Source organism: Sivoneniella epilithica UHCC 1019 (genome assembly GCF_040830845.1).
In the GTDB taxonomy this organism is placed as follows: Bacteria; Cyanobacteriota; Cyanobacteriia; order Leptolyngbyales; family Leptolyngbyaceae; genus ULC077BIN1.
This window is the reverse complement of sequence record NZ_JBFPDP010000011.1, coordinates 1-115343: the sequence shown is the minus strand read 5'-3', so window position 1 is coordinate 115343 and position 115343 is coordinate 1. Positions and strand designations below refer to the sequence as shown.

Here is a 115343-nt window from a genome sequence, read left to right as displayed (position 1 = left end):
GGGGTTCGCCTGCGCCCACGGTCACCTGTCCGGTGGCAGAGTCAAATTGAATTTGTCGAAGACGACGAGTACCAATCACTAGCCCGGATAAGCCGCGATCGCTAATGAGTAAATTAGACCCTGCTCCTAGCAATGTGATAGGCAATCCTTCAACCCGTGCCCACTCAAAACTAGCCTGTAATTCTTCAGAAGTTCGAGGAGCCACGTACCATTCTGCGGGACCTCCGACTCGAAAAGAAGTCAGCGTGGCTAAGGGAATGTGGGCTTTGATCAACCCATCAGTTCCAGGTAGACGAATCTGGTAAGTAGACGGTTTTAGGATAGATTGAGGAGTGAAAGTTGAGCGCTTCACGCTGGTTAATTTAGGAGGATCGTAAGAAAGAGTCATGACTAGTTAAAATGAATGCCCTGTACCAGAATCCTATGAATTTCAATGGCAATGTGACCCTGATGCTCCTGAGCCTTAAGCTGTCTCTCAGGATTAAGCGTGATTACGCCAATGTGATAGTTCTTGCTCTAGTTTTTGGTGCGAAACCATCACGTCTGGAATAATCTGATTTAAGTTTCCGGCTCCCATAAATAGCGCAAGGTCTCCTGGGCGCAGATTTTCGACCAAGAATTGATGGATGGCTTGGATAGAAGCGCGGTAGAAGACTTTATCGTGATGATCAGCAATCAAAGTGGCTAGAGTTTCACCATTCAGGTCAGCAGGTTTTAACTCGCCAGCGCTGTAAATATCGCTAATCACCACGACATCTGCATTTGAAAAGGATGCGGCAAATTCCGATAAAAACGCTTGGGTGCGGCTGTAGCGATGAGGCTGAAAGATTGCCACAATTCGCTTAAAGGGAGAGCCTGACTCCTGCACCTTAAGCCGTGCTGCCGCGAGGGTTGCCTGAAGCTCGCTGGGGTGATGGGCGTAGTCATCTACAAACAGGATGCTATTGTATTCACCGCGATGCTCAAACCGACGACGAGCGCCTTCAAAGGTCGCGATCGCTTGAGAAATCGTTGAAAAACTCAGACCCAATAATCGCCCAACTGCCACGGCTGCAAGGGCATTGCTAAGATTGTGGCGACCCAATAATTTGACGTTCAACTGTCCTAAAATGACTCCTCGTTCCCAAACTCTAGCCGTGCTGCCGCCTCGATGAGAGATACAATCAACCGTATAGGTTGCGTTTGCTTGTGGGTCTAGGCTATAGGTAATTGAAGGAGTCAGGCGATCGCGCACGATTGGGCAATCATAGCTGCCAATCAACGTTTTGCAGTTAGCCTTGAAGGTTTGAAACGTTTCAATCACCTCTTCCAAACTGTCGTAATGATCAATGTGGTCTAGTTCAATGTTGGTAATCACACCAATTTCTGAAGCGAGTTTGACTAACGACCCATCTGATTCGTCGGCTTCTGCCACTAGATAAGGACCCTTACCCACATGGGCGTTGCCCTGCCAAGCATTCACTTCGCCCCCAATCACAATGGTTGGATCTAAACCTGCCTGCAACAACATATAGCCCACTAAACTACTGGTAGTGGTTTTGCCATGGGTTCCCGCGATCGCAATTCCTCGATATTCGCGAATCAGGGCAGCTAGCACATCAGAGCGATGGTAGATCGGACATCCCAAGTCACAGGCTGCTTGATATTCCAAATTAGCGGATTGAATCGCGGTAGAGCAAATGACTTGGGGAAGCGTATCTGATCGAGTATCTTCTGATTGCGTATCTAACGTTGGACTCCGTTTCGATGCAGCCTGTTTAGCAGAACCAGAAGGATGAGGTGCGGAAGTGGCTCCAGTAACGACTGATGAGATCGCTTCAACAGCAGGACTCGACTGAAAAAACTCCAAATTACTCGGATCTTGACTCCAAAAAATATGAATTCCGTTTTCTTGTAGACGCTGAGTAATGTGGCTAAGGCGAAGATCTGACCCTGACACCGGCAAATTTCGCTTTGCCAAAACATATGCCAGGGCTGACATGCCGATCCCACCTACACCAATAAAGTGGAAAGGCTTGCCGCTTAAGTCTATAGAAACCGGCATCGTAGTATCCTCACAAACCACACCAATAACACGCGCTATCATATCAGGAATAATCTTTTCAGCATACCTATATTAATGTCTTCAAAAAGATTAATAGCCAATTGATTGCTGTCCTGAAAGTTATATCACCCCCTACAGGTTTTCATTCTTTTACTCGAAAACTTTTTCTAGACAAAACTCTCTGCTCTCCCCTGCTGAAGCTTCTTGATCAGGTCAGACTTTTCCAGATTTTTTTAGTGAAAACTTTTTTTGACAGCCTACACAAGACGATTTTGTCAGTTGATTTCTGGCAGCACCTCTTCATTTTCTGCAAAGTACAGTAGGGTTTGAAAAGTGAATTCCTTTAATCCTGAACTGGCTTTTAGTTGTGAAACCTTTACCCAAATCAAACCTAAAAATAGGAATTTTTGGGGGAACCTTTAACCCAATCCATTGGGGGCATCTTTTAGTCGCTGAAGCTGCCCTTGATCAGTTTGAATTAACAGGTGTTATTTGGGTGCCAACGTTCCGCCCGTCTCATAAATCAGTCGAGCTATTAGGATTTGAACACCGATTGGAAATGGTGAGACAGGCGATCGCGCCCCATCCTGCATTTTGGGTTTCTGATATAGAACAGCAGCACGGCAATTCCTATGCATTGACCACCCTGCTGAAGTTAGAAGCCTTGCACCCAAAATCTGATTGGCATTGGATTATTGGCTTAGATGCTTTTCAATCTCTCCCTCACTGGTATAAAAGCACCACTATTGCTGCTCAATGTACATGGTTGGTTGCCCCTAGAACTACTCAAAATAGTTCCACACTCTGTCAGCAAGTTGCCGAGCATTTTATCCAGCAGAAAATTTCTTTCCATTGGCAGTTGCTAAATATGCCCCAGGTTGGAATTTCCTCCAGCATCATTCGAGACTATTGGCATGAAGGGCGATCGCTGCGCTATCTGGTTCCCGACTCAGTACGACACTATCTCACCACAAAATTATCGGTTTCAGCCTAATCTAGCCTTTTTAGAGGAAAAATTTTGACTTCCCAAACAAATTCATTAAGTCTTGGAAGTGTTTTGGCTCAACGCTTTTAGCTCAAAGTATCGAAGTATATTGTTGCACTGGGATCACCTCCCATCTTATGATTTTCTTAATAACTAAGATTTATTTAATGAGGGCAAGACGCAGTGATTAGAGTAGCGATTAACGGCTTCGGACGTATTGGGCGCAACTTCATGCGCTGCTGGCTAGGCAGAGAGAACAGTCTAATTGACCTCGTTGCCATCAACGACACATCTGACCCTAGAACAAATGCCCACCTCCTGCGATACGACTCAATGCTCGGCAAAATGGACGAAAGCGTTCAAATTGATGCCGATGACAACAGTATTACGGTGAATGGAAAAGTTATTAAATGTACCTCCGATCGCAACCCCGAAAATCTACCCTGGAAAGAGTGGGATATTGACCTGATCATCGAATCTACAGGGGTTTTCATCAGCAAGGAAGGGGCATCTAAACATCTCAAAGCAGGTGCCAAAAAGGTGCTGATCACGGCTCCTGGAAAAGGTGACGATGGAACGTTTGTAGTCGGTGTGAATCATCTTGACTACGACCATACCAAGCACAATATCATTAGCAACGCAAGCTGCACCACTAACTGCCTCGCTCCCGTTGCCAAGGTGCTAAACGATAACTTTGGCATCATCAAAGGCACAATGACGACCACCCACAGTTATACGGGCGACCAGCGCTTGCTTGATGCTAGCCACCGTGACTTAAGACGGGCACGAGCCGCCGCGATCAACATTGTCCCAACTTCAACAGGCGCAGCTAAAGCCGTGGCTCTGGTTCTGCCTGAACTAGCTGGGAAGCTCAATGGCATTGCCTTACGGGTTCCCACTCCCAATGTGTCGATTGTTGACTTGGTGATTCAAGTTGAAAAGCCCACGATCGCCGAGCAGGTGAACGAAGTTTTGAAAAATGCAGCTGAAGGTTCGATGAAAGGTATTCTCAAATATTGTGATTTGCCGCTTGTTTCCAGCGATCATGCAGGCACCTTTGAATCGGCAATCATCGATGCGGATTTGACCATCGTGATGGGCGGAGACTTGGTAAAAGTGATCGCTTGGTATGACAACGAATGGGGCTACAGTCAGCGGGTTGTAGATTTGGCTGAAATCGTGGCTCAAAAGTGGGCTGCTTAAGCTCTTTTAAGTCTGATAAAAAGTAGAAGTAACTCGCATTTAGGGGGGTAAGTCTAACCGACTGCCCCTTTTTATGTAACTAACGATTGATTGCAAAAAGGCGATCGCTTGCCACAATATTTGTAAATTGCTGGTATTCTTGCCAGCGTGTGAGCAGGTAAGGATTCAACATGATTAGATCATGGATGGTGATTGGGGCAGTGGCGATCGCGGTTGCATTTTCAGGAAATATTCTTAAACCAGATGATATTCGCTGGTTTCGCCAGTTACAGCGCCCTAAATGGTTAACCTTTGAAGGTCTAATTCCCGTTATCTGGACAGTTATTTTAATTTGTGGGGTTTGGTCAGCTTATCTCGTATGGGAAGCGAACCCCGGCACTGAGGAAACTTGGTGGCTTATGGCATTTTATTTGTTACTAGAAATTGTTATTATTGCCTACTCGCCCGTCACTATTCGCCTCCGCAACCTCAAAGCAGGCACAATCGTAGGCGGTATTGGCTTTATCCTCGGCTTAATCTTGGCGTTCTTGGTGCACCCCATTTCTAATCCAGCGTTTTGGTTGCTAGTGCCTTATTTACTCTGGAGTCCGATCGGCACTTATACGACCTGGGCGATGTATCAACTCAGTGGTGATTGAGAAAGCACTCTAGAAAACCATATATTTCGAGGGTTTAGGTCAGTTTTGCTAAAGAACGAATAAGATTTTGTCGTGCTTTAGTTTCATAGTGCTGATGAAACGGAGGAGTTGAATAGATCTGCGATCGCCCTAGGAATGCTTGCAAGATCTTACCCCGCTCCTGTCGATAAATCGGCTCCGGCACCCAGGAGTACTCAGCCCTTACTTGCCGCTCATAGCGATCAAACCGCTCTGGTGTCGCCGCCAAAATTCCTAAATCCACATCGACTAACACTTCAGCATCTCGGTTAGTAGGCTCTATATCGTGCTTCGTTACCATAATCAATGAGTCAACATGCGCCCCAATTTCTTCGGGTAAGCCATGGGCGATCGCGCTTGCCCGTGCCCATTCAGCGCTTTTCGCTTCGTTGTCTTTGCGGGTCGTTTCATAGATGGCATCATGAAACCAGATAGCAAGCTCCACTGCTGCGGGATGGTCTGCATACTCTCGAATTTGCTCGAAGTGAGTGAAGCACTCCTGTAAATGGTGGAGCGTGTGATAGTGGCGATGGGGTTCGGCATAGCAAGCACAAAGCCGTGCATAGAGGGTTTCGCTGCCATTTATACCGAGTTGTTGCCAGGTTTTTTGCCATCTTGTTGAGCATGGCGCGATCGCGGGAAGTGTCATTTTATCAAGATACGATTGAGTTGCGGATAGGCAGTTGGATAGACGAAGCGATCGCCCTAACACTGATAGGATCATAATGTTTTGATTCAGGTTCTTAGGAGACAGTTATGACCCGCGCCATTATGGAAACCGATAAGGGCACCATTCATCTAGAACTCTTTGACCAAGATGCCCCTAACACCGTTAAAAACTTTGTTGAGCTAGCAAACAGCGGCTTTTATGATGGGCTAGCGTTTCATCGCGTTCTCTCCGATTTTATGGTGCAGGGAGGTTGCCCAAACACTCGCGCTGGCGCAACAGGGATGCCGGGAACGGGCGGACCAGGCTACAAAATCAAGTGTGAAATTAATCCGAATTTGCATGAGGCAGGCTCACTTTCCATGGCACATGCTGGAAAAAATACGGGTGGCAGTCAGTTTTTCATTTGCCATTCGCCCCAGTCTCACCTAGACGGCGTACATACAGTCTTTGGTAAAACCGCCGATATGGATATCGTTAATGCGATTCGTCAAAACGACAAGATCCTTTCGGTAAAAATCGAAGCATAAATCCTATGACCGTCACCGCCAATCTGACCGATCGCCTTGTTCTAGATGAGTTGATTGAGGGTTTGCCAAACATTTCGGGCTGGGAAGATGCGCTCGAAAGTGTTATTAATCAGTCAACTCCAGTGTTTTTGCCCACGACAAACCTACAGATTGGATCGATAAAATCCGCCTTCACGATCGCCCTTCATATGCACCAGCCTACCATTCCTGCTGGTTGGAATGGCGCATTGATCAACAACTTGCAGCAGATGTTCGAGCATCCCAACGACGGCGACAACCACAATGCTGGAGTCTTTGCCTGGTGTTACTCTCGCATGGCTGAGTTCATTCCCGAACTGGTGGCGCAAGGCTGCAATCCCCGTGTCATGCTCGACTATTCCGGCAACTTGCTTTGGGGTTTGCGGCAGATGGGTCGCGGCGATGTGCTGGATAACCTGAAACGCATCACCTGCGACCCCACCTATCAGCCCTATGTGGAATGGCTGGGCACCATGTGGGGACATGCGGTGGTGCCATCTACGCCGATTCCCGATATTAAGTTACACATCCAAGCGTGGCAGCATCACTTTGCCGCGATTTTTGGCTGGGACGCGATCGCCCGTGTTAAAGGGTTTTCGCCTCCAGAAATGCACTTACCTAATCATCCCGATACGCTCTATGAATTCATCAAAGCGCTGAAAGAGTGTGGCTATCGCTGGATGATTGTCCAAGAACACAGCGTTGAAACCCTAACGGGCGAATCTTTGGGTGATAAACATTTGCCCCATCGTCTGATTGCGCGTAACTCCAACGGCGAAACGACCAGCCTAACGGTGTTGATTAAAACTCAAGGGTCAGATACTAAGCTAGTTGCCCAAATGCAGCCCTATTACGAAGCCAAATCTCAATCGGGCGATCGCCATATCAGCGGGATTGCCATTCCTCCGTTAGTTACTCAAATTAGCGATGGCGAAAATGGCGGCGTGATGATGAATGAGTTTCCCTCTGCCTTCAAAAAGGTGTGGCATGAGATGGGGCAAAACCCCGACACTGTGGGCATGACGGGCACTGAATACCTGGAACTGATTGAAGCGGCTGGCGTGAAGTCTGAAGACTATCCTACCTGTCAACCCGTGGGACAGCACCAAATTTGGCAGCGTGTTTCACCGGAAAGTTCTACCCCTGAAGCTGTGGAAGCCGCGATCGCCGATGCCAAACAGTCAATTCCCAACTTTCACATGGAAGGCTCCTCTTGGACAAGCCACATGAGTTGGGTGCAAGGCTATGAAAATGTTCTTACACCCATGAATCAACTGAGCGCTCGGTTTCACGAAAAATTCGATTCACCGACCCGTCAACCCGGTCAAACATCCATTACTCGTACCGCCGAATATCGTCAAGCCTTGCTGTATAACCTTTTGCTGCAAACCAGTTGCTTCCGCTATTGGGGACAAGGCACCTGGACTGATCACGCCCGCTCTCTATTTGAGAAAGGCATGGCAGCGATTGGCTAAAGATTTGGCTAAAGATTGGGAGTATAATCAAGCGCACCCTCATCTAATCTTCACAAGATTCTCCTTCTAGAGATAGATCACACAATCTGATATTGGATAGAGAATTTAGGATGGCAGTTGTGTTGCGCTGAGCAGCCAGTTAACGAATGCAAGTTAACTAACACTGTGCTGTTTAAATAGATTTTTTTGCCTGAGAAATCTTTACAGTAGCCTTATACGCCTGAGTGAAGACTCGCCAAAGCCAACCGTAATGAATGATACATCCCATTCGATCGATGAAACTTCAATAGAAAAACTAGACCCAATCGCACCTTTGCCGATTCACGAAGCAGCCCGATTGCAAGCCCTAAGACGATACAACATTCTGGATACGCCGTCTGAAGTTGCCTTTGATCGCATCACTTCCCTAGCTGCCCGGTTATTTAATGTGCCGATCGCCTTAGTTTCTTTAATTGATACTTCTAGAGGATGGTTCAAATCTAGCTACGGCTTCGATCTGCGAGAGGTGCAGCGAGATACGACTATTTGTAGCTTTGCGCTGCTGTCGGATCAGGTTTTGGTGATTCCCGACACGCGGCAGGATGATCGCTTAATCTGTAATCCATTTGTACAAACCGAGCCAGGGTTACGCTTTTATGCCGGTGCGCCATTGATTACCCCAGATGGCTTCAACCTGGGTACGCTTTGTTTATTAGATACCCAACCGCGCTCAATTTTAACCAATGAGCAGCAGGCAACTCTAGCCGATCTCGCGGCAATGGTGATGGATGAGCTAGAGTTTCGCTTAGCGACTCAGAAAATTGCTCAGATTGATGCAGCATTGGTAGAGGTGACTAAAAGCGTTTCGGTTGTTACGGGTGAAGCGTTTTTTGATGCCTTAGTGCAGCGCTTCACCAACGTGCTAGGAGTGGATTATGCCTACATTGGTTTAGTTAAAGAAGATGATCCGGAAGTCATTGGCACGATCGCCGCCTGTGCCAAAGGGAACTTGATCGACAATTTTGAATACAATCTCCGGGAGACTCCCTGTGAAAGAGCGATCGCAGAGCGAAAATTGTGCTGCTATCCCAACAGGGTTCAAACGTTGTTTCCCAACGCGCCCTTGCTGAAACCCTTGAACGTGGAGAGCTATGCGGCAATTCCATTTTTCAACTTACTGGGCGCACCTTTGGGAATTTTAGGCATCATGCACGGTCAGCCGTTAGAAAATGTGCAGATTGCAGAATCCCTATTGTCGGTTTTTGCGCTGCGGGTTGCCACCGAGCTAGAGCGTCAGCAGACAGAAGCAACCCGGCAACAAGTCCAGCGCAATTTAGAACATCAGGTGATCCAACGAACCGCCGCACTATCGAAGGCAAATCAATTATTGTCCCTAGAAGTGATGGATCGACAGCAAGCAGAAGCCGACTTGCAACAAGAACAGAAAATGCTGAAAGTGTTGCTCGATAAGGTGCAGGCAGGGATTGTTGCTTGCAATGCGGAGGGCGTTTTAACGTTGTTTAATCAAGCAGCACGAGACTTTCATGGGTTGCCAGAGCAACCACTACCGCCGGAACAGTGGGCAAAGCATTATGATCTGTACTTGCCGGATGGTCAAACCCCAATGGCTAAAGAGGACATTCCTCTGTTTCGGGCACTGAAGGGAGAGGTGGTTAACCAGGTTGAGATGGTGATTGCACCGAAGCAGGGCACGGCGCGATCGCTGTTGGCTAGCGGACAGGCGATCGCCGATGCCCAAGGTAACAAACACGGTGCAGTGGTGGTGATGCATGACATTACCGAGCGCAAACTGGCAGAAGCAATGCGCTTGCGTCTGGCAGAAGAACGGACTCAACTGATCCAGCAGCAGGTTCAAGAACAGACCGCTCGATTGGAAGCTGAAGCCGATCAGCGGCGATCGGCGTTTCTAGTGGAAATTAGTACGGCACTGGCGGTTTCATTGAATTATGAATCGACTTTAGCAAGCGTGGCTAATTTGGTGGTGCCGTATTTTGCGGATTGGTGCGCGATCGATTTATTGCAAAACCAATCGATTGAGCGAGTTGCAGTCGAACACCGTAATCCAGAGAAGGTGGAGTTAGGCTGGGAACTCCATCGGAGATATCCCAGACAGTTGAATGATCCGGCGGGAATCTCCAAAGTTCTCCGCACCGGGCAGGCTGAAATTGCGGCTGAGATTCCAGATCATGCGATCGCGGCGATCGCTCAAGATGCGGAACATTTGCAAATTTTGCGCGACCTCGGCTTAAAGTCTTGTATCGTCTCTCCCTTGATTGCTCGTGGACAAGTTTTAGGCACCATTTCGTTTGTGACGGCTGAATCCGATCGCCGTTATAGTCAATCGGATCTGGCGCTGGCAGACGATATTGCCCATCGCGCCGCCATTTCGATTGATAATGCTCGGCTATATCGAGAAGCTCAACAGGCGCAACAAGCCGCTGAGCGATCGACAAAACGAATCGCTCGGCTGCAATCGGTTACGGCGGCTTTTTCTGAATCGATCACTCCTGACCAAGTTGCTCAAGTGATTGCGGATCAAGGAATTGCGGCTTTGGGTGCTAATTTTGCCCTGGTTGCTTTGTTGAATGAATCGGCGGCTGAGTTAGAAGTGGTGCGGCTGGTGGGCGATGAATTATCCCAAAGTGAGGGTTTGCAGCGATTTTCTCTTCAGGCTCCGTTTCCGCTTGCAGAAGTTGTTCGCACTGGGAAACCAATCTGGGCAGAGCCGTCTGGCGACCGAGCCGTCCGCTATCCTCATCTGGCTGGACTGTATGCCCACTATCAGTTTAGTACCTGGATTTCTGTTCCGCTCATGGTAGAAGGGCACGCCGTTGGCGGCATATCGTTAGGGTTCACTGAGCCGCAGTTGTTGGATGAAGCGCAGCAATCGTTTATTTTGTCGCTTGCTCAACAATGTGCCCAAGCGATCGCCCGTGCCCATCTTTATGAAGCTGAACGAATTGCCCGAAATGATGCGGTTCGTGAAGCTGCCCGCAGCGCCAAAGCCAACCGGGTTAAGGATGAGTTTTTAGCGGTGTTGTCCCATGAGTTGCGAACGCCCCTGAATCCGATTTTAGGGTGGGCGGGTCTGCTTCGTAGCGGCAAATTAGATGCAGCCAAAACCACTCATGCCCTAGAAACGATCGAGCGCAACGCCAAACTGCAAACTCAACTGATTGAAGATTTGTTGGATGTTTCTCGGATTTTGCAAGGCAAGCTCCAGTTAAACATTGCGCCTGTGAATTTAGTGTTCACTGTTCAATCAGCGCTGGAAACCGTGCAATTAGCCGCGCAGTCAAAGGGAATTGAACTTAGAACGGAGGTAGACGATCGCAGGGATGCGACAGAAAATTCCTCTGATGCGGTTTACCCTTCACGGCTGATGGTTTTAGGAGATTCGGTTCGGCTCCAGCAAATTATTTGGAATTTACTCACCAACGCGATTAAGTTCTCTGAGGCTAACGATCGGGTCACTGTTCGGCTAAGTTCTGGCGATCGCTATGCCCAGATTCAAGTGATCGATACGGGCAAAGGCATTCATCCAGATTTTTTGCCCCATGTGTTTGAATATTTTCGGCAAGCCGATTCAACTAGCACTCGAAAGTTTGGCGGGTTGGGGTTGGGGCTGGCGATCGTTCGTCATCTTGTGGAACAACAGGGTGGCACAGTGCAAGCAGCTAGTTTAGGGGAAGGCAAAGGAGCAACTTTTACCGTCCAACTGCCGCTGTCGGAAAGTGAGATATTGACCAAACATGCAGACCAGCGCCCTGCTCCATTGCCTTCCCCCCGTTTGCTGGATGGAGTCCGAGTCTTGGTGGTGGATGATGACGCGGATGCTCGTGATCTCGTGGCTTTTATCCTGGAAGAAGCAGGGGCGATCGCGATTATTGTCGATTCTGCGATCGCGGCTCTAGAGTGCTTTGCTGAAGTAAACCCAGATCTGCTAATTAGCGATATTGGAATGCCTAGAAAAGATGGCAATAGATTAATTCAAGAGATTCGCACCTTGCCAGCGGCTCAAGGGGGACAGATTCCCGCGATCGCCCTCACTGCCTACGCTGGAGAAGTGGATCAGCAGCAAGCGCTTACGTCCGGATTTCAAATCCACATGACTAAGCCTCTAAATACGGAAGAATTGGTGCAAGCGATCGCGCAGCTCGTTAAACCTTCTAGACAGCCGGAGCAATAAGGCAGGCGATCGGGAAGAGTAAGTATTCTAGAAAAAATAGCTTCCAGATGAACTGGTAAAAGTGGCTGATGGAAAATTTGTCACTCAAATCAACCTGAAAACTGCGGAACCACAGAATCCCCAGCAATGCCAAATGAGTTGAAATCAAAAAGGGACTATTGATACCCGGAAGTTGAGCGAAACCTACCAAAATCATGCCGACATAGCTGGCAGTAATCACCCAACGCGCCAAGTCAAAAACTTTTTGCTGTCCGAGTGTGAGGGTGAACGTGCGGATGTTGTATTGGCGATCGCCGTCCATATCGGGCACATCTTTGAAAATGGCGATCGCGAAGGTAAACACCACAACGAAGGCGGTTAGTGCCCAAACGGAAGGGGGAATGGCAAATGGCGAGTTACGAATGGCGAATGGCGAATTTAGAACGGGGGAGGGGGAAGAGGGAAGTAAGGAGTTGAAGTGGAGGAAGAGTCCTAGGTTTACAACAATGCCGCGCACGGTGAGGATGCAGAGGGATGCCCAAAACGGGAAACGCTTCAGTCGAATGGGCGGCAGGGAATAGGCGGTGCCGATCAGGAGGCTAGTGCCGACCATTGCTAGCAGGTAGGGGCTTTGTAGGGCAGCGATCGCGATCGCTAAAATCCCCATGGTTACCACAATCGCAATGCCCTGCTGCCGGGAAAATTCACCTGAGGCTAGCGGTAAGTCTGGTTTATTGATGCGATCGATGTCTATATCTTCAAGCTGGTTGAGTCCAACAATATAAACGTTGCCGCAGAGACAGGCGAGGAGGGCAAAGGAAAAAGGAAAAAGGAAAAAGGAAAAAGGAAAAAGAGAATGATTGCTGTCGGCGATCGCGATCAGATAGAGTGCCAACACACTCAAGCTGGTGCCGATGATGGTATGGGGGCGCGAAAATTTCCAAAAGGCTTTTAACCAGGCGATCGGCTGTTTGGCAAACCTGAGCGGTACGCCGGATTCTATCTCTAATTTCATACTTTTCCTCACGACCCAGACTCACTCCTCACGCTCACTCGTCACATAACCCTATGCGATCGCTTATTTTTTATTCGCCACTCGCCCCTCGTCATTCGGCACTCTTTACTTCTCTCCATACAACAGCCCAAACCGAATCAAGCCCCGCTGATAGCCCCGCTGCATTAAACCGAGGGAAAGCGCGGCTTGGATCGTGCCCCAACCGGAAAACAGCAGCCCAAAAATAGAGGCAGGCGTGATGGCAGAATCGATGACTACATCCCAAAATGGGGCGACGGCGGTAGACCAGTCTGCGGTGCGAATGGCTTGGAAGGAGAGCGATCGCGCCATTGCTTCATACTCTGGCAGCGAAACGACGTAAGGTAAACAGTAAACCCGATAGATGTCTTCTAAATGTTTTTGCTCATCGGCGGTTAGCGGTTGCGAGTCGGTTGGGCGGTGGCACCAGGTCACAAACAAAAACTTGCCTCCCGGCTTCAGCACTCGATGACATTCTTGCAAGAACTTTTCTTTGGTGGGCATATGTTCGCCACTTTCCAATGACCAAATGAAATCGAACGAGTGATCAGCAAAAGGCATATTCAATGCGTCGGCAACTTGAAATTGAGCCGATGGAGACGCGGCAGCAGTCGGGGCGAGTCCTGCATTTTGTGCCCGTTGGGTTGCTCGGTTTGCCTGCACGGGACTGAGCGTAATACCCGTGGCGATCGCCTGAAATTTTTCGGCAAGGTAAAGCGTACTGCCACCAATGCCGCAGCCCACATCCAAAATATAGTCTGCCTGTCGAATGTCTGCCCAGTTTAGCAGTTCTTCAATTAAATCAATTTGGGCTTGGCGACGCTCTTTTTTTTGTGTGCCGTCTGCTCCATAGTATCCATGGTGCATATGCTCTCCCCAGGTTTGTTCCCACAGCCCGGAGGAGGCATCATAAAACTGTTGAATGCGTTGATTGAGCGTTGAAGTCATAGCGCTAAAATCATAGAAAAAGGGCGATCGCCCAACTAGGGCACTGTTGAATTTTAAACAACACCCTACACCCTACACCCTATTCACGGCTTACTTTATAACTTCCAGGTGACATTTCCTTTTTCATCGTCAACCCTTACAGTAATCGGCTTCGTCGTGCCTTTTTGATCCGTCACCTGACAGGCAAACGTATCACCGGGCTTAACGACTCGAAGTTTGCCGCCGCAGTTGGTTTTCACTTCAATCTGAAACTGAGCTTTAATCCCTTTTTGAATCGTTTGCTCCAGTTTAGGCAACACCAGTAAGCCCTTGGTACTCCATTGCAGTTCGCTTTTTTGGGCAGGGCTAGGAAGTTGGGGCTGGGGAGGAGGGGCGATTCGTGAAACGTTAGCGAAGCTTTCCACAGGACTCCCTTCGGGAATCGCGGGCGTTGCTGGAGCGCCAACCGGGGCAGTTGAGGCTAAGGGTGTTCCTTTAGGACGAAGGGCGACCCAAAAGGTTTGATTGGCTGCCATCGCCTGACAGTCGAACGGTTTGCCATCCTCTGGGTTAGCGGTAATAGGGCAGGTGACGGACTGAACTGGAATCCCCGATTTTTTGGCAACCTCTGCTTTTAGCCGATATTCCAACGCTTTGGTGGCAGCAGGTTTTTGAGCGATCGCCGCTGCACTTGGTACAACCAATGGACTCGCTGCCCCGGTCGATGAAGGAGATCCGGTTGGTATAGCAATGGGCGATCGCGGCTCAGCGCATCCCACTACCCCCGCCAGTAAAAGTCCAGCTATGCCCAATTGAACCATCCACAAAGAATTCATAGGTAACTCGGTCAATCTCTAATCCATTTACTGGAACAACATTTAATGATCACTAAAATCACAAAACTACCCTAGCGTATGGCATACCTTGTCAGCGAAATTTGTCCAAACAATATGAAAAATGGAAAATGCAAAATTAAAGGTGCAAAGATAAAATACTTTGAATAATTGCGTAATTAATTCATGACGGTTTCTCGCACTATTTGTTTAGGTTTTCTCGCTGTGATTGGGGCAGGAACGCTCCTCCTCAGCCTGCCCTTTTCCATAACCAGTGATGTTTGGGATTGGAACACCGTTCTGGTCGCGCTGTTTACGGCAACCTCGGCAGTGTGTGTCACCGGACATATCATCGTCGATACGGGCACTTATTTTTCCACCCTAGGGCAGTTTTTTATCCTAACGCTGATTCAGATTGGCGGCTTGGGCTACATGACCGCCACTACTTTTTTGCTGTTGTTGCTAGGGCGACGGATTGGACTGCGGAATAAAGTTGCCGTTCAGCAAGCCCTCGATCGCACCGAAATTCACGGAGCCAGTCAACTCATTCGCTCCATCATCGCCACCACGCTATTATTTGAACTAACAGGTGCCTTTCTAATGCTGTTCGTGTTTGTGCCTCAATATGGCTTAGATAAGGGCTTGTGGCTGTCCATTTTTCATAGCGTTAGCGCCTGGAATAATGCTGGGTTTAGTGTTTTTTCAGATAATCTCACGGGCTATCAAGCCTCCCCGTTGATTAATCTTGTGATTCCAGGGCTAATTATTTTTGGCGGGATTGGTTACGAAGCGATTTTTGAAATGTATCTTTGGCTACGAGGACGCTTGACCCGACAGCGAAAAAGAATGATCTTTTCGCTCAATTTCAAAGTGGCGGTCAGTACCACGTTGATGTTGTTAATATTGGGGGCGATCGCCTTCTTCTTAGTGGAAAGCCAAAATCCCAAAACATTGGGCGTAATGGATCTGCCCACCCGGTTGATGACCGCCTGGTTTCAATCAACCACCTCCCGAACCGCAGGCTTTAACACGATCGACGTGGGCAAAATGACCACCGCAGGGCTGTTTATTACCATTGCGCTGATGTTTATTGGCGGTAGTCCCGGCGGCACGGCAGGCGGCATCAAAACCACAACCCTACGCATTCTGACCAGTTGCACCAAGGCAGTGCTGCAAGGTAAAGAAGAGGCGCAGCTTTATGATCGCCAAATTCCAATGACGCTGGTATTAAAAGCCGTTGGGGTCACCGTCGGCTCAGTTGCCGCCGTCATTATGATCACCATTTTGATTTCTCTGTCAGACCCAGAATATAATTTCATCCAAATTTTGTTTGAAGTCGTATCCGCCTTTGCCACAGTCGGCTTATCCACTGGCATCACCGTGGATGCTGGCTTTTCGGTGTTTGCCAAGCTGATGCTTGTGGTGATGATGTATATCGGACGGGTAGGAGTATTGCTGTTAATGGCGGCACTGTTGGGCGATCCAAAACCGAGCTTTGTCCGTTATCCCGAAGAGACGCTGTTGGTCGGATAAAAAGTCGGCGGAGGTGGAAAGTTTTGAGTTTTGTTCGCGAAGCGTCTCCGAAGGAGATATTTTGAGTTCGCCAATCGCCTTTCCTCAGAGTTCAAAGTTTATTTGCTCCAGCATTCTGTTAAGTTAGATAACGGTAATACTACTCATATTCAGCGATATTCAGTCTTTAAATTAAAGGAGACGGTACAAATTCCAAAATGTGAGGGGTTTCGTACCGATATAAGCAGTGGTCAACCTATCATCCTTAAGTTTTTTCCATAGTCTGCGGCTCGATTCGGGTCGGAACAAGCAGTTTGCAGTGATCGGATTGGGGCGATTTGGTCGAGCGGTTGCTTCTACTTTGAGTAGGCAAGGCTACGATGTTTTGTGTGTCGATTCGGATGAAGAACGAGTGGCTCAGGTGTTGTCTGACAATATTGCCACTCACGCTCGGCAACTTGACTCGACCCAACCCGCAGCCCTAAGAGAGGCGGGAGTGTTTGAGCAGGACACGGTAATTGTGGCGATCGGTAACTATGTCCAAGAAAGTATTATTACGACCCTCAATGTTAAAGAAGGCGGTGTGCCTCATGTGGTCGCTAAAGCGTCTTCAGAAGTGCATATGAAGCTTTTGAAAAAAGTGGGTGCAGACCATGTCGTTTTCCCAGAACACGAATGTGGCTGTGCGTTGGCGCAGTCTTTAACGCGCCCCGGCATTTTGGATCGGTTTGAGCTTGACCCAGATAACAGCATCGTGGAAGTGCTAATACCCGATCAATTTAATGGCAAAAGCATTGCGGATTTGCAACTGCGAAATTCCTATGGTTTGAATCTGCTGGCTGTCAGTCGCGACGGCAAGTTTGAAATCAATCCCGATCCCAGTGCGAGACTGCAAAAAGGTAGCGCCATGGTGGTGATTGGCTCGAACCAAGATATTAATCGCTTGCCGATTTAGCGGTTTGATTCATCACGGCAAATAGGGCGCAATAGTCCGCTTCAGCAAACCCTCGATTGATTGCTTCTAGCAAAATTTGGTTGACTGCTGCTGGCAGGTGAATATCTAAGCCCAGTGGCTCTGCTTCTGCCTGAAATAGCTTCATATCTTTTGCGAGATGCTTTGTCGGAAAATTGGGATTGGCGTAGTTTTGATCCCGCATTCGCTGCAATTTTTTGTCGAAGGTGGGCGCATATAAAGCACTACCCCGCAAAATTTCCATAAATTGTTTTACATCTACGCCCTCTTTCTGAATGAAGCTGAGGCTGGTGGCAAAGGCGGCGGTGAGGGAGCCAATCAGTTGATTCAACGCGAGTTTGAGCGCGGAGGCAGTGCCCACATCTCCGATTAAACGCACCGTTGATCCAAAGTGGCTGAGAATTGGCTGGTAGGTTTCAAATTGCTTGGACGTGCTGCCGACCATAACAATTAGTTTGCCTACTTTGGCTTCAGGAATGCTGCCTAAAACGGGCGCTTCTAGATACTCGCCGCCTGCTGCAACCACTTTTTCGCCGATCGCACGGCTTTCACTAGGGGCGATTGTACTCATTTGGATCACCGTTTTGCCAATCAAATAAGCCCGATTGGTTTCAGACAGGAGCATTTCTTGAACCGCAGCGGCATTGGTCAACATCAGAATAATGCAGTCGCAATCGTGGATTAAAGTGGTCGGAGTAGGGGCGATCGCGGCTCCCTTCTCTTTCAACTCTTCTAGTTTGCCGGGTGTCCGATTATAAACCGTCAACGGCAATCCCGCCTCCAAAAGGCGCTGTGCCATGGGCAGACCCATTAACCCAATGCCAATAAAGCCAATTTGCATCTATTTTTTCTCCCCGTCTTCATCGGTTAACCAAAAATCTTCCGTCAAGATCGCATCTAAATCTCGGCTAAACTCCCATTCATCGGGAAGTTGCACCGTTGGATAATCTTGCTTAACTCGCTTGAGGGCGTGTCGCCACGAGTCCTCAAATACTTCTACAAAGTAGTTCTTTAAGCTAGGAGATTGTTCTATCAAAAGCTCTATCTCTCGCCGCTGATCTGCGATCGCATTTTGCCAACCGCAATAATCATTTGGGCTTTGAACGTACAGGCGCTTCAGTAGATGAGCTAACAATAGATGAGCTAACAATACGCCTAATCGACTTTTCAATTCTCTTTTGTCTCTCAGTCCCAAGCTTTCAATCTCCTCAATCAGCGCCTCAAAATCTAGTCCCTCAATGTCCCGATCTTTCAGCTTGGCAACCGTATCCTCACACCAAACAACAAAATCTTGGTGATATTTAGAGGGAGATTTGAGTTGGGTGGTTTCAGTCATTGGGTTTTCCCAAATTTGGTTCTTTCAACGCTAGCATAGGCGCGTTTTAGCGTGGGCGATCGCCTTTTGTCTTTCGAGAGAATCGCTCCATTGCTCCAATTACGGCAGCAGAATCAAGAACGCAACTCTCGTAATCAAACGCGATCGCGTCTTTTTCAGGTGATTATTCTGCCAACCGCCTAAACTAGATCCAGCAGAGTATGAGCAATGTGGTTTATGGCTGAACAAGCAGGCAAAGTTTATCTAGTTGGGTCAGGTCCGGGAGATGCCGATTACCTGACCACACAAGCGCAAACCTTACTTGCCACGGCTGAGGTGCTTGTTTATGACGCATTAGTAGACGGCGATCTGCTCAACCTCGTGCCCGAAACCTGCCTGAAGCTGAATGTGGGCAAGCGCGGTGGACAGCCCAGTATGGCGCAGCCCGAAATTAATCGCTTGTTGGTGCAGCACTGCGATCGCGGCAAACAAGTAGTGCGGCTCAAAAGTGGTGACCCATTTGTGTTTGGTCGAGCGCAAGCAGAAATCGAAGCATTGGTGGCTGCGCGATGTGACTATGAAGTGATACCGGGCTTGTCTTCGGCGCTGGTGGCTCCGCTGTTGGCGGGTATTCCTCTGACCGATCCTGAATTGAGCAGTTCGTTTACCGTTTGCACTGCCCACAACCCCGATGCGTTGAATTGGGTTTCTTTGGCAAAACTAGAAACGCTGGTAATTTTAATGGGCGGGCGAACTCTACCCGAAATTGTCCGGCGACTGCGAGGACATGGCAAATCGCCCAAAACCCCGATCGCGGTAATTCGGTGGGCAGGTCGGGCGGAACAACAGATTTGGGAAGGCACGTTGGGCAATATTTTGGTGGAGACCGCCAATCAGTCATTGGCTCCCTGCGTGATTGTGATTGGCGAAGTGGTGAAACTGCGATCGCTGCTCCAGCCAAAAGTGGTTCGTAATCTTGTTGCTGAGCCAGCGTATGAGCAACCGCAAAGACGAACGCGGGAATCTCGGATACCTGCTGAACCAACTATTCGCCAACCAGAGCGCGATTCGTTCCACGTTCGCGAAGCGTCTCCGAAGGAGAATCCCAAAGGGAATCGCAGTCCCGCCGCCAGATTGGAACCACTCGGCGATCGTCAGCCATCTTATCAAGAGCTATCGGTAGAGGATGATGAGCCGATCATGCCACCTGTTTCCACAGAACCATTGCCTCTAACCAACAAAACCGTATTGGTGACTCGCGCTGTTAGTCAGTCTAGTCAGTTTACTCAACTGCTGGAAGCGCAAGGCGCGACTGTAATTGAGATGCCAACCTTAGAAATTGGAGCGCCCTCTAGCTGGCGAGAGTTGGATCAGGCGATCGCCCGACTAGACGAATTTGACTGGCTGATTTTGACCTCTACTAATGGCGTGGATGCCTTTTTCAAACGCCTCAAAACTCAAACAGGTGACGATTCGCTCTCTTGCAACATTAAAATTGCGGTGGTAGGCGAAAAAACAGCACAGCGATTACAGAAACTGGGCATTCCCGCCGATTTTATTCCCCCTCAATTTGTTGCCGATTCTCTGGCTGTCAACTTTCCTGAACCGTTAAGCGGACTCCGAATTTTGTTTCCTCGCGTTGAAAGTGGCGGTCGCGAACTGCTGGTAAAGGAATTTGCGAACCAAGGTGCCAAAGTGCGAGAAGTTGCCGCTTATGAGTCGCGTTGTCCAGCAGCGATCGCGCCCCAAGCCTTGCAAGCATTGCGATCGCGCTCCGTGGATGTGATCACCTTTGCCAGTTCCAAAACGGTGCAGCATTTTGGTCAACTCTTGCAACAAGCCGACGAAAATTGGCAATCTTATCTAGAGAATGTCTGCCTCGCGTCGATTGGACCCCAAACCAGCGAAAGCTGTCAGAGTTTACTAGGACGAGTGGATGTCGAAGCTGCCGAGTTTACGTTGGATGGGTTAACAGCGGCGATCGTTGAATGGGCAACGCCGAAGGAAGAAGAATCCGCGATCGCTGAACCCGCGCCCCAGTTTGAAGCTCAGCAGCCTGAAAACACTTTGGAATCTGAAGAATCTGAGCCTATCCAGATTGTTGAAACTTTGGAAACTGTAGAATTGCCCCAAGTTGTTGAAAATATCCAAGCAAATAGTCCGACCGAAGATAGTCCAACCGAAGCTCATCCAACTGAAAAGAGTCTGATTGAGGATACCCAGACTGACGAAACTCAACCCGAAGCGATCGCGGTAGAAGAGTCCCTACCTGAACCTATCCGCCCGAAATCCATAGCGTTACCCGACCAAGAGCCATTGACACCCGCGATCGCGCCCCAGGGTGCAGAACCCCAAAAATCAAGCAGCAGAGAGACACTGCCGGAACCACGAATACCCAAAGCGCCCGATCCAGAAATTTTACAGCCAGAGATATTAGACATTAGAAAACCCAATCAACGGAAAATTGGAACTCAAAGGACTGCCAGACCAGAAGTTACAAATCTTGAAATTAAAGATGCAGAGGTCATCGCAGTCGATCAGTCATCTATTAAAAATCTAAAAATACCTCCTGCTCCCTCCAATCCTCAGTTTCAGGATGACGAATGATATCAGTTTTCATCCCACGGACTGTTTTTCTATAGCGTTATTGCCAATTTTCTAAAAAGGCTAGACAGAACCCAAAAATGATGGTACAAGTGTATCAAAGTACTACAACTCTGTCTCAGATCATGGAAACCCTTACCCCAGCGCAACAAGAGCTATACGATTGGCTGATAGAATACATCCGCGAAAACCAGTATCCGCCCTCAATTCGTCAAATGATGAAGGCGATGGAGTTAAAGTCTCCAGCCCCCGTTCAAAGCCGTTTAGAGCATTTAAGAACGAAAGGTTATATTGAATGGACAGAAGGTAAAGCGCGGACTATTCGAGCTACAAGTGAAGTGTCGCGAGGGGTGCCGATTCGTGGCATGATCGCCGCTGGTAGCCTAGTTGATGCATTTCCTGATGCTGACGTTGAGTATCTAGATTTGGCGGGTATTTCACTGAAGCCGACCTACTTCGCTCTGAGAGTTCGGGGAGATAGCATGGTGGATGCCATGATTGACAGTGGTGATATTGTCATTCTTAAGCCTGTTTCTGACCCAAAAGCCCTGAAAAATGGCACGATTGTGGCGGCTAGGGTTCAGGATCAAACTACTCTAAAGTATTTTCACCGTCGAGGTAGCAAAGTGACCTTGCAACCTGCAAACAAAAACTATGAGTCAATTGAGGTTCCTGCTTCTCAAGTGGATGTTCAGGGCGCTCTAGCGCATGTCTGGCGTGATTACAACTAGAAATTTGCCTAAGAATCTGCAAGATTACCTCCAAGCAGATGAGATAATCGATTGGCATTATCCCGATATTTTGGATCTGGCAAAGCAACTAGCGTCTGGGCAAAAAAACGCGATCGCCCAGCGTTGCTTTGAATGGGTGCGCGATCGCATTTCTCATAGTTTTGACTATCAGTTGAATCCGGTTACCTGCAAGGCATCAGATGTACTGCGTTATGGAACAGGCTACTGTTTTGCAAAAAGCCATTTGCTAGCAGCTTTGCTGAGGGCAAACGGCATTCCAACAGGATTTTGCTATCAGCGCTTAAGTATTGATGACAAAGGTGCGCCCTACAGTTTGCATGGATTCAACGCTATTTATCTAGACGAGATGGGTTGGTATCGAGTTGATCCGAGAGGCAATCGCGCGGGTATTGATGCTCAGTTTATGCCGCCGATCGAACAGCTTGCTTACGCCATTCAGTTTTCTGAAGAGGCAGACTTTTCAACTATTTTTCCTAAACCTTTTGCAGAGGTCGTAAAAGCTCTACAAAGGCATACCACTTGGGATGAGATGCTTTGCAATTTGCCGGATATTTCACTAGAAACTGCCGAAAAGCAGGGTTTCTTCCAGCATCATGAGTTGTGATAGTTAGCGCAACCTGATGTGCAACTAATTTACCCTCATCTGAGCGTTGGGGACAAATCCGCTAAACAGTGCTGCTCAACCTCAGAAAAAACCATGGATGCAGGGTAAATTTCATCTTGGCGATCAGCATTTGATTGACTTCCTGCTCTCAGACGGCAAGTTCTCTCCTGTCAGTTACTCCTCTTAGAGTTTGAATTTGGAATTGCTGTGTGTATACACGGTAGCCCAGCAGGAGAGGGGTTTGGGGTGAGGGGAATTGGGAAAGTCGCGCATTGCGTAATATTTCGCGCATTGCGTAATTTTTAAAGAAATAACCTTTGACTTTTCCGGCATTGCTGAATGCAGACATGATTTTCATTTGTAGGGGTAGCGCCTTGTGGCTACCCTGGCTGGGGTCAGGGCAGCCACAAGGGATTGCCCCTACGAATTTCATATCTAGATTCAGCAACGCCACTTTTCCTTTGCTTCTCACCTTTTCTTATTATCGAATTGTCATCAGAACTTGACTGATTTATTGGATTGCGCCTGAATGAGAATGAATCGGCTATTGTAAAAGCTAAGAATAAAAAACTTTGGACAGAGGCATCTGTTAATCAACCAGTTGTGTCGGTTCAAAATTCAACTGCGTTTTGTAGCCTTTTAAAAATAAGGATTAGTTCCAGTGAGTCTAGAAGCATTACTCCAAGTCGCGTCTCCTTTCGTTGAATCTCTGTCGGCTGTTGCTAGCCCATTTACCTCAGCAGAATTTGACGAGTATGTAATGAAAACCTATGCTCGTTACCCGATTACGTTAGAACGTGGAGCCGGGTGTCGAGTTTGGGATGCAGATGGACGAGAATACTTGGATTTTGTCGCTGGAATTGCAACTTGTACTTTAGGGCACGCTCACCCAGCCATGGTGGAAGCGGTGACGAAACAGATTCAAACGTTGCACCATGTCTCGAACCTATATTACACGGCGGCTCAGGGTGAGTTGGCAAAGTGGCTAGTCAAAAATTCTTGTGCCGATCGCGCTTTTTTCTGCAATTCCGGGGCGGAGGCAAATGAAGGCGCAATCAAGCTAGCGCGGAAGTATGCCCATACCGTTCGAGGGATTACTAATCCGGTGATTATCACGGCTCACGCTAGTTTCCACGGTCGCACGTTGGCAACCATCACCGCAACGGGGCAACCCAAGTATCAACAAGGCTTTAGCCCACTCGTTCCAGGGTTTGAGTATGTCCCTTATAACGATATTGCTGCCTTGGAGCAGGCGATCGCTGCCTTGGATCAAGACAAACCGCGAGTGGCAGCAATTTTGCTAGAAGCGCTTCAGGGTGAAGGGGGCGTACGTCCGGGCGATCGCGCTTACTTCCAGCGGATTCGCGAGATTTGCAACGAGCGCGGCATTCTCCTAATCTGTGATGAAGTCCAGGTCGGCATGGGACGTTCTGGTAAGCTCTGGGGCTTTGAAAACTTAGGAATTGAGCCAGATATTTTCACTTCAGCAAAAGGGTTGGGTGGCGGCATTCCCATTGGGGCGATGCTTTGTAAGGAATCTTGCAATATTTTCCAGCCGGGTGATCATGCCAGCACGTTTGGCGGTAATCCCTTTGCCTGTGCGGTGGCATTAGCAGTCTGCCACACTTTGGAAGCCGATCATTTGCTGCAAAATGCTCAAGAGCGAGGAGAACAATTGCGAACGGGCTTACAGGCGATCGCCCAGCGCTATCCTGAAAAAGTAGCAGACGTGCGCGGTTGGGGGCTAATCAACGGGCTAGAGATTCAAGCCGAGATAGATTTAACGTCTGCTCAAGTGGTGCAATCTGGCATTAATCAGGGCGTATTAATGGTTCCTGCGGGTCCGAAAGTGGTTCGCTTTGTGCCACCTTTGATCGTCACTGCGTCTGAAGTTGATCACGCTCTTCACGCCGTAGATCAAGCGTTTGCCACGTTGTAGTCTCTGAATCAAATGTTTTGGCTTAGCAGGTAGTACTTTAAAAAGCTGCTTAGCCAAGGACATTAGATTAAGGTGACTAAAGATTTGAGCGATTCATGAAAACAGGGACGATGATAGGAGAGCTATATTTTTTCTGCTATGGCTTCCCCTCGCGATCGCCAATTTATCCTTGAGTTAGTCATTCGATCTGCCCATCCCGCTTTACTAGAAGGATTGGATAACTGGCTGCAACTTGGCTTAATTACAGACGAGTTGGTTCGACAATTGTGTGCAGAACAACTGGTTTGCCCAGTTTCCCAGGTTTCAGTTGTGGCAGTACAACCGGAATCCTCTCCAGCAGTAGATGCTGGGGAGTTGCAACCTATGGAAGCGATCGGCGATTTTCTTCCGGTGGGTGCAGTGCCGCAATCAGAATCGCGCCCGACAAGACCAGATTCTAGCCGCGATCGCGCCAATCCTGTTCGCACCAATCCTGTGACACCCGCAGCACCCTTACCTGTTCGCCCACCTACCATGGCTGCTCGACTGTTGCAGTCTTTCATGGCAGAACTGAGCGTTTTGTGGCTGCTGTTCTTGGGCGTGTTTTTGGTGGTGGTGTCGTCGGGAGTGCTGGCAGCAACCCAATGGCGCAATTTTTCAGCCGTGGGGCAATACAGCATTTTATTGGGTTACACACTAGTTTTTTGGGGAGTGGGCTGGTGGACAGGGAAACAGGCAGCTTTGCAGTTGACCAGTCGCATGTTGAACCTTGCCACGCTGTTGATTATCCCGGTCAATTTTTGGATGATGGATGGGTTCCGGTTGGGGCAAAGCCCTGCTGGGCTGGGTATGGCAGCGATCGCATCTTTTCTGCTGACTGGCATCTTGATTTTGCTTTTGAAACCAGATCGGTCGCGGCTGATGTTGATCACCGCGATCGCCCTGAGTTGGCTGCATTGGGGCTGGGGGTTGCAAGGGGTGCCTTTGGGGGCGGTGTATGGGGGAACGGTTGGGGCAGCGGCGGCGTTAGTGGTGAATGACAGAGGGAGCAGGAGGCAAGGGGCAAGAGGCAGGGAAGAAGAGAGGGCAATCTCGCCAGGGAATACTCAGCTAGCCATCGCTCCTTTTTCGCTCAGTACGATCGCGGTGGCGGCGTTTGCGCTGATTTTGATTGGGCGAGCAGCACTCATGGCTCAGGTGCCAATTAGTCAACTGGGGTTGGCATTGGGAATCTGTGGCTGGGTGCTGTGTTGGTTGGCACGTCAAAAAGCAACCCGTGCTGATTGGGTCAGGGCTGGAGCAGGGCTGCTGCTGCTGGGGTGGTTGGTGGCAGTGATGGAAATGCCATGGCAAGCGATCGCCGTTAGTGGTTTGGCGCTATGGCTACTGGGCGATCGCCTGCATCGGCTCGGCTCACCAATTGCTTTAGTCACTGGCTTTTTGGTGGGATTGCAAGTCTGTTGGTTAGGATGGCGAGTGGTTCCTGTTGCTGTCCAGACTAGCATTCTGGAATTTTTCACCCGATTTGCCGGAACAGAGGGTACGCCGTTTGCTTTTCTGGGGCTGGGCTTGTTTCCCTATGTCCTGCTCACGGTTGGGTTAGCCTTTCGCCTGAAACAGTGGCAGCGCCCTGAACTAGCCCGATATGCTGAATTTTTGGCGTTGGGGTTGGGCAGTGCATTAACCGTGATTAGTTTAAATAATGCCTGGGTGCGATCGCTCAACTTGCTGCTGTCAGCCATCACGCTAATCATCATCACAACTAAGCGAGTTCAGCCCTCACCACCATTGATTTACCTGACTCACGGCATTACTTTAGCCGCGATCGCCTCTGGAATTGATTGGGCGTTTCCGACCCTTTCTGCCACGGTTTGGGCAGGCATAGTGTTGATTGGCATGGTCGCTGAATGGAGTATTAGCGTGGGTTGGATTGGCGATTGGAGTCATCATAGCGATCGCAGCAACCAAAGCGACCCTGCACCCGAAAGCACTCTTCAATATGCCGAATTCCTCACTCCGCGTTCATCCTGGCAAGTGAGCGCTTGGTATTTTGGACTCGTTTTAGCCGCTTCCAGCTATGTACTCTTGAGTTTCAATCTGGTGCAAGAGCAAGCGCTGAACTGGGGTGGAATGTGGCTGACGGTGCCGCTAATGTTGACCCTATTGGGCAATCAACGGCGGTTTTCCTATGGGTATACCGCCAGTTGGTTCAGCAGCATTACACTTCTGCTGGTGCAGCCGCTCATGTTCACGACGATCGCCGGACGATTGATCGGTTTAGGACTTGCAACTGGGCTGATGCTGCTCAATACTCGCCAAGTGCGCCATTTAGTGGCAGCCGTGTTAACCGTTGGTTTTGGGCTAGGATTTTTGCTCATCGCCGCTTGGGAGATTTTTACCAATAATCGTACCTTTGACTTTGCAACTGTTGTTTGGGCGATCGCGGTGTTGCTGCTCTGGCTGCTGCAAAGCAGACTACTCCAGCCTCCAGCCAATCGCCTCAAACATCTCTATCAACAAGCCGCCGATGGCTGGGCAACAGGACTGACGCTGTTGACGTTGGTAGTGCTAACCCTGAGCCAGGTGATTGTTTACTTCCAATTTGATAAACCTACTGCAAACAACACGATCGCCTCCACCATTTTGATGATCGCGATCGGCTTGCGGCTGTGGCAAGGAGTCAGCAACCTCGGCTTCTACGCGATCGCGTGGAGCGTAGAACTTCTACTCATCAGCAGTATTGCCCTCACAGGACGATCCCTAGACACATTAGGAATTGCCAACCTTGCCCTTGGATTAGCCACTCAGCTAGGCGGCGACTGGATGATCAGCAGGCGAATGGCGAATGGCGAACTCCAAACTCCGAACTCCGAACTCCGAACTCTGAACTCAGTTCCGTCCTCTTTTCATGTTATTCCCATTCTCTACGCGCTTTTGGGAGTCATCATTCAACACCGCGCATTCACCGCTACTACGGGCTGGTATACCTTTGCAGCGGCGCTTGTGGGACTTGGGGTTGGTCGTCGTCAGGTGGAATTGCGATCGCTGACGTTGCTGTCCTTGGGTGGCGTTTCCATTGCTGCCTATCAACTGTTGCTCTATCAACTGTTGCAGGCGACAGGAGGCAGTTCGGGAGATGGCATCACGCTATTGGCAGGATTAGCCCTAGGACTTGCGATCGCCTACTATGCGCTCCAACGCTGGCTCATTTCCTATTTGCAAGTTCCGCAATGGCTATGGCAAGCGATCGCCCATGCCCACTGGGGTTTAGGCTCAATCTTGCTGATTACTGTTCTATTCTTCAGCTTGAACGCTTCTGGTGAATGGCTGTGGACAGCCGCGATCGCAACAGCCGCCGCCTATGCGCTGACAATGGGACGAAATAGGGGACAGGAAATAGGGAATAGGGGACAGGAAATAGGGAATAGGGAACAAGGATCAGAGGAAACTCAGAACCTAGAACTCAGAACTCAGAACTCAGAACTCAGAACTCAAAACTCTGAACTTGGCACTTTCCTTTGGATCTACGCCGGAATTGCTCAAGGTTTGATAGCTTTGACGTATTGGCTGCACCGCTGGCTGCCGGATGCAGTATTGATTGATTGGGCTGGGGCGATCGCGGCGGTTATTTCAGTCTTTCTCTACTTTGCACCGTGGCAGCGCTGGGGCTGGAATTGGCAATCGTGGCGACAAGCGGCGATCGTGCTTCCTGCGATCGCAATTTTGCTAACGGGGTGGGGCAGCACCATTCAAACCCTGCTAATTGTGGCGGCATTTTATGGCTGGCTATCCAGTGCCGAACGGCGAGTCAGTTTCAGCTACATCAGTGTGCTGCTGGCAGATTGGGCAATATTACGAATGCTGTCTGAACGGGGAGCTTTGGAACCGCTCTGGATTGCAGCAGTGATTGGAGCTTCTTTGTTGTATTGGGTGCAGGTTGAGCCAAGCTTGCGATCGCCCAACAATCGAGAAACGCGCCATTGGTTACGCTGTCTTGCCACAGGAATTATTAGCCTGACTGCGTTCTATCAAGCCCAGATCGGCATTGCGGGTGTACTGCCTCTGCTTGTCGGATTGGGCGCGATCGCGATCGATTTAGCCTTCATCTTTGCAGGAGTGCTGCTGAAAATTCGAGCGCTGCTATATGTCGGCACTGCCAGCTTTATATTGCAAGTGTTATGGCAAGTGTGGCGGTTTATTAGCGACTATTCCCTGGTGCTATGGGCGATCGGAATTGCCGTCGGATTACTGCTAATCTGGATTGCCGCTACCTTTGAAGCCCGTCGTAGCCAGGTTAACAGCCTGCTGCAACGCTGGATTGTTGAACTAGACGATTGGGAATAGCTTCAAGGATAGGCATTGCTGAATGCAAGTATGATTTTGACTGTAGAGGTAAGTCTTGTGCCTACCCTGGCTTAGATAGAGGGCAACCACAAGGGATCGCCCCTACAAATTCCATCCCCATGTGCCTACCCTGGCGTAGATAGAGGGCAACCACAAGGGATTGCCCCTACAAATTCCGGCACTGCTGAATGCAGACATGATTTTCATGGGTAGGGGTAGCGCCTTGTGCCTACCCTTGCTGGGATAAGGTCAACCACAAGGGATTGCCCCTACGAATTTCATATCTAGATTCAGCAACGCCCAAATTCCATCCCCAGATTCAGCAACGTCTAATTATCCTTAGGCATATCAGGACTCAAATTCAGGCTTTCAATTTAGTCTGTAAAGTTTTCTAAGAAAGCTAAGATAATAAGTCGGCTAATAGGCACTCTATGGACAGAGATTACTTGAAAAAGAATTAAGTAAACTTTTCAACTTGGTGATGAGGGTGTGTACTTACTTTTTAAGGACAAGTCAACAAATCCCTAGGACTTGGGCTTGTATCGCTGTAGGAGGAAAGGGTAAGACAACAACCGTCCGTTATTTCTTCTTTCTTAAGGATCTTTGTGTCCTGACTTATCTATCCGTTGCCATATCAGTTCATCAAAGTTCAGCGTAATTACACAAGGCGCTCAGTACAATCACACATTGTGTTTTCACCTTCACCCCTAGGACAGATTTTTATTTGCCAATTGACTTAAATTATTAGGCTATGGGTTGTTACAAGTTGTAATAGAGCAAAGTAATAGTGGAACTTCTGCAAAATCTATTCTCTCCCGATATTTATATGCCTCATGGTCACTGCTATCTCTGGCAAACTCCGCTAGTGGGACTGTATGTGGTCAGCGATGTCCTAATTGCGATCGCCTACTTTTCCATCCCCGCTATGCTGATCTACTTTGTCAGTAAGCGGAGCGACATCCCTTTTTCCAGAGTGTTTGCGTTGTTTGGCGCGTTTATCATTTTTTGCGGCGTTGGGCATCTACTGGATATTGTTACCTTGTGGTATCCCATCTACTGGATATCCGGCATCGAACGGGCATTTACCGCGCTCATTTCTGTCTATACAGCGCTGCAACTCATGGAACTACTGCCTCAGTTTCTCGCCTTAAAAACGCCGATTCAGCTAGAGACAGTGAATCAAGAATTAGAAAAGCAAATAGTTGAACGGCAGCGGACTGAAGCCGTGTTACGACAAATTATTACTGGAACCGCCTCTGTCACAGGAGAAGAGTTTTTTGCTGCCCTAGTGCGAAATCTAGCGGAGGCTTTAGGCGCAACATATGTGCTGGTATCGGAAGCAGTGGGGAATCCACCGGAGCGATTTCACACTCTAGCCTGTTGGTCAGATGATCATTTGGCAGAAAACATCGAATATAGCTTGCCCAATACTCCCTGCGGCTCAGTGGTTCAAGGAAAACAAATTTGCCAATTTTTAGACAATTTACAAGCTCAATTTCCTCACGCTGAAGCGTTAGTGCAAATGGAGGCGGTCAGTTATGTAGGCGTGCCCCTGTTAGATCAGGATCAAACGGCGCTTGGCACCTTGTGCATGTTGCATACGGAGCCATTGCCACCGGATGAAAACCGAATTGCCCTGATGCAGGTGTTTGCAGCACGGGCGGCGGCAGAATTGGGGAGAAAACGGGCAGAAGAGGCGAAAAGTCTGGCTTACGATCAGTTAGAAGGTCGAGTGGAGCAGCGCACCGCAGAATTGGTGCAGACCAATAAAGCGTTGGCAGCAGAAGTTGAGGAACGGACGATCGCAGAAGTCAAACTGCGGCACCTAGCCGAACGCGATCGCGCCACTATGAAGGTAATTCTGCGAATGCGCCAAAGCTTAAATTTGGATGCTATTTTCAGTGCGACTACCGCAGAGTTACGCCAAGCCCTTCAGTGCGATCGCACCTTAATTTATCGATTTGAACCCGACTGGAGCGGCACCGTAGTTGCAGAAGCCGTTGCAGAAGGTTGGAATAAAATCGTGCCTATAGATACGAGTGCCCCAGCCTCAACCAAAATTGCGGTTGATAAAGCCAATTGTGTGATCAAGCGCCTAGATGATGGCTCTGAGATTCTGATTCGTGATACCTATCTACAAGCCCAGGAAGGCGGACTTTATCGCAATAAATCGAATTATTGCTGCATTGAAGATGTCTACACCGCTGGGTTTAATGACTGCTATCTAGAACTATTGGCATTCCTACAAGCGCGTTCCTATATTACGGTGCCAATTTTTTGTGGCAATCAGCTTTGGGGCTTGTTAGCCAATTACCAAAACGCAAACCCTCGCCACTGGCAAGAATCCGAAATTCAAATTGCCGCCCAAATTGGCACTCAGTTAGGAGTTGCTGTTCAACAATCTGAGTTATTTAGCCAAACTCAACAGCAAGCAACCGAGCTTCAATTGGCAAAAGATCAGGCGGATGGAGCCAATCGCGCTAAAAGTGAGTTTTTGGCAAGCATGAGCCATGAACTGCGTACCCCGCTCAATGCTATTTTGGGGTTCACTCAGTTAATGGCGCGCGATCGCTCTTTGCTTTCGACCCATCAAGAATACGTCAGCATTATCAATCGCAGTGGTGGACATCTGCTCAAGTTGATCAACGATGTGCTTGAAATGTCTAAAATTGAAGCAGGACGCATTTTTCTAAATAACAACAGTTTTGACTTACACTCGCTGCTAGATAGTTTGGAAGAGATGTTCCGGCTCAGAGCAAAAGTAAAAGGACTGCAACTCATATTTGAGCGCTCAAAAACTTTGCCCCAACATGTGATTGCGGATGAAAATAAACTGCGCCAAGTTTTACTCAATTTGTTAAGCAATGCCGTTAAATTTACCAACCACGGCAGTATTACTGTGCGAACCAGTTTTATTGATCCAGAAAACTGTGTTGCGATCGCAGATACCCCGGTTCACTGTCCGTTGCTCCAGTTTGAAATTGAAGATACTGGAGCAGGCATTGCGGCGAATGAACTCAACAAACTCTTTAAACCTTTTGAGCAAACCAGTACAGGAATGAGTACGACTGAGGGCACCGGGTTAGGCTTGTCAATTAGCCAAAAATTCGTGCATCTTATGGGCGGAGAAATTACAGTTGTTAGCCAACCCGGTCAAGGCAGCACGTTTAGTTTTGATATGCAAATAAGCTCTGTTGAACTAGACTTGATTCCACCACGAACCCCCAGTCACCAGCCGATCAAGGGATTAGCCCCGAACCAACCCATCTATCGCATCCTCATTGCTGAAGATAACGTTACCAATCGGTTGCTGCTATCAAAACTATTAAATATAGAGGGCTTTGAGTTACGGGAAGCGGTGAACGGAGAGGAGGCGATCGCGATTTGGCGAGACTGGCAACCCAATTTAATTTTGATGGATCTGCGAATGCCAATCTTAGATGGCTTAGACGCAACCCGCTTGATTAAAGCCGATCCGCAGGGACAAAACACAGTGGTAATTGCGCTCACCGCCAGCGCCTTTGCCAATCAGCGCCAAACCTTTTTTGCCGTTGGCTGTGATGACTTCATCCGTAAACCCTTTGAACAGCAAGAACTGTTTGAAAAAATTGGTCATCATTTAGGGGTGCAATACTTGTATGAGGAGATCGTAGACGACCCACGCGCCCAGCCAGCCAACAGAGATCAGCCGCAGTTACCCAAAAGTAGCCTCCAAGCTGGACTCGCCCAGATGCCAGAAGCATGGCGAATGAAACTGAGGCGTTCAGCTTTGGAAGGAAATGATTCAGTGATTCCGAATCTTTTGGAGGAACTTCCGATTGAACAGATTGGACTAAAAAGGGCGATCGCGGAATTAGCTGGCAACTTTGATTTCGATCAAATACTGTCGCTGCTTCAAACTCCTGAAGCTGGGTTGAATGAGCAATCAAACCTCTCCTAGTCAAATATATATTCTGTGAACTATTAACACAGCCCTCACGGTCTTAAAAGTAAGCCATGAACTCTAACAAAAACTTAATTGAATCTCAGAGTTTTGATATTCTGATTGTTGACGACACCCCCGAAAACATTCGATTTCTATCCACCCTACTCATAGAACAAGGCTATCAAGTTCGGAAAGCCTTAACTGGAAAAATGGCATTGACTGCTGCTCAAGCCGCGACTCCTGATTTGATTCTGTTAGACATCAATATGCCTCATCTGAATGGCTATGAAACCTGTAAACTGCTTAAACAAAATGAAGAAACTGCTTCAGTTCCCGTTATTTTTCTCAGTGCCTTAAACGACGTAGTAGACAAAGTAAAAGCATTTCAGGTCGGAGGGGTTGACTTTATTTCAAAACCTTTTCAGTTTGAAGAAGTGTTGCTCCGAATTCAAACCCATTTACAAATTCGAGTGTTGCAATCTCAACTGCATCTCAAAAATACTCAACTTGAAAATGCCTTAGAGGGCTTAAAGCAGATGCAAACTCAACTGCTTCGCAAAGAAAAACTATCCGGTTTAGGACAATTGGTTGCTGGCGTTTGTCATGAAATTAATAATCCTGTTAGCTTTATTGCAGGCAATCTTAAACCTGCCCAGGACTCTATTCAAACATTGCTTAAATTAATTGATGTTTATCAAACCGAATATCCAGAACCTAGCCCAGTTATTCAAACATTGCTGGAAGAAGCGGAGCTAGATTTTTTAGTTTCTGATTTGCAAAATATGATGAGATCCATGCGAACCGGAGTCGATCGCATTGGTTCAATTGTGCTGGCACTCCGAATCTTTTCTCGATTGGGAGAATCAGATATTAAACCAACGAACATTCATGAATGCATTGACAGCACCTTACTATTACTCCATCATCGATTTGCTGAAAAATCAATGATGCCAGAGATCAAAATCATTAAAGATTATGGGAATCTACCCTTAGTTGCTTGCCATTCGAGCGAAATGAATCAAGTATTTTTGAACCTATTAACCAATGCGATCGATGCCTTACAGCAAAAATTTAGTCACTCCGATTCACTTTTAGAACATCCAATGATTCAAATAATAACCGAAACAAACGCCCTAAAACAAACCGTTATTCGCATCAAAGATAATGGGATTGGAATTTCAGATAACGTAGAGAAACATCTATTTGAACCATTTTTTACTACAAAACCAGTTGGGCAAGGAATTGGTTTAGGGCTTGCTACTAGCTATCAAATTGTGGTTGAAAGACATAAAGGAAATTTGAGCTACTGTGCGAATGTCGGATCAACAGAGTTTAAAATTGAAATTCCTACAACCCTAATAGATAGCCAGTTAAGCGAAGAGTAACGCCAAAGAAAAAACCCGGCAGCCCCCCGCCGGGTTCGTTGCACTTGAGCAACTGTCTATATATTCAATGTACGGGTTGCAAACTGTTTAGCCTTCCCCACAGAGTATGAATTATCTAGATGATATGGATTAGTCCAATCGGGCGAGTAGGGAAAAGAAATGAGGCGGCAACGACGATTTTCGCAATTTTTGGGGCTGAGTATGGCATCGGCATTCCTAGTGGTGCTAGTGATTGTCAGCCATAGCCTAGTGAAAAACGCGATCGCCCTGCGAACTTCTGATCCGGTTTGCTTGCCGCCCCAAACACCTCTGCCTGTGTGTTACGGCTTACCCCAAACTTTGACCAGTCAAGCGATTACTGCCTTAACCTCCAGCGCAGACGGACAGTTGGTTGCTAGCAGCCATGGCAAAACGATTCAACTTTGGTCACTGCCGACAGCCATGTTGAAAAATATGCTAACTGGGCATACCGATTGGATCACCGATCTTGCCTTTAGCCCCGATCAAACCCTGCTTGCTAGCAGCAGTTTGGATCAAACCATTAAACTCTGGAATGTCGCCCAAGGCACCTTAGTAGCCAGCTTTCAGTCGGGTAGGGTCACCAGTTTAGCGTTTAGTCCCGATGGCAGCCGTCTAGCCAGTGGTAGCCGTCTCCAGCAATGGGCAGATGGGGCAACCAGTCCCGAAGGCGTTCAAGTATGGGAAGTGGCAACCGGACAACTGCTGTATACGCTGGATGCAGGCTTGGTGAATGATCTGGCTTTTAATCCCGATGGGCGATCGCTAGCAGCAGGCGCACAGAAAACCACCCTATGGGATTTGGCAACCCGAACCCAACGGTATACCTTTAATTCAGGTGAACTTAATGCTCTGAGCTTTGTCGATCGCCAGATTTTGATTACGGGCAGCGACGGGGTCAAAGGGCAAGGGGGCATTAAACTATGGAATGTGCAATCGGGACGGTTTATTCGGGCGATCGATTCAGTCGGTGCTGATGTGGCAGTTAGCGGCGATCGCGCTCTGTTTGCCACAACCTACGGCGGCACGATTAACCTGTGGCGTATCAAACCTCCCGGTTTTTTGGGCACCCTACGCGGCTCAGACTATAGCGGCATGTTCGTAGAATTTGGAGCCGATCAGCGTGCCATTATTGGCGGCGGCAGCGATGGCATTCGCCTGTGGCAGTCAACAGCGAGGCAAAAAGCAAGGGGCGAGGGGGGTAATGACGAACTCAAAACTCTTCACCTTAAAACCACTTGACTTAGTTGTTCCGTATAACTTTTATGTATACCTCCCTATGACTCAGGAAACAAGGACAGAAGAAACCAGCCGTATGAAAAAACGATATTTTTTAGGAGCAGGTGCCGCTTTTCTGGGCACAGCCTTGTTTTCACGTGCTTTGCTTGGATCACAGTCCACAACCGCCGAAAACCCTGAAACGCTAAAGGGTCAGTTTGAAGTGACTAAAACTGAGGCGGAATGGCGCAAGGTCTTAAACCCAGAGCAATTCTATGTTTTGCGACAGCATGGCACCGAACGGGCTGGCACTAGCCCCCTAGATCAAGAGTATCGCCCTGGTATGTTTGCCTGTGCGGGCTGTGATTTGCCGCTGTTTCAATCAACCACAAAATTCAACAGCGGCACGGGGTGGCCCAGTTTTTATGCCCCGATCGCCGGAGCCGTTGGCACCAAAACCGACACCTCGTTTTTGATGACACGAGTGGAAGTCCATTGTCGGCGTTGCGGTGGACATTTGGGACATGTATTTGATGATGGTCCTGCCCCAACGGGCGATCGCTATTGCATGAATGGCGTTGCCTTAAAATTTAAGCCAACCGCAGTTTAAAAAATCCAATCTAACGCGATGTGCAACTAAGAACCCTCACCCCAAACCCTTCTTCCTCGGGAGAAGGGCTTTCAAGAGATCTCTGGTTCCATCTCCTGCGGGAGAGGGCAGTTTCAAGAAAGTCGCATATTGCGTAATCTATCCAATCGCTATATTGAAGGAAAGATGGTTTGAATAGGAGGGTCGCTTGGATCACGTCATCAGCTTTGATACTTTCATTGAACTGCTGCTAGGAATTAGCCTTAGTGCAGCCGTGGGATTTCGCGTATTCGTGCCGTTCTTAATATTGAGTCTTGCTGCTGTAGTGGGGCATATTAATCTGCCTACCCAATTCGACTGGATGGAAACCTCCCCGGCAGTAATTGTATTGGCGATCGCCTGCATATTGGAAATTGGCGGATATTATGTTCCCTGGTTCGATCACGCACTAGATTTTATTGCGACTCCGCTTGCCATTCTGTTGGGCACATTTATCGTGGGGCATACTTCCTCCGATCTGAACCCCGTTTTGCAGTGGACTTTGGCAATCATTGCGGGAGGCGGCACGGCAGCGCTAACCAAGGGGTTAATGAATCTGCTGCGCGGCACTTCTACAGCGATGACAGGCGGACTCACCAATCCTCTTTTGGCGACGATCGAACTGGTTGTGGCGATCGCCCTAACGCTGCTTGCCCTAACGTTACCTTTAGTAGCAGGCATTTTAGTAATTGGAATTCTGGGTTTTTCTGTTTACAAGGTTGGTCAGTTTTTACTCAACCTGCGATCGCGTTTACCAGACTCAACTACTCCAGTTTCCTAATCTATTTTGGTAGCTACGGTTTTTTGAGGGAGTGCTGGCTCGAAGTCAGGATCAGGCAATGGCACCTGCGATCGCGACTTTTTGCCGCGTCCTTTCAGAAGGTCTTGATTGAAAAAGTCGTGCAGAATCACATAAAAGCAAGGGATGATAAAGAGGGTCAGTAGGGTTGCCAGGGATAAGCCAGAAAAGACCACAATGCCGAGCGGCTGAAGAAATTCACCACCTTGACCCAATCCCAATGCCAAGGGAAACATCCCCAAAACAGTGGTGATGGTAGTCATCAAAACCGGGCGCAGACGTTGAGGTGCAGCTTTGAGGATGGCAGCGCGCCGAGTACAGCCTTCGCGATCGCGAATTTGGTTTGCCAACTCCACCATGATGATGGCGTTATTCACCACAATCCCCACCAGCAGAACCGCTCCCACAATCACCGTTGCCCCGATCGCGGTTTTGGTAATAAATAATCCAAAAATGCCCCCTGCCAGCGCTAAAGGAATCGTGAACATAATCACCAGCGGGTCAACCAGAGAGTTATATTGCACCGCCATAACGACAAATACCAAAAACGCCGCCAAGCCTCCCAAAATGGGCAATGTTGCCTGAAGCTGTTGATTGCTTTGGGCTGCGGCACTGGGCAACACACTTACCCCGTCAGGCAGTTCTTGCTGGCTCAAAATCGTTTGCACCTGTTGGATCGCCGCACTCAAACTGGCACCCTGATTCAAACTGCCAGAAATCAAAAAGACTTGTCGCTGATTGATTCGGCGGATTTCCCCCGGTGCGCGTCCGGTTTCAATCGTTGCCACATCACCCAAGCGAATCTGGCGGTTGTTCTCTGTAAAAATGGGCAGTTGGTTTAGCTGAGAAGGCTGCTGAATCAGGGCATTGTCTAGCTCAACGCGCACATCCACTAAGCGATTTCCCCGTTGAATTTGGGTCGGTACACTGCCTTGAATTGCGGTTTCTAAGGTTCTACCAATATCTTGAATGTTGAGATTTAAGTCGGCAAGACGTTCGAGATCGGGGCGAATTTGAATTTCGGGTTGGCGATCGTCCGCATCCGGGCGCACAGTGATCAAGGTTGCATCCTGTTCTAAAGCTTGCAGCACTTGCCGCCCTGCTTGGGTCAACGCCTCTTCATTTTCACTCTGGAGGATGACATCCACATCGGCTCCCCGCACCGGCGAGTTATTCAAAATTAAGCCGCGTACCTGCCCCGGATTGACCCGCAACCGAATATCCACCAAATTGAGCTTGCGGAACTCTTTCGTCACTTTGGCAACATAGGCATCGACCGCAGTGCCTGGTTTTAGAGTAATCGAGCTAGAACTTCGCAACGAGTTTTCGCTGGTATTACTGCCAAACAAGCTGCCGCCAATCGTAGAAAACACATACTCGGTTTCTGGCTGGGCTGCCAAAATCTCATCCACGGATGCCATTACTTTCCGGCTCGTTTCTAGCGGTGTGCCAGGTGGAAATTGGGCATTCAGGTTTGCTTGTCCGGTATTAATTCGAGGCAAGATTTCTTGGGGAATTTGCCCTGCGAGAAACCAACTGCCGCTGCCTAAAAGTGCCACGGTGCAGCCAACGACTAACCAACGTTTTGCCAACGTCCACTCTAGCAGCGTGCCGTATCCGTAGGTGGCATCGGTAAAACGGCGATTGAACTGACGCAGTAGCCATAACTTGCTGAGTCCACTGGATGCCTTAATACCTAACAAGCGCGAGGCTAGCATGGGTACAACGGTAACCGCAATCAGAATTGAGGCAGCCACCGAAAAGGTAATGGTGAGAATTAGTTCATTGAATAACAGGGCGATAAAACCGCCAATCAGCAAGAAGGGCAAGACTGCAACTAAGTTAGTGGCTGTAGAGGCAACTAAAGCTGACTCTACCTCTTGGCTACTGTACAGAGATTGAGTCATTAACTGGGAGCGGCTGAGTTGGCTGGTAGCATCTTTACCGGGAGTCATGCCGACTCCTTCGGCGATGCTTTCTAGCATGACGATCGAGTTGTCTACGACAATTCCTACGCCCAATGCCAAACCTCCCAAACTAAAGACATTGAGCGACAGTTTGAACATTCCCATCAAAATAATGGCGGCGAGGGTTGCCAGGGGAATTGAGAGGACGATGATCAGGGCTTGGCGCAGAGAGCCAAGAAAAAGAAGCACGGCGATCGCCGCCAATCCTGTACCAATCAGCCCAGAACTCACCACATTAGAAATGGCATTTTGAATGAATATCGATTCATCTAGAGTGGGCAATAGCGTCATGTCTGCGGGAATGGTGCCTGCCTGCTGCAATTCTTTAATCCGCTGTTTGACGGCTTCAACCACGGCGATCGTGTTGGCATCAGGTTGTTTTTGTACACTCATTTTGACGGCGGGTTGCCCATTCAATGCCACGAAAATCCGCTGCTCATTAGTGCCGTCAATTACGGTGGCAAAATCTCGCAGATAAACCCGCTGGGCAGGAGCGGTCGTGGTCGATGCTCCCGATTGGGCAGCGCCTTGAGCAGTATTTCCAGACTGTCCGCCGACTTCAAAGGAAATATCGCGCAATTCTGCGGCACTTTTAAACCGACCGATCGCTCGCGTCAGTGGCTCTGAACCACTGCCCAAAATCCGTCCACCGGAAATATCTTGGTTGCGATCGCCCAATTCGGTCAACACATCGTTTAACCCCACGCCCACCGCTTGCAGGCGATCGAGATCGATTGTTACCCGCACTTCTTCTTCAACACCCCCTGCCACATCCACTACTGCCACCCCCGGAATCACCCCCAACTCACGGGATAGCTCTTCATCGGCAAACACCCGCAGATCCACTGGTGGCATTGATGGAGAGGTTAACGCCAGTTCATAGACCGGAAGCTGAGAGGGATCAACTTTAAACAGGCGCGGCTCCTCAATCGTTTCTGGCAACCGACCGCGTGCCCGGTTAAACGCTGCCGTTGCGTCATTTAATGCCTGATCAATGTTGCCACCCGGCTGAAAATATAAATCCAAACTCACCTGTCCTTCGCGAGTTTGAGAATACACTTGCACCACGCCCTCAGTCGCAGAAAGCGCTTCTTCCAAGGGTCTGGTAATTTCATCCACTGCCACTTCTGGTGAAGTGCCGGGGGAATTTAACCGTACCCCAATCCGGGGATAGGTAATGGAGGGCAACAAATCGACTTGGAGCGTTGTAATAAAGAAAACGCCCATGACAATGACTGCCACGGTCAGCATCAATGTACCAATGTGGCGCAGAATGGCAATGCGGCTAATGCTAAAACCAGTCGGTGGAGTATTCATGGGGAGTTAGGAATAATGAAGGGCGAAGGGCAAAAAGTTTTGAGTTTTGAGTTTTGAATTCTAAGTTTTTACTTTTTACTTTTTACTTTTTACTTGTTTCTGCTGTCCTTCGGAGATACTGCTGAGTTTTACGGGGTCGCCATTTTTCAGGGCTTTGCTGCTGCGAGACACGAAGCGATCGCCGACTCCTAAGCCAGACACAACTTCCACCTTGCCATCTAGGCGTTTACCCAAAGTTACTGGACGGGCGGAGACAGTCGGCTTCTCACCCTGAGCAATGGTGAAGATGTTGCCCTGAGTTGGGGAAGGTCGATCAGCGGCTTGAGCGTCCCCGGAAGATGGGGAGCGCGATCGCCGATCTTTATCGGTTTGCAGGGCAGTTTCTGGTACGACAACACGAGTAAGTTGCTGTTGGGCAAAGTTCACCCGTGCTAACAAGCCGCTGCCGATGCTTTCATCTGAATTGGGAATAATCACTTCAATCGGGATTAGGCGGGAAGTGGGATCAGCCGCAGGAGAGATTCGGGCAATGCGTCCGGCGATCGCTTTTTGGGGGAAGGCATCTAGGCGCACTTGGACGGGTTGCCCAACTCGAAGGCTGCCCAGTTCCCGCTCAGACACCTGAACCACCACTTTCACCCGACTAAAATCGCCTAACTTGAGAATTTCGCTGCCCGGTTGCGCCAAATTACCGGGTTCGGTGACACGCTCTAGGACTGATCCGGTGACGGGCGATGTTAGCTGAGTCTGAGACTGTCGTTCTTTTTCTTGGGCAACGATCGCCCGTTGAGCAATCACCCGGCGCTGAATTGCCGTGACCGCTTGCCGTCGGGTTCGCACTTGTGCTTCTGCTGATCGCAGCGCTTGTTGAGCCGTACCCGCCGCCGTTCGTGCAGTTTCCACCGCTTGGGCGGCGATCGCCCCTTCTCGAAACAGCAGTTCAAGTCTTGCCAGATCTGATCGCGTTTGTTGCAATCGCAAGCGTTGGTCTTCCACTTGAGTTTGAGCCGTGCTAACCTCGGCATTTGCCTCAGCCACATCCGCCTGTCGTGCCGCCACCTCGGCTTCGGCTTCAACCACCGCCGCTGCCAGCACTGCATCATTTAATTGCCCCACGGTTTGCCCTTGGGTGACGCGATCGCCCACATCGACCGCCAAATCCAGCACCGTTCCTTCCACCTGCGATCGCAGCGAAACTTGGCGATAGGGTTGCGTGGTGCCTGTGTACTCGACGGGTTGTTGCAGGGGGAGGGCGCGGGCTATCGCCACATCCACCGATGCGGGTCCAGCATTCGCCTGTTGTTGCCCAGTTTGAGCTTCAGATTTTGGCAACCCACCGCACCCGACGATCGCGGTTAAAGTTCCTGCTAACATTCCCCAACGCACAATGCCTTTTATAGCGATCGGCTCCACAAACTTTGGCATAACCGAAATCCTTCTAACCTAACGTAGGAGCTTGCTGCAAGTAGTTTTAAATTCAGTGTATAGACTTATCTCACCTTTTAGACTCTCATTTTCGCAGGAGGGTTCAGTGCATTCTGTCTAAAATACTCAAAGGCTGAGACACTGGCTGAATTGTATCGCTATGTTAAGTGTTTTTAGGTCATCCAAATGACAGATCATGCCTCATAGTGACACAGCAGCAGTCCAAACCATTGATTTGTTATCCATTCAAGCCTTGAGGGGGCAACCCTTTTGCATCAAGCTGCAATCGCACTGGGCGGCTTTTTTGGCTCAGCAGCACTTTGTTTATCACCGCTAGTTTCCTCGGTTTGTGGCTGATCTCGTCAGCATCCTGAGATCGGGGCGACTCCAGCTAATCACCATACAGCTTTCTTCTAATGTGATAAACAAATTTCACTCTTTCTGAAAAAAGAAGTTTTTCATGCAGAAAGCTGGTAAATCCTTTTCCAACCCTTAATTTTGCAGAGGAGACTTTACCAAATCCGTGTTGTAAGTTATCCATTGGGGTCTACCAATCTCGATATTGTTTGCTTCAAAGGCCTGCCGCACTCTTAGACGGAACTCTCGCCCAACGCTCCACTGTTCCATCGGTGCTGTTTTAATCCAAACGCGCACCAGCATTCCAGTATGGGATAGATCATCAATCCCCAGCACATCCGGGAGTTCTGGCAGGCGATCGCGCCATTCGGGTTCGCCATACATCTGATGCGAAACCTGCCTTAAAACATCAAGCACCTGCTTCGGGTCATTGTCATAGGCAACCACAATCGAAAAGTCTATGCGTGACCAGAGGCGGGTTAGGTTGCTGACATCGCTAATAGTGCTATTGGGAATCGTGATCAGTTGACCTTCGCCATTTCGTAGTTGAGTCACGCGCAAATTGAGATTTTCCACCAGTCCGCCTTTATCGCCAATCTGAATCACATCTCCGACGGCAAACTGATCTTCAATTAAAATCAAGCACCCGTTGACTAGATCTTTAATCAGACTTTGGGAGCCAAAGGAAATCGCCAAACCCAAAACAGCACCTCCTGCCAAAATTGAACTAGTAGGAACATTAAATAAACCCAGTGTCCAGATCATTCCAACGATGATTGAAACAAAGGTGACTAATCCTTTTAAGGCTGCCGCAATGGTAGAGCTTCTGAGGACGACTCGCTGCGCTTCTCCAAACGGCAGCAGTGGATTGACTTTCCAGGAATGCATCACGCGATCAATCAAACTTTTGCTGATGCGAATCGCTAAACTAATGCCAAACCAGATGGCAATAAATTCGAGGGGTGTTGCCCAGACATAAAGACTCCATCGCATTAATACGGGAACGATGGACATAATTCGCGCTATGCCGATGTACCACATCAAGATAAAAAGCCAGAACAGCGCCCATTTGAGAAACTTGTTCACGTCTAATTGGTGCTTCAGGCTAAATTGATGGTGCAACGTTGCCAAAAATTGCGATCGCAAATCCGCAATCCTGTACGCTTCCGGTTCTTCTCCTGCGATAGTTTCTGATTGAGTCGTTGTTTTTGATTTTTGTGTTGTTTCTGTGGCAGTGTTCGTCGCTAATTGTTGTTGGTAACGCGCTTCCAGGGTTTGTTGTTTGTGAGTCAAAATGCGGCGTAGAAACCAGATTGCAGCACTGGCTATCAGTAACCCCAGCAAGATTTGTAACGCCTGGCTCACTCGCTGGATAACGACCTTCGGTGTAGCCACCTGTTTGAACCGAGTGATTTCATCTTGAATGATTTTTTGCCATTCCTGAGCTAATTCGTCCAGGGATGTGCCATTCCAGTCAGCATCCGGCTCTGTCACGGTCACTAAGCGGATCGGACGGGTGGATTGATCGTCGCTAATCTGAATAATGGGGCGATTATTCAGGGTGGCGATCGTCACTGTTGGCGCTTCTTTGGCGAAGTAGCTGCGATTGAGTACCCTCCACAATCGCTCATTTACTTGTTGTGCCCGGACTTCAACCGGGAGCCTACCTTCTAGAACTTTGTCTCGATTCAAAATCGTCGGAGAGGTCACCTCAAACAATCGTTTACTATCTAGGGGCGATCGAATCCAAGCCGTTTCATATTCACCAGAGCGGTTAACTCCATCGGGAGGATTGAGGGAATTATTGGAGGCATCGGTTGCCACGGAGGGTAGTTGGCTGTGGGCGATCGCTCCCCAGCCCAGCACCAGCGCGATCGTCATGCAGATAATCAGCACAAACCGCATTGTTAGATGGCGAAATCGATTGAATGGAAACATATCGGTGGAGTCGTGATTGAGCAACAGAATCGGGAAGCCGCGATCGCCCTTGAGAAGAATACCGTCAATTGTCTGAACAGTTGCGAGGGTGAGGAGGTGACTCGTTTCTGTTGAGATGATCAACCGTTCTGCTGGGCTTAAAAGTTTTGATTTGGAACAAACGAGGGCTGCAATTGAGTCTATAACTGTAGACAGCTTGATGATAAACCACGGTACGGATACGCGATCGCAGAGGAGAAAATCAAATGAAATTAGGCACAGTTGCTTTAGCGGGATTAATGACAATGGGGGCGATTGCCTCTACCCACCTCGTAATAGCCCAGGATAACCAGCCTGTGCCCGTGGAATCCCAGCAAAATGATCGGCGGGCTGCGATCGCCCGGATTAATCCTAAAAAACCCATCCAAATTCGGGTGGTGAGTCAGACAACGGTGCCTGTAGTTGCTTCAAGTGTGCCTGCTGTAGGAGATCGCCCCGTTGCACCGGGAAAAAGTGTCACCTTGGGTCGCCTGCATACCAGTTATCTGTCCCTACCCCTGGATTTACAGGTTTCCCTGGCTAAAACTCCTGATCCAGACCAACCGATTGGCGTGTCTCTAGATGTCAAAACAGCAGGGAACGAAATTATCGTTGGCGTGAAAACCTCTCCAACGGCTGTTAATTCCGCTCAAACCATTAACATAGACCAGAAAGGTTTGATTTACCTCTACTAGTTACTCTTCACGGATCTCAAAAACGAGTGGAATTGGGGAAACCAGCGATCGCCCGCTCCGGTACTGGCATGATTTACAACCACAGCACAAAGCCAGCATGGAAGATAAGCAACGGCACGATGTAGGCTCCCTTGCCTGAGCATCGTTTCAGCTCATGTCGCGATCGCCGCTTTCATGCCTCGCAATCGGGTTAACTCATCGCGCCAGGATGCCACCAGCGGATCGGTTGCCACGTCCTGCCCCTGATGCTGTACGCGCCATTTCCGCAGTGCCAGTTCATTCTGCGCCTTGACGATCGCGGCAGCGGTGCGGCGATCATATTCAGGAATGCGCCGGGTGCGGAAGATGCGATCGCGCTTTACCCCCTCATACTCTTCCGACGTGATCACAGGTTCCGTCTCATCCGCCAGTTCCGCTCGAATCACCTGCCGTTCCCACTCGCCGCTTTGCCACAGCATCACGATGGCGATGAGGAAAAAGGGAAACAGGGTAATCAAATTTCGCACGGTGTTGAAGGCAAAACTCGTCAAAAAGGGCATATCGTCCAGATTGAGTCCGCCCACATTCGACGTATCGTTGAGGTTGGTTCCAGTGATTTTGATGATCAAGATTAGCAATAGCCCGACGGAGTTATTCACGAAGTGGGCTGAAAATCCCAGCAGCCAACCGATCTGAGCCGCCGCATAGCGGAGCCAGGGACGCACCGTTTGCCGTGCTAAGCCCAACCCCATGCCAAATAAGCCTGTAAAAAGGGCATGGGTTCCCAGTCCAAACACCGAATGGCGACTGCCAAGCTGGGGCAACCAGGGCGCATTCCCGTTACTCACAAAGCCTTGCAGAATATAGGCGGCTGTTTCCAGAAAGTTGAAGCCAATGCCCACCAGTGCCCCATAGATAAATCCATCCCGCACACTGTCAAACTCCGATCGCAGCAGCAAAAACAGCAGGAGGACTCCGGCTCCTTTGGTGATTTCCTCCACAATCGGACCTGCCAACGGTGCCGCAACGATCATGGTTCCGTCTTTGCCAAACAATGCCTGCACATCAGGGTGCAGGGTGAAATAGTCTTTCACGGCATTGATGATCAGCACGTTGATTGGTTGAGCTACCCCCGTGGCAATCAATGCCCCCCACAACAGGGCGATCGCGTAGAGCCATTTGGATTCCGGTTCGCGGCGATCGAGAAACCAGAGAATGGCGATCGGAATAATGTAAAGAAAACCAGACCAAGCCAACGCCATCAGAAAGATCCGGATGCCGCCCTTTGCCGATGTGGGCGCAATGATATTGTTGACAATGCTGGACGTGCTGAGAAAGACCAGTACCCCTAGCAGGATGATCACAAAACTGCCAAACTTAGGACGGCTCAAGGGAGAACCGTAGAGTACACGGGCTGGAGCATTTAGCGACATAGACACCTCAAGATAAACAATTACTCAACCACAAAAGCAGGCTTAATCTGGGTCAGACAGCGGCTGTCGGGCGTTTGCTTCGGGTTGGCAAGAAAGTCGGCGGCGATTTGCGTCGAACAGGCAGCGGCTGGCAGATCCGGCGGCAAAATTAACGCCCCGTGCCCTACGCCGGGAAAGGTGTAGACATAGGTGGTTTTCAAGTTCTTGGCAACGGCTTCCCCATAGGGCTGGGGAGTCATCGGATCGTAAGCGCCATTAAACACCAAGGTGGGAATTTCAGGATTTTCGTAGACAAAGGGTAGTTTCTGCTCGACCTGGAGAATGTCACAGGCTTTCGTCACGGCTTCGCTTTCGCGGACGCCAATTGGCAGCAGTTGCGGATAGGGCGGCGGCAGCACCTGGGAGGGCGTGACTTGAATCGATTTAGCCCGAACACAGAGGACGGTATGATACATCTCTTTGGCGCTGTCAGATTTCAGCGAGTTTGAGAGTCGTTTGGTGATCCAATCAAAGTTACCCTGGCTGGCTGCAAAGATTTGCTTGGGTAAATCTCCACCGTGGGGCGTGGTGTATAGATAGGGCATAATGCCATCGACAAAAGTACTGCCATCGAGTTTGGCGGCGATCGCTTTTTTGCTGGAGGGAATGGTCAGGGTGATGGGAATGGGTTTCTGGTTGAGTTGATCGACGATCGTCAGAAATTTCTGTTCTAGACCCGGATAGGCTTGGCTGCATTTTTGATCTTGAGCACAGGCGTGAAACAGATTCCGCAAGGCGTAGCTAATCGTGTGGCTCGAAGCAAGATTAAAATCAACATCTGGTCTGACCACGCCATCCATGATCACACTCCGCAGTTTAGCTTTATGCTTGTCTGCCTGAGCGATGACATATTGCCCTAACAACGTGCCATAGGAAACGCCATAGAAGTTGAATTGGCGGTAGCCTAACGTCTCTGCCACAAAGTAAACATCAGCGGCATTTTCGCGGGTATTGAAAGCGTTGAGGTTAACACCCTGGGTTTTGAAGCGATCGTGACACGCCTTAATCCAGCCTGGATCAGTGTAGTTTTGCTGCCCTTGTGCCACGGCAATTGTGTGAGCATTGAACTCTGGACAGAACAAAAAGGGCTTGGCGTACCGCGTCCCCCGCTCCTCCATGAAGATCAAATCGCGGCGCTCTAACAAGGCTTTCAGTTCGGGAAACTCCGGTAAGGCAACATTGGCAAACACGCCAATGGTTGTGCCGCCGGGACCACCCTGTTCCACAAACAGGGGATCGGCAGCAGGCGTTTTTCCGGTACTGCGGGTTCGCACCACGCCGAGTTGGATGGTGCGTCCTTGGGTTTGTCCGTGCTGTTCGGGGACGGTGACGTAGCCACAATCTGACTGGGCGGTAACGGCGGCAGGCACATCAAAGGTTTTGCAATCAACGGTTTGCCATGCCGCACCAAAGCTGGCACGATTAGGGGTCGTGCCATTGACTGCACTGTTGCTGGCGACAACCACAGCCGTGAGGAGGGTGAATGGGCATAAATGAGTCAGCCGTAGGTTCATGAGGGATTGTCCTGAATCGTTAATCCAACAGGGAAATCAAAAGGGTGGTTTCGCCTGTCGTGCGACAACCAGCCAGAAGTAAGCCAGACATGGCTGCGCCATCGCCGATCGCGTAGACTCTTAAATCTGTTACCTGTGGATCATCGAAAACGTCTGCTAACCCTTGCTGCGCTTTCGCATAATCATCCGTGTCCGCCAGGAGCAAAACGGGGATATACTGAACCGCTGCCGGATCTGCGATCGCCCTCAGTTCCGCCACAATATCCGGTTTGACCCCACTAGACCGGGCATAGACTTGTCTCCAGACACTAGGGCTTGCACTGCAACCTGCCATTCTTTTAATGCGGATGTGGTTTCTTGCATGTCGCTTTAGGGTTTAAAGGTTTCTGGTATTCTGGTGCCAATCTTTAGCTTTTTTCAAGGCTTTCAGCAAAAAATGTCGCCTTAACTGACTAGCATTAAGGTAACAAGTAGTTTCGTCTCAGAGTAAAATTTGCGCCCATGAATACTCACGACTTATTGATGTTGATTCTAATGTTGTCTCCCGGATTGGTTCTATCGGCGGCAATCATGGCGACGTTTGCTGCGGGTGGCTGATTACTGAATAAAGTTTATGGAACTAATCCAATTTCTCGCAAGCGCTGCATTAAATAAGCACCAGCAGTGATTGAGGGAAATTGGGAGGTTCCAGTTTTGGCAACACAGCTTGCTAATGGAGTTAAATCGACCTCTTGGCGTGGATGAACAAAGAAAGGCATGGAAAACCGCCGATCGCGATCGCACTGTGGATTCGCCACGCGATGAGTCGTGCTTTTTAGCAAGCCATTGGTGAGGTGTTGCAGCATATCGCCGCTGTCTACAATGATTTGCCCCGGCAGCGATCGAATCGGTAACCAAGAGCCATCTCGCTGCAACAATTCCAGCCCATCATCCGTCGCCTCACACAGCAGCGTAATCAAGTTAATGTCTTCGTGTGGAGCCGCTCTTAAGCTAGCAGGATCAATATTCGGCGGAATCGGTGGATAGTGAATGATCCGCAGAATCGTATCGCCATCCTGCACCATCTCCGCCAGCAAGGTTTCTGACTCTCCCAGGTAAAGAGCGCAGGCTTGTAGCAGTGCGATCGCACAGGCTTCTAGTTGAGCATAAAGCTGGGCAATTACCGGGTGAAACTGAGGAACTTCTAATACCTGTAAATTGGCTGCGTAATCGGCTGCAAGAGGATGAGATGGCGGCAACTCTCGCCCAATATGCCAAAATTCTTTCAGATCGGGTGCCGTATGATCTTTGGCGTGTTCTTTGCCAAAAGAGGTAAAGCCCCGCTGTCCATTCAGGGCTGGCAGTTCATACTGGCGTTTTGTCGCGGTGGGCAACTCAAAAAACTGCTGCGCCACCTGATAAGCAGTCTGGATTAGCGCTAGATCAACGCCGTGATTGATCACTGAAAAGAAGCCAGTGGTTTCTAAGGCATGACCCAATTGAGTGACAAACTTTTGACGATCGCTGTCTTCAGCCTGAAACAGTTGCAGGTCTAAAACTGGGATAGTTTGAATCAAGGACATTTATTCTTCTTCCAACGCTCCATCAAACTCTGTAAGTGAATCTTCTTCAACTTCAACTTCAACTTCATCTACTTCGTCATCAGTCAAACCTAACTCTTTCTTAGCAAAAACACGCCGTGCCCGTCGATCTAGAATTTTGATAATGTTGGTTCGATCTTGCTTAATTGCCTCAATATCTTCTTTTTGAATCAGCACCATGTAATAACGAGAAACCTCCATCATCCGATAAGCATATTGAAAAGCATCTCTAGTAAACTCTCCAGTTGTTACAACCATGACGACATCAGATCCCGTAACAAATGTCATACCAACTTCTTTTGCTAGTACCTCAACATCAACTCGTTGCGTGTTTTTACACTGAATTTGCCAACGATGATAAACAAAGCGATCGGAGGCTGCTAGCACATCAACTTCACCTTGCCCGGTTTCATAATCTCGTTTTCGCCATTTAGTAAACCGTAAGCTAGTTAGACGAATCATCCAAATTGCTAAAAGCTCTAGTGCTTTACCTTTAACATGCTTATCAGGATGCTCCAAGTCACCAACTACATCTTCAAAGCTACGGTTCAACTCAGTTTGTGAAATCTCCGTCATCTCTGCGATCGCTGCCAACAGTTTAGACAGTAATTCGCGCTGTGCTTTTTCAGTCAGCCTGACAAGATTTGGCTTCGCTCCACGACCACCCGTCGTTTTCTCAGTTTCAATCAGTCCTAAATCCGTCAAAGGCTGAATAATGTCCTTGACAAATGACTTTGAAGGGAAACGAACCTTATAAACACTTACGGCATAATTAGCAATATCATTCCACTTAGTGAATTCTGTGATACTCATGTGGAGCATTGCTAATAGAAAATATTTTTGATCAGAAGTCAGCGTATAAATTTCATCAATGTAGTCTTTATCAAGCTCCAGAATGTCATAGACTCTATCCCAGTTAATTTCATAGGCTTTCTCAAATACCCCAGCCTCTTGCAGCCATTGCCTCATCGTGCTGACATAAATAGCATTTGGGGATAGGGAATAGCCCATTTCTTGAAGTTCGTAACCAATTAAATCCAACTTGGGTTTATCGCCTCTACTGTTGATTGCCTCAACTGCTTTCAGCAGAGACATTCCTGTTAAGTTAGTCAAGATATGACGAGCAAAAATGTTCGCCACTTCATCAAGATCAGATCGTTGCTCAAAAATCTCATTGCCCAGATCAGTTACTTCATACTGCCAATCATCATCACCAACCGACTCAACCAGTTTGTAAGCCCGAAGAGATAGAAATGTATTCATCGCTAGCTTGCTACAGTTTTCTCCTTGCTGCAAGTCGTTTTGTGACGAATGATTTGAGTAATAGCGGGTAGAAATTGCATCCTGCAAAGCGCGGCGATCAGGCTGATGATCCATACAGAGTTGCACTAATTCAGGCAACTTCATTGTTTTAGGTTCAAACTGGTGCCCATAGGTAAATCTGAGTTTTTTCTCTGTCATGTCAGCAAGCTCTGATTGAAATAGGTCTAACTGATACAAATTGTCCAATTTATTATCGATGTCAGAGGGACTCTGAATTGAAATAGGAGCCAACTTCAATGCTTTTGTTTTGAGTGCTTTTCTATCGATTAACGGTGTGACAACCAGCGGTGCATTTTCTTCAAATCGAAACTGCGAGGCTTGGATATAGCTTTCATCTAGTTCAAATGCAAGCCATTGGCGATCGAGGGTTTCTGCAACTCGTCCTGTTGTATTTGAACCCGCAAATGGATCGAGAACGATGTCTCCTGGTTCGGTACACAATCCAATGACAAACTCAGGTAGAGCTTGGGGAAATCGAGCGGGATGGGCTTTAATTCCTGCTTCTTTACAGCGACGTTGATAGTAGTCATTGGAGGCAGTGTTAGAAGCTGAAATAACATTGACGGGCTGTGCTAAATCATGTTCTAAAATCCAATTAAATTCTCCCAAAATTGGTTTACCAATCGAAAAAGGTGATCCAAATTCAGAGTCGGCAATGATATTCGGCGGAATCGCTCCACCCCGATCGTTCTGAAATTTTGTTGATATATCATGACCGGACGGGCGCAGTTTGGCATCGTACCCATTTTTTAATAAATTTTTCATCGCCTCGCTGTAAGGGCGTAGCACCTGTCGATTATTTGCTTTAGGATGAGGATCTTTGGATAGCCACCACACCGTATTGACAGCATCTTTGACGCGCTCTCGCCGAACCGTGACCCATTCAGCGGGGGTAGGAAGCTTTGCTGGGTTATACCAAAAAAGTTCTTGAGCAAGAAAAAATCCCAAACCTCCTTCCGACGTAGGTTTACAGAGATCAATCACCAACTCGAAGTGATACAGCGATCGCACCGGAAATCCTTTCAACCAAGTGCCTCCAATATCGATGACCAAAGAGCCTGTGGGTTTAAGGATGCGATAAAATTCACGAGCAAAAACCTTGAACCACTCAATGTATTCATGGGCATCCACGTTGCCATATTCTTTTTTTCTCACTAGGGCGAACGGTGGGGAGGTGCAAATTAGGTCAAGGCTTGCATCGGGTAAGTCTGCCATCAGTTCTAGGCTGTTACCAAGATATGCTGCGCCCAAGGAAGTGGTGTAATAAGGCTGATGCTTAAGCTTGATTGAATTGTTGAACTCAGATAAACTTCGCACAATCGCATTTCTCTATGACAACCTAGGAAGATAGAGTATCAGCTTTTCGTAAAATCCAGCATAATTTTGTCGTACAAAAATACTATTCTCAACAAGTTGGTGGCTGGTAACCCTTTGGAGGATGCGGATTGGCGATCGCTAGAGAAAGATGCCCTGTCAGAACCGCGACGAGCCGCAGCATTGGATCTGTCAGCGGCGACCGTGGAACGCGACATTCAACGATGGGCGGCACTGTTTCAGCGGGTGTATCCAGAGTTTTGTAAGTTTTGTCAGACAACCTTGGGTAATCCGGCAGACTTTCTCATACCCCTGTGGCAGGTGTGGCTCCCACTCGCCCAACGCCTTGCCGATCGCCATCATCAAATTGGGCGACCGATTGTGCAAGGAATTTTGGGTGGGCAGGGAACCGGAAAAACAACCCTGGGAACGTTACTGATCCTGATTTTGCGGCATTTGGGACTGAATGCGCTCACCTGGTCACTGGATGATCTCTACAAAACATTTAGCGATCGCCAAGCTCTGCAAGCTCAAGATCCTCGGCTGATCTGGCGCGGACCTCCCGGAACCCATGATGTGGCGTTGGGCATTGAAACCCTCGATCGCCTGCGTCAAACTTCTGACTCAGTGATTGCCATCCCGCGATTTGATAAGTCGTTGCACAATGGAGTCGGCGATCGCACCCCGCCTGAACCCGTTCAAAACATCGATATCATCTTATTTGAGGGCTGGTTTGTGGGCATGGAACCCATTGATGCCGCCGAATTTGACCATGCACCACCTCCGATTGTGACTGAAGCAGACCGCGCCTTTGCCTGTGATATGAATGCTGGCTTACAGAACTATCTCCCGTTATGGCAGCGGCTAGATAGTCTCTGGGTGCTGCATTTACCCGATTATCGCCTCAGCAAACAATGGCGCAAACAAGCCGAACAGCAAATGAAAGCAACGGGCAAACCGGGTATGAGTGATGCAGAAATCGATGGATTTGTAGATTATTTTTGGCGATCGCTCCATCCAGCCTTGTTCATGCCAACCGCCCTAAAAACCGCAGATTTAGTGATCGAAATCCAGCCCGATCATTCGATAGGGAGACTTTATCGCCTTACAGGTGTCGAATCGGCGCTCGTGAGAGATAGTGGATGGGTGGATGAGTGGATGGGTGGATGAGTGGATGAGTGGATGGGTGGATGAGTGGATGGGTGGATGAGTGGATAGAGCGAGTACAGGTGAAAGCAACGATGAATAACAAGGCAATTCTGCCAAAAATGGGGCGGCTCTTGTTGCTAGCTTTCTGGGCTGGTAGCGTTCTACTCTGGCTGATCAGTGACCCGTTGGGCGATCGCTCGATTGCAGCAATTCCGCCAGCGAACATCCGGGTGGCACAATTACCAATGCCCTCTTTTCCTGCAACATTGGATGCCACCAACAAACCTCCGTCAGGTGTGCAGCGTTACGGGGCGATTGAGGTTGCCTCCGTTTTTTTAGATGAGCAAGAGTTGTTTAAAGTCGCTTCGCCTACCGTACTCGATCGCAAAAATCCGGGTCAGCAAGTTCCGGTTGAAGTCCGGGCAAACCAGATAGAAGCCAACTTAAAACGAGTCATTGTTCAAGATCAGCCCCAGGATATTCAGCAAAAACGAGGATATACCACCCGGTTTGATCCCAAAACGCTGCAAGTATTTCTGGCTAAAGTGCGAGGAGAAACAGTGATTGTTGTGAAAGACAACTACCGGACTCAGCGTCTATCGCTGCTGACGATCACGAACCTAGATGCTGACTATTATGGGCTGTCTATTGATGATTTAGCCAAACAATGGCACACGACCTTAAGCACCGAACTCGCTGCCAAGTTGCAGGAGCGCCTTCCAGAAAAATCCGGAAAACGCATAGAAGCCGCCATATCAGCGGGATTGCTTGCCCTGTGCGCTTGCTTGCTGCTGTGGTTAGTGCAGCGATCGCTCGAACGACAAGACAAACAACTCAAAGCTGAGCAAGTGACTGGACAGCAAGATGTTCTTGCCAAACTGGAGCAATCAGCGGCAACTGCGCCTTCTAACAACGCTGTTCAGCCTCAAAAACAATTAGAATTTGGGCGATCGCCCTTAGTGTTTTCCCGCCGCCACTTATTAAATATCTTTCGCTGGCTTTTGGGCTGGGCGCAAGTCGTCGTCTGCCTGTTGGGTTTGGCAGCAATTCTTAGATCATTTCCCGAAACCAATCGCTTAAGCGCCGATTTGCTGGGCATTCCTGCACTGTTGCTGCTGATTTGGTTTTTAATGGTGCTGGCAAACTGGGTTGGCGAGATTTTGATCGATCGCTTTGCCCTTGCCTGGGAAACTGATCAGTTAAGAGCGTTTCAGATTTTTGAGTTTGACGATCTCCAGCGCAAATCCCTGCGAATTTCAACCGCAATCACCGCATTGCATGGGTTAAAAACCTTCGCCGTATGGACAATGGGCGGCGCACTTGCCCTTCAAGTATTCGGCATTCCCATTAGCTCCGTGCTAACCGGGGGCGCACTGGTTGCCTTTGGGGTTTCGCTGGCGTTCCAAAATTTGATCAAGGATTTAATCAACGGTTGCCTGATTTTATGGGAAGACCAATACGGTTTGGGCGATACAGTTTCCATCAGCGGCACGACGGGTTTAGTGGAAAGTATGAACCTGCGCGTTACCCAAATTCGCGATGTGGAAGGGCGGCTAATCACGATTCCCAATAGTTCAATTATCAAAGTCGAAAATTTAACCCGCACTTGGTCACGAGTGAATTTTGATCTCCAGATTGCCTACGAAACCGATGTGGACAAGGCGATCGCGGTAGTGGATGAAGTCGCTCAAACCCTCTATGCTGAATCCGAATGGCGCGATCGCATTTTGGAAACCCCCAAAGTGCTTGGCGTTGAAAATCTCTCCCATACCGAGATGACCATTCGCACCTGGATTAAAACCAAACCCTCAGAGCAATGGAACATCGGGCGAGAATTTCGCCGTCGAATCCGTCGCGCCCTAGCGAAAAACAACATTCGAGGCAGTATTCCCCATCAGGTTTCAGGGGTCGGAGATCAGGTTTCAGGGGTCGGAGGGCAGGTGCCAGAGGTTGAGGATCATGGGCTAGGGCACGGGGGCTAGGAGTTAGGGGTCAGAATATTCACATCGTCCTCTAAACCCTGAAACCTGCCTCTCGCCACTCCGAGATAAATTTCAACAAACTGTCATGAAAGCGCTACAGAGTCTCTAGAATTAGAGTGCTTTGAATTTGGTTATTCCAGCGCAGTATGCAAGTAAAAGGAGGGGACAAGTGGTAAATATTGCAGAGCTATTTCAAAAAGGTGGACCCACTATGGTGCCACTGCTGTTGCTCTCCATTTTGGCGCTCACAGCCATTTTTGAGCGATCGTGGTTTTGGTTTGGCGTATTGACCAAAGAGCGAGAAACCGTGAACCGCGTTCTAGATCCAATTCGACGGAACGATTGGGTGACTGCCGCCGAAATTGCAAGACAGGCATATGATCAACCCATTGGGCGCTTTCTCTACAGCCCACTGCAACTTAAAAACCCCGATCCAGAACTAGTGCGTTTAGCCTTAGAAGCTTCGGCAGACGACGAACTGGCAGGAATGCGGCGGGGAGACAAAATTCTGGAAGCTGTAATCGCCTTATCTCCGCTGCTCGGCTTACTCGGAACGGTGATTGGTCTGATCATCTCCCTGCGAGAGATTCGGATTGGGGATATCAGTGGTGGATCTGCGGCTGGAGTGACTGCGGGCATTGGAGAAGCCTTAATTAGTACAGCAGTGGGTCTAGTGGTTGCCATTGGTGCCCTCGTGTTCTATCGCACGTTTCAGGCATTTTTGTTTAATCAAACTAAGGTGTTTCGCAAGTCGGGGAATGAGTTGGAATTGCTCTATCGCCAGCGTTGGGCACAAACCGACGGGAAAGTGCTAACCGATCTAGATGGAGAAGAATTTGTTAAAACAGAGGCAACTCAATCAGCCGATTTGCTGCCGTCCGATCCTTCTATCCCGCTCAAATCCTAGTTTTTAGCCCCCTTTTGACCTATGAAAATTCATACCGATACGCCCTCTGAAGAGGTGCAAATCCAACTCACTCCGCTGATTGATGTGATTTTTTGCATTTTGACATTTTTTATTTTGGCGGCACTCCAGTTCACCCGGCAGCAAGGAATTAACACCAGTTTGCCGCAAGCCAACACGGGCGCGCCGCTCTCTAGCAATCGGGAAATGATCACGGTGACGATCGCGCCCACCGGACAACTGTATGCAGACCAGCAACCCGTCGATCGTGCTCAACTGGGTCAAGTGTTGGCGCTCTATGTCCAACAAAATCCATCAGGGCTGTTGGTGCTGAATGCGGCTCCCACTGCTTTTTACAATGATGTGATTCAAGTATTAGATTTGATGCGATCGGTCGGAGGCGATCGCGCAACCCTGGCAACCACTCCGATCGCTGCGCCGTCGCCCGGTTCTATTCCTGGCAGCACTCCGCCTGCTGCAACTACACCCACAACGCCATTTAATCCATTCGAGCCATTTGGCAGCAGTCCTGTTCCTGGGGCAAGCCCTCCGACTCCGGGGCAAGTTCCCGGTGCGCTAGTCACGCCGATCAATCCTGGTGGTACAGGATATTCATCTCCTACGCCTGATACTGTTATACCCCTGACTCCGGGTGAAACCGACAACCCATCTCCCACACCGTCGCCTTAGAAGATGGGGCACGAGTTAGAGCAACTATTGGCTAAGGGGAGCAGATCTTTGAAAAGGTGGGATTGGGTAGAAAGAGTCAGGCTATGGGTCAGGTATTATCCTGATATGAGCCAACTGTTACGGTGGATCGATGTGCAGTGGATAAATAGGTTTAGGCAGCGATCGCTCCTTTTCCTAATGCTTATTTTGCTGTTGCCGCTCACCAGTTGTCAGCCCACCCTTTATAAAACGCAGACAGCGCAACAGTCTCAACTCATCCTCAGCACCCTCAGCGACCCCAACACCTTCAACTTTGCTAACAAAAACACCTTCCCAAACATTTTCCTGTTTACCTACGAATGCCTAACGACTGAAAACGGCGTGACTGGGGAAATTGAACCTGCCTTAGCGGAATCTTGGCAAGTGTCGAAAGACAATAAACGGGTCGTGTTTAAGTTGCGTCCTAACTTGAAATGGTCGGATGGGCAGCCGTTGACCGCTGATGATATCGTCTTCACCTATCGCGATATTGTTGCGAACCCCGCCATTCCCACGGATGCCAAAGAGAGTATTCAAATTGGAGAAGCCAAAGCCTACCCTCAACCTCGCAAATTGGATGATCTGACCGTCGAGTTCCTATTGCCAGAACCCTTTGCACCTTTTCTTCGAGCAACTGCTGGACCTGATGGGATTGCGATCCAACCCAAACATATTTTGGCGGAAACTCTGACTACAAAAGGAGCCGATGGCAACCTGACGTTTTTGTCTACTTGGGGCACCAATGCCGATCCCCAAAAGGTTGTAGTGAATGGACCTTACCAAATGGAGAGCTATGTAGCAGGACAGCGGCTCGTGTTTCGGCGCAATCCTTATTACTGGCGCAAGGATGCTCAGGGAAATCCATTGCCCCATGTGGAGCGAATCATTTGGCAGTTCATTGAAAACACCGATACGCAACTGCTGCGGTTTCGATCGGGCGAACTGGATGTGATGGGTGATGCTCGTCCGTTGCGCCCAGAGTATTATTCCTTACTGAAGCGAGAAGAGGCGCGCGGGAATTTTCAGGTTTACAATGGCGGTCCGTGGTCGGGGGTGCTGTATCTCACATTTAACTTGAACAAAGCGACGAATCAAGACGGTAAGCCGTTTGTAGACCCGATTAAGCAGCGCTGGTTTAGCAATTTGGCGTTTCGGCAGGCGATCGCCCACGCGATCGATCGCCCAAAAATCAACACCAACATCTTTCGCGGTTTGGGCATTGTGCTGAACTCGCCCATCTCGGTACAAAGTCCCTATTTTCTCAAGCCAGAGCAAGGCTTAAAAACCTACGACTACAATCTCGACAAAGCAAAACAACTGCTGCTAGGAGCCGGATTTCGATATCAGCAGACTCAGCTTTTGGATGCAGATGGAAATCCCGTGCGCTTCACACTGCTGACCAACTCTGGAAATAAGGTACGAGAGGCGATCGGCGCTCAAGTGAAAGAAGACCTCAGCAAAATTGGCATTCAGGTCGATTTCACGCCGCTGAACTTCAACGTGCTGGTGGAAAAAACCTCTAGCTCTCGCGAATGGGATGCCCACATGATCGGCTTTACGGGCGGGATTGAACCTCACTCAGCGGCAAACCTTTGGCTCAGCAGCGGTGCTTCCCACTCTTTCAACCTGAAACAGCAGCCCGGTCAACCGCCGATTCAAGGCTGGCAACCCTACGAATTTGAAACGGAAATCGATCGCCTAATGATTGCTGGAGCGAGAGAACTAGACGAAGCAAAACGCAAACAGGTGTATGCACAATATCAGCAGGTCGTACAGGAAAATCTGCCCGTGATTTTTTTGGTCAACGATCGCGCTTTGATGGCAGCTCGTAACACCCTTAAAGGCTTGCAATACTCCGGCTTGCCCAGTTGGGGCTTATGGAACATCCAGGATTTGAAAATGCAGGAAAAGGGAAAGTAGGCGATTGGCTGTGGGAAATGGAAATATCACTGAAAGCTGTACCTCGACTTCGATACATTAGAAGCAGATGTTTTCTATACGATTATCTGTGACTCAACCTGAAGCGATTCGCCATCTACTCAATGCTGTTGCCCAAGGGGACATTTCCCCCGATAGCGCCCTCGACAAGCTTAAGTATTTCAACTACGAGCCTGTGGGTGACTTTGCCCATATTGATCATCACCGTACCCTACGAACTGGCTTTCCTGAAGTAATTTGGGGCTTAGGTAAAACGCCAGAGCAAATCGCCCAAATTATGGCAGCGATGCGGCAAAAAACGCCCGTGGTCATGGCAACTCGAATTGAACCGGACGTGTATGAAGAACTGCGATCGCACGTACCAGACCTGCACTACTATCCAATGGCACGAATTTGTACGGTGCGTGACAGCGAAGCTAACCCGTTGGATCTTCAGCCGACGCACCCCGGTTTAATTAGCATTCTCTCGGCAGGCACCTCTGATTTGCCCGTCGCCGAAGAAGCCGCAGTGACCGCAGAACTCTGTGGCTTTCAGGTAAAACGTCTGTGGGATGTGGGTGTTGCCGGAATTCATCGGTTGCTCAACCAACGAGACGCGATCGCGGATGCCGATGTGCTAATCGTCGTCGCAGGCATGGAAGGAGCCTTGCCCAGCGTCGTCGCAGGCTTAGCCGACTGCCCCGTAATCGCCGTCCCCACCAGCATTGGCTATGGAGCCAGTTTCAACGGCTTAGCCGCTCTGCTGGCAATGCTCAACTCCTGCGCTGCCGGAGTTGGAGTCGTCAATATCGACAATGGCTTTGGAGCCGCGATGTTAGCCGGAAAAATTCTGCGAACCGCTGAACGGCTCAGTAAAAACGCGATCGCTGATTAGCCAACCCCGCCCTAATTTACTGTCTACGGCAAAATATCTTGCTCTATTCGCCTCTACGTCCACACTTCTTCTGTTCTGGAGGGTGGAAGCTGAGCGCGAAACTCTTGCTTATACTTCTCAAAATCCCAGGTTTCCAAAAATTTCTGTGCAGACGCTTGACCTGCCTCGTAAAGCGCTGTTTTTTCGGATGGCGTGAGTTGAAACTGTGTGGTTTGAATACCCATGGTTGGGATGGGAATCGTGCGGACAAAGCTTTCCGTATTGATGTAACGAGCATCGTGAGCTTCCATCATTGTGGAAAACATTGCCTTTAACATCGAAACGGGTCCCTTAATCACATGAGGCTTATCTTGATCGGGATCAACCAATCGTACTCCAAAAGTTGGCCACGCTGGGTTCGCATCTCCACTATCAAACAGCCACACCGGATAATTGCTCAATACGCCGCCATCCACGATGTAGTTGATAGCACCCACTTTATTTTTCAACTGCACTGGCTCAAAAAAGAAGGGCAGGCTCATACTCATCCGCACGGCAGCGGCTACTTCTAAATCATCAGGATTCACGCCATAGTGTTGAATGTCTCTCGGTAGCACTAGCATTCTGCCACGGGTCAAATCGCTCGCAATCACCTGCAATTTATAGCGATAGCGAGGATTGTCTTTGTTTTTGGGTATGACCAGATCGCCAAAAGTGCGGACTCCCTTTTTTGCGAGTAATTCCCGCAGCCAGTTTTCAAAAAAATTGCCTTCATAGATGCCTTTTTCGGTGATTAAACTGAGCATGGAGCCAATCAGGGGAATTTCGTCTTCCCAGCCTTTGTCCATAAACTTAGTAAAGTCTTGAGCATCTAAAATCTGTTTGAGTTCTGCGGCGTTGTAGCCGGCGGCAATCAGCGCGGTGACGATCGCCCCGGCTGAAGTGCCTGCCAAATTTTCGAGCGTATAGCCTTCTGCTTCCAGTACCGAATATGCGCCGACTAAGCCAATCCCTTTGACTCCGCCGCCTTCAAACACCGCATCAATCTTTTTGGGAGCGTCTATTTTTTTTGCAGTGTCTATCATGTTTTAGCACCTGAAACGCAATATGGTTGGGCACTTTAGTAAAGCATAAGACTTCTGAAAACCGCTACTTTTTGTAGGAAATCAGAATACTTTCCCATGATTAAATTTGCCACAATTAAAGCGATAAAGAAAAACCTAGAGCTTGTTTAGTTTTAAGTAAGGTTTGATTGGCGATCGCGGCAGCTTTTTCTTTACCATCCCGCAGCACCGATTCTAAGTACCCTTGATCGTTGATAATCTCGTGATACTTATCTTGAATTGGTTTGAGATGAGCGATCGCGGTTTCCGTTAGCAGCGGTTTAAACTGTCCCCAGCCCATCTCCGCGCATTCTGCCGCCACTGCTTCCTTGGTTTGACCCGACATCAACTGATACAGCGTCAATAGATTGTTGCACTCTGGACGCGCCGGATCGCCGAATATCAGCCCTTTTACGGGATCAGTTTTACACTTTTTGATTTTGGTTTGAATCAAGTCCGGCGGATCAAGCAAGTTGATTCTGCTCAAATCTGATGGATCGGATTTAGACATTTTTTTAGTGCCGTCGGTTAAGCTCATGACCCGCGCCCCCGCTGCCAAAATTAGCGGATCGGGTGATTTAAGCACCACTTGACCCTGACCAAACTGATGATTGAAGCGATCGACGATATCACGGGTCAACTCAATATGCTGCTTTTGGTCTTCACCCACAGGCACCTTATCGGCGTTGTACAGCAAAATGTCTGCTGCCATCAGCACCGGGTAATCCAACAAACCCACACCCACATTCTGCCCCTGCTTCACAGCTTTCTCTTTGAACTGGATCATATCTTGCAGCCAGTTGAGCGGGGTAATGCAGTTTAGTAACCACGCCAGTTCACTGTGAGCGGAAACGTGCGACTGCACAAAGATTGTGGAATGTTCTAAATCGATGCCACAGGCGAGATAAAGGGCAGCAATATTCAAGGTGTCGGCGGCTAAGGTTTTAGGGTTGTGCGGCACAGTAATGGCGTGCAGATCGACTACACAGAAAAAATTGTCATACTGGCTCTGCCCTTCAACCCAGTTGCGAATAGCTCCTAAATAATTCCCCAAGTGAAGATTACCCGTTGGCTGAACTCCAGAAAGAACGCGCTGTTTCGTCATGATGCAGGTTGGTAAGTATGCGTTGGAAAATGGGCGTTGGAAAATGGGCGTTGGCAGAAGCCTATGCGATCGCGAAAAAGCTGCATGTCATCACAACATACGACTGATGATGTCCGATGCAACCGAATATAACCACAGCGATCGCTAACTTTTTAAGCGGATGTTTTCTTGCGCGATTGTGTAGAAGCAGGCTTTTTCGTTGCAGCAGTCCGAGATTTCGTTGCGGTAGGCTGTTTTACTGTTGATCCAGCATCAGATTTAGTTTTTGCTGCCGATGCTTTTTGAGTTTGGGGAGCTTTTTCATGGGTTTCTGACTCAGTTTTTTTAGCCGTACTTGTGGATGATTTAGCTGATGTTTCCGTTAATTTAGAGGGTTGAGCTTCTAGTTCTGCAACTGCCGATTCTACAGCTTGGGTTTTCCGTCCTCGGCGAGTTCCACCCTTAGCCGCCGCTTCCTTTTCTTTGTTGGCGCGGCGCTTCCCTGAAGGCACATAATTTTTGAGGGTAAAGGCACTAATCTTGATCCCTTTTTCGGTTAACATTTCTGCCAATTCCGCATAGGTATATCCTCTAGACAACGCTGCTCTTAGCGGTTCGCGTAGCTGGTCGATCGCTTCTCTTAACGATAAGTCTTCTTTAGGTTTTTCGGGCAATGACTCTAAAAAGGCGCTTGTGCTTCCAATCGATGATTGTTTAACGGCTACCGCCTTGGTTCGTTTTTCAGTGGGTTCTATCATTGTTGCTGCTTAAGTCTTAAATGAATTTCAATTATTGTATGCTCTTATTTCACAACTATTGCGATCGCAGTTCTAATTGTTATTAAAATCGCATCAATCAGTGTATTAAACACTCAGGAACTAGATATTTTTGCTAGCAGTAGGCTGGTAGAAAATCACTCATCGCTGATAGCAAAAGTCTAAAAGACTGGTTTCTAAACCCGTGAAGATTTTTTCCATCAGCGCTCAAAATTAAGATAATTGACGATTTTTCTGTACGCTCTTAGGTGCTTATTTTCCCATTCACAAGTGAGGGGATTCTAGATTGTTTGGATGTCTACACACAAATGTATGGGCGATCGCCAGCACTCATTCAGCTAACCCACACTCATTCAGCTAACCCACACTCATTCAGCTAACCCACACTCTAGTCCATGTTGATAATGTGTTCTACCTATCTTTCCCTTTTTCTTTTATTTTGAGAATATCTTTAGCATTATGCAAAAAAAAGAAATCATGTCCACAGTGAACGAGACGGCACCTGAAACTGATCTATCCGATTCGCAATACTACTTTAGCCAAGAGCTAAGTTGGTTGAAGTTTAATGAGCGAGTTCTTCAAGAAGCCCTCGATTCTCGTACTCCCCTATTAGAACGGCTAAAATTTTTAGCCATTTTTAGCTCAAATCTAGATGAGTTCTTTATGGTGCGGATTTCTGGCTTGATTGGTCAGGTTAATGCAGAAGTCAATCCATCTACGCCCGATGGACGCAGCCCTCAACAACAGTTAGATGCGATTACTCAGCAATTACGCCCATCGGTCACCCGCCAGCATCAATTATTTGAGCATGAATTGCGCCCCTTGCTAGCCGAGAAGGGAGTGCGCCTGGTCAACTACATCGACCTGAATAAAGATCAACGATCGCATCTCAAACGCTATTTTGAAGAAGGGGTTTTCCCAATTCTGACACCACTGGCGATCGACCCTAGCCATCCGTTTCCTTACATGTCCAATCTGAGTTTGAACTTGGCAGTGAGCGTTAAAGATCCAGACACTGCCAAAGAACATTTTGCCCGTGTGAAAGTGCCCAATATTTTGCCGCGCTTCATTGTTTTGCCAGAAGAGTTGCGTCAACAAGAAGGAAAATCGTGTTTGTGGGTAGGCATTCCATTGGAACAACTCATTGCTCACAATCTAGAAATGCTGTTTCCAGGGATGGCAATCCAAGAATTTGGCTTCTTTCGGATTACCCGTGATGCTGATTTGGAAGTGCAGGAATATGAAGCGGATGATTTGCTGTTGGCGATCGAACAGGAATTACGCAAGCATCGCTTAGGGGGATCGGCGGTGCGGTTGGAAGTGCAAAAAGGGATGCCGGACTCGCTGAGAAAGCCACTGGTCGAAGAGTTTGGTTTAACGGATAACGATGTTTATGAAGTAGAAGGACTGCTGAACTTGAAGGATTTATTTTCCTTTATGGGGCTGCCCTTGCCAGAGTTGAAAGACGCTCCTTGGACGGCAGTGATTCCGGCTCGATTGAAAGCTGTTAATGAGTATGAAACGGAATCAGCTTTTCAGAACCAAGAGGCTGTGGTGAATATCTTCTCTGTGATTCGAGAAGGGGATTTGCTGGTGCATCATCCTTATGAGTCGTTTACTGCCACAGTGCAGCGGTTTATTAGCCAAGCGGCATATGATCCGCAAGTGTTGGCGATTAAGATGACGTTGTATCGTACGTCGGGAGATTCGCCTATTGTGCGATCGCTGATTACCGCTGCCGAAAATGGTAAGCAGGTCGGGGTGCTAGTGGAGTTAAAAGCCCGATTTGATGAAGCGAACAACATCACTTGGGCGCGCAGTTTAGAGGCGGCGGGAGTGAATGTTGTATATGGCGTAGCAGGGCTAAAAACTCATACTAAAATCGTCCTAGTCATTCGCCAAGAAGCCGGAAAACTAAAACGTTATGCTCACATTGGCACCGGAAACTACAATCCTAAAACGGCTGGACTTTATACCGATTTAGGATTGCTGACTTGCTGCGAAGAACTAGGAGCCGACTTGACAGATTTGACCAACTTTTTGACGGGCTATTCCCGCCAATCGGCTTATCGCAAACTGTTAGTGGCACCCTTAACGTTGCGCGATCGCATGAGTGAGTTAATTCAACGAGAAACCGAAAATGCCCGCAGTGGAAAACCTGCTCGCATTGTTGCCAAAATGAATGCGCTGACGGATGTAGAGATGATCAAAAAACTCTATGAAGCTTCTCAAGCGGGAGTCGAGATTGATTTGATTGTGCGGGGAATGTGTTGCCTGCGTCCTGGCTTAAAAGGCATCAGCGAAACGATTCGGGTTATCAGCATTGTGGGACGTTACCTAGAGCATTCCCGCATCTTCTACTTTCAGAATGACGGCAAAGAAGACCTGTATATCGGCAGTGCAGATTGGATGACCCGCAACCTCGATCGCCGAGTGGAAGCGGTTACGCCAATTGAAGATCCAAAACTGAAAGCTGAACTGAAAGAGATTGTGGATATTTTGCTATCCGATAATCTCCAAGCCTGGGATTTGCAGAGCGATGGAGACTACATTCAGCGATCGCCCGCCAAAGGTAAGGCAGCACAGAGCGCCCAAAAGATCTTTATGGAACGCGCCTTGAAAGCTGCAAAATAGACTGAGAATTTAGGCTGAGGGGGGTGGAGTCGGCTGGTTGTTTTTTTGAATAATCAGTTGAATGGATAAAGCAAACAACCCTAGGGCGGCGATTCCAGATACGCCCATTCCTAGGGTGGTCATGCCGATTACCAGGGTTCGCACGGCAGCAGAAATTCGTTGAACAATAAAGTTGTCAGACTGGATTTTGTGGACGGCGAAAGATAGGGCGATCGCGTGACTCATCCGATACATGCCAAATGCCATAATGCCAGCAATGATAGAGCCAATCACACAGCGTTGAGCCGTGAGGGGTGGAGGGGTGCTGTCTGTCGCTTCAACTGGCACGTCAACGGGTGAAGCTTGAGGGGTAGAGTCTACAGATTGGGGGAGGTCACTCATAAAAGCTGCCGATAATGGGATTGGGTCTTTAACTTATTGTGCGACGTGAATTCCACAATGGCTAAATTGTGAAACCCATAATTCCAGGTCAGGATCGGCGATCGCGCTGCTCATCTGATCCGATAGCTGTTGGGCTTCAGCCTGAGTGTGCGTCAACGCAAAGACGGTAGGACCAGAACCAGACATCATGGTTCCCAAAGGCTGCCTATCCCGAAACCGCTTTTGCAAATCAGCCACTTTGGGATAGTGAGACAGCACCACTTTTTCGAGATCATTGTGAAGCAACTGCCCAATTTGGGCGCTATCTCGATGGGCGATCGCGGTCAACATCGCCCCTGAACGCACTTCTCGACGACGGTTTACTTGAACCGTGGGTTCGCGTAAGTAAGATGATTCAAACTGCTGGCGATAGGTTTGATATGCCCAGGGCGTAGAAACTGAGAGGCTCCGATATTTTGCCAACACCACATACAGCTTATCTAAATCCAGTAGCGCATCAAGTTGTTCTCCCCGCCCGGTTGCGAGAGCAGTTCCACCAGTCACACAAAAGGGCACGTCTGACCCCAGTAATGCCCCCAATTCCTGGATTTCTGGCTGGGTCAGTCCCAGTTCCCACAGCAGATCCAATCCCACCAACACCGCTGCTGCATTAGTCGAGCCTCCTGCTAGCCCTGCGCCGACTGGAATGTGTTTATGAATTGTAATGTCTACTGCTCCAAACTGAGCGAAGGCTTTGGGAAACTGCTGGCTCATCAGGTGAGCGGCGCGATATGCCAGATTGCTCGTGTCGTTGGGCACTAAGGGATGATCACATTGCACGCGCATTGTCTCAGTTCCGTTTGATCGCAGATCAATTTGATCGGCTAAATCAACACTTTGCATCACCATCACCAGTTCGTGATAACCATCGGGGCGATCGCCCAAAATCTCCAAATACAAATTGATTTTTGCGGGTGCAATTAAAGAGTAACTACGCATAAAAAGTAAAGGTTTTCTAATAATATTAGGAGCTATAAATCGGCGACTAACTGATTACTCAGCAAGACCCATTGTTCTACGCTTAAATCTTCGGCGCGTGATTGGGGATTGGCACCCAAAGTTTCCAATAATTGAGACACGCGATCGCGATCAATCAAACTTTGCAAATTATTTCGTAGCATTTTTCGTTTGCTGCCAAATCCTAATCTCAGCAAGGTTTCAAAAAAACAAGGATCAGTCGCCATAGGCTGAAAAGTTCGAGGTCGCAGACGAATCACAGCAGAATCAACCTTGGGCGGAGGCTGAAATGCTTTGGCTGAAACATCACAAATAAAATCGCATTCAGCTAAGTATTGCACCCGCACGGTTAAGGCTCCAAAATTGGTTGAGCCAGGTTTGGCATTCAGGCGCAACGCCACTTCTTTCTGCACCAGTAATACAATTGATTCAAATGGGTTTTCGGCTGGACAAGCGATCGTGCCTAATAGCTTTTCAATAATGGGTCCCGTAATGTTATAGGGAATATTGGCAACGACTTTATTGGGATTTTGGAACTCTGGCAAAGGTGCCAGCATTAAGGGCAGATCTAACGTCAAAAAGTCTTCTTGCAACAGTAAGAAAGTATCAATCTTGCCGAACTTTTTAATTAATAGTTCACATAAATCTCGATCGATTTCCACCGCTACTACAGAGTCGGCTAGGGGCAATAACTGTCGAGTTAATACGCCAGTACCGGGACCAATTTCTAAAACGCGATCGCCTCTATTACCAAAATCAGCTTTTTTACTAGAATCAGCTTTTTTAAGCTCAGCCGCCGCGATGATACTGTTCAACGCTTTTTCGCTCTTTAGCCAATGCTGGGCAAACTGTTTACGCGGTGTGGGCACAGAGTTACTCCGGTATTCCGATTAGTTCACCCGATCCAGCCATCACTTCACCGATCGCAAACGCGGCGATATTTTCAGCCGCAAAATGCTGAAGGGTTAAGTCTACTTGAGCCGGGGGCACCAACACCACAAAACCAATGCCCATATTAAAGGTGTTAAACATACCCGAAAGACTGACATTCCCCTCTTGCTTCAACCACTGAAATAGGGGTGGCACTGTCCAAGAAGCGAGATCAATCTGCACCGATTGCCCCTGACCCAAACAGCGGGGCAAATTTTCGGGCAAACCGCCGCCGGTAATGTGTGCCATACCGTGAAGGGTTAAGCCTGCCTGCCGCGCCTGCAAAATGGGCTTAACATAGATTTGGGTAGGAGTAAGTAAACTCTCGCCCAAAGATTGCCCCTCAAAACTGGCAGGACGATCGCCCAGATCAAAACCGCGATCGCGGATAATTTTTCGGACTAGGCTAAATCCATTGCTGTGAACGCCTTGACTCGCCAACCCGATCGCCACATCGCCAATCTGCACCTGAGAGCCATCCAACAACTGGCTTTTTTCCACCACACCGACACAAAAACCTGCCAAATCGTATTCTCCCGATTGATAAAATCCAGGCATCTCGGCGGTTTCGCCCCCCAGCAAAGCGCATCCTGCCAAACGGCACCCTTTGGCAATTCCGTCCACGACTTGGGTTAACTGCTCTGGTTCTAAATGCCCGGTTGCCAGGTAATCTAAAAAAAACAGCGGCTCTGCACCACAGGTCAGCACGTCATTGACGCACATTGCGACCAAATCGATCCCGACTGTATCGTGCTGATTGAGACTGTGTGCCAGTTTGAGCTTCGTCCCAACGCCATCGGTTCCAGAAACCAAAACAGGTTGATGGTAACCTGCGGGTAGCTCAAATAAGCCACTGAATCCCCCAAATGAGCCTAAAACACCGGGACGAGTGGTACTAGCGACTAAACTGCGGATGCGATCGACAAACGCCCGCCCCATTTCAACATCAACTCCTGCATCCCGATATTCCATGCAGATCTGCCAGCAACGACTCGGATGCCATTGTACTCTTTCGTCTTCCACAACTTAAAGGTTTGTCTCTGAATGCCGAAGAGAACTGCGGATGAATGGCGCTGATAAATAGCTAAATTTGCAGCTAAATTTGCGATCGCAAATATAAAGTTTTGATGAAGCTGAAAATAAAAATCCTGATTGAACGACTATCCAAAAAGTCTTAACTATCGGTCTTTTAAGGTTCATTAATCGTTAGAAATTTTTCCGGAATCTTTTGGGATCATTTACCATCACTGATCCCCAATACGAAAACTTCATGATAGTCTGTTGCAGTTCTCACTTATTAGGAGCGAAATCGAACCGATTACGGGTTAAAACCACGAGCTTTCATGCAGATTCATTAATTTTCGGCATTCAAACCACACGTTTCAACCGTGTCGTTTGAAAAAATGCAGACGAATCATGCGGAACTCGAACCCCAATGATGTGTCTTTTACCCAATGGAATATGACTCAAAAACTTTTTGGCAGTTTAACTGCATCCCTGTTGATTGCAACCCTGGGTGTTTCCACCTCAAGTAATGCCACTCCTGTTGAATCCAGTAAACAGATCTCCAGTGCAAGCCTTAAGCAGACCAATCCAAAAGCAACCCCCAGCGAAACCGCAGCCGAAACTGCACCGTCATCCGACAAATCTTTGAATACTGTTACTCAGTCTGAAGAGGTTGTGAAAGTGGGTGAACAAGTGACTAAACCTAAGTTTGATAGCACTAAAGAGATCATTGCTAAGGTTCAGCCTCATGAAATCTCTGGACAGAAAGTTGCCACCTTGTATGTCCGTAATATTCCAGTTTTAACGTTCAAGGGTTCCGTCAGCGCTTCTAAGAGTGATGTAAAACTTGGAACTCAACTGAAAAAGTCTTCTAATTCTACCAATGCTCAGTCTTTGAACCTGGCGAAAGCGTTGTCCTCTCCTTCCCTTACTTCGCTGCTCAGTTCTTCAAAGCCCTTATCTGAGCTAGATTCACAGGAACTGAATCTTAGCAGTATGGACGCTGCCTTTTCTGAAAATGACCCCGTTTGGAGAGCCACCGCGATCGCGGCAAAACTGAATCAGCTTTATCTCAACGGGCTAGATGCAGATAAGATTACTGTCACTTGGGGCGGTCAAGTCGCTGAGGCAACCGGACGCGATCGCTACCTTATCCAGGTCGATACCCTCAAAATTGCGGTAATTGATGCCAACACCGTTCTGCCCGATTCCACCCGCAATCTAGAAAAAGATGCGCTCCAAGCAACCAATCGCTTGAGACGGCTTTTAGGCGATGCGTCACCGCTGCGTGAGGTCACTGGCAAACCAAGCGCCTGGAGAAATCAAACCATTTCCTTGGGACCCATCCGATTTAAGTTGACCGGATTGGCATCGTGGTATGGACCCGGCTTTCACGGCAACCGCAGCGCTAGCGGTGAAGTCTTCAATCAAAATGCAATGACTGCGGCTCACAGAACCCTACCGTTTGGCACCCAGGTTTTAGTAACCAACGTAAACAATGGGCAATCGGTCGTAGTTAGAATTAACGATCGCGGTCCCTTCCACGGCAACCGGATTATTGATCTGTCTACGGCGGCGGCGCGTGTGTTGGGTGTTGTGCAATCGGGAGTTGCCCTCGTTAAGCTAGAGGTAGTTGATTCAAGAAGTGCGGCGGCTGTTAGCAAGTAAGCACTTTAGCAGTCAGTCAAACTACCTGGAAAGGTTAGTTTCATCGTTAATCAACGGGAAAGACGTTGAACCTTCGCTAAACCTGTTCTCATCACAGGGCTATCTTTTAGCTCGATAAAATTTTTAGGCGTGAATGGTACTGAAAAGGCTATTCACGCTTTTAATTTTTTTGAGTATTGGCGATTTCGCCCATTAGCCCAATCAAGGGCACCGTTGATTCAACTCCTTTACTTTGAATTAGAACTCCAAAATCACCTAAACCCAGCGGATTAATCAAGTTGTGTAAAGCATCGCGGTGACGAAGAATCTCCTGAATCGATCGCGCCTCTGTTGCAGGAGACTGACCTAGAGCCGTGAGGCGATCGCCTAATCCTAGAGCCATCAAAAACAACGCTTGCTTGGTATATCCGACGGAGTTCAATCCAGAAAGTTCCCCTTGTTTTACTAATGCGGTGAAATCAACGTGAGCCGTGATATCCTGCTGCCCTACATGGCGATAAGGGTCTGAGTGATGCTGATGCTGGAAGTAGCATTGGAGCGTGCCCAATCGATTGGGATGATAGTAGCGATCGCTGGGATAGCCATAATCAATCGTTAAAACATAGCCTCGTTGTAAATGAGCAGCAACCGTCGTCATCCAATCCAGTGCTGCCAAATTCACCTCAGTGCGATATCCATCGGCATAAAGGGGCAATTGCAGATCAATTCCAACAAAGTCAAAATATTCTGCTAGCTTCGGGGTTGAAAGGTCGCCAATAACCTCTACAAACTGAGTTTGCGAATTCTGCTGATTCACAGAAACGTAAACTTCCTTCAATTGTCCTGCGTCTAGCACTACTTGATGGACAGGCAATGCATCGATTAATTCATTAGAAAACCAGCAGCCTGTAATTGAACTTGGCAAATCTGCAAAATCGCACCAATCAATCAATGTTCCGGCTGCAAGAAACTGGCGCAGTTGGTGCTGTTGGGCTTGAATTAGAGTTGGCGATCGCTCAACAATCACATACGTCAAACACGCAAAACAATCGGGAAAATTGCGTTGTAAAGCAGTTAATATATCCACTGCTAGCAATCCTTGTCCGGCTCCCATTTCCACTAGGGTAAAGGGGCTTGGATGCTGCAAAAGTTCCCACATTTGGGCAAACTGTTTGGCTAACAACTCACCAAAATCAGCACCTAAGTGACAGGAGGTAAAAAAATCTCCGGCTGCACCGATTTGAGTAGAAGAGGACGCATAATATCCATAAAGCGGATGGTAGAGCGCCAATTCCATATACTCTGCAAAGGAAATTTTATGATCAGGACTCTCGATAATCCGTTGAGTGATTACGGTATCAAGAGTCCTTGGATGACTATTGGTCTCCAATTGCACAGTTTTTTCTTGCACAGCTTTTTCCAAACCCAATTGTGGCTTTTATTGTGACACAGACGGTCTAGCTGATAAAACTGCTGGCTCACTGCTTGAAAATGGTTATGAACCTGTGCGCCTTTTGCGCCTTTGCGATCGCTATTTAATTTTTTCAACACCACACTCCGGAGTCATTGCAGATTGGTTGACAACTACTCGGATTGGGTGGCATATTCTCGTGTATCACCATCAAACGAAATCGCAAACTTTCCTTGGGGCTGCATTTCCTTCAGAACTCTGAGGTAAGCTTCTGCGTCGTTTCTGCGGCGAAAGCGAATCACAGCGAGTTCTTTAAGATTGGGTAGCAGTTTACTAATGACCCAGGGATTTAGTCTTGCTTGGTAGTCCATAATTCACTTCTCGCTCTTTTAGGTTAATGATTGAAAGGTTAATGATTTAAGTCAAACCGGATGAACCACTAGCGCTAGCCGAAACACACCCTAGCCCAAAGGCAATAAACGCTATATGCAGTGTTATTCGTCAGTTGACACTACTATAGATAGTAGTTAAGGCTAGAAATCGCAAGCTTTTTTACAATTCGCAACAAAGATTGGCTGGCACTTCTAAAAAACTGTGCTATCAGGCTGTTAGAACAGTTCTCAAGAAAGAAGAATAGCCAATTCTTTTAAGGGCAATGCGTCTACTCAAAAACAACTGTGCGATTGCCATAGACCAACACGCGATTTTGCAAATGTAGGCGCACGGCTCTTGCTAATACGACTTGTTCCAAATCGTTACCTTTAGGATGCCCTCCAGCACGGTAGGATTTTGAATCTCTTGCGTCTCTCTGGGCAGCAGAGAAGAAATGCTGAAGTCAATCAATTTGACTTGTTGCGTTTCGGGATGAATCAGAATGTTAGCGGGTTTAAGATCCTTGTGAATGACCCGCTGTTGATGCAACTGGTGTAGGGTGTCTACCAATTGCAGGGCAATGGAAAAAAAGTCAGACTTCCTCCCCCACTCCCCTACGCGCCTCTTCCACTGATTGAGGGAGACACCACCAAAATCCTCCATGACGTAGATGTAGATGTAGCCGTTGCCGTTGCCGTAGGGTTCCAGGCTATAGGGTTGAATGATCCCTGAAAGGTTGAGATTTTTGGCGATCGCATATTGGTTTTGAAATTGCAAGAGTTCGCTAAACGTCGGAAACTCATTTCGCAATAGGTTGATCAGCAACCTGTGCTGATCAACCTGGCGCTGCCCCCGATAAACGATCGTTCTTGTGCCAGCATAGAGTTCTTCGATCGTGCAATAACCTGGAAAGTCTTGCTTTCCCTATCATGTGCTCCTCCTCTACGTTTACAAGGAATAAGTTCTTGCACTTTGAAACACGTTCTAACACGCTTTTCAATGCCTTTATAACTGCCTCGCTACCAGTATTCCCAGAGAGAATGAAGATAACACATAGGAATTTAGAAATCTGAAAGTTCGCAAACTTTGAAGTATTTAGAGCAATTAATCAACGGTTAAATCAACAAGTTTCTGGCGAAACATTGAAGCCCTACAGCAAGAATTTATTCTAAATTGCAAGAACCTATTCAAGGCGATCAGTCTTTGAAGTTGACTCCTCTGGATAATTAGTTAGAACATAAACTGATACCAGGTAAAAGCAACTTAATTGTTCTCCTTATTGAAGTAAGGATTGCGGGTAAAACCGATGAAGTGCTAAAAATACCTGAGTCAGCCGTTTATCGTCAATCGTGAGAGTTTCACGGTCATGTTCTAGATCTGTGGATACCTCTAAATCAGCAATCCAAATTCATAGCGATTGATGAACAGTCTAATGACTATTTCGTGTAACCAGATCGACTTAGAGTTTGGTCAAGAACTTGGAGAGAACGCTCGAACAGGCATAACAATAGTGCTGAGGAGAGTCGCGAAGTTTTTGGTGACAGTTGACCAAGGGCGCGATCGCAGCCAATCGGCACTGGCAAGGCTGCGCTGCTCCGCTTCGGCGCGATGAGTATAAAGATATTCCAGGGTTTCCACCAGTTCTTCCACATCCGATTCGCCCCAGCCTTCGACACCCACAAACTCGGCGGGTGCTTTGACACGGCGTTGCGATTGTAGCGGGAAGCCTAGGTTGTGTTGAGTCAGATCTCGGTTACCCGTGTTATTGGCAATCACCGTGGGCACTCCACAGGCAAGGCTAGCGATCGCGCTATAATTCAGTCCAGTTTCACAGCGGCTGGGGAAAACGGCAACATCAACTTGGTGTAAGACTGAACCCAGCATGGCGTAAGGCACAGGTTCCAGCACCCAGAAAGATTCACTAGGCAACCCATTTTGAGTCAGCCATTGGGCGGTTGCAAGCTGTCCCTGTGAGGCGAGGGCTGGGGTTCCGGTAACATGATGGGCGTGATCCAAATTTTGGAAGGAACTACCCTCTGTCCACCAAGCAGTTAATAGCAGCGCGTCAGGATGGCGAGTTTGGAAGGCTTTGAATGCGGCAATCAAAATATCCTGACCGTGAGTGTAGCTCAACTTGCCAGGGGAAAAAATGACGAAGCGATCGCTCAACCAATCGCCCTTTTTCCCTGGATAAAACAAGGTGGGATCAATGCCTTGCAGCCCGATTTGAGCAACTTCTAGTCCATAGCTTTTGAGCAGATCCGCATTCCAGGTGGAAGTTGTGATGATCGCTCGACAGGATTTTGCCGCTGCCAATGCCGGATTATCCAGGTGCGTATCTTCTAGGGCAACTAGGGCGATTGTCTGCTGTGGATCGGCAGGTGGACTAGGAGCGATCGGCGTAAAACCATCGGAGATCGCCTGGAGCCGCATTCCATTAAATTCATTACTGGCTTCTGCTTCGAGCGATCGCAGCAATGCCGTTTCCAGCGGAGTTAAAGCGCTAGAGGCAGACAGCGAATGTTGAAGCCTTGGCGCAAACTGGGAGTTTTGCCGTAGATTCAACGCTAATTGTGTTCCCAAAATTCCCCAATCAGTCATCCCGTTGAGGTGCCAGGACAAGGAAATGGCGAGTTTCGAGTTTCGAGTTTCGAGTGGCGTTTCTTGACTGACTGATGGTGCTATGAGGTGAATTTGGGATTCATAATTTGTACGTTGCACTCCACCATTCGTATTTTCCGTTTCGTCATTCATCATTCGGAATTCTTGCAAGGCTGCTTTTACCTGCTGCATGACGCTACTCCAATCACCGGGTTGGGGCTGGCGAAAGAGGCGCATAGTGGAATACCAGGGGCTATCGGTGCGATCGAGCATCCAGCGCCAGTCGGGGGCAAATGCTAGCAATACCCACACAGGTTTACCGAGCGCTCCGGCAAGATGAGCGACAGCCGTATCCACGGTGATGATCAGATCTAGTTGCTGAATCAGGCTGGCGGTATCCGCAAAATCCTGTAGCTCTGACCCAAGATCATCAACTGGCAAGTCTGGACTCAATTCGGCGGTTGCATCCCCTTTTTGCAGGCTGTATAAGGCGACATTTTCGAGGTTAAATAAGGGCTGAAATTGCTCCAAGCGGCACGATCTAAAGCGATTATTGCGGTGACTGGGGTTGCCTGCCCAGACAAGACCCACTTTGAATGACGAATGACGAATTGCGAATGACGAACTGCGGTTAGCGGCAAAAGGGTCTTTCTCCACTCGACACTCGACATTCGACAGTCGCAACTCTGCCCTTGGCATTGATAAGTAAGGAATCTCATCGGGGATGGTTTCTAGGGTGGTGCCGAGAATGCGGGGCAGGTTGAGCAGAGGTGCATGGACATCAAAGGGAGGTAGGAAGGCATCTTGGGGCACCAGTTGAGCGATGCTAGGGATCTGGGCAAGCAGGCGCAGCAGGGGTTCTTGGCATTCCACGATGACTCGTCCGCCATAGGCTTTGACGAGGGGCGCATAGCGGATAAATTGCAGAGTGTCGCCCATGCCCTGTTCGGCGTGAAGCAAGATGGTTTTGCCCTGGAGGTCACTGCCATCCCATTCTGGTTGAGTAAAGGGGCGAACTGCCCAACCTTCTTGCTGCCAGCGCCATTGATATTCTACAAAACCGGTGGTGAAGTCGCCGATGAGCAATAGGGCATGTCCCAGGTTTTTGTGGGCGTTGACGAAATCGGGCTGGAGCGCGATCGCCCGACGATAAGCCGCGATCGCCTCGGATACTCGATTCGATCGCCGCAGAGCAAACCCTAAATTATAGAATGCATCAGGTGAATCCGGTCTTGCTGCCACAACCTGTTCTGCATGGTGTACCGCTGCTTCTGGACGATTTAACTCCAACAGCGCCACGCTCAGGTTTTGATGCACATTTGGATTAGCCGGATTCAACGCCAGCGATCGCTCATAGCAGGCGATCGCGTCTTCCCATTCCTGCTGTTCTTGTAATGCGCCGCCCAAGTTGCCCCAACCTTCGGCAAAATCGGGCTGGAGATGGGTTAAATGCCGTAAGTGAGCGATCGCCTCTTCATACCGCTTTGTTTGGCATAAAATCACGCCCAACACATGCAGCGCATCTGCTTGATCCGGCTGCTGCTGCAAAACTTGACGATAGATCTGCTCCGCCCCAGTCAGTTCTCCGTTGTGATAATACTGAAGGGCGGCTTCGAGGGAGTGTCGAATGTCGAATGTCGAATGTCGGGGAGCGGAAAGAGAATGTTGAATGTCGAATGCTAAGTTTTGAGTTTGAAATTCATTATTCGCACTTCGCACTTCGTCATTCGCACTTCGCACTTCGTCATTCGTCACTCGTAATTCTATTTTGACTTGCTGCATCACGCTCTCCCAATCGCCGGGTTGGGGTTGGCGGAAAATTCGCACGGTGGGATACCAAGGGCTATCGTCGCGGTGCAGCATCCAGCGCCAGTCAGGGGCAAAGGGCAAGAGTAGCCAAGTGGGTTTGCCCAAGGCTCCGGCAAGATGGGTGATGGCGGTGTCTACGCTGATGATTAGGTCTAGTTGCTGAATCAGGCTGGCAGTATCCACAAAGTCGGTGAGCAAGTCGCGCAGATCGTGAACTTGGGTATGGGTTTGCAGTAGGGCAGTATCGGTGTCACTGCGATCTTTTTGTAGGCTGTAAAATTTGACATTGGGCAAATCTGCTAGAGACAGCAAGGATGCCAGCGGCGCAGCACGATTGCGATTGTAGGGGTTTTCAGGATTACCAGACCAGACCAAACCGACTTTCAATGGCGAATGAAGAATTTCGAGTTGCGAATGAGTGACTTCTGCCTCCCTTTGATACTCGCCATTCGGCAACCGACATTCGGAACTGGGTGGCTTGAGATAGGGAATGTCGGCAGGGACGGTTTCCAGGGTGATTCCCAGGATGTTGGGTAGGCTGAGTAGAGGTGCCTGAATATGGTAAGGCGGTGGAGCGCTGCCATAGGGGACGAGAGTTTCCACGCCTGGAAAATTCTGTAGCAAATTGACGAGGGGCGGATGGCATTCCAAAATGACGCGACCACCAAGCTGCACGACTAAGGGCACATAGCGGACAAATTGAATCAGGTCGCCCATGCCCTGTTCTGCATGGAGGAAAATCAGTTGCCCGTTAAGCGGGGAGCCATCCCAACGAGGACCAGGGAAGTCGCGCAGGGATTTGAAACTGGGCAGATTGACATGTTTACGCCATTCATATTCTGCAAAGCCACGCTCTAGATCGCCACCCACCAGCAGGGTCAAGGCTTTGTTCCAGTGCGCTTCCGCAAAATTGGGTTCGATCGCGGTTGCCTGGTCGTAGTACTGAATCGCGGTTTGCAGGTCGCCTTCATCGCGAAAAATATTGCCCCAGTTATTGTAGGCTTTGGCGTAGTCAGGTTTTAAGCCGATCGCCTGCTCATAGTAAACAGCAGCTTCGGCAAAATTACCCATTTCTTTGAGGGCATTGCCCAAATGGTTCAGCGCTTGGGGAAAATTGGGACGTAATGCCACGGCTTGGCGATAGGCGGCGGCGGCTTGCTCAAAGTTGTTCATGGCATAGTAAGCAAGCCCCAAATTATTGTGGGCATCGGCATAGGTGGGGTTTGCGGCGATCGCCTGCTGGTAATGCTGCACGGCTTCCTCTAAGCGCCCCTTTTCCCGGAGCGCATTGGCATAGTTGTTATGGGCATCGGCATAATCGGGCTTCAGCGCCAGCACCTTTTGATAATGGGCGATCGCCTCATCAAATTTGCCCTGTTCATGCAAAGCAACCGCCAGATTGTTGTAGGAATCGCAGTGGTTCGGATCAGCCGCGATCGCCCGTTGATAGTGGGCGATCGCCTCCTCCAAATTGCGCTCCTGATGTGCCATCAGTGCCAGCAAATGCCAGCCATCTGCCAACTCTGGCTGCTGTTCCAGCACCGCTCGACAAGTCTGTTTTGCCGCTTCAATTTGTCCTGCTTGATGGTGCCGCACTGCCACTTTGAGCGATTCGGGCAAAGGAGGGGCGAGGGGTAAGAAGTTTTGAGTTTTGTTCGCGTAGCGTTCCTGTAAGGAATATTTTGGGTTTTGAGTTTTGAGTTTTGAATTTTGAGTGGGGGAGGTGAAGGCAAGGGAAGCAGTCTTTACGTCAATACCTTTGCCCTTTTGTTTTTTGTGCTTCTTGTTTTTTTTCTCTCTTCCTTGTTCCCTCTCCTCTCTTCCCTGTTCCCTGTTCCCTGTTCTCCTCTCTTTGCCCCCGGTCGTTTGCTCTACCAACGCAACTTGCAGGTCTTCCAATACCGACTCCCAATCACCATAGCTGGGCTGGCGAAATAGTCGCATAGTGGGATACCAAGGGCTATCAGGGCGATCGCACATCCAGCGCCAGTCGGGGGCGAAGGGCAATAATAACCAAGTGGGTTTGCCCAAGGCTCCGGCAAGGTGGGCGACGGCAGTATCGACGGCGATGATTAGATCCAATTGCTGCATGAAGGCGGCAGTGTCGGTGAAGTTGTCCAACCGCGATCGCAAATCCTGGACTTCTGGATGCGCTTGCAAGAGTTCTAAATCTTTGGGCTTGGGTTCTTTTTGCAGACTGTAAAGAGTGACACCAGGAATTTCGGCAAGGGGAAGCAAGAACTCTAGGGGACAAGTGCGCGATCGATTGTAAGGATTTTGAGGATTACCATCCCAAACAAAGCCGATCTTTAAGGCGGAAGAGGCAAGGGGCGAGGGGCGAGGGGTGAGAAGAAAATCTGTGGATTTTGGAGCGAGTAAATAGGGGATATCAGCGGGAATCGTGTCGAGGGTGGTTTTAAAGATATAGGGCAAGCTCATTAGCGGCGCGTGGACATCGAAGGTAGGTAGCGCGGTGCCGTAGGGAATGATTTGTTCGAGGTGGGGAATGGTTTGCAGCAGGTTAACGAGGGGCGGGTGGCATTCCAGGAGGATGTGTCCGCCTTGCTGAGCAACGAAGGAGACATAGCGGATAAATTGGATGGTGTCGCCCATGCCCTGTTCGGCATAGAGCAAGATGGTTTTGCCATTCAATGGGCTGCCATCCCAGCGGGGTTGGGTAAAGTTGCGCGGGGGATTTTGTTCAATAAATTTGCTCCACTGAAAGCGCTGCTCGTATCCGGCAAATCCATTTTCTAGGTCGCCAATCAGCAGATAATTAAGCGCTTTGTTCCAGTGGGCTTCAATAAAATCGGGTTGGAGTTCGATCGCGCGATCGTAGGCAATAAACGCAGCATCCAGATCCCCAGAGTTGCGCCGAGCAATACCCAAATTATTGTAAGCACCAGCAAAATCGGCATGGGTGGCGATCGCCTGCTCAAAATGCTCAAACGCTTCGTCAAATTCGCCCATGTATTGCAGCATGTTACCCAGATTGCTCCGCACTTCGGCAAGCTCAGGCTTCAGTTCAACGGCTTTGCGATAACAGGCGATCGCCTCCTCTAAGCGATTGAGTTCTTGGTAGGCGTTGCCCAAGTTATTGTGAATTTCGGCAAAACCGGGCTGAAGCGAGAGCGCCTGTTCCAGGTAGGAAATCCCTTCTACGGTTTTTTTCTGATCCCGCAATACGGCTCCCAAATTGCTTAAAGCTTCGACAAAATTGGGGCGCAGTTCTAAAGCGCGGCGATATTCGGCTACCGCTTCATCGCGTTTGCCCTGCTGCTGCAAGGCATTACCCAAATTGTTACAGGCTTCGGCGTAAGCAGGGCGTAGTTCTAATGCTTGACGATAGGAGGCGATCGCGGCTTCAATCTGCTTATTTTCCAGCAGAATATTACCCAAGTTATTGCACACACCGGGATAGTTAGGACGAATCACGAGCGCCTGTTTGAATGCCGCGATCGCCTTGTCTATCTTTCCCTGCTCTTGCAGCACCATCGCCAAATTGTTGTAGGTTTCGGCGGAGTCGGGTTTTAGGATTAGCAACTGATTAAACTGGGCAATCGCTTCATCAAGCTTGCCTTGTTGATGTAGGGTGGAACCTAAGCTGGTGTGGGCATCAAAATAATTTGGCTTAAGGGCGATCGCCTGCCGAAAATAATCAACGGCTTGGTCGAATTTGCCCTGAAGCCGCCAAATAATGCCGAGATTATGATGCGCTTCCACATAGTTAGGTTTCAGTCGGAGCGCAGTTTGATAAGACTGAATCGCTTCGTCAAGGTTGCCTTGCTCCTTATAACTAATGCCGAGATTATTGTGTGCCTCGGCATAATTAGGGTTTAGCGCGATCGCGTCTTGATAACAGGCGATCGCTTCCTCCGCACTACCGCTTTCCTTTAAAGCATTGCCCAAATTGCTCATCACCTCTGGCTGATTGGGCTTCAGCGCTAAAGCCTTGCGATATTGCTCTACCGCTGCTGAATATTGCCCCTGAGCTTTCAGTACGATCGCCACGCTGTTATGCGACTCGGCACTAGGTTTCAACATCAGCACCCGCTCAAAATGGGTGAGTGCTTCGTCATAATGACCCTGTTCATGCATCAAAGCCCCCAGCAAGTTGAGGGCATCAATCGAGTCGGGTTGCTGCTGCAAAAGCGATCGATAGACCTGCTCAGCCTCAGCCGTGCGTCCGGCTCTCTGGTGGTCGAGGGCAGTGGTAATTGAAATCGGCGCGTGGTTCATCGGCGGCTCCCTGCCCGTGCTGTCTGGCTGACTATTTTATCTACCCTGTCGCAATAACGGGTGATCGTTTTAGAATTTTCTGTTAAGAAATAAAGAGTCTTCAACAATTTTGGTAACGACTTGAGGCATAAAGTCCCAAGCTAGTCGTCATTTATCTTGCCACACTGACCGATATTGAGGTTGTCCTTTTTTATCAAATTAGACTTTCCAAAAGTGTTGACGTTGAAGCGCTTTCACAGTTTTACGGATGTATTCAGGATGGCTCATTGCTTAAATATCCTCTAAATCTATTCTATGAAAAATATTTTTTAGTTTGGTTAGATAAATAAAGCTTGTTGAACCATCCTATTTTCTGGGAACTCTTTACCTGTAAGGTTTTTATAGGTGCTGAAGCTAGGAAATTCCTGGGAAATTTGGATGATCGTAATCACTAAATTTCAATTTTAGAAAAGAAAAACGCAGGTATAAAACTGCAACTTGACACTCTCCAAAATATCTTTAGAAAGCTTCTTTAAGTATGAGTACCGCAGTGAACCCGATAATAACCGCACCCTACGATTTAACCAATTGCGATCGCGAACCGATTCATATTCCTGGGTTTATTCAGCCCCATGGAGTTTTGTTAGTCCTGCAAGAACAGGATCTCAAAATATTACAGGTTAGCAATAACATCGAGAAAGTTTTTGAGTTGTCCGCAAGTTCACTACTGAATCAAACCTTAGATAAGCTGCTGGGCGATTATCAAACAGATACCTTAAAGCAGGCACTTAAAAACCATTTAGATTTACAGGCAGTGAATCCCTTTAAGTTATCTATTCAATCCACGAATAAAAGTAATAGTTTTAATGGATTACTGCATCGCTCCGAAAACTTTTTAATACTTGAATTAGAACCTTCCTTGTCTCAAGAAGTTCTAGGTTTCTTAGATCTTTATCATCTCACTCGCACTTCTGCCAAAAGCATTCAAAATACAAAATCCTTTCAAGATCTTTGCCAAGTGATTGTGCGTGAAATTCGCAAGCTAACTGGACTCGATCGCGTGATGCTCTACAAATTTGATCCTGAAGGGCATGGCAGCATTATTGCAGAAGAAAAGCAAGAACAGTTAATTCCATTTTTAGGGTTGCGCTATCCCAAAACGGATGTACCCCAGCAGGCACGGCAGCTATATCTAGACAATTGGATTCGCTTAATTACTGATATTAACTATGAGCCAGTAGAGCTTGTTCCGATCGCGAATCCAATGACTCAGCAACCCACTGATTTGAGCCAGTCAGTATTGAGAAGCGTTTCACCGTTGCATGTTGAATATTTGCAAAATATGGGAGTTGCGGCTTCCATGTCGATTTCAATTATTAAAGATGGGCAGCTATGGGGATTGATTGCCTGTCATCACTATTCGCCCAAGTTTGTTTCTTATGAAATTCGATCAGCCTGTGAATTTTTAGGACAGGTAATGTCATTGCAAATTTCCTATGTTGAAAACCAAGAACATCAAGACTATCGAATTGGTTTAAAGACCACTCATAATCAACTTGTTGAAAAAATGCTGCGATCGCCGTCCTTTGTGGATGGTTTATTCGATGATCAACCTAATTTACTTGATTTAACCAATGCTCATGGGGCAGCCATTTGGAACTCTGGAGATTGTCGAACGATTGGCATTACCCCTTCAATAGATCAGATTCAAATGATTGTTGAGTGGTTAGCAAAAAGCAGCGATCGCGATGTTTTTCAAACCCACTGCCTTTCTAGTGTGCTGCCCGAAGCGAAAACATTTAAAGACTCTGCAAGTGGCTTATTAGCAGTTTTAGTATCGCCTCGACACTATATTTTGTGGTTTCGCCCTGAAGTGATTCAAACGGTCAATTGGGCTGGAAATCCTCAAAAGCCGATTAGTCAAGATGAAGCTGGCAACGTGCGATTGTCTCCCCGGAAATCGTTTGATTTGTGGAAAGAAACGGTGCAGTTTCAATCACTGCCCTGGCTAACTTGCGAAGTTGATGCCGCGATCGAACTTCAGCAAGCGGTTGTGAAAGCGGTGTTATATCAAGCGGCTGAATTGGCAAAACTAAATCATGCATTACAGCGATCAGAAGCTCAAGAACGTGAGAAAGCAGCACAACTCGCGATCGCCCTCCAACAGCTTCAGGAAGCGCAAACTCTCCTCATCCACGGTGAAAAAATGTCGAGTTTGGGGCAACTTGTGGCAGGCATTGCCCATGAAATTAATAATCCGGTTAATTTCATTTATGGAAATCTCGATCATGCCAATCAATATACTGAAGGTTTGTTGAACATTTTGGCGCTTTATCAAACAACTGTTGTTGAACCCAATGCTGCAATTCAACAAGCGATCGATGAGGTTGATCTAGAGTTTTTAAAAGAAGATCTGCCAAAGTTGCTTAAATCAATGCAGGTCGGTTCAGAACGGATTAGAAACTTAGTCACTTCGCTGCGAAATTTCTCACGGTTGGATGAAGCCGAAATGAAATCGGTAGATATTCATGAGGGTATTGATAGCACCTTGCTAATTTTGGGACATCGCCTTAAACCTTATTCCGACCATCCCGGTATTCAACTCATTAAGCAGTATGGCGAGTTGCCCTTAGTCAGTTGTTATGCGAGTCAGCTAAACCAAGTCTTTATGAATCTGTTGGCAAATGCGATCGATGAATTAGAAACCCGCGATCGCACTCGTAGCATGGATGATGTGAAAGCCAATCCCAGCACGATTCACATTGCTACGGCAGTCATTTCGCGATCGCCCTCGTCTAATCATTCAAGTACTAATGGCTTAGCTCACTCTGCTCCAGCCGATTTTGTTGTAATTCGGATTAAAGACAATGGTTCTGGAATTCCTGAAGAAATTCAATCCCGATTATTTGATCCATTTTTCACGACAAAACCAATCGGGCAAGGAACCGGAATTGGGCTAGCCATTAGCCATCAAATTACCGTCGAAAAACATAAAGGAACGCTGAAATGCATTTCTCAGCCGGGTCAAGGAACCGAGTTTATTATTGAAATTCCCCTCCATTCGTAGTCAGTTAAATGGGGTGCATCCCACATTTGTAACCAAATGTACCTGTTCCCTCTACATCTTGTTTTTATTAGCAGAATCCTAATATGTCAGTTGTATTCGCCTGTGTGAGGCAATGGACGCAATGTTGAATTTTCTCTAGCCTGAGCAAACTATCTTGCTTGAGATCTCAATAGGCATAGGAGCAAAGCAGTTTGGATTTTATTGTGATGGATACGGAAGGGAGTCCAGAACTTCGGGAGATTGCCATTCTCGACTGTCAAGGACATCTGATCTATGAAGCTTTTTCTTCTGATCACCTCGAAAATTACAGCATCCGACTCAACCTGAAGCCGCTTAATAAAATTGTTCAAGATGTCGCCAAAATTATCCAATCGAGGCGCGTAATCTGCCACTATGCCAAACACGATCTGGAAGTGTTACAACATAGCTTTCACAAAGTGCAAGCCCCTTGGATAGACGTTGCTTTTAGCTGTACTTGGGAACTTACCAAACAAAAGTTTCAGGTAGATAGCTATTCGTTAGACCACTTAAGCAAATATCTCCATCTCAAAGTCAACGGCAAGCGCTTCAATTCAAATCAGGCTCACACTGCTCGGTATGATGCAGAATTTACCTATCAACTCTACTTAAAAATTCTAGAAAATCAGCAGGCAATGACACAAACCCAACCGCATTCCACCGCCAATCCTTTTAGCAGTAGTCGCGTTGATACCCCTTTTCAAGATCACATTGATTTCCAATCAATTTATCACGCTGAATTTGAACTGCTTAAGTCTAGTCTAGGTGACATTAAAGCTGACCCTAACCAACAAAGCAAAGGCGCGATCGTCATCGGTGAACCTGGTTCGGGCAAGACTCACTTGATCATGCGGATGGCTAAGGAACTGTTGCGTACCAATCGCCTGCTGTTTATCCGACAACCCAACAACGCCGAGCATGTTCTACACCACACCTATTCTCGAATTTTGGAATCTTTTGCTGAGAAGGTAATTGGCAGCGATCGCACTCAACTCGAACTGCTCATTGCGAATAGTTTTGTCAAAATTCTTAACTCACTACCCACGGTGACTAGCACTCAAAGGGGACAGGAGATTCTCGCCGCGCTTCAGAATAATAGTCTGAATCTTTATAGCCGTTTAGGAGCAGAAGATACCCAACGCAATCGAGAAAACTGGCAATATATTGAACGTCATCTCAACGAATGGTGGAGTCAAAAGTACACAGCGGCTAGCTATTCTACAACAATTCTCAAAGGAATTATCAAGTTTTGTAGCTATAGTGACTTAAGGAAAAAAGACTTGGCAAGACGATGGTTAGCGGGTTACGAACTTGAAGATGATCAAGCCGAAAGCATTGGTTTAGACAATTGGCAGACAGATATTAGTCGAGAAGAATTTGCGCTAGAAGCAATTAAGGTATTTGGCAAACTATCAACTCTTGATGAACCTCTAATTATTGTTTTTGACCAGCTAGAAAGCTTAGGACTAGCTCACAACAAACCTATTTTGGAGAGTTTTGGATCTGCTGTCAAAGAAATTTTGACGCATGTTCCCAATAGTTTGATTATTCTTAATTTGTTTCCTGAGCGCTGGGAGCAATTCAAAACATTTTTCGATGGTTCTGTGGTTGATAGAGTTTCTGAATATATCGTCAGATTAGAACGTCCTAGCGTTGAGCAACTAGAGAAGCTTTTAGCCCTTAAAGCAACATCTGTGGGGCTTGAGTTAGCTGATCTCTTCAATTCCTCAGAACTTAATAATATTCTTACTCAAGGCTCAATTCGGGCGGTTTTTAATCGTGCAAGTGCTTACTTTCGCTACAAAGTCAACAATATTCCAGTCCCGATCGACCATCAACCCTCTGCCAAAAATCCTTCGATTGAGTTTAGAGTTGAACAACTTGAACAGGTAATTTCTCAGATTGCGAATCTGGTTCGACCTTTTATAAACAGCCCATCTATCGAAGCTTTCTCCGAGATTGCAGGTCTAGAAATACCCTCAACTGCTCCACAAGAAGTCAATAACTCACCCGTTAATCTTCGCAATCAACCTCAGAGGACAGGGACTCAGAGAAGGCAGCTTTCTGTAGAAGACTCAATTCTTGAATATCTAGAATACAAGAAAGATGATTTGCTCGATGCCTACAATAAACCGACTATCATTAATGATGCAGATGACATCGGAAAGTTAGCTGCGATCGCTGAGGCTTTTAAGCTGTATCGAGCGTTAGATTTTTATCCTCTGCGGCTAGGAAAAAGTAAATTACCAGAGCATTTTAATATTAAGACTTCTCAAGGGGAAATTGTGATTGGCTTCCTCAACGCCAGTGGGAGTAGTTTTACGTCTCGCATCAAAAACTTTAATCAGTTAGTGGCTAGTCATCCCACAACTAAGTTTTTTTTGGTTAGAGATGCCCGTGAATCTGCAATTACTAGTAAAGTCGGCTCAGATGAAATTGCAAAACTGAACTACAGCCCAAATGGTCAATTTCTCATCAGTGAGCAGAGCGATCGCGTGAATTTTGACCTGACTTATAACCTGATTATTGATATTCAAGAAAGAGATTTAGAAGTTGACTTGGCAGTGGCTTTGCGTGTCTTGACTTCTTATTTGAATGATTACTGGCTCGTTTCAGCTTTGGGTGGTTATTAGCTCGACTTTATCCATTTTCAAGATGAGAGCTTCTTTAATCCCATATGGAACTATATCTAGACTTTGCAGGCATTCTCTAAAACCTAATAACTAACGTTATTCCTCCTATGTCGCTCAGAAAGCCAATCACCTTCAACGAGATTTTCTTCTGGCTAGCCGTTTTCGTTCTCTGCCTCTTTTGCCTTGCGCCAATTTTATGGCAGGTATTAACCTCCTTTAAGGTGAATGAGGATATCGCCGCGATTCCCAATATTTATATTCCGACTCGCCTGACGCTAAGCCACTACATTGAACTATTTACCCGCAAACCCTTTCTGCGGTATTTGCTGAATAGTACTTTCGTGTCCCTGACTTCTACCTTCCTGTGCTTGGCAATTGGCACTCCCGCCGCCTACGCGATCGCTCGTTTGCGTCCTTTAGGTGGCAACCTAATCCAGCTTGCGATTCTGCTCGTCACCTTATTTCCTAGCATTTTGCTGTTGCAAGGCTTGCTCGAAATCATCCAGTTTTTCCAGTTAGGCAATAATTATTTGGCGCTGATCATTCCCTACACTGCCATGAACCTACCATTAACGATTTTGGTCATGCGGAGCTTTTTTGCCCAACTGCCTAGAGAACTAGAAGATGCTGCCAAAGTCGATGGCTATAGCACCTGGCAATTGCTAATACAAATCCTCACACCGTTGACCCTGCCTGCGCTGGTTACTACGGGGATTCTGACTTTTATTGCCGCCTGGAATGAGTTTATCTTTGCCCTCACTTTTATCACCGAAGAAACCATGAAAACGGTTCCTGTTGCGTCTGCTCAGTTAGGTAGCGCTTCGGTATTCGAGATTCCCTACGGTCCGATCGCTGCTGCTACTGTGGTCGGCACGATTCCGCTGGTGATTCTTGTCCTGTTCTTTCAACGGCAAATTGTGCAAGGGCTAACCGCAGGAGCAGTCAAAGGGTAGTTATGAATTGTGAGTTTTGAGTTTTGAGTTGCGGGAAATGATTGAATTGGAAAAACTATTCTTTTGCTATTTCTTCAAGAATTGGCGCAGCAACTAAACTGGGTCAGGAATCTTGAGCTTCTCATTCAAGACGAAGACCTAATTATTGGCGAAACTTGCAAGTCTTCACTCAATTCAAAATTTAGAACTCAAAACTCAAAACTATTCTCCTCAAACTACTTTCCTCTCATGTCCAAACTCCAACTGATTCACCTCAACAAAACCTTTAGTCCTAGTGTGGTTCCGGTTAAAGATATTAATTTGACGGTGGAGGATGGCGAATTTTTGAGCCTGTTAGGTCCGTCGGGCTGTGGCAAATCGACCATTTTGCGGATGATTGCCGGACTAGAGGAGCCAACGCGGGGGCAAATATTGATTGACGATCGCGATGTGACGCAACTGAAACCGGGCGATCGCAATATTGCCATGGTGTTTCAAAGCTATGCCCTCTATCCCCACATGACGGTATATAAAAACCTGAGCGCGGGGCTGAAACTAAAGCAAGTGCCCAAGGATGAACGCGATCGCCGGATTCAAACCGTCTCGCATATTTTGGGCTTAGAGGATTTAATGCAGCGTAAGCCGGGGCAACTTTCCGGAGGACAACGCCAGCGAGTGGCAGTCGGCAGGGCATTAGTCCGAAACCCCGATGTGTTTTTGTTGGATGAACCCTTGAGCAATCTAGATGCCTTGCTGCGAGAAAACGTCCGCGCGGACTTAAAGCAAATCTTCGCTAGCCAAAGCGTACCTGTGGTTTATGTCACCCATGACCAAACGGAGGCAATGACGCTTTCCACCAAAGTTGCTGTCCTCAACAATGGCTATTTGCAGCAACTCGATACGCCCGATCGCATCTACAATCATCCCGCCAATCAGTTTGTTGCTAGTTTTGTCGGCAGTCCTCGCATGAACCTGATTTCGGTGCCTTGCCAAGCGGAACAAGCACTCTTGGGCACCTGCAATATTCCGCTGCCAACGACTGCCAAAGCACCGCCTCAGATCATGCTCGGCATTCGCCCGGAACATCTGCAACTGGCACAGCCCACCGATCAGTACACGATTCAAGGACAAGTATTTTTGGTGGAAAACTTAGGAATATACAAGCTGGGCAGCATTCGGAGCATGAGTAATCAAGGAGTGCCAATGGTGCTGCGATCGATGCTGCCATCCAATGAGGACTGGCTAAACCAAACTGTCACCTTAGCAATTTCCCCTAATTCGCTCCATTGGTTTGACGTGGAATCAGGGGAAACTTTGGCTGAATCACACTAAATTGCAACCCAAAATGCAGCCGCTTCGTTGCGGAAGAGTAATTTCTAACTCATTCGCGGTCTGCTTCAAAGTACTCTCACCAAAAAGCTGCTGTAGAGCTTGAGGCATCGCGGGTAACGTTGCTGTGGCAGATTCAGTTCCAGCATTCACAGCAACCACAATCGTTTCAGTCGGCAAACTACGCGCCAGAATATACACATCTCCCTTGGCATAGAGGGTTTTGTAGTCGCCCACTCGTAGCGCAGGATGGGCATGACGCAAAGCAATTAGCTGACGGTGATAATCCAAAAAGTCCTGATCCCAATCGGCTTCAAGAGGGAAGCCACGCCGCGAATCGGGATCAATGGCACCCGCCAAGCCGACCTCATCGCCATAGTAAATGCTAGGCGCACCGGGATAGGTCAACAGGAGCAGAGTTCCTAGTTTGACGCTATCTCTATCCCCATCCGCAATACTCAGCAACCGAGCCGTATCGTGACTGGCAAGCAGATTAAGCTGAGTTTGTTGAATTTCCCACGGGTAAAGCGCCAAAAGCTTTTGAATTTTGGCTGCGTAGCCTTTGGCATCTAACGCCGGATAGGGGGTATAAGATCGACCTTCAACATACTCACGAATGACGCGATCGCCCGCTGTAAAAGCGATCGTAGGCGCAGTAAATAAATAGTTCATCACCCCATCAAACTGAGACCCATCAAGCCATTCCCGCGAATCGCCCCAGATTTCTCCCACAATATAAGCTTCGGGATTAATCGCTTTGACGCGATCGCGAAACTCTTGCCAAAAACCAGGGGTTTTAATTTCATTCGGCACATCCAGCCGCCACCCATCAATCCCCAACTTCAGCCAATATTCGGCAACTTCCATCAAGTACTCACGCACACTAGGATTGTCGTGATTAAACACTGGCAGCGCCCGATTATCCCACCAACTTTCATAATTCGCTGGGCGATCGCCATCATAGGGCGCAAGTGGCCAGCCTTCGATTTTGAACCAATCGACCCAGGGCGAATAGGGTCCATTTTCCAAAATGTCATTAAAGAAAAAGAACCCGCGACTGCAATGATTAAACACGCCATCTAGCACCACTTTAATATTGCGACTGTGCGCTTCATTGAGCAATTCTTCAAACGCAATATTGCCACCCAAAATAGGGTCTACCTGAAAATAATCATGAGTGTGATACCGATGATTACTAGCCGATTGAAAGATTGGAGTGAAGTAAATTGCCGTAATTCCTAACGTTTGCAGATAATCCAGTTTTTCGATCACACCCCACAAGTCGCCCCCTTTATACCCTTGCAGCGTCGGCGGCACATGCCAAGGTTCCCAGGAGGACTCTTGCAGCCAGAGCTTACGAGCAGCAGCACGAACAAAGCGATCGGGAAAGATTTGATAGAAGACAGCATGTTTGACCCAATCAGGCGTTTGAATTTGCATAAGGGTTATAAGGTAGAAAATTTAAGAAAAAGTTACATTTGCAAAACCATTGTTAGAGTATCGAGATCCAGAATCAAGCGGGTCTGTCAATTGGCAGAAATTTAATAGCAGCAATTAAACAGAAGACCCTCATCCCCAATCCTTCTCCCCAAAAGAGAAGGGAGTAATACTCAAAGTCCCTCTCCCCAAGGAGAGGGATTTAGGGTGAGGGTGGTTTGTAGCATCCTAGGGCGATCGCTTGTGATTTCGACGAAATGCTATACCAACTTTCTGCCAAAGCATTTAGCTGATCAAGCACAGTACATAACTCCAGTCCCCGCGCTGTCAAACCATAGGTAACTTGCGGTGGCACAGTCGGTTCATAATGCCGATACAGAATCTCTTCCTGCTCTAATAAACGGAGGCGTTCTGTTAGCACTTTTGTAGAAATTCCTTCCACTAAGCGTTTCAATGCTCCAAAACGGGTTGCTCCTTGGGTCGATAATACCCACAAAATATACATCGTCCAAGGACCTGAAAGGACTGCCATTAAACGGCTGACAGGGCAAGGGTGACTATCTTTAGAAGAATGAGCCATGTTTAGTTACTGAAAAGTTCCTACTAGTTACTATAAAGTACCTACTTTACTTTAGTAAGTAGCCCTTTTAATATCGGGGTGTCTTTCAACTTAAGGCTCCACGAGGTTTCTATGGTCAGCGTTGCAGTGGTCTATTTTTCAGGTTCTGGGCATACCCATCTTATGGCTGAAGCGATCGCAGAAGGCATGAGTAAGGTGACTGAACACGTTCAGCTATTCCGCATTGTGGGCGAACAAATCACCAATGGGCGCTGGAAAGACGATCAGGTTTTAGAGCAACTTGCTCAGGCAGACGCGATCGTGTTTGGTTCACCGACCTACATGGGCGGAGTGGCAGCCCAGTTCAAAGCTTTTATCGATGCGGCTAGTTCTGCCTGGTTTGCTCAACAGTGGAAAGATAAAATTGCTGGCGGATTTACCCATTCTGGTTCCCCCAGTGGCGACAAGCAAGGAACGCTGCTTTACTTGGCGATTAATGCCGCACAGCACAGCATGATTTGGGTTGGTGCCGGTGAGATGCCCAGTGCTTCTATGGGTAAGGATGATAATGTCAATCGCTTAGGTTCTTTTTTAGGCGTGATGGGGCAAAGTGATCTAGATATGAGTGGCGCACCTGCTGTTATTGAACCTGGAGATCGCCTCACGGCTGTGCAGTATGGTCAACGGATTGCGATCGCGGCTCAACGCTGGAATCACAGCTAGAAATTGCCTCAGAAACAAGTAGAGACGCAAAATTTTGCGTCTCTAGACTAAATTTAGGCTGAGATATCTAGGCTGAGATGTCTTTACGCTTGAGGAACCCACACTGACACAGAGCCAGCAGGACAGCGAAACTCTGCCCAGCCTTTGTCATCGGTGGTTATCGGCTCATCAATATGTTCCGTCATATCAATGTAGGTGCGGTTCGGCTGCCCCACTTCCATATGCTTGCGGCCCTCATCGCCATTGCTGACAACTACTGCCATCCCGCCCGGATGATCTTCATCGCCTAACCGCGTCCAGCCAATAGTATTAGCATGGTCAAAGTAATCATACTGATCGCCATAGGCATAGGTTTGTCGGGCATAAAGCAGCTTATCTAGTAAGAATTGATGTTTATCTAGCCACACTTCATGCTCGTTTCCATCATTGCCGCTGTCTTTGTAATGAGCGCCGTAATAGTCGGGATAGAATACACAGGGATAGCCTGCTTGGCGTAGCAAAATTAGAGCATAGGCGATCGGTTTAAACCAAGACTCCACAACCGATTCTAAGGATTGCAGCGGTTGAGAATCGTGGTTTTCTACTAATGTCACCGCTAAAGTGGGCTGATCCTGCACCAGTGTATTATCAAAAATCTGGCGCATATCATACTCATTACCCGCTTGGCTCGCAACGTGGAAGTTGTAGTGCAGCGGCGCATCAAACAGCGTCACCTTGCCGTCAGTCGTTTCAATGAAGCTATGGAGCGCTTCCACATCGTAGGACCAGTATTCACCGACTGCAAAAAGATCTCGTTTGGCATAGTGGCTCACATGATCCATCCATTCGCGGAAAAACTCGGCAGAGACATGTTTCACCGCATCGAATCGAAAGCCATCTACGCCAGTGGTATCTACATACCACTCGCCCCAATATTTCAACTCGCCCATTACTTCGGGGTGATCCATATCTAGATCGCACCCCATGAGATAGTCAAAGTTACCTTTTTCTAGGTCAACATTGTTGTCGAATTCTTTGCCTTTAAGCAGATAAACAGCGTTTTCACCTTCGTTGTAAACGTTGTAATCGATCGCGTCAAAGTGCCACCAATGCCACTCCATTGTTGAGTATTTGCCAGCACGACCGGGAAAGGTGAAATGAGTCCAAGCTTTTATTTTTTGGTATTCTCCGATCGCTTCATTCCGATTGTCAGCATTTAAGGGCGTGGCTTCTGCTTCTTCTTCGGCATCGGCTCCTAACTTGTGATTGAGTACCACATCGGCATAGACTCGAATCCCAGCTTTTTGAGCCGCTTTAATCGCCTTGATGTATTCTTCCTTAGTGCCATACTTGGTTCGCACCGAGCCTTTCTGGTCAAACTCGCCTAGATCAAATAAGTCGTAGACTCCGTAGCCGACATCCATGCCACCGCCCGTGCCTTTATAAGCGGGGGGTAACCAAACGGAAGTTACTCCAGCTTTTGCTAATTCATCAGCCGATTCTGCTAATTGATTCCATAGGTTGCCATCATCTGGACTATACCAATGAAAATATTGCATCATCACACCGTTTGTTTCCGACACGAATGTAGCCTCCCGCGAAAGATAGAAATTGTTGGAATTTATATATATCTGTAATATTAAATACGATAAAAGGATTAAAACATCTATCAAGTGACCAAAACAACATCGACCGAATGATAGATGCTTAATGGCGTTGGTTTGTCTTGTGAAACTAGGGTATCGCATTCTCTACGGGCGATCGCTCTGATTTTTCTTTTTCATCGGATTTTTCTTCAGGGGCTAGCTCACGCTGGAGGGTTTCTTGAAGTGCATTTAGAACGGCGATCGGGTCAGCCGCTTCTTGCATGATGACTGCTTCTGGATCATAGCGATCGCGCACATTGGGTAAATCTGCTCGAAGTTCTTCCAGAATTGCAATAATTTTGGCAATCTTTTGTTCAGATAGCAAGTTCAGTTGCAACATCAATTGAGTCCGTTGCTCAGCAAAATTTTCTTCCCGGCTTTGCTCAATTAAAACTCCCGTAGAAATCAGTAAAGCAGCCGCATCTAAACCGTGTTCTGACCAATGAAATAGCGGAAATGTAAACGGTAAAAACTGACTGAAAAGACTACTTGCAATCCAAATAGTAAACCCTGCTATCAATACATACAGGAAAGCAGGTTGTCCAAAAAACTTGGCGATCGCTTCAATCGCTCGTTGATGAGCAGCCAAGTCTTGCACTTCTTGATTATGCATTGAGAGAATCGCTTCAATGTTTTTGGTCACCGGGTCAGGGAGAGGCGCTGTGAGAATTTTTCTGGGTCTCGCTTTACGATTAAGTAGATGATTCATACGGCTATGCATGTTTTCAAATTTATTTCGTCATCGTCCATCTCGTCGTCATTTTTTGCAAGTCACCACAGGAGGAATTGCTGCCAGCGCTTTGTCTGCTACCTTGCCTGACGATGCCGCTGCTGCCTTGCCGGTGCTAAAGCCGCGTATGCTGCGACCCGGCGATACGGTGGGGATGGTTGCGCCTGCGAGTAATGCTTACGAGCCAGAGGAGATTGCGATCGCCCAGGAAACCATGGAGCAATATGGCTTTAAAGTGGTGTTGGGACGCAACATTACTGCCCAAAACGGCTATCTAGCGGGAACCGATGCCCAACGCGCCGCTGATGTGAATGAGATGTTTCGGCGGGCTGATATTCGCGGCATTGTCACCTTTTCCGGTGGCTATGGCTGTAGCCGGATTCTGCCGCTGTTGGATTATGAACAAATTCGGCGATCGCCCAAAGTAATTGTCGGTCACAGCGATATTACGGCGCTGCTTGTTGGCATCAATCGCAAAACTGGATTAGTTACTTTTCATGGGTCTTCAGGGCTGACGGGCGTAGGCGATTATGCTATGGAACACTTTCGCCGCACCATGATGTCCAGTCGCGCGATTGGGGGAGTGGCAAAACCGCCCCAACCCGCAGAGGGCACCATTGAACGCACCAATCGCCTGATTACGATTGTGCCAGGACAAGCAACGGGGCAACTGGTCGGCGGCAATCTCACCCTGATTACCAACCTGATCGGTACACCGTTTGAACCCGACACCACAGGCAAGATTTTATTTTTAGAAGAAATTGGCGAGGAGCCTTATCGCATCGATCGCATGTTAACCCAACTGTGGCTAGCCGGAAAGCTGCAAGCCGCTGCCGGAATTGCCCTAGGTCGCTTTGTGGATTGCTACCCGAAGGAGTATCAAGCGTCGTTTCCGCAAACCATTAGCCTAGAAAATGTGCTGCGCGATCGCTTGGAACCGTTGAAAAAACCAACCCTGTATAACCTAATGTTTGGACATGTACGCGAGAACGCCGTGCTGCCAATTGGGGCGATCGCCACCTTAGATGCCACCGCTAAAACTCTCATCGTTAATGAAAATGCCGTTTATGCAAGCTAACTGGCTGGAAATGGCTAAACCAGCAGCAGAACAGGTCTAGGATAAGAATCGTTGAGTGGTATGCCCCTGTGAGTCAGTTATCTTCCCCATCCGAGCCAATTCTGGTAGCGATCGCGCGTCTGCGGTGCCTAAGTCAAGTCAGCATCCAACCAGGCTGGCGATATTGCGATCAAGATTTACCACCCATTGAAGCCACAAACTCTGAAAACTGGAAGAATTGGGCGATCAGCGAAGTCAACGCCAAAGATCATCATCCCTGGAAAATTGGGCAGACGGTGCGCTGGTTTGCGCGACTAGTGGAGGTTCCCACTGATTTAAACGGCTACCCGTTAGAAGGGATGTGTTTACGGCTAGCGTTGCTGTGGTGGGCAACAGACGCGCAAGTCTACGTCAACGGTGAATTAGTACAGTCAGGCGATTTGTTTGACTGTGCCCCCCGGCTTTTGTTGAGTTCTAGCGTTAAGGCGGGTGATGAATTTGCGATCGCCCTCCGTCTCGTCAGCCCCATCCATGAAGACGGCGCACTGATGAAATCCGCCTGTCACTACGAAGTGTTTGACCCCAACTCACTCCCCGAACCCGCCTTTATTGCCAACGAGCTTGCCGTACTGCACAGCTTTCTTAAACAATTCCAACCCGAAAAGCTGGTTTTTCTAAATGAGGCTATTTCAAAAATTGATTGGGCTTCTCTAACCTCATCTCCCTCCACCCCTCCACCCCTCCACCCCTTCACGGCTTCACTTCACGCCCTCCGCAAAACTCTTTTACCACTGGCTGAACCGATTAAACAACGCCAGATTACCCTAGTCGGACATGCTCACCTGGATATGGCGTGGCTATGGACAGTGGCAGAAACCTGGGAAGCCGCAGAGCGCACCTTTCGCTCTGTCCTAAACTTGCAACAAGACTTTCCAGAACTGACGTTTGCCCATACTACGCCAGCCCTGTACGAATGGATAGAGAAAAATCGTCCTGATTTGTTCGCTCAAATTCAGGAACAGGTGAAAGCCGGAAAATGGGAAATCGTCGCTGGGTTTTGGATTGAGCCAGAGTTAAACCTAATCAGCGGCGAATCGATCGCCCGACAAATTCTCTACGGACAGAGATACATTCAAGAAAAATTTGGGCAGACCTGCGCGATCGCCTGGGTGCCTGACACCTTTGGCTTCACCTGGCAATTGCCCCAACTCTTGAAGCAGGGCGGCGTAGACTACTTCGTTACCCAAAAGCTGCGCTGGAACGACACCACAAAGTTTCCCCATGAAGTTTTTCAGTGGCAAGCACCCGACGGTACGCAGATTTTCAGCCTAATGTCTGCCCCCATTGGTGAAGCGATCGACCCGGTGAAAATGGCGACCTTTGCCTGGGAACTGGAGCAAAAAACAGGTTTGCAAACTACTCTCTGGCTCCCCGGTGTCGGCGATCACGGCGGCGGACCCACCCGCGACATGCTGGAAGTAGCCCGACGTTGGCAGCGATCGCCCTTCTTCCCGCAGATGGAATTTGGCACCGTGTTGAAGTATCTAGAAGGTGTCAGGGAACAGGGAACAGAGAACAGGGAACAGGGAATAGGGAACAGGGAACAGACCACGCTTGAAGATTCCACTCAAAACTCAAAACTCGAAACTCAGAACTCTTCTAGCTCCCTTCCCACCTGGAACTCCGAACTTTACCTGGAATTTCATCGCGGCTGCTACACCACCCATGCTGATCAGAAGCAGGAAAATCGACAAGCTGAAAATCTGCTTGATAAAGTAGAACTATGGGCATCGTTGGCAGCAATCACCACCGGAATGTCTTACCCCAAAGAGCGATTAGAGGAAACCTGGAAAAAGGTTTTATTCAATCAGTTTCATGACATTCTGCCTGGATCATCGATTACTCAAGTGTTTGATGATGCGAATGAAGTTTGGGAAGATGTTCAGCGGACTGAGTTATTTCCTATGCTTACTGACCTATCAAACAAGCTCGCAAGTTGCATTGCTCCACTTCAACCTCCTCCTCATCCTGATGCCAAATTATTAGTCGTATTCAACGCCCTAAGTTGGGAACGTACCGAGATCGCCAGAATAGGTTTATTCATGCCCCCTTATAAACATAAATACTGGCAAGTCTGCGATTTAGAAGGGCAGATTGTTCCTATTCAAAATTCATCAAAAAACGGGCGCAGTGACAGCATTTCATTTCTAGCTGAAAAAGTTCCGCCTCATGGTTATCGCTCTTACTGGATTTATGAAATTGAGCCGATCTCAGCCGATTTTGATCATGAGTCCTATGTACTAGAAAACGAGTATTTGCATATCACTGTTAATCCAGCAACAGGGGATTTAGTCAGCATTTACGACAAGCAGAACCGGCGAGAAGTATTGAGCGGGGTTGGTAATCAATTGCAGGCGTTTGAAGATAAAGGGCAATACTGGGACGCTTGGAATATTGATCCAAATTACGAGAACTATCCTTTACCACCAACCGAGTTACAAGAAATCATGTGGCTGGAAAAAAGTCCAGTGAGATCGTGCTTACAAGTTACTCGCAAACTCAACCAATCTACTTTCAAGCAAATTTACATTTTAAAAATGGGTTCACCAATCCTCAAAATCACAACGGAAGTGAATTGGCAAGAGCGTCATGTTCTGGTCAAAGCAGCCTTTCCGCTCAATTTAGAAGCTGACTTTGCTACCTACGAAATTCCCTGTGGAGCGATTCAGCGCACGACAAAACCGCAAACCGACGCAGAAAAGGCACAGTGGGAAGTTCCGGCGATGCGCTGGGCAGATTTGAGCGATGGAAATTATGGTGTGAGCCTGTTGAACGACTGTAAATATGGCTACGATGCTCAACCGAATCAGTTGCGGCTCACCTTGCTGCGCGGCTCGGAGTGGCCCGACCCCGAAGCCGATAAAGGATGGCACACTTTTACCTATGCAATTTATCCCCATGTAGGTAACTGGAAACAGGCGCAAACGGTACGACATGGCTACGAATTAAATATGGTGCTAGATATTGTGAAACTTAATCTAGATGAGATGGCTCAACCTGGAACCTTGCCACCTGTGGGGTCATTGCTCGACTTAGGAGCGGAAAATCTGGTGCTGATGGCATTAAAGCAGGCGGAAGATGCGCCCGATGAGTGGATTTTGCGCTGCTATGAGTGCCATGGCGAGGAGGCGCAGTTGAACCTGAGCAGCGACTTGAATCTGAAGATTGAGACGGCTGTGGATTTGTTGGAGCAGCCAATTGGTGAACCCATAACAAAGGGGCAACCGATCGCCGTTCGCCCCTGGGAAATAGTTAGTTTTAAATTAAAGCGCGATCGCGACTAATCTTCGTGGTCTTCAAACGGATCATCCAAGCTCTTTGCGGGAGGACCAAACGCCGTGTAGATGGCATATCCAGTCAGACCAACGAGGGCAGCGCAGATCGAAATGTTAAGAGCTATTGCAGGTTCCATTGGCATTAAAATTATAAGTACACAGCCATCGTATAATGTAACGAACATTTACAACTTCTGTCGAGATTCTCATAAGGTGACCATGGCACAGCGGACTCGGTTAGGTGATATTCTTAAGCCCTTAAATTCTGAATACGGTAAGGTTGTTCCTGGCTGGGGAACAACTCTTCTAATGGGAGTTTTCATGGGTTTATTTCTGGTGTTTTTGCTGATTATTTTGCAAATTTACAATTCCTCGATCATTTTGGATGGTTTTTCTGTGGATTGGTAAGCACAAGAATCCAGTGCTTCCAATGCAAAGTTTATTTCTACCGCACTGTGCCCCGGCTCTTCGGGGTTTTTTTATGAGCGGAACTTGGGCGGAATTTGGAATGTCTCACCGCAGGTGCGTCAAGATTTCATCCAGATTTTTCTTGGCATCACCAAATAACATTTCGGTGTTTGCTTTGTAGAACAGCGGGTTTTCTACCCCGGCGTAACCGCTTGCCATACTGCGCTTCATGACAATCGCCTTATGGGATTTCCAGACTTCCATTACAGGCATTCCAGCGATCGGGCTGTTAGGATCTTCTTCCGCGCTGGGGTTAACCGTATCGTTTGCGCCAATGATTAACACCGCATCCGTTGCCGGAAAATCTTCGTTAATCTCGTCCATCTCTAGCACGATGTCATAGGGCACATGCGCTTCTGCCAGCAACACGTTCATATGTCCCGGCATCCGTCCTGCTACGGGATGAATGCCAAACCGGACAGTAATTCCCAGCCCTTTCAGAGTTTTGGCAATATCTGAAACCGAGTGCTGAGCTTGTGCCACTGCCATGCCATATCCCGGCACAATCACAACGCTTTTGGCATCACGCAGAAGTTTTGCGGTATCAGCGGCAGTCGTTTCATGGACTTCTCCTTCTAACTTGACAGCAGGAGCCGAACCACTTGCAGCGCCAAATCCACCCAAAATCACACTGATAAAAGAGCGGTTCATTGCCTTACACATGATGTAGCTGAGAATTGCGCCGCTGCTACCCACGAGTGCCCCGGTGATGATCAGTAGATCGTTGGACAGCATGAACCCCGCTGCTGCTGCCGCCCAACCAGAATAACTGTTGAGCATGGAAATGACCACGGGCATATCTGCACCGCCGATCGCAAGTACCAAATGCACACCCAGCACCATGGCGATGCCCGTCATAATCAGTAAAGGTGTCAGTCCAGCATAACCTGGAGCCGCGAGAAACCAACTGCCTAACCACACGATCGCCGCTAGCATTCCCAGATTCAAAAAGTGGCGCGCAGGCAACAATACAGGTTTGCTTGTAATCAAAGCTCTAAGTTTGCCAAACGCAATCACAGAACCGGAAAATGTCACGGCTCCAATGAAAACACCGACATAAATTTCGACTTGGTGAATCGCCTCTTCCACACCGCTAAGTGAGTGGTCGGGCGAAAGGTAATTAGCAATGCCGACGAGAACTGCCGCTGCGCCGACGAAACTATGCAAAATGGCGACGAGTTCTGGCATGGAGGTCATGGCAACCCGTGCTGCCAAAAGTGACCCAATTAAAATTCCAGGAATCATGGCGATCGCTAAGGTGCCGTAATTGCTAGCATCAAAGCCACTCATGCCAGCCCCGATCGCCGTTGCCACGATCGCGATCGCCATACCAATCATGCCGTACAGGTTGCCCCGCTGCGCCGATTCCTGGTTCGACAATCCCCCCAGGCTGAGGATGAATAGAGCGCTGGCTCCAATGTAAGAAACCGTCAAAAGGCTGCTGGTCATAAAGGTAAAGGGGTGAAGAAAGTAAAGGGGTAGGGGGAAGGAATGGCGAATAGCGAGCTTAAAATTCAAAACTCAAAATTCAAAACTTTGCCTCTTTTATCTTTGAAACATTTTCAACATCCGTTGAGTGACGAGAAAGCCCCCGGCAATGTTGATGGTGCCGATGAGAATGGCGATCGCACCTAAAATTGCGGTGGGTGAAAAGGCAGAACCAGACAATTGCAGGATGCCGCCGATGATAATAATGCCGCTGATGGCATTGGTAACGCTCATTAATGGAGTGTGCAGCGCAGGACTAACGTTCCAGATCACTTGCCAACCCACAAAAATTGCCAGTACAAACACCGTGAGGTGTGTGAGGAACGAGGGTGGTGCGCCAATGCCAATACCAAGGAGTGTCAATCCGGTTAGGGCTAGCCAAATGAAATCTTGACTGCTGCCGGGAGATGATTTTTTGCCGGGTAGCTGAGAGGTTGGTGCAGTTACAGGGGTTGCGATTCGTGAAACGATCCCTGCGGGAATCGGGGCAGTTGGAACCGAAACAGCTTTCACTGGGACAGATTGCGGCGCAACTTGAGCCGACTCCACAGGTTTTGGCGGCAGAGCAGGTGGCTTGTTGGGCGACCAGGTGATCTTGCCCTCTCTTACTACAGTTGCGCCGCGTATCACTTCGTTGTCAAAGTCCAAGGTGTATTTGTCGTTACCGCCCAGTTCATCTAGCAAGTGACATAAGTTTGTGCCATAAAGCTGGCTTGCCTGTTGCGCCATCCGGCTAGGCAAATCGGTTAAGCCAATAATAGTCACGCCATTGTAACGATACACTTCGCCCGGTTTTGTGACTTCGCAGTTGCCGCCCTGTTCTGCGGCGAGATCCACAATGACGGAACCCGGTTTCATACTGTCTACCATTGCCTGGGTAATCAGTACGGGTGCTTTTATTCCCGGAATGAGAGCAGTGGTGATGATAATGTCTACCTCTTTTGCCTGTTCTGCAAACAGCGCCATTTCCGCCTTGATGAATTCTTCGCTCATCACTTTGGCATAACCACCCTGTCCAGTGCCGTCTTCCTCAAACGCCAGTTCTAGAAACTCGGCTCCCATGCTTTCGACTTGCTCTTTTACCGCAGGGCGCGTGTCGAAGGCGCGGACGATCGCTCCCAAATTTTTGGCTGCTCCGATCGCGGCTAATCCGGCAACTCCTGCGCCAATGATCATCACTTTAGTAGGAGGCACTTTACCCGCAGCGGTGATCTGTCCAGGGAAAAAGCGATCGAATTGACTCGCAGCTTCAATCACTGCCCGGTATCCCGCAATGTTTGCCATGGAACTCAAGGCATCCATTTTTTGAGCGCGACTAATTCGAGGAATGGCATCCATTGCCAGCACAGTCGCTTTCCGGACAGCTAAAGCCTCTAGCAATTCTCGATTTTGTGCCGGATAGATAAAGCTGATCACCGTGCCGCCCTCTCGCACTGATTCTACTTCAGAGGAGCCATTTGCTTCAGACTGGAGTGCAGGTGGGCGCACTTTTAGCACAATATCCGACTCTGCCCAAAGGGTTGAAGCGTCTGGTACAACGGTGCAGTTTGCTTGCACATACGCTTCATCTAGAAAGTTTGCGGCACTGCCAGCATTCGCTTCAACCCACACTTCAAACCCCAGCTTTTGTAAGCGTTTAGCGGTGTCTGGTGTGGCAGCAACTCGGCATTCACCGGGATAAATTTCTTTAGGAATCCCAATTTTCATAGCGGCTCCAACGATCGCTCCTAATCAATAAGCTCCCTATATTTGCAAGGGTATTTGAACTTTTACTTTTGAACCTTTACTACTGTGGTGCGATTTTGGCAGGATTGTTTTTTCAGCAGAATGATTTAAGACCAAAGTTGTTGAACGTTACAATTCTTGGAAAGAATTAAATATTTAAATGGGTCTGCGTCTGCCTAGCCAGAGTACCCAATGTCGTTTTAGGGTGGATACTGATAGAGTGTATGGGAATAAATAAGGAAGGCTTCAGATCACAAATCAATATTTTGATTGAGTAAATTTGATAGCAGCCGGGATAACTAGCTAGTTGGGTGAAAGAGACTATGGTTTTTAATTTATTGACACGACGCTTTCTCGCTGGGTTTGCGATCGCAAGTTGCTTGGTTGGAGCGGTGCCCCTCATCAGCATGGCTCAAAGCGGTTTACCCGGTTTAACCCTATTTGGGGGTGCAAAAGGCGATGATAACTTGAACTACCGTCTAGACTTTGGCGGTCGGGCTGGAGGCTGGGATCGCTACCGTCTTCGTCTTCCTGCCAAAAAGATGAAGTTGGCGGTTGCCCAATTTGCAATTTCCTATCCTGACTACTACCAAGGCACTTTCGACCCCAAAAGCGTTGAACTACAAGTTCAGGGGAAATCCGTAAAGCTGAAGGAAGTCGTTTGGAATAAAGAAAATAACCTACTCGAAATCTTTCCTGAAGATCCTGTACCTGCGAATACCAAAGTGGAAATCTGGTTGGAGAATGTCAAAAATCCAACTTCAGGCGGCATGTTCTACTTCAACTGTCAAATTATGTCCCCTGGCGATTTGCCTTTGCTGCGCTATTTGGGCACTTGGGTGATCCAAATCTCTTAGACGAGCGCTAAAACTACCCCTGTAGAAACTGCATCACCTTTTACAGCTTGACCTAAAGGGTGATACAGTTATGGACTGTGAATTTTTTCAAACCTTGTTTGGGAAGCTTGAGAGAAGGATAGAATGACTAAACGCACATTGGGCGGCACCAGCCGCAAACGTAAAAGAACTTCTGGGTTTCGCGCTCGGATGCGAACTTCAAATGGTCGGCGAGTGATTAAAGCTCGTAGACAGAAAGGACGGGCTAAGTTGTCGGTTTCTTAAGCGATCGCGGTTAGTGTGTGTGGGACTTGCCAAACAGAATCGGCTGAAGCATCGAAAGGATTTTAGTGCCGTTTATCAGCGAGGAACTCGCATCAAAACAGAGTACTTTTCCTTACGCATTCTCCGTAGATCGTCGAAAAACACTTTGAATTTGTCTCGGTTGATGCCAGCAACCAACTCCATGCAATTAGCTAGTTTAGAGTTGCCAACCCGAATTGGCGTTTCCATTAGTCTAAAAGTAGACAAGCGCTCAGTCGTGCGAAATCGAATTCGTCGTCAGATCCAAGCTGCTTTTCGTCACTTGCTGCCTCGCATGGCAAAAGGTTTAGATGTTTTGGTCGTGGTTCATCCTCCAGCAATTCAGTGCGGTTACTTACACTTTCTGCAAGAATTAGAGCAGGTACTCGCACACGCTGAGGTATTATATGGCGATTAAAGAGGATGTGTACTATGAGGGTGGTCCTCATATTGGAGATCTAATTTTCAATATTCTGTTAGGGTTTACCGTAATTTGTATTCCTCTGACGGTGGGCGCGATCGCCCGTGCTGTTTGGCTACGGTATCGGATTACGGATCGCAGAATTTCCGTTACGGGCGGTTGGAGAGGGCGCGATCGCTCAGACATCGTATACTCCCAAATTGCTAAAGTTGTAACAGTACCCCGTGGTTTAGGTGCTTGGGGTGATATGGTCGTTACGCTAAAAGATGGAAGCCGCTTAGAACTCAGAGCCGTACCTAAGTTTCGAGAGGTATATAACTTTATTACCGAGCAGCTTTCACCGGCTGCCAAAGCCGCGAGTGGTGGAATCGGCACTCAGCAGTAATATTTAGCCATCCTATCTAATAGTACTCTGGGTGTAATAACCGCACTTGTTCAGGGGCTGGCATCAGTCGGTATGCTGGGAATAGTGAATCACTGTAGATCTAGCGAACTCAAATAAGGGTCAGGATAACGCGAATGGACTTTGGTATCGGGTTTCTTTCCAACAATGTAATGCTGCCGATCCTGGACTTTTTTTACGGGGTTGTGCCGAGCTATGGTCTGGCGATCGTGGCGCTAACATTGGTCATTCGTCTTGCGCTTTATCCGCTTAGTGCTGGCTCAATTCGCAACATGCGCCGGATGAAGGTTGTTCAACCGGTCATGCAGAAGCGCCAGCAAGCCATTAAAGAGCGCTATAAGGATGACCCTGCAAAACAGCAAGAAGAGATGGCTAAGGTGATGCAGGAGCTAGGCAATCCGCTAGCAGGCTGTCTTCCTTTGCTCTTTCAAATGCCCATCCTGTTTGCGTTGTTTGCCACATTGCGGGGATCGCCTTTTTCAGACGTTCCCTATACGCTAAACTTTCAAGTCTTGCCTCGTGAGCAGGTCGAGCAAATTCAACCCCAAGCTTTTTTAACTAAGCCTCAAAATATCTACTTTGCGGATAGCATTCATGCGCCCATAATTGCGATCGCGCCCAGTGGCACCCAACTGGCGGTTGGCGAAAAAACTAAGATCGAATTTCAAACCCCAGAAGGCAAGCCCCTCAGCGATTTGCTAGCGCAATATCCTGACAGCGATCTGACCCCACGTTTTGAAATCGTTAGCGGTGCAGAACGGATTAAGCTCAACCCAGAAGGCACCATTGAAGCTTTGCAGCCTGGAGATGTGGCACTAAAGGCGATCGTTCCAGGTTTAGCAACCAATAAAGGATTTTTGTTTATCGACAAACTAGGACATGTGGGTGCCATTGATCCAGACGGCAAGATTCACTGGGATGTGGTCGGGATGATTGTCTTTTTTGGGATTAGCATTTACGTGAACCAGTTGCTCTCAGGGCAAGGTTCTACTGGAAACGCCAGCCAAGACAGCATCAATAAAATTACTCCCGTTTTGTTTTCTGGGATGTTTTTGTTCTTCCCGTTACCGGCTGGTGTGTTGATGTATATGGTAATCGCCAACATCTTCCAGACTGCGCAGACTTTTATCTTATCCCGCGAAGCCTTGCCAGAAGAAATCCAAAAGATAGTGGATGAAGAAGCAAAGGCAACTGCAAAAACGGAAAAGAAAGAGGGGAGTGAAACCATTCCGTTTGAACCAGGACGGACGAAAAAGAAAGCTCAGGGTTAGCTATGGAAAGCCGAGAACAGCGAGGTCAGCAGTGGTTAGAGAAATTGCTTCAGTATGCAGCGATTCCAACTTCCGTTCGATCAGAAAAAAGCCCAGAGTTCTGGGAGGATAGCTGTTGGTTGGTGATTGATGAAGCTCCATTAGTGCCTGAACAAATCCAAGCGCTAATGGGAGCAAAGGGCGAGGTTTTAGACTCGCTGCAATATTTAGCCAATACAATTCTCAATTTGAATCGAGAGTCGGAACAGCAGGGTGCATTCACGGTAGATTTAGCTGGTTATCGGTTACGTCGTTATGCTGAACTACAGGCGATCTCCGACCAAGCCGCTAGTGAAGCCCACGAAACAGGCACTGAAGTGGAGTTAAAAGGTTTATCTGCTGCAGAGCGTCGCCAAGTGCATACCATTTTGAAAGAACATACCGATCTAGAAACTCAAAGTCGGGGTCAAGAGCCAGATCGCCGACTGGTTGTGTCTTTGGTAAAAGCCCATTAACGGATTGGGTAAGGTGTTTGAGGAGAGTAGAACAGTACTATGGAACCCATTCATATTCCTCGGCTAGCTCGGTTACCTGAACAAACCGACGTTCAGCAGATTGATGAGGTGATGCCAGATTTGGGATCGCTGACTCCTGTTAAAGGGCAAGTTCGCGTTAAGCATCAAGGTAATTATTTAGAAGTGGGAGGGACGGCAGAGGCAATCATTACGCTTGCCTGCGATCGCTGTTTACAACACTATAACTATCGACTATCGATCACTCCAACAGAGCTAATTTGGCTTGATGAAACAGCTGAAGAATTTAATCATGCGCTCCTCGATCGCGATCTGGCTCCTGAAGATGTAGTGGAAACCCTACCGCCAGATGGATATTTCGATCCCGCAAAATGGCTTTACGAACAGCTTTGTCTAGAAATTCCTTTACGAAAACTCTGTGATAAGCAATGTAAAGGCATTCCACTACCCCAAGATGAGTCTACACCCGCCGTCAATACTGCGATTGATCGCCGTTGGGCTGGTTTAGCTGCTTTCAAAGATCAGCTATCTAGCCAAAATTAGTTTTTTAAGCCAAAAGCCCAACGATAATGAACCCATTGGACTTTAAACTGTGCTGTTAAGTTTGGTGCCATGAGTTTCAGTCATGAGTTTGAGCTATTTTTACGAGCGCGCTATCCGCTAATTTACATCCCCACTCAAGAAGAAGAACGGGTAGAAACCGCGATCGCCTACAGTGCCAAAACCCAAGGGAATCGCGCCGTCTATATTTGGGATTTTGTCGATGGTTATCATGGCAATCCCAATGATATAGGAGTTGGCAAACGGAATCCCCTTCAGGCATTAGAGCTAATTGAAAAGCTACCCGCTAACGCCCCCGCTATTTTTGTCCTGCGGGATTTCCATCGATTTTTGGAGGATGTGTCAGTAGCGCGTAAACTGCGAAATTTGGCGCGGCTGCTGAAGTCTCAGCCTAAAAATATTGTGATTTTGTCGCCCCAATTGACTATTCCCGAAGATTTGGGCGAAGTGCTGACGGTGATGGAATTTCCCTTACCCGCCGCTGCCGAAATTCGCTTAGAAGTGGAGCGATTGGTCAATGCTACAGGGCAAACCTTGGAGCCACGCACCTTAGATGAATTGGTGAGATCGTGCCAGGGTTTATCTATTGATCGCATTCGTCGGGTTTTGTCACGGGCGATCGCAACTCACGGTGAATTGCGATCTGAAGATGTGGAATTGGTTTTGGAAGAAAAACGCCAGATTATTCGGCAAACGCAAATTCTAGATTTTTATCCCACCACTGCCAACATTTCCGATATTGGCGGATTGGATAACTTGAAAGATTGGCTGCTGCGGCGTGGAGGTGCTTTTAGCGATCGCGCCCGACACTATGGCTTGCCCCATCCACGCGGGTTATTACTGGTGGGCATTCAAGGCACTGGCAAATCCCTGACCGCAAAAGCGATCGCCCACCATTGGCATCTGCCCCTATTAAGGCTGGATGTGGGTCGCCTGTTTGCCGGGTTAGTAGGGGAATCGGAATCGCGCACTCGCCAAATGATTCAACTGGCAGAGGCTCTGGCTCCCTGCATTTTGTGGATTGACGAAATTGATAAAGCCTTTTCAGGGCTGGATAGTCGTGGGGATGCAGGCACCACCAGCCGGGTGTTTGGCACCTTTGTCACCTGGATGGCAGAAAAGACCACGCCTGTTTTTGTCGTTGCCACGGCTAATAATATTCAAGCGTTGCCTCCAGAAATGTTGCGAAAAGGTCGGTTTGACGAAATCTTTTTTGTGGGGCTACCGAGTCAAGAAGAGCGCCATGCGATTTTTGCCGTCCATTTAGAACGGCTGCGTCCTCACACGCTCAAAAGCTATGACTGCGATCGCCTTGCCTACGAAACTCCTGATTTTTCTGGGGCAGAAATTGAGCAAACCTTAGTCGAAGCCATGCATATCGGCTTTAGCCAAAACCGCGACTTTACTACCGATGATATTTTGGAAGCCGCTAGCCAAATGGTGCCCCTTGCCCGCACGGCTCAAGAGCAAATTCAACTGTTGCAAGACTGGGCAGCCTCCGGTAAAGCACGCCTCGCTTCTAAACATAGTCCTCTTAGCTGTCGGATTCAACAGCAGATCCGGCAAACGGACGGGTAAATTTATTGACATAAACCATATACAACAATCGGCTCATTTTTCGGTGGCAATGATGTGTAAATCAATATGCTGTTTGTGGATCAGTTTCATCAGGCGTTGGGTAAAAGAGCCTTTGATCAAGCGCTTCCAGCCAGACTGTTGACTTTCACCAATCACAATCTGGGTTGCGTGACGATCGCTGGCAACTTGGGCGATCGCCTGTGCCACGTTGGGGCTATTCACCCGCAAAAATTCACCGCCAAACTCCTGACAGAGCCTCTCACAGGTTTCCACATGCAGGCTTTCCTCTTTGGTGAGAAAGCGATCGGGACTTGCCACAAATATGGCAAGTAGCGGTGCATTCATATAACCAGCAATGCGTCCGCCGCGCCGCAATAGTTGGATAGAGTTAAGATAAGTAGAAATACATACCAATACGCGCTCGTGAATATTGCAAGCTTGCCCTACGATGATAGTGTTGGCTTCCCCTTCTACGGTATCTGCAACTTCGCGCAGCGCCAGTTCCCGCAGGGCAATCAGGTTGCGCCGCTGAAAGAAATTTTCTAAAGACTGCTGAATTTTTTCGGGTGCGTAGATTTTTCCCTCTTGCAATCGCTCTTGCAAAGTTTCGGGGGTGACATCAATTACCACGACGGCATCCGCTTCTTCTAGCAGGCGATCGGGGATGCGCTCCCGCACGACTACGCCGGTAATCCTGGCTACCGTGTCATTCAAACTTTCAATATGCTGAATGTTGACGGTGGAATAGACATCAATCCCGGCTGCCAAAATCACTTCCACATCTTGATAGCGCTTTTCACGAGCCGACCCTGGAATGTTCGTGTGTGCCAATTCATCCACTAAGACCAACTGGGGCGATCGCGCGATTATCGCATCCGTGTCCATTTCTTCTAAAGGGCTGGCATCTTGCAGGATCACCCGGCGGGGCACTACCTCCAACCCAGCCACTTTTTCGGCAGTTCCTCGACGACCATGAGTTTCAATCATGCCAATCACCACATCTACCCCGTCTTGTTTCAGTAGATGAGCTTCTTCTAGCATCTTGTAGGTTTTACCGACACCGGGAGCCATACCGATGAAAATTTTGTGCTTGCCCCGATAAGTGGCAGAGGAGTAGAGCGCGTCTGGTGAATGAGCAGAATTATGCATAAAGCAGATGGCGAGTGAATGAACAGGAGATATTAGTAGCTGTGTTGTGACTCCTCAACTTGCAGGTTTTAGCCCATCCAGTGCCAGATTCAGCTTCAAAACATTTACGCCGGGTTCGCCAAAAATTCCTAGAAAGCGACCGTCGGTGTTTTGGGTAATCAGCATTTCAAGCTGGTTAGGATTGAGGTTCCGGGCTGTTGCAACTCGCTGGATTTGAGCTTGTGCCGCTTCTAGCGTGATGTGAGGATCAAGGCTGGAGCCAGAGGTGTAGACTAAATCCGCAGTGGGTTTAATGCCCGCTGTTTTTAGTTTGGGGATATCGCCTGCGATCGCTTTTTCTGGGTCAGGATCAGATTTACCTTTGATTCGATCTAACAATGCGGGATTACTGGGAGCCAGGTTACTCGCACCCGAAACGCCTGTTTTTAGAACTCCCGCTTGATCATCTTTGGGATCAGCCGTGCTGTAGTTGCTGGTGCTGGGGCGGCTATTAAAGTAGCGATCGGATGAAAAGGGTTGACCAATCAAGGCAGAACCCACCACTTGACCCTGAGCATTTTTCAGCAGGCTGCCATTTGCCTGAAACGGAAACACAACTTGCCCAATGATCAGCATGGCAAGCGGATACAAAACGGCAACCAATACCCACAGCACCAGCGTAGAGCGAATTGCTCTCGAAATTTCTCGCGTGACACTCATTAGAATCGCTCCGGTTGAAACATGACGACAAACAAATAAATTCCCAAGGCAACTACCCCTAAGCCCAAAATGCCCAGTGCATAGGATTGAGGGCGAGAAAGCTCATTGCCCGTGGCGGCTTGCACCGCTGGAGCTAGCAGCAGGTTGAAACACAGCGCTAGAAAGGCATAGCGAGGAAATTTCCGCTTGCGTCCGGCTTCCCAAATGTTGGCGAAATCATCTGCTAGAGTAGGCGACAAAACAGTCGTGAGTCCAGGAAGTTGTTTCATAGAAAAAATGGGTGATAGGAATTGATTTGTGGGATGCGTTTCGACTTCGCTCAACGCACTGACTTGTTGTGCTTACGAAAAAGGAATGATCAAGTCGATTAGCTTAATCGCAATAAACGGTGCAATCACACCTCCAACGCCGTAAATCAAGATGTTGCGTTGTAGCAATTGATCGGCAGTGAGCGGACGGAACTTCACGCCTTTGAGCGCCAGTGGAATCAACGCTGGGATGATCAGCGCATTGTAAATTAGGGCAGAGATGATGGCAGACTCAGGACTTTTCAGCCGCATGATGTTGAGTGCCCCAATGCCAGCCGCCGCAAAGATTGTCGGGATGATGGCAAAGTATTTGGCAATATCGTTGGCGATCGAAAACGTAGTGAGCGCTCCTCGTGTAATCAATAACTGCTTACCAATTGTCACCAGATCAATTAGCTTAGTTGGGTCAGAATCTAAATCCACCATGTTGGCAGCTTCTTTTGCCGCCTGGGTGCCAGAGTTCATCGCTACTCCCACGTTTGCCTGGGCTAATGCGGGAGCATCATTGGTGCCGTCGCCCGTCATCGCAACGAGTTTTCCCTGCGCTTGCTCGGCTCGAATCACTGAGATTTTGTCTTCTGGAGTCGCCTCAGCGATAAAATCATCCACCCCCGCTTCTTGAGCAATCACCGAGGCAGTAATCCGGTTGTCTCCCGTCAGCATGATGGTTTTTACGCCCATGCGTCGCAGTTGATCAAACCGTTCTCGCAATCCAGGTTTGACGATATCTTTGAGATAAATCACGCCGTAGATGTCGTTGTCTTTACAAACGGCAAGAGGGGTGCCGCCCAGTTTAGAAACATGCTCGTAGGCAGCATCTAAATCGGTGGGAATGCTTCCACTGCGCGAATCTCCTACGGAGACACTTCGCGATCGCACAAATCCCTTAATCGAATCCACTGCGCCCTTACGCACCTCACCACCATCGGGCAGATTGGTGCCGCTCATGCGAGTTCTGGCAGAGAATTCCACGCCCTCCGCTTTTTGCGAGTCAAAGGTTGCACTTGCGCCCAACTGCTCCGCCAATGCCACAATCGATCGCCCCTCTGGGGTTTCATCAAACACACTGGCAGCTAAGGAAATCGCGGCAACGTCTTCTAAGGAGTGACCATTCACCGGAATAAATTCATCTGCTAAGCGATTTCCTAAAGTAATCGTTCCAGTTTTATCGAGAACTAAGGTGTTGATATCGCCGCAGGCTTCCACAGCGCGACCAGAGGTGGCAATCACATTAAACTGAGCCACCCGATCCATGCCTGCAATGCCGATCGCGCTCAACAATCCGCCAATAGTCGTGGGAATTAGGGCAACCAACAGGGCAACCATGATCGCGATCGTGGTGGGCGCACCCACAAAGTTTGCTAAGGGTGGCACCGTTGACACCACAATCAAAAACACCAGCGTCAACACTGCCAGCAGTACCGTCAGCGCAATTTCGTTGGGGGTTTTGCTGCGGGAGGCTCCTTCAACTAGGGCAATCATGCGATCGATAAAGCCCTGTCCTGGATCGGAAGTTACCCGAATCACCAGTTCATCCGACAAAATCCGGGTGCCGCCCGTGACTGAACTAGCAATATCCGTGCCGGGTTGCTTCAGCACCGGAGCCGATTCGCCCGTAATCGCTGACTCATCTACCGAAGCGATGCCCTGAACCACTTCGCCATCCGCCGGAATCATGTCACCCGCCACGATTTTCACTTGATCGCCCCGCCGCAACTCGGTAGAGTTAACCTGCTGAATTGAGCCATCGGGCAACAACTTCCGGGCAGTGGTATCCGATCGCGTCGATCGCAGCGCATCCGCCTGAGCTTTACCGCGCCCCTCAGCGATCGCTTCCGCAAAGTTGGCAAACACGACTGTAAAAAACAAAATCAGCGTAATCAAACCATTCAGCAACCGTTGCTTACCTGTATCCGGCACTGTGCCAAATAAGTTTGGGTCAAACGTCAACAACGCCGTCACAATGGTGCCAAGCCACACCACAAACATGACTGGATTTTGGATAGCATGACGCGGATCGAGCTTGATAAACGCTTCTCGAATCGCCCGTTGATACAGCCCAGACATATCCACTTTAGGCGTGTGTCTGCGGGAATCGCGAGGACCAGAAGGTGTGGAAATAGAGTTGGAAGTCATAGGAGTGCGAAGGACAAGTTTTGAGTTTTGAGTTTTGAATGACCCGCGAGAAAAGCACCAAAACTTTAGCCGCCTCGCGCCAGTTGAAAGGCTTCGGCGATCGGACCCAGTGCCAGAATTGGAAAGAAGGTCAACGCGCCCATGACTAAAATTACGCCTCCGGTGACTCCGGTAAACAGTAGCGTATCGGTGCGTAGGGTTGCCACGGTTTCCGGCACAGGCTGCTTGCGTGACATACTGTCTGCCAAGAGCAGCAGGGCAATGATGGGAACATAGCGTCCAACGAGCAGGCTAAAGGATGCGCTCAGGTTCCACCACAAACCCGTGGGGGCGGGTTGACTGTCGGCTAAACCTTCAAAACCAGAGCCATTGTTGGCGGCAGCGGAGGCGTATTCATAAATCACCTGGGACAATCCATGAAAGCCAGGATTGCTGATACCCGCCAATTGATCGGGGAAGGCAAGGGTAATCGCACCGGGGATTAAGACCGCGATCGGGTGAACTAGCAGCAGCAGCAAGCTAGACAGTACCACTTCGCGTTTTTCAATCTTGCGCCCTAAAAATTCTGGGGTGCGCCCAACCATCAAGCCCGTAGCAAACACCGCCAGAATCAGGTAGGCAAATAGGTATGCTGTTCCCGTTCCCTGACCGCCCCAAATAATTTGCAGAAATAAATTGGATAACGTAGCAAATCCGCCCGGTGGCATGAAAGAGTCATGTAGACTGTTGACTGCGCCGCACATGGTTCCGGTCGTCGTGACGGCAAATAGAGCAGACTGCGCCCAGCCAAATCGCACTTCCTTTCCTTCCAAGTTAGGCTGCTGGCTCCCTAACAGTGTATTCACCGCCGGATTGCCCTGATATTCGCCAATTCCGGCAATGATAATAAACGTGATGTAAATGGCGAGTACCAGCCCATAGACCAGCCATGCCTGCTTGCGGTTGTTGGCAACCACGCCATAGGTGTAGATAAATGCCGATGGGATGCTGACCATTGCCACAATCTGAATTAGATTGGTGGCAGGATTAGGATTCTCGAATGGGTGAGCGGAGTTAATCGCAAAAAAGCCGCCGCCGTTTTCGCCCAACTGCTTGAGAATTTCAAAGTGAGCAACGGGACCGATCGCGATCGCCTGACTCACTGCCGGGTCTTCTAACGTCGGCACCACCACTGGACCAGACAGAGTTTCGGGTACGCCCAACACCATTAGCGCGATCGCGCCCACAATGCCAATCGGCAGCAAAATTCGGGTAATCGAGCGGGTCAAATCCACATAGAAGTTGCCCAACGGTCTACCCGTTAAGCCGCGAATGAAGGCAATCCCCACTGCCAAGCCAGTCGCTGCTGAGGTGAAAAACATAAAACCCAACGCCGCAACCTGGCTGAAATAACTAAACGTCGTTTCGCCGGAGTAATGCTGCTGGTTCGTGTTCGTCACAAACGAAATCGTCGTGTGCAATGCCGTATCCCAGGTAGGTGCCCCTAGCTGAGTTGGGTTCAGCGGCAATCCACCTTGCAACATGAAGATCGCAAAGATCATCACCGCCATTGCTAAGTTGCTATACAGGACGGCTCTCGCATATTGCCAGCCTGTCATATCTTCTTTTTGGACTGCGCTAAGCTTAAAAATTAGCCGCTCAACGAGTGTCATTACTGGGTCGAGCCAGGTTTTTTGATCTAAAAAAACGCGCGCCATGTATCCTCCCAAAAAGGGAGTGATCAAAACTACTAGCGCCACGGTCAATGCTATTTGTATCCAGCCTTGCAACATGATCTAATATCAATCCTTGATGCGCGATCGCTTCTGGTCTCATCCTGCAATACTGCGCTCTCAGGGACTATTGGTTAAATGATATAAATTGCGTTTAGAGTCCAAAGGCTAGCGTTTAGAGTGCGTTTAGATTTCTATACCAAATTACCTAAACGCGGTGGGGTGGGAAGTTTTGAGTTTTGAGTTTTGAGTTATGACAGCATCTAAATCGCGTTCAACCTATGGTTTCATTGGCGGCTTGTTTGCGATCGCGCTGATGTTGGAATACAGCACGCCACCTGAGTATGTGGTTGGCTACTTGTATAGTGGAGCGATCCTGCTGGCAAATGCGCGGTTGAGCCAATCTGCGACCTTTTGGGTAACGGCGATCGCGGTCATTTTAACCCTATCTAATATCTGGATTCCCCAAGGACAACTCGCCGGATTTCCAATTTTGGCAAATCGCCTGATTGCAGTGCTGGCGCTGATCGTGACTGGATTATTGGGCGATCGCCTGCGCCAAAGTGAAGATGCGATCGCCCAGCAAAAAGCGAAACTGCAAGCCCAAGAGCAACTCGCTCAAGTGCGAGAAGATTTTGCCTCCACGCTAACCCATGATCTGAAAACACCGTTATTGGGCGCGATCGAAACCCTGACGGCGTTTCAGCAAGAGCGCTTTGGGGCAGTATTGCCCACTCAGCAAAAAGTCTTAGCGACAATGAAACGCAGCCAACAAACTAGCCTACAACTGGTGGAAACGCTGCTTGATGTCTATCGCAACGATACCGAAGGCTTAACCCTCCAGCTTGAACCCGTCGATCTGGCAACCTTAACCGAAGAAGTGGCAAGTACCCTGACCGATCTGGCGGCTGCCCGCAGGGTGCATTTATCTGTTAACTATGGCGACTCCGATTTTCGCCGATCGCTATGGGTGAATGGCGATCCGTTTCAGCTTCAGCGCGTCCTCTCCAACCTGTTGATTAATGCGATCAATCACTCGCGCCGGGGCGATCGCGTAGAAGTCACCTTAGAATCGCAAGCCTCCTATCAAGTCGTGAAAGTGTGGGATACGGGCGCAGGGCTACAACCTGAAGAATTTTCTCATTTATTTGAGCGGTTTTTTCAAGGACAGAGCGATCGCCCCACCATCAAAGGCTCTGGCTTAGGACTTTACTTATCCCGCCAAATTATCGAAGCCCATAGCGGTACAATCTGGGCAGAGAACCGATTTTCCCAAAGCAGCGCGATCGGCAAAGATCGACCAGAAATCATCGCTGGTGCCATCTTCGCCTTCAAACTGCCTGTCTACCCTCGTCCGCTGATTTAACAACATGTCGCCTGTCCGAATTTTGCTGGTCGAAGACGATGAACTGTTTCGTTTAGGGCTGCGAGTGCGCCTCCAGCAAGAGCCAGATCTAGAAATTGTGGCAGAAGCAGAAGACGGCGAAACGGCGGTGGAACTTGCCACTCAGCAGTCCCTAGATGTGGTGTTGTTAGATGTTGGTTTACCCGGAATCGGCGGCTTGGAAGCCTGTCGGCAAATTAAACAGCAATCAAACCTGCCCATTTTGGTGCTTACCTCCCATTCCCAAACGACGTTGATTACTCGATTGATTGAAGCAGGGGCGCAGGGTTACTGTCTCAAAGGAATTGCAGCCGAAACCTTAGTGCTGGCATTGCGATCGATCGCGGCAGGGGCATCCTGGTGGGATCAAACTGCAACAAAGGAAATTCGGTCTGCCTTGGAGAATCCCATCCCAAAGGAAGAACTGGATAATCGTGCTGTTTTGACCCATCCCTTAACTCACCGCGAACAAGAGATCCTAGAACTGTTGGCATCCGGCAAGACCAATCAAGAAATTGCCGATCTGCTCTACATTGCTTCCGGCACGGTGCGAGTTCATGTTCACGCGATTTTACACAAGCTAGAGGTGCGCGATCGCACTCAGGCAGTGATTGTAGCGCTACAACAGCACCTCATCCCCCAAAATCATTAGCAGGGTGGTTTCATGTTAGCCAGCGAAAAACTTGATGGATTTGGTTGGCAAGATCGCGAATGCAATCAGGAATAGTTCGAGCGCCCAAGCGACGGGCGAGGGTAATGAGAAACGAGTTAAAAACTGCCCAACTAATTGGGGCAAAGCCGCCTTGACGAGGAGGATAATCTTCTTTCAGAGTGACATCTTTGACCCAGTGCAAGCCATTTTCAATCTGCCAGTGGTCGCGAGTTAACTGAAGGAAGGCTATGGCATCCAGGTTCCAATTACTCAGATAATATTGCTCGTGAGTAAAGGGATTTCCAGACCGAATGCCTTGGCGCTTGACCCAAATGAGGCGAGTGATGCCCGCTTTTGT

General features: G+C 48.4%; 86 protein-coding genes and 1 pseudogene (1 of these 87 running past the window's edge). 47 read left to right on the top strand and 40 right to left on the bottom strand.

Annotated features, from left to right (window positions below; all coding sequences use genetic code 11):
* Both murB and murC read right to left on the bottom strand, forming a co-directional pair.
* Window positions 1–388 carry the start of a UDP-N-acetylmuramate dehydrogenase gene (murB, locus tag AB3R30_RS09480; RefSeq protein ID WP_458648932.1) on the bottom strand. It extends 596 nt beyond the left edge of the window, so the window shows 388 of its 984 coding nt (coding positions 1–388); it begins with the start codon at window positions 386–388; its stop codon lies off the left edge, out of view.
* Window positions 389–481: 93 nt separating this feature from the next.
* Window positions 482–2044 carry a UDP-N-acetylmuramate--L-alanine ligase gene (murC, locus tag AB3R30_RS09475; RefSeq protein WP_458648931.1) on the bottom strand — a complete coding sequence of 521 codons (1563 nt, stop codon included), beginning with the start codon at window positions 2042–2044 and terminating at the stop codon, window positions 482–484.
* A 367-nt stretch (window positions 2045–2411) separates the two neighbouring features.
* Here murC and nadD point away from each other — a divergent pair, with 367 nt between their 5' ends.
* From nadD to AB3R30_RS09460, 3 genes are all read left to right on the top strand, one after another.
* The gene (gene nadD, locus AB3R30_RS09470; RefSeq protein WP_458648930.1) at window positions 2412–3038 is read left to right on the top strand and encodes a nicotinate (nicotinamide) nucleotide adenylyltransferase; all 627 of its coding nucleotides are present in this window, start codon (window positions 2412–2414) and stop codon (window positions 3036–3038) included.
* A 174-nt stretch (window positions 3039–3212) separates the two neighbouring features.
* Complete coding sequence (locus tag AB3R30_RS09465; protein WP_458648929.1) at window positions 3213–4232, top strand: type I glyceraldehyde-3-phosphate dehydrogenase; 1020 nt, start codon at window positions 3213–3215, stop codon at window positions 4230–4232.
* A 170-nt stretch (window positions 4233–4402) separates the two neighbouring features.
* Window positions 4403–4870 (top strand): TspO/MBR family protein, encoded by a 468-nt coding sequence (locus AB3R30_RS09460; RefSeq protein ID WP_458648928.1) that lies wholly within the window; start codon window positions 4403–4405, stop codon window positions 4868–4870.
* A gap of 34 nt (window positions 4871–4904) precedes the next feature.
* Here AB3R30_RS09460 and AB3R30_RS09455 read toward each other — a convergent pair whose 3' ends face one another.
* Complete coding sequence (locus AB3R30_RS09455; protein ID WP_458648927.1) at window positions 4905–5612, bottom strand: HD domain-containing protein; 708 nt, start codon at window positions 5610–5612, stop codon at window positions 4905–4907.
* A 32-nt stretch (window positions 5613–5644) separates the two neighbouring features.
* Between AB3R30_RS09455 and AB3R30_RS09450 the strand changes: the two genes are divergently transcribed.
* The 3 genes from AB3R30_RS09450 (at window position 5645) to AB3R30_RS09440 (ending at window position 11767) form a co-directional block, all read left to right on the top strand.
* Window positions 5645–6085 (top strand): peptidylprolyl isomerase, encoded by a 441-nt coding sequence (locus AB3R30_RS09450; RefSeq protein WP_458648926.1) that lies wholly within the window; start codon window positions 5645–5647, stop codon window positions 6083–6085.
* A 5-nt stretch (window positions 6086–6090) separates the two neighbouring features.
* Entirely contained in the window at window positions 6091–7578 is a 1488-nt protein-coding gene (locus tag AB3R30_RS09445; RefSeq protein WP_458648925.1) for a glycosyl hydrolase family 57, read from the top strand.
* 250 nt (window positions 7579–7828) lie between these two features.
* Window positions 7829–11767: a GAF domain-containing protein gene (locus AB3R30_RS09440; protein ID WP_458648924.1), complete on the top strand. Its 3939-nt coding sequence runs from the start codon at window positions 7829–7831 to the stop codon at window positions 11765–11767.
* On the opposite strand, the gene AB3R30_RS09435 is transcribed toward AB3R30_RS09440, so the two are convergent.
* The 3 genes from AB3R30_RS09435 to AB3R30_RS09425 all read right to left on the bottom strand — a co-directional run bounded on the left by AB3R30_RS09435 (window position 11748) and on the right by AB3R30_RS09425 (window position 14542).
* Window positions 11748–12761, bottom strand: a complete 1014-nt coding sequence (locus tag AB3R30_RS09435) for a homogentisate phytyltransferase (RefSeq protein ID WP_458648923.1) — start codon at window positions 12759–12761, stop codon at window positions 11748–11750. The genes AB3R30_RS09440 and AB3R30_RS09435 overlap by 20 nt on opposite strands.
* Before the next feature lie 105 nt (window positions 12762–12866).
* The gene (locus tag AB3R30_RS09430; RefSeq protein ID WP_458648922.1) at window positions 12867–13727 is read right to left on the bottom strand and encodes a methyltransferase domain-containing protein; all 861 of its coding nucleotides are present in this window, start codon (window positions 13725–13727) and stop codon (window positions 12867–12869) included.
* A gap of 95 nt (window positions 13728–13822) precedes the next feature.
* A complete protein-coding gene (locus AB3R30_RS09425) occupies window positions 13823–14542 on the bottom strand; it encodes a DUF4333 domain-containing protein (RefSeq protein WP_458648921.1) in 720 nt (239 codons plus the stop codon).
* A gap of 183 nt (window positions 14543–14725) precedes the next feature.
* Between AB3R30_RS09425 and AB3R30_RS09420 the strand changes: the two genes are divergently transcribed.
* Entirely contained in the window at window positions 14726–16072 is a 1347-nt protein-coding gene (locus tag AB3R30_RS09420) for a TrkH family potassium uptake protein (protein WP_458648920.1), read from the top strand.
* Window positions 16073–16298: 226 nt separating this feature from the next.
* Window positions 16299–17006 carry a potassium channel family protein gene (locus AB3R30_RS09415; RefSeq protein ID WP_458648919.1) on the top strand — a complete coding sequence of 236 codons (708 nt, stop codon included), beginning with the start codon at window positions 16299–16301 and terminating at the stop codon, window positions 17004–17006.
* Here AB3R30_RS09415 and AB3R30_RS09410 read toward each other — a convergent pair.
* Window positions 16987–17865, bottom strand: a complete 879-nt coding sequence (locus AB3R30_RS09410) for an NAD(P)-dependent oxidoreductase (RefSeq protein WP_458648918.1) — start codon at window positions 17863–17865, stop codon at window positions 16987–16989. The genes AB3R30_RS09415 and AB3R30_RS09410 overlap by 20 nt on opposite strands.
* Complete coding sequence (locus tag AB3R30_RS09405) at window positions 17866–18360, bottom strand: DUF29 domain-containing protein (RefSeq protein ID WP_458648917.1); 495 nt, start codon at window positions 18358–18360, stop codon at window positions 17866–17868. It lies immediately after the preceding gene.
* A gap of 216 nt (window positions 18361–18576) precedes the next feature.
* Between AB3R30_RS09405 and cobA the strand changes: the two genes are divergently transcribed.
* The 10 genes from cobA to AB3R30_RS09355 all read left to right on the top strand — a co-directional run bounded on the left by cobA (window position 18577) and on the right by AB3R30_RS09355 (window position 36516).
* Window positions 18577–20946 (top strand): uroporphyrinogen-III C-methyltransferase, encoded by a 2370-nt coding sequence (gene cobA / locus AB3R30_RS09400; protein ID WP_458648916.1) that lies wholly within the window; start codon window positions 18577–18579, stop codon window positions 20944–20946.
* A 122-nt stretch (window positions 20947–21068) separates the two neighbouring features.
* On the top strand, window positions 21069–21674 hold the full coding sequence (gene lexA, locus AB3R30_RS09395; RefSeq protein WP_458648915.1) for a transcriptional repressor LexA: 606 nt from the start codon (window positions 21069–21071) through the stop codon (window positions 21672–21674).
* Entirely contained in the window at window positions 21652–22299 is a 648-nt protein-coding gene (locus AB3R30_RS09390; RefSeq protein ID WP_458648914.1) for a transglutaminase-like domain-containing protein, read from the top strand. Before lexA ends, AB3R30_RS09390 begins: the two co-directional genes overlap by 23 nt.
* Before the next feature lie 661 nt (window positions 22300–22960).
* Window positions 22961–24238 (top strand): acetylornithine/succinylornithine family transaminase, encoded by a 1278-nt coding sequence (locus AB3R30_RS09385; RefSeq protein ID WP_458648913.1) that lies wholly within the window; start codon window positions 22961–22963, stop codon window positions 24236–24238.
* Between the two features lie 138 nt (window positions 24239–24376).
* Window positions 24377–28561: a glycosyltransferase family protein gene (locus AB3R30_RS09380; protein WP_458648912.1), complete on the top strand. Its 4185-nt coding sequence runs from the start codon at window positions 24377–24379 to the stop codon at window positions 28559–28561.
* A 787-nt stretch (window positions 28562–29348) separates the two neighbouring features.
* Window positions 29349–32501: a GAF domain-containing protein gene (locus AB3R30_RS09375; protein ID WP_458648911.1), complete on the top strand. Its 3153-nt coding sequence runs from the start codon at window positions 29349–29351 to the stop codon at window positions 32499–32501.
* Between the two features lie 56 nt (window positions 32502–32557).
* Complete coding sequence (locus AB3R30_RS09370) at window positions 32558–33871, top strand: hybrid sensor histidine kinase/response regulator (protein WP_458648910.1); 1314 nt, start codon at window positions 32558–32560, stop codon at window positions 33869–33871.
* A 159-nt stretch (window positions 33872–34030) separates the two neighbouring features.
* On the top strand, window positions 34031–35131 hold the full coding sequence (locus AB3R30_RS09365; protein WP_458648909.1) for a WD40 repeat domain-containing protein: 1101 nt from the start codon (window positions 34031–34033) through the stop codon (window positions 35129–35131).
* Window positions 35132–35168: 37 nt separating this feature from the next.
* Window positions 35169–35717: a peptide-methionine (R)-S-oxide reductase MsrB gene (gene msrB, locus AB3R30_RS09360; protein WP_458648908.1), complete on the top strand. Its 549-nt coding sequence runs from the start codon at window positions 35169–35171 to the stop codon at window positions 35715–35717.
* 187 nt (window positions 35718–35904) lie between these two features.
* A complete protein-coding gene (locus tag AB3R30_RS09355) occupies window positions 35905–36516 on the top strand; it encodes a DUF4126 domain-containing protein (RefSeq protein WP_458648907.1) in 612 nt (203 codons plus the stop codon).
* On the opposite strand, the gene AB3R30_RS09350 is transcribed toward AB3R30_RS09355, so the two are convergent.
* Both AB3R30_RS09350 and AB3R30_RS09345 read right to left on the bottom strand, forming a co-directional pair.
* Window positions 36513–39818 (bottom strand): efflux RND transporter permease subunit, encoded by a 3306-nt coding sequence (locus AB3R30_RS09350; RefSeq protein WP_458648906.1) that lies wholly within the window; start codon window positions 39816–39818, stop codon window positions 36513–36515. The genes AB3R30_RS09355 and AB3R30_RS09350 overlap by 4 nt on opposite strands.
* 75 nt (window positions 39819–39893) lie before the next feature.
* Entirely contained in the window at window positions 39894–41243 is a 1350-nt protein-coding gene (locus AB3R30_RS09345) for an efflux RND transporter periplasmic adaptor subunit (protein ID WP_458648905.1), read from the bottom strand.
* 196 nt (window positions 41244–41439) lie between these two features.
* Between AB3R30_RS09345 and AB3R30_RS09340 the strand changes: the two genes are divergently transcribed.
* Window positions 41440–41580 carry a hypothetical protein gene (locus AB3R30_RS09340; RefSeq protein ID WP_458648904.1) on the top strand — a complete coding sequence of 47 codons (141 nt, stop codon included), beginning with the start codon at window positions 41440–41442 and terminating at the stop codon, window positions 41578–41580.
* Between the two features lie 155 nt (window positions 41581–41735).
* On the opposite strand, the gene AB3R30_RS09335 is transcribed toward AB3R30_RS09340, so the two are convergent.
* Window positions 41736–43661, bottom strand: a complete 1926-nt coding sequence (locus tag AB3R30_RS09335) for a mechanosensitive ion channel family protein (protein WP_458648903.1) — start codon at window positions 43659–43661, stop codon at window positions 41736–41738.
* Window positions 43662–43783: 122 nt separating this feature from the next.
* Here AB3R30_RS09335 and AB3R30_RS09330 point away from each other — a divergent pair, with 122 nt between their 5' ends.
* Entirely contained in the window at window positions 43784–44251 is a 468-nt protein-coding gene (locus tag AB3R30_RS09330) for a hypothetical protein (protein WP_458648902.1), read from the top strand.
* Window positions 44252–44403: 152 nt separating this feature from the next.
* On the opposite strand, the gene AB3R30_RS09325 is transcribed toward AB3R30_RS09330, so the two are convergent.
* The 5 genes from AB3R30_RS09325 to AB3R30_RS09305 form a co-directional block, all read right to left on the bottom strand.
* A complete protein-coding gene (locus AB3R30_RS09325; protein WP_458648901.1) occupies window positions 44404–45663 on the bottom strand; it encodes a PrsW family intramembrane metalloprotease in 1260 nt (419 codons plus the stop codon).
* 20 nt (window positions 45664–45683) lie between these two features.
* Entirely contained in the window at window positions 45684–47216 is a 1533-nt protein-coding gene (locus tag AB3R30_RS09320) for an alpha/beta hydrolase (protein WP_458648900.1), read from the bottom strand.
* A 19-nt stretch (window positions 47217–47235) separates the two neighbouring features.
* Window positions 47236–47550: a hypothetical protein gene (locus tag AB3R30_RS09315; RefSeq protein WP_458648899.1), complete on the bottom strand. Its 315-nt coding sequence runs from the start codon at window positions 47548–47550 to the stop codon at window positions 47236–47238.
* A 277-nt stretch (window positions 47551–47827) separates the two neighbouring features.
* The gene (locus tag AB3R30_RS09310; RefSeq protein WP_458648898.1) at window positions 47828–48778 is read right to left on the bottom strand and encodes an isopenicillin N synthase family dioxygenase; all 951 of its coding nucleotides are present in this window, start codon (window positions 48776–48778) and stop codon (window positions 47828–47830) included.
* Window positions 48779–51436, bottom strand: coding sequence for a DNA methyltransferase (locus tag AB3R30_RS09305; RefSeq protein WP_458648897.1), 2658 nt, complete (start codon window positions 51434–51436; stop codon window positions 48779–48781).
* 66 nt (window positions 51437–51502) lie between these two features.
* Between AB3R30_RS09305 and AB3R30_RS09300 the strand changes: the two genes are divergently transcribed.
* The 6 genes from AB3R30_RS09300 (at window position 51503) to larB (ending at window position 58988) form a co-directional block, all read left to right on the top strand.
* Window positions 51503–52603 carry a glycerate kinase gene (locus AB3R30_RS09300; RefSeq protein WP_458648896.1) on the top strand — a complete coding sequence of 367 codons (1101 nt, stop codon included), beginning with the start codon at window positions 51503–51505 and terminating at the stop codon, window positions 52601–52603.
* 20 nt (window positions 52604–52623) lie between these two features.
* Complete coding sequence (locus AB3R30_RS09295; protein ID WP_458648895.1) at window positions 52624–54564, top strand: mechanosensitive ion channel family protein; 1941 nt, start codon at window positions 52624–52626, stop codon at window positions 54562–54564.
* Window positions 54565–54733: 169 nt separating this feature from the next.
* Window positions 54734–55471, top strand: a complete 738-nt coding sequence (locus tag AB3R30_RS09290; protein ID WP_458648894.1) for a MotA/TolQ/ExbB proton channel family protein — start codon at window positions 54734–54736, stop codon at window positions 55469–55471.
* Between the two features lie 21 nt (window positions 55472–55492).
* A complete protein-coding gene (locus AB3R30_RS09285; RefSeq protein WP_458648893.1) occupies window positions 55493–56158 on the top strand; it encodes an ExbD/TolR family protein in 666 nt (221 codons plus the stop codon).
* 105 nt (window positions 56159–56263) lie between these two features.
* Entirely contained in the window at window positions 56264–58096 is a 1833-nt protein-coding gene (locus tag AB3R30_RS09280; RefSeq protein ID WP_458648892.1) for an ABC transporter substrate-binding protein, read from the top strand.
* A gap of 88 nt (window positions 58097–58184) precedes the next feature.
* The gene (larB, locus tag AB3R30_RS09275) at window positions 58185–58988 is read left to right on the top strand and encodes a nickel pincer cofactor biosynthesis protein LarB (protein ID WP_458648891.1); all 804 of its coding nucleotides are present in this window, start codon (window positions 58185–58187) and stop codon (window positions 58986–58988) included.
* A gap of 53 nt (window positions 58989–59041) precedes the next feature.
* Here larB and AB3R30_RS09270 read toward each other — a convergent pair whose 3' ends face one another.
* Together AB3R30_RS09270 and trpS are read right to left on the bottom strand one after the other, a co-directional pair.
* On the bottom strand, window positions 59042–60052 hold the full coding sequence (locus tag AB3R30_RS09270) for a patatin-like phospholipase family protein (RefSeq protein ID WP_458648890.1): 1011 nt from the start codon (window positions 60050–60052) through the stop codon (window positions 59042–59044).
* Between the two features lie 115 nt (window positions 60053–60167).
* Window positions 60168–61175: a tryptophan--tRNA ligase gene (gene trpS / locus AB3R30_RS09265; RefSeq protein WP_458648889.1), complete on the bottom strand. Its 1008-nt coding sequence runs from the start codon at window positions 61173–61175 to the stop codon at window positions 60168–60170.
* On the opposite strand from trpS, the gene AB3R30_RS09260 reads away from it, so the two are divergent.
* The gene (locus AB3R30_RS09260; protein ID WP_458648888.1) at window positions 61174–61323 is read left to right on the top strand and encodes a hypothetical protein; all 150 of its coding nucleotides are present in this window, start codon (window positions 61174–61176) and stop codon (window positions 61321–61323) included. The two genes, trpS and AB3R30_RS09260, sit on opposite strands and share 2 nt — an antisense overlap.
* Window positions 61324–61327: 4 nt before the next feature.
* Here the strand turns inward: AB3R30_RS09260 and AB3R30_RS09255 are convergent, their stop codons facing one another.
* Window positions 61328–61912 carry a hypothetical protein gene (locus AB3R30_RS09255; protein ID WP_458648887.1) on the bottom strand — a complete coding sequence of 195 codons (585 nt, stop codon included), beginning with the start codon at window positions 61910–61912 and terminating at the stop codon, window positions 61328–61330.
* A 495-nt stretch (window positions 61913–62407) separates the two neighbouring features.
* Here AB3R30_RS09255 and ppk1 point away from each other — a divergent pair, with 495 nt between their 5' ends.
* Window positions 62408–64564, top strand: a complete 2157-nt coding sequence (gene ppk1, locus AB3R30_RS09250; protein WP_458648886.1) for a polyphosphate kinase 1 — start codon at window positions 62408–62410, stop codon at window positions 64562–64564.
* A 9-nt stretch (window positions 64565–64573) separates the two neighbouring features.
* Here the strand turns inward: ppk1 and AB3R30_RS09245 are convergent, their stop codons facing one another.
* The 4 genes from AB3R30_RS09245 to purM are packed head-to-tail and all read right to left on the bottom strand — an operon-like array spanning window position 64574 to window position 67843.
* Window positions 64574–64945 (bottom strand): DUF3082 domain-containing protein, encoded by a 372-nt coding sequence (locus tag AB3R30_RS09245; protein ID WP_458648885.1) that lies wholly within the window; start codon window positions 64943–64945, stop codon window positions 64574–64576.
* A gap of 33 nt (window positions 64946–64978) precedes the next feature.
* Complete coding sequence (gene ispE, locus AB3R30_RS09240; RefSeq protein WP_458648884.1) at window positions 64979–65923, bottom strand: 4-(cytidine 5'-diphospho)-2-C-methyl-D-erythritol kinase; 945 nt, start codon at window positions 65921–65923, stop codon at window positions 64979–64981.
* Between the two features lie 32 nt (window positions 65924–65955).
* Window positions 65956–66810 (bottom strand): 16S rRNA (adenine(1518)-N(6)/adenine(1519)-N(6))-dimethyltransferase RsmA, encoded by an 855-nt coding sequence (gene rsmA / locus AB3R30_RS09235; protein WP_458648883.1) that lies wholly within the window; start codon window positions 66808–66810, stop codon window positions 65956–65958.
* A gap of 4 nt (window positions 66811–66814) precedes the next feature.
* Window positions 66815–67843 (bottom strand): phosphoribosylformylglycinamidine cyclo-ligase, encoded by a 1029-nt coding sequence (purM, locus tag AB3R30_RS09230; RefSeq protein ID WP_458648882.1) that lies wholly within the window; start codon window positions 67841–67843, stop codon window positions 66815–66817.
* A gap of 444 nt (window positions 67844–68287) precedes the next feature.
* On the opposite strand from purM, the gene AB3R30_RS09225 reads away from it, so the two are divergent.
* Window positions 68288–69544 (top strand): septal ring lytic transglycosylase RlpA family protein, encoded by a 1257-nt coding sequence (locus tag AB3R30_RS09225; protein ID WP_458648881.1) that lies wholly within the window; start codon window positions 68288–68290, stop codon window positions 69542–69544.
* Between the two features lie 160 nt (window positions 69545–69704).
* Here the strand turns inward: AB3R30_RS09225 and AB3R30_RS09220 are convergent, their stop codons facing one another.
* From AB3R30_RS09220 to AB3R30_RS09205, 4 genes are all read right to left on the bottom strand, one after another.
* Window positions 69705–70934, bottom strand: coding sequence for a class I SAM-dependent methyltransferase (locus tag AB3R30_RS09220; protein ID WP_458648880.1), 1230 nt, complete (start codon window positions 70932–70934; stop codon window positions 69705–69707).
* 173 nt (window positions 70935–71107) lie between these two features.
* The gene (locus tag AB3R30_RS09215; protein WP_458648879.1) at window positions 71108–71305 is read right to left on the bottom strand and encodes a hypothetical protein; all 198 of its coding nucleotides are present in this window, start codon (window positions 71303–71305) and stop codon (window positions 71108–71110) included.
* A 361-nt stretch (window positions 71306–71666) separates the two neighbouring features.
* Window positions 71667–72200, bottom strand: a complete 534-nt coding sequence (locus AB3R30_RS09210) for a serine/threonine protein kinase (RefSeq protein WP_458648955.1) — start codon at window positions 72198–72200, stop codon at window positions 71667–71669.
* 576 nt (window positions 72201–72776) lie between these two features.
* Window positions 72777–79955: a tetratricopeptide repeat protein gene (locus AB3R30_RS09205; protein WP_458648878.1), complete on the bottom strand. Its 7179-nt coding sequence runs from the start codon at window positions 79953–79955 to the stop codon at window positions 72777–72779.
* A gap of 517 nt (window positions 79956–80472) precedes the next feature.
* On the opposite strand from AB3R30_RS09205, the gene AB3R30_RS09200 reads away from it, so the two are divergent.
* The 4 genes from AB3R30_RS09200 to AB3R30_RS09185 all read left to right on the top strand — a co-directional run bounded on the left by AB3R30_RS09200 (window position 80473) and on the right by AB3R30_RS09185 (window position 87916).
* Complete coding sequence (locus AB3R30_RS09200) at window positions 80473–83001, top strand: ATP-binding protein (protein ID WP_458648877.1); 2529 nt, start codon at window positions 80473–80475, stop codon at window positions 82999–83001.
* Between the two features lie 191 nt (window positions 83002–83192).
* On the top strand, window positions 83193–85652 hold the full coding sequence (locus AB3R30_RS09195) for an exonuclease domain-containing protein (RefSeq protein ID WP_458648876.1): 2460 nt from the start codon (window positions 83193–83195) through the stop codon (window positions 85650–85652).
* 107 nt (window positions 85653–85759) lie between these two features.
* Complete coding sequence (locus AB3R30_RS09190; protein WP_458648875.1) at window positions 85760–86605, top strand: carbohydrate ABC transporter permease; 846 nt, start codon at window positions 85760–85762, stop codon at window positions 86603–86605.
* A 228-nt stretch (window positions 86606–86833) separates the two neighbouring features.
* Window positions 86834–87916: an ABC transporter ATP-binding protein gene (locus AB3R30_RS09185; protein WP_458648874.1), complete on the top strand. Its 1083-nt coding sequence runs from the start codon at window positions 86834–86836 to the stop codon at window positions 87914–87916.
* Here AB3R30_RS09185 and AB3R30_RS09180 read toward each other — a convergent pair.
* Together AB3R30_RS09180 and AB3R30_RS09175 are read right to left on the bottom strand one after the other, a co-directional pair.
* Window positions 87908–89353, bottom strand: a complete 1446-nt coding sequence (locus AB3R30_RS09180) for a glycoside hydrolase family 13 protein (protein WP_458648873.1) — start codon at window positions 89351–89353, stop codon at window positions 87908–87910. The genes AB3R30_RS09185 and AB3R30_RS09180 overlap by 9 nt on opposite strands.
* A 199-nt stretch (window positions 89354–89552) precedes the next feature.
* Window positions 89553–89930, bottom strand: coding sequence for a winged helix-turn-helix transcriptional regulator (locus AB3R30_RS09175; RefSeq protein ID WP_458648872.1), 378 nt, complete (start codon window positions 89928–89930; stop codon window positions 89553–89555).
* 111 nt (window positions 89931–90041) lie between these two features.
* Here AB3R30_RS09175 and AB3R30_RS09170 point away from each other — a divergent pair, with 111 nt between their 5' ends.
* A complete protein-coding gene (locus AB3R30_RS09170; protein WP_458648871.1) occupies window positions 90042–90632 on the top strand; it encodes a flavodoxin family protein in 591 nt (196 codons plus the stop codon).
* An 83-nt stretch (window positions 90633–90715) separates the two neighbouring features.
* Here the strand turns inward: AB3R30_RS09170 and AB3R30_RS09165 are convergent, their stop codons facing one another.
* On the bottom strand, window positions 90716–92194 hold the full coding sequence (locus AB3R30_RS09165; protein ID WP_458648870.1) for an alpha-amylase: 1479 nt from the start codon (window positions 92192–92194) through the stop codon (window positions 90716–90718).
* 151 nt (window positions 92195–92345) lie between these two features.
* Window positions 92346–92966 (bottom strand): DUF1003 domain-containing protein, encoded by a 621-nt coding sequence (locus AB3R30_RS09160; protein WP_458648869.1) that lies wholly within the window; start codon window positions 92964–92966, stop codon window positions 92346–92348.
* A gap of 10 nt (window positions 92967–92976) precedes the next feature.
* Between AB3R30_RS09160 and AB3R30_RS09155 the strand changes: the two genes are divergently transcribed.
* Both AB3R30_RS09155 and AB3R30_RS09150 read left to right on the top strand, forming a co-directional pair.
* Window positions 92977–94065 carry a S66 peptidase family protein gene (locus AB3R30_RS09155; protein WP_458648868.1) on the top strand — a complete coding sequence of 363 codons (1089 nt, stop codon included), beginning with the start codon at window positions 92977–92979 and terminating at the stop codon, window positions 94063–94065.
* Between the two features lie 68 nt (window positions 94066–94133).
* Window positions 94134–97388: an alpha-mannosidase gene (locus AB3R30_RS09150; RefSeq protein WP_458648867.1), complete on the top strand. Its 3255-nt coding sequence runs from the start codon at window positions 94134–94136 to the stop codon at window positions 97386–97388.
* On the opposite strand, the gene psbN is transcribed toward AB3R30_RS09150, so the two are convergent.
* On the bottom strand, window positions 97385–97516 hold the full coding sequence (gene psbN / locus AB3R30_RS09145) for a photosystem II reaction center protein PsbN (protein ID WP_171573419.1): 132 nt from the start codon (window positions 97514–97516) through the stop codon (window positions 97385–97387). The two genes, AB3R30_RS09150 and psbN, sit on opposite strands and share 4 nt — an antisense overlap.
* Window positions 97517–97598: 82 nt before the next feature.
* On the opposite strand from psbN, the gene psbH reads away from it, so the two are divergent.
* Window positions 97599–97787 carry a photosystem II reaction center phosphoprotein PsbH gene (psbH, locus tag AB3R30_RS09140; RefSeq protein ID WP_171573420.1) on the top strand — a complete coding sequence of 63 codons (189 nt, stop codon included), beginning with the start codon at window positions 97599–97601 and terminating at the stop codon, window positions 97785–97787.
* A gap of 105 nt (window positions 97788–97892) precedes the next feature.
* On the opposite strand, the gene pntB is transcribed toward psbH, so the two are convergent.
* A complete protein-coding gene (pntB, locus tag AB3R30_RS09135; RefSeq protein ID WP_458648866.1) occupies window positions 97893–99296 on the bottom strand; it encodes a Re/Si-specific NAD(P)(+) transhydrogenase subunit beta in 1404 nt (467 codons plus the stop codon).
* 96 nt (window positions 99297–99392) lie between these two features.
* Complete coding sequence (pntA, locus tag AB3R30_RS09130) at window positions 99393–101042, bottom strand: Re/Si-specific NAD(P)(+) transhydrogenase subunit alpha (RefSeq protein WP_458648865.1); 1650 nt, start codon at window positions 101040–101042, stop codon at window positions 99393–99395.
* A 341-nt stretch (window positions 101043–101383) separates the two neighbouring features.
* On the opposite strand from pntA, the gene AB3R30_RS09125 reads away from it, so the two are divergent.
* The 8 genes from AB3R30_RS09125 (at window position 101384) to AB3R30_RS09090 (ending at window position 106945) form a co-directional block, all read left to right on the top strand.
* Entirely contained in the window at window positions 101384–101917 is a 534-nt protein-coding gene (locus AB3R30_RS09125) for a DUF2808 domain-containing protein (RefSeq protein ID WP_458648864.1), read from the top strand.
* A gap of 123 nt (window positions 101918–102040) precedes the next feature.
* The gene (gene rpmH / locus AB3R30_RS09120; RefSeq protein WP_458648863.1) at window positions 102041–102181 is read left to right on the top strand and encodes a 50S ribosomal protein L34; all 141 of its coding nucleotides are present in this window, start codon (window positions 102041–102043) and stop codon (window positions 102179–102181) included.
* Between the two features lie 19 nt (window positions 102182–102200).
* Entirely contained in the window at window positions 102201–102617 is a 417-nt protein-coding gene (rnpA, locus tag AB3R30_RS09115) for a ribonuclease P protein component (protein WP_458648862.1), read from the top strand.
* Entirely contained in the window at window positions 102607–103005 is a 399-nt protein-coding gene (locus tag AB3R30_RS09110; protein WP_458648861.1) for a PH domain-containing protein, read from the top strand. Before rnpA ends, AB3R30_RS09110 begins: the two co-directional genes overlap by 11 nt.
* Before the next feature lie 134 nt (window positions 103006–103139).
* Window positions 103140–104294, top strand: a complete 1155-nt coding sequence (yidC, locus tag AB3R30_RS09105; RefSeq protein WP_458648860.1) for a membrane protein insertase YidC — start codon at window positions 103140–103142, stop codon at window positions 104292–104294.
* A gap of 2 nt (window positions 104295–104296) precedes the next feature.
* Window positions 104297–104788 (top strand): Jag family protein, encoded by a 492-nt coding sequence (locus AB3R30_RS09100; protein WP_458648859.1) that lies wholly within the window; start codon window positions 104297–104299, stop codon window positions 104786–104788.
* 39 nt (window positions 104789–104827) lie between these two features.
* Window positions 104828–105349: a YceD family protein gene (locus AB3R30_RS09095; RefSeq protein ID WP_458648858.1), complete on the top strand. Its 522-nt coding sequence runs from the start codon at window positions 104828–104830 to the stop codon at window positions 105347–105349.
* Window positions 105350–105418: 69 nt separating this feature from the next.
* On the top strand, window positions 105419–106945 hold the full coding sequence (locus tag AB3R30_RS09090) for an AAA family ATPase (RefSeq protein ID WP_458648857.1): 1527 nt from the start codon (window positions 105419–105421) through the stop codon (window positions 106943–106945).
* A 33-nt stretch (window positions 106946–106978) separates the two neighbouring features.
* On the opposite strand, the gene AB3R30_RS09085 is transcribed toward AB3R30_RS09090, so the two are convergent.
* From AB3R30_RS09085 to kdpA, 5 genes are all read right to left on the bottom strand, one after another.
* Entirely contained in the window at window positions 106979–108094 is a 1116-nt protein-coding gene (locus AB3R30_RS09085) for a sensor protein KdpD (RefSeq protein WP_458648856.1), read from the bottom strand.
* Window positions 108095–108148: 54 nt separating this feature from the next.
* A complete protein-coding gene (kdpC, locus tag AB3R30_RS09080) occupies window positions 108149–108793 on the bottom strand; it encodes a K(+)-transporting ATPase subunit C (protein WP_458648855.1) in 645 nt (214 codons plus the stop codon).
* A complete protein-coding gene (gene kdpF, locus AB3R30_RS09075; RefSeq protein WP_458648854.1) occupies window positions 108793–109062 on the bottom strand; it encodes a K(+)-transporting ATPase subunit F in 270 nt (89 codons plus the stop codon). Before kdpF ends, kdpC begins: the two co-directional genes overlap by 1 nt.
* 72 nt (window positions 109063–109134) lie before the next feature.
* Entirely contained in the window at window positions 109135–111237 is a 2103-nt protein-coding gene (kdpB, locus tag AB3R30_RS09070; RefSeq protein ID WP_458648853.1) for a potassium-transporting ATPase subunit KdpB, read from the bottom strand.
* 65 nt (window positions 111238–111302) lie between these two features.
* Complete coding sequence (gene kdpA / locus AB3R30_RS09065; RefSeq protein ID WP_458648852.1) at window positions 111303–113009, bottom strand: potassium-transporting ATPase subunit KdpA; 1707 nt, start codon at window positions 113007–113009, stop codon at window positions 111303–111305.
* A gap of 193 nt (window positions 113010–113202) precedes the next feature.
* On the opposite strand from kdpA, the gene AB3R30_RS09060 reads away from it, so the two are divergent.
* Both AB3R30_RS09060 and AB3R30_RS09055 read left to right on the top strand, forming a co-directional pair.
* Window positions 113203–114315 carry a sensor histidine kinase gene (locus AB3R30_RS09060; RefSeq protein WP_458648851.1) on the top strand — a complete coding sequence of 371 codons (1113 nt, stop codon included), beginning with the start codon at window positions 113203–113205 and terminating at the stop codon, window positions 114313–114315.
* A 4-nt stretch (window positions 114316–114319) separates the two neighbouring features.
* Window positions 114320–114985: a response regulator gene (locus AB3R30_RS09055; RefSeq protein ID WP_458648850.1), complete on the top strand. Its 666-nt coding sequence runs from the start codon at window positions 114320–114322 to the stop codon at window positions 114983–114985.
* Window positions 114986–114995: 10 nt separating this feature from the next.
* Here the strand turns inward: AB3R30_RS09055 and AB3R30_RS09050 are convergent.
* Window positions 114996–115343, bottom strand: a pseudogene (locus tag AB3R30_RS09050) (hypothetical protein); the annotation flags it as partial.

Bases quoted from the DNA above. Each gene is read 5' to 3' on its own strand.
- murC (WP_458648931.1), bottom strand. From the start codon at position 2,044: ATGCCGGTTTCTATAGACTTAAGCGGCAAGCCTTTCCACTTTATTGGT.
- AB3R30_RS09460 (WP_458648928.1), top strand. From the start codon at position 4,403: ATGATTAGATCATGGATGGTGATTGGGGCAGTGGCGATCGCGGTTGCA.
- AB3R30_RS09455 (WP_458648927.1), bottom strand. From the start codon at position 5,612: ATGATCCTATCAGTGTTAGGGCGATCGCTTCGTCTATCCAACTGCCTA.
- AB3R30_RS09450 (WP_458648926.1), top strand. From the start codon at position 5,645: ATGACCCGCGCCATTATGGAAACCGATAAGGGCACCATTCATCTAGAA.
- AB3R30_RS09445 (WP_458648925.1), top strand. From the start codon at position 6,091: ATGACCGTCACCGCCAATCTGACCGATCGCCTTGTTCTAGATGAGTTG.
- AB3R30_RS09440 (WP_458648924.1), top strand. From the start codon at position 7,829: ATGAATGATACATCCCATTCGATCGATGAAACTTCAATAGAAAAACTA.
- AB3R30_RS09435 (WP_458648923.1), bottom strand. From the start codon at position 12,761: ATGAAATTAGAGATAGAATCCGGCGTACCGCTCAGGTTTGCCAAACAG.
- AB3R30_RS09430 (WP_458648922.1), bottom strand. From the start codon at position 13,727: ATGACTTCAACGCTCAATCAACGCATTCAACAGTTTTATGATGCCTCC.
- AB3R30_RS09425 (WP_458648921.1), bottom strand. From the start codon at position 14,542: ATGAATTCTTTGTGGATGGTTCAATTGGGCATAGCTGGACTTTTACTG.
- AB3R30_RS09420 (WP_458648920.1), top strand. From the start codon at position 14,726: ATGACGGTTTCTCGCACTATTTGTTTAGGTTTTCTCGCTGTGATTGGG.
- AB3R30_RS09410 (WP_458648918.1), bottom strand. From the start codon at position 17,865: ATGCAAATTGGCTTTATTGGCATTGGGTTAATGGGTCTGCCCATGGCA.
- AB3R30_RS09405 (WP_458648917.1), bottom strand. From the start codon at position 18,360: ATGACTGAAACCACCCAACTCAAATCTCCCTCTAAATATCACCAAGAT.
- cobA (WP_458648916.1), top strand. From the start codon at position 18,577: ATGGCTGAACAAGCAGGCAAAGTTTATCTAGTTGGGTCAGGTCCGGGA.
- lexA (WP_458648915.1), top strand. From the start codon at position 21,069: ATGGAAACCCTTACCCCAGCGCAACAAGAGCTATACGATTGGCTGATA.
- AB3R30_RS09390 (WP_458648914.1), top strand. From the start codon at position 21,652: ATGTCTGGCGTGATTACAACTAGAAATTTGCCTAAGAATCTGCAAGAT.
- AB3R30_RS09380 (WP_458648912.1), top strand. From the start codon at position 24,377: ATGGCTTCCCCTCGCGATCGCCAATTTATCCTTGAGTTAGTCATTCGA.
- AB3R30_RS09370 (WP_458648910.1), top strand. From the start codon at position 32,558: ATGAACTCTAACAAAAACTTAATTGAATCTCAGAGTTTTGATATTCTG.
- AB3R30_RS09365 (WP_458648909.1), top strand. From the start codon at position 34,031: ATGAGGCGGCAACGACGATTTTCGCAATTTTTGGGGCTGAGTATGGCA.
- msrB (WP_458648908.1), top strand. From the start codon at position 35,169: ATGACTCAGGAAACAAGGACAGAAGAAACCAGCCGTATGAAAAAACGA.
- AB3R30_RS09350 (WP_458648906.1), bottom strand. From the start codon at position 39,818: ATGAATACTCCACCGACTGGTTTTAGCATTAGCCGCATTGCCATTCTG.
- AB3R30_RS09345 (WP_458648905.1), bottom strand. From the start codon at position 41,243: ATGCCAAAGTTTGTGGAGCCGATCGCTATAAAAGGCATTGTGCGTTGG.
- AB3R30_RS09340 (WP_458648904.1), top strand. From the start codon at position 41,440: ATGCCTCATAGTGACACAGCAGCAGTCCAAACCATTGATTTGTTATCC.
- AB3R30_RS09330 (WP_458648902.1), top strand. From the start codon at position 43,784: ATGAAATTAGGCACAGTTGCTTTAGCGGGATTAATGACAATGGGGGCG.
- AB3R30_RS09325 (WP_458648901.1), bottom strand. From the start codon at position 45,663: ATGTCGCTAAATGCTCCAGCCCGTGTACTCTACGGTTCTCCCTTGAGC.
- AB3R30_RS09320 (WP_458648900.1), bottom strand. From the start codon at position 47,216: ATGAACCTACGGCTGACTCATTTATGCCCATTCACCCTCCTCACGGCT.
- AB3R30_RS09315 (WP_458648899.1), bottom strand. From the start codon at position 47,550: ATGGCAGGTTGCAGTGCAAGCCCTAGTGTCTGGAGACAAGTCTATGCC.
- AB3R30_RS09310 (WP_458648898.1), bottom strand. From the start codon at position 48,778: ATGTCCTTGATTCAAACTATCCCAGTTTTAGACCTGCAACTGTTTCAG.
- AB3R30_RS09295 (WP_458648895.1), top strand. From the start codon at position 52,624: ATGAGTGGATGGGTGGATGAGTGGATAGAGCGAGTACAGGTGAAAGCA.
- AB3R30_RS09285 (WP_458648893.1), top strand. From the start codon at position 55,493: ATGAAAATTCATACCGATACGCCCTCTGAAGAGGTGCAAATCCAACTC.
- AB3R30_RS09280 (WP_458648892.1), top strand. From the start codon at position 56,264: ATGAGCCAACTGTTACGGTGGATCGATGTGCAGTGGATAAATAGGTTT.
- AB3R30_RS09270 (WP_458648890.1), bottom strand. From the start codon at position 60,052: ATGATAGACACTGCAAAAAAAATAGACGCTCCCAAAAAGATTGATGCG.
- AB3R30_RS09260 (WP_458648888.1), top strand. From the start codon at position 61,174: ATGATGCAGGTTGGTAAGTATGCGTTGGAAAATGGGCGTTGGAAAATG.
- trpS (WP_458648889.1), bottom strand. From the start codon at position 61,175: ATGACGAAACAGCGCGTTCTTTCTGGAGTTCAGCCAACGGGTAATCTT.
- AB3R30_RS09255 (WP_458648887.1), bottom strand. From the start codon at position 61,912: ATGATAGAACCCACTGAAAAACGAACCAAGGCGGTAGCCGTTAAACAA.
- ppk1 (WP_458648886.1), top strand. From the start codon at position 62,408: ATGTCCACAGTGAACGAGACGGCACCTGAAACTGATCTATCCGATTCG.
- AB3R30_RS09245 (WP_458648885.1), bottom strand. From the start codon at position 64,945: ATGAGTGACCTCCCCCAATCTGTAGACTCTACCCCTCAAGCTTCACCC.
- ispE (WP_458648884.1), bottom strand. From the start codon at position 65,923: ATGCGTAGTTACTCTTTAATTGCACCCGCAAAAATCAATTTGTATTTG.
- purM (WP_458648882.1), bottom strand. From the start codon at position 67,843: ATGGAATATCGGGATGCAGGAGTTGATGTTGAAATGGGGCGGGCGTTT.
- AB3R30_RS09225 (WP_458648881.1), top strand. From the start codon at position 68,288: ATGCGGAACTCGAACCCCAATGATGTGTCTTTTACCCAATGGAATATG.
- AB3R30_RS09215 (WP_458648879.1), bottom strand. From the start codon at position 71,305: ATGGACTACCAAGCAAGACTAAATCCCTGGGTCATTAGTAAACTGCTA.
- AB3R30_RS09205 (WP_458648878.1), bottom strand. From the start codon at position 79,955: ATGAACCACGCGCCGATTTCAATTACCACTGCCCTCGACCACCAGAGA.
- AB3R30_RS09200 (WP_458648877.1), top strand. From the start codon at position 80,473: ATGAGTACCGCAGTGAACCCGATAATAACCGCACCCTACGATTTAACC.
- AB3R30_RS09190 (WP_458648875.1), top strand. From the start codon at position 85,760: ATGTCGCTCAGAAAGCCAATCACCTTCAACGAGATTTTCTTCTGGCTA.
- AB3R30_RS09185 (WP_458648874.1), top strand. From the start codon at position 86,834: ATGTCCAAACTCCAACTGATTCACCTCAACAAAACCTTTAGTCCTAGT.
- AB3R30_RS09180 (WP_458648873.1), bottom strand. From the start codon at position 89,353: ATGCAAATTCAAACGCCTGATTGGGTCAAACATGCTGTCTTCTATCAA.
- AB3R30_RS09175 (WP_458648872.1), bottom strand. From the start codon at position 89,930: ATGGCTCATTCTTCTAAAGATAGTCACCCTTGCCCTGTCAGCCGTTTA.
- AB3R30_RS09170 (WP_458648871.1), top strand. From the start codon at position 90,042: ATGGTCAGCGTTGCAGTGGTCTATTTTTCAGGTTCTGGGCATACCCAT.
- AB3R30_RS09160 (WP_458648869.1), bottom strand. From the start codon at position 92,966: ATGAATCATCTACTTAATCGTAAAGCGAGACCCAGAAAAATTCTCACA.
- AB3R30_RS09155 (WP_458648868.1), top strand. From the start codon at position 92,977: ATGTTTTCAAATTTATTTCGTCATCGTCCATCTCGTCGTCATTTTTTG.
- psbN (WP_171573419.1), bottom strand. From the start codon at position 97,516: ATGGAACCTGCAATAGCTCTTAACATTTCGATCTGCGCTGCCCTCGTT.
- psbH (WP_171573420.1), top strand. From the start codon at position 97,599: ATGGCACAGCGGACTCGGTTAGGTGATATTCTTAAGCCCTTAAATTCT.
- pntB (WP_458648866.1), bottom strand. From the start codon at position 99,296: ATGACCAGCAGCCTTTTGACGGTTTCTTACATTGGAGCCAGCGCTCTA.
- pntA (WP_458648865.1), bottom strand. From the start codon at position 101,042: ATGAAAATTGGGATTCCTAAAGAAATTTATCCCGGTGAATGCCGAGTT.
- AB3R30_RS09125 (WP_458648864.1), top strand. From the start codon at position 101,384: ATGGTTTTTAATTTATTGACACGACGCTTTCTCGCTGGGTTTGCGATC.
- rpmH (WP_458648863.1), top strand. From the start codon at position 102,041: ATGACTAAACGCACATTGGGCGGCACCAGCCGCAAACGTAAAAGAACT.
- AB3R30_RS09110 (WP_458648861.1), top strand. From the start codon at position 102,607: ATGGCGATTAAAGAGGATGTGTACTATGAGGGTGGTCCTCATATTGGA.
- yidC (WP_458648860.1), top strand. From the start codon at position 103,140: ATGGACTTTGGTATCGGGTTTCTTTCCAACAATGTAATGCTGCCGATC.
- AB3R30_RS09100 (WP_458648859.1), top strand. From the start codon at position 104,297: ATGGAAAGCCGAGAACAGCGAGGTCAGCAGTGGTTAGAGAAATTGCTT.
- AB3R30_RS09095 (WP_458648858.1), top strand. From the start codon at position 104,828: ATGGAACCCATTCATATTCCTCGGCTAGCTCGGTTACCTGAACAAACC.
- AB3R30_RS09090 (WP_458648857.1), top strand. From the start codon at position 105,419: ATGAGTTTCAGTCATGAGTTTGAGCTATTTTTACGAGCGCGCTATCCG.
- AB3R30_RS09085 (WP_458648856.1), bottom strand. From the start codon at position 108,094: ATGCATAATTCTGCTCATTCACCAGACGCGCTCTACTCCTCTGCCACT.
- kdpC (WP_458648855.1), bottom strand. From the start codon at position 108,793: ATGAGTGTCACGCGAGAAATTTCGAGAGCAATTCGCTCTACGCTGGTG.
- kdpF (WP_458648854.1), bottom strand. From the start codon at position 109,062: ATGAAACAACTTCCTGGACTCACGACTGTTTTGTCGCCTACTCTAGCA.
- kdpB (WP_458648853.1), bottom strand. From the start codon at position 111,237: ATGACTTCCAACTCTATTTCCACACCTTCTGGTCCTCGCGATTCCCGC.
- kdpA (WP_458648852.1), bottom strand. From the start codon at position 113,009: ATGTTGCAAGGCTGGATACAAATAGCATTGACCGTGGCGCTAGTAGTT.
- AB3R30_RS09060 (WP_458648851.1), top strand. From the start codon at position 113,203: ATGACAGCATCTAAATCGCGTTCAACCTATGGTTTCATTGGCGGCTTG.
- AB3R30_RS09055 (WP_458648850.1), top strand. From the start codon at position 114,320: ATGTCGCCTGTCCGAATTTTGCTGGTCGAAGACGATGAACTGTTTCGT.